The following is a 91,266-nucleotide window of genomic DNA, read 5'->3' as shown; positions in this document are numbered from 1 at the left end:
TCTACAATGCGGGCTCGATGCCCCAGGAGCGGCTCTGCTTCATGGCCTTCCCTCGATGATCAGTCGAGAACTTTGGCCTGCAAGGAGGCAAAAGTCGAGATACAAGGAGCGGCCCCCGTGCCGCGATTGGACCCGCAGGGTCCATAAAACCAGCCCCTCCTCATCTACAGGCAGCCTCCACTCATCCCGCCACACCCTCACTTGCCACTTGCCACTTGCCACTTGCCACTTGCCACTTCCAGCTTGCAGCTTGCAGCTTGCAGCTTGCAGCCTGCGCCCCAACCGTTAGACTTGGCGACCCAGCAGGAGCCGCCATGAATTATCGTCACGCCTTCCACGCCGGCAACCACGCCGACGTCCTGAAACACATCGTCCTGACCCGCCTCATCGCCTTGATGTCGCGCAAGGAGCAGCCGTTCGCCTACCTCGACACCCACGCCGGGCTGGGCCTGTACGACCTGCAGGGCGACCAGGCCAGTCGCACCGGGGAATACCTCGAGGGCATCGCCCGCCTGTGGGGGCGGGACGACCTGCCGGCCTCGACCGACGACTACCTCAAGATGGTTCGCCGGCTGAACCCGGACGGCCAGTTGCGCTACTACCCCGGCTCGCCGGAGCTGGCGCGCCGCACCCTGCGCCAGCAGGACCGTGCGCTGCTCAACGAAAAGCACCCCGAAGACGGCCCGCTGCTGCGCGAAAACATGAAGAAGGACCCGCGCGTGGTGGTCCATCTGGGCGAAGGCTGGCACGTGCCGCGTGCCCTGTTGCCGGTGCAGGAGAAGCGCGCCGTCATGCTGATCGACCCGCCTTTCGAGCAGGCCGACGAGCTCAAGCGCTGCACCCAGGCGGTGAAAGAGGCCATCGGCCGCATGCGCCAGACCGTGGTCGCCCTCTGGTACCCGATCAAGGACCAGCGCCAGTTGACGCGCTTCTACCAGGACCTGACCAGCACCGGCGCGCCGAAGCTGCTGCGGGTCGAGTTGTACGTTCATCCTCAGGACAGCCCACAAGGGCTCAATGGATCAGGCCTGGCGATCGCCAATCCACCGTGGGGCCTGGAAGAGGAACTGCGCGAGCTGCTGCCCTGGCTGGCCACGGAACTGGCGCAGAGCCACGGCAGTTGGCGGATGGACTGGCTCATCGCCGAGTGAGCGGGGGAGCTGCAAGCCTCAAGCTGCAAGCTGCAAGTGGACGGTGGTGCGGTGAGTCAGATGTAGACAGGAAGCTCAAGCAGCGCTGACGCTCAGGCTTGAGGCTTGAGGCTTGAGGCTTGAGGCTTGAGGCTTGAGGCTTGAGGCTTGCAGCCCATGGCTCGAAGCTTGCACGCTATTGGCGACAGCGCCCTGGCCCGTGTCGCCAATGACCACAGCCTCGGCGCATTACCCTATGAGCGCTTTGCGTTATAATCCCGCCCCTTTAGCCGCCATCCGCCCCACGAGGCCGAGGCGCATCTTTACCGAATGAAGAGGCTAGACCCTTGGCATTGACGATTCTTGGCCTGTCCGGCGCCCTCAGCCATGATCCTTCCGCGGCCCTGTACATCGACGGCAAGCTGATTGCCGCTGCCGAAGAAGAACGCTTCGTGCGTGACAAGCATGCGAAGCACCGCATGCCCTACGAGTCGGCGAAGTTCTGTCTGGAGCAGGCCGGCATCAAGCCTTCGGATGTCGACGTGGTCGCCATTCCCTTCGCGCCCATCAGCCTGTTCGGCAAGGCACGCTGGCACTATGCCAAGCGCTACTGGTATGCCCCGGACCGTGCGCTGGACGCCCTGTTGATGGGCAACCGCCGCTACAAGCGCTACCGCAAGAAGATCGTCTGGTGCCTGGAGCAGCTGGGCTTCGACCCGAAGAAGATCAAGATCGAGCCGGTCGAGCACCACCTGGCTCACGCATCCAGCGCCTACCACTGCTCGGGTTTCAAGGAAAAGACCGCGATCCTCGGCATCGACGGCAAGGGCGAATACGCCACCACCTTCTTCGGCTACGGCGAAAACGGCCGCATCCACAAGATCAAGGAATTCTACGATCCCGATTCGCTGGGCGGCCTGTACGGCGCGATCACCGAGTTCCTGGGCTTCGAGATGCTCGATGGCGAGTTCAAGGTCATGGGCATGGCGCCCTACGGCGACGCCAGCAAGTACGACTTCTCGCGCCTGGCCAGCTTCGAGAACGGCGAGCTGGTGATCAACACCGAATACGCCAACGTCATCGGCCTGCGTCGCTACAAGGAGAAGGGCAAGGGCTTCTACTTCACGCCCAAGCTGATCGAATGGCTGGGCCCCAAGCGTGAAGGCGATGTGGCCGACGAGCCGTACATCCACTACGCGGCCAGCATGCAGGCGTTGTTCGAGAAGCTGGCCCTGCAGATGATCGATCACTACCTGAGCGACATCCTCAAGGAAACCGGCAAGCTGGCCTTCGCCGGCGGCTGTGCGCTGAACGTCAAGCTCAACCAGAAGATCATCGACCGCGCCGACGTCAAGGAGCTGTTCGTCCAGCCGGCGTCCGGCGATGCCGGCACCGCCGTGGGCGCTGCGGCCTACGTGTCCCATGCCCGCGGCGTGCCGGTGGAGAAGATGGAGCACGTCTACCTCGGCCCGGCCTACTCCAACGAGGACGTCATCGCCGCCTGTGCCCGTCACCCGAGCCAGCCGGTATGGCGCCGGATCGACGACATGCCCGAGCGGATCGCCCGCATCATGGTCGACGGCAATCCGGTGGCCTGGTTCCAGGGACGCATGGAATTCGGTCCGCGTGCGCTCGGCGGGCGCTCGATCATCGGCTGCCCGAGTGCCACGGGCGTGGCCGACCGGATCAACGAGCAGATCAAGTTCCGCGAGCGCTGGAGACCCTTCTGCCCGTCGATGCTCGACACTGTGGCCCCGCAGATGATCAAGATCGATCACCCGGCCCCGTTCATGACCTTCACCTTCGAAGTCGCTGAAGAATGGAAGACCCGCGTGCCGGAAGTCGTCCACGAGGACGGCACCTCGCGGGCGCAGGTGCTCAAGCGCGAGTACAACCCGCGCTACTACGACATGATGAAGGCCCTGGAAGCGCTGACCGGCAACGGTGTCTCGCTGAACACCTCGCTCAACCGCCGTGGCGAGCCGATGATCTGCTCGCCGACCGATGCCCTGAACATGTTCTTCGGTTCGGACCTGCAATACTTGATCATGGAGGACATCCTGGTGGTCAAAGAAGGCGCGAACGGATATGCAGACGACTGACGTGCTGATCAGCGTCGTTATTCCTGCGTACAACTACGCCCGGGTCTTGCCCAGGGCGGTCAACTCCGTGCTGGCGCAACTGGACGTCGACTGTGACCTGATGGTCATCGACGACGGCTCCACGGACGAGACGCCCGAGGTGCTGCATCAGCTGTCGGTACAGCACCCTGGGCGCTTTCGCGCCGTGCGCAAGGCCAATGGCGGCTTGTCCTCGGTGCGCAACCTGGGCATCGCCGAGACGCGTGGGCAGTACCTGATCTTCCTCGATGCCGATGACGAGATGGCGCCAGGCGCGCTGGACGCGCTGCGCCTGCACATCAGGGCCCACCCCTCCACGCGCATGGTCATCGGCGGGCACTGGTCGGTCTTCGAGAACGGCGCGCGGGCGCTGCACACGGCCCGGCCCTTGCCGGCTTCGCCTTACGCTCGCGTGCGTGGCTACCTGATCGACAAGAGCGTGTCGCTGTCCAATGGGGCCTGCGCCATGCACCGCGACGTGTTCGCGCCGGGCACCTACCCGGAGCACCTGCGCAACGTCGAGGACATCCCGGTCTTCACCCAGGTGCTGGCACGCTTCGAGTGCACGATCATCGATCGTCCCCTGGCCGTGATCTACAAGCACCACGACAGCATGCGACACGACCTCAAGCAGAGCCTGGCGGCCGGCATCGACATGGTCGACGAGGTCTTTTCGCCTGCGCGCCTGCCGGCATCGTTGCATGGCCTGCGCCAGGCTTTCCTGACCCAGCGCTGCCTCTCGCTGTTTCGCGACTGCTATGGCGCCGGCGACTACGCGCGGGCCAAGCGCCTCTACCTGCAGGCCCTGCGTTACGATCCCTGTTCGGTCAGGCGCTGGTCGTACACGCGCAAAGCCTTGCGGTGCCTGTTCAAGTGACGGCCTGCGCTCAAGGAACGAGCGTGCGGGCTTTTTCACCGTCTTCACCGTCGTGCGGCACTTACCGTCGACCGCAGTGCCCAACCCCGCGGCATTCATTTCCCAAGGTCTGATCCATGCGCTCCGAACGCTCCTCCGTCCGTCCGAGTCTTCCCGCGCCACGCCTGCTCGAGCGCTTCGATCCCGTGTGGCTGGCGTTCTTCGGCAGCCTGGTGCTGTCGATCATCGCCATCGTGGGGGTCGTGACGGTCGGGCGCGACGGGGCGTTCTACCTGGACCTGGCGCGGCAGGCCGGCGAACACGACCTGGCCGGGGTCCAGGCGCGCTTCGACTGGCCCTGGTACCCGCTGCTGTTGGCCGGCACCCATGCCGTGCTGCGGCTGCCGCTGGAGTATTGCGCCTATCTGTGGTCGGTGCTGTTCGCGGCCGGTACCTGCGCCTTGATGGTCGACCTCGTCCGGCAGCGTGCGCCCCAGGCCGCCTACTGGGCCTGCTGGATCGTGCTGGCGATGCCGGCGGTGAACCAGTTCCGCGGCGACATCATCCGCGAGTCCGGCTTCTGGTGCTTCTGCACCCTGGCGCTCTGGCTGGCCCTGCGCTGGCAGGCCCGCGGCGGCTGGGGGCTGGCGGCCGCCGTCTGGGTGGCGGTCGGTCTGGGCAGTCTGTTCCGTCTGGAGGCCGTCCTGGTCGGCGGTTGCGTACTGCTCTGGCAGGTGCCTGCGCTGTGGAAGGCCGGGCAGCGCCAGCGGTTCGTGCAGGTCGCCTGGCTGCCGGTCCTGGCGGGTGTGGTGGGGATGCTGGTGCTGACGGGGTGGGGGGCACTGGATGCGCGTCGGCTCGACTACTACCTGGAGCTGATCCGGCCTGCCGGCCTGTTCGGGGCCTTCAACCAGCTGAGCCATCAGTTCGCCGATTCGCTGGTCAACAAGTACTCGGCCAATGAAGCCGGGCGGATCATCTTCATCGGCCTGAGCGGCGCGCTGCTGATCAAGGGCGTCAGCCTCATGGGCCCCGGTGCCCTGGCATTTCTCGACCGGCGCGCCTGGGCGGCCTTCCCGCGTTACTGGCGCGAGTACCGGGTCCTGGCGCTCACGGCGCTGTTGTACCTGGTCGTGCTGATGCTGTTCTTCATTCGCGCGCAGTTCATGAACAGCCGCTACCTGAGCCTGCTGGTCCTGCTGCTGGTGCCGTTGCTGGCGATGGGGCTGCACCTGTTTCACCAGGCGCACCCGCGCCTGGGCAAGGTCCTGGCGTTGATCGGGCTGCTGGTCATGCTGGCGAACGTGATTTCCCTGGGCGCCCGCAAGACGCATTACGTCGAGGCGGGCCACTGGGTCGCGGCCCATACCCCGGCACAGGCCTCGATCTTCTACGAAGACGGACGCATCGGCTATTACGCCGGACGTGGCTACGAACTGAGCGACCTGACCCGCGAGGCCGCCATGGGGCCGGAGCTGGCCGACAACTACCGCTACTTCGTGATCGAGGCCGAGCCAGACGAGCCCTGGCTCCAGGCCTGGCTGAAGGAGCATCCGCTGCGCGTGCTGGCCCGCTTCGCCAACCGCAAGGGTGACACCGTGCTGGTGATCGGTCCTTAGGGGCAGGCCTTTCAACGTCGTTGTCTGACACGATGTGGGCCATATCGCTGTCTAGCAGAACGGTTCACTCGCGCTGTGGGGGATTCTATGGTTTCTGCCAAGTGCGAATGTGGGCCCTGCGGGCCCAATCGCGGCACTGGGGCTGCTCACCCGTAGCCCCACCGCGGGGTTGCAGGCTATCGCGGTCACCTGTGGGAGCGGCCCCTGTGCCGCGATGGGCCGCATAGCGGCCCTAGAATCGATCAGCAATGAAGCCCCGGATCCTGCCGGCCATCGTCATGTTGCCTGCGCGACAGCGCGGCGCCAAGGCGGCGGGCGGACTCCCACAGGAGGGCTGCGCTTGCCTGCATCATGCTGGTGAATCTCTGGATACAAATGGCCCTGTCCTGGGGCTTTTTCCAAAAACGTTGAAAGGCCCAGCCCTTAGAAATTGGACGGAGTGTCGGTGAGCAGCGCCGACACCTGCGCCACCAGGCGCTCGTAGCCAGGCTTGTGCGGCAAGGACGCCGCGTAGCCGCGCAGGAAGGCCTGCCCTGCATCGTTGCCGCGCAGCCAGGCACGGTCCTCGCGGTAGCGCAGCATGTGCTGGAAGTTGCGCAGCCGCTTGTTCGGACCGAGCGCCCGTCCGCGCTGGCTGAGGTCGGCGATGTCGATCAGGCCCAGCACCTGGCTCGGCGTCAGGACCACGTTGCCCAGGTGCAGCGAGCGAAAGTACACGCCCTGGTCATGCAGCCGCGCGACGAACGCGCCATAGCGCTCGCGCAGTGTGTCGGTGGCCGTGCCCTGCTGGATCAGCTGGCGCAGGGTCGCGCCTTCCAGCGGCGCGTAGTAGACGCCATCGCGCTCGACGCTCTTGATCCGGTACACCGCCAGCACCTCGGGGGTTTCGATGCCCAGTGCCCGCAACCGCCGGGCGTTGTCGGCGAAACGCTGGGCGTAGGGGAACAGCGCCGCCGAGGTCAGCCAGCGCTTGCGCCGGAACAGCTTGAGAAAGCGCCCGTCGGGCATCTGCAGCACCTTGTCGCCCGAGCCATCGGCCTCGATCACGCGCGCGCCTTCACGCAGGGTCAGGTAGGCGGTGTGGTCCAGTGGCTGCATGGCGTTTCCTCGGCAAATGAGCCCGCCATGGTACCGCAGTTGCCGGGGCAGGGGAGGCCGATGACCTTCATTCGGGCCCCGTTTTGGCTGTGTTACCATTGCCGTTTCACGCCGTCATGTACTGGAAACCCATGAGTCGACCCGACCCTCACGCGCAATCGACGCTCACGATCTACCTGCGCCTTCTGAGCTATGTCCGGCCCTATATCGGGCTGTTCCTCCTGAGCATCCTCGGCTTCCTGATCTTCGCCTCGACGCAGCCGATGCTGGCCTACATCCTCAAGTACTTCGTCGATGGCCTGGGCAATCCGGATGCCCGGCTGTTCGCCGGCCATGCCTGGCTGCCCGAGTTGCAGCTGCTGCAGGCCGTGCCGCTGATGATCGTGCTGATCGCCCTGCTGCAGGGCATCGGCTCCTACCTGGGCAACTTCTTCCTGGCCCGCGTGTCGCTCGGGCTGATCCACGACCTGCGCGTGCTGCTGTTCAACAAACTGCTGAAGCTGCCCACCTCCTATCTGGACAACCACAACTCGGGTCATCTGATCTCGCGCATCACCTTCAACGTCACCATGGTGACGGGCGCGGCGACCGATGCCATCAAGGTGGTGATCCGCGAGGGCATGACGGTCATCTTCCTGTTCGTCTCCCTGCTGTGGATGAACTGGAAGCTGACCCTGGTGATGCTGGCCATCCTGCCGTTGATCGGCGTGATGGTGAACAGCACCAGCCGCAAGTTCCGCAAGCAGAGCAAGAAGATCCAGGTGGCCATGGGCGACGTGACCCACGTGGCCTCCGAGACCATCCACGGGTTCCGCGTGGTGCGCAGCTTCGGTGGCGAGCAGTACGAGGAGCAGCGCTTCGCCAAGGCCAGCCAGAACAACACCGACAAGCAGCTGAAGATGACCAAGACCGGGGCGGTCTACACGCCGACCCTGCAACTGGTCACCTACTCGGCCATGGCCGTGGTCATGTTCCTGGTGCTGTACCTGCGTGGCGACGCCTCGCCGGGCGATCTGGTCGCCTACATCACCATGGCCGGCCTGCTGCCCAAGCCGATCCGTCAGCTGTCGGAAGTCAGCTCGACCATCCAGAAGGGCGTGGCCGGTGCGGAAAGCATCTTCGAGCAGGTCGACGAACCGGCCGAGCGCGACGAAGGCCAGCTGGCCCCCGAACGCGTGAGCGGTCGCCTGGAAGTGCGCGGTCTGAGCTTCACCTACCCCGGCACCGAAAAGCAGGTGCTCGACGACATCAGTTTCGTCGCCGAGGCCGGGCAGATGGTCGCCCTGGTCGGCCGCTCGGGCAGCGGCAAGTCCACCCTGGCCAACCTGGTGCCGCGCTTCTACCAGCACAGCCAGGGGCAGATCCTGCTCGATGGCGAAGAGATCCAGCACTACCGGCTGCACAACCTGCGGCGACACACGGCCCTGGTGACCCAGGCGGTGACGCTGTTCAACGACACGGTGGCCAACAACATCGCCTACGGCGACCTGGCCGGTGCGCCGCTCGAGCAGGTCAAGCGCGCGGCCGCCGCCGCCTATGCCGACGAGTTCATCGAACGCATGCCCGAGGGCTACCAGACCCTGGTCGGCGAGAACGGCGTGCTGCTCTCCGGGGGCCAGCGCCAACGCCTGGCGATCGCCCGGGCGTTGCTCAAGGATGCGCCGCTGCTGATCCTGGACGAGGCCACCTCGGCCCTGGACACCGAGTCGGAGCGCCATATCCAGAGCGCGTTGGACGAGGTCATGAAGAACCGTACCACTCTGGTGATCGCGCACCGCCTGAGCACCATCGAGAAGGCCGACCTGATCCTGGTCATGGACGAGGGCCGCATCGTCGAGCGTGGCAGCCATGCCGAACTGCTGGCGCGCAACGGTCACTACGCGCGCCTGCACGCCAAGCAGTTCGAGGACGGTCCGGACGCCGCGCCGGCGCCGAGCGTCGAACCGTGCTGAACCGGGTGCGCGCCTGGCGCGAACGCGGCTGGTCGAGCATCGATGCCGACACCTACGCACAGACCTGGTCCCGTTGGGGGGGGAGCGTCGCGACCCATCCCCAGGTGGTAGAGCGTCTGGCCGACCTGGCCGGCATCCCGGTGCGCTACCTGGGGTGGGAGGTCGCCGGCGAGATCGTCGCCGCCGTGCCCTGCTGGGGGCGGCACCTGGCGTTGTCCAAGGACGTGCTCAAGCGCCGTGGCCTGAAAGGGCTGTTCGACCTCGGCAATGCCGAGATCATCCTGCCTGCCAGTCCGGACGTGCAGGTTCCCTTGCGGCAACAGGCACGCTACGTGTCGGCGCTCAACCAGCCGAGCTTTCCGACGCTCACGTTACAGCGCGAAGCGCTGGCACTGGCCCGTGCCCCCGAGGACTACTCCAAGAAGTTTCGCTACAACCAGCGCCGCGAACAGCGCCTGCTGGAGGAAGCGGGCGGCACGCTGAAACCGGTCCAGGCGTTCTCGCCTGCCGAGCTGGCCGGCCACTACGCCGAGCTGTTCCAGCGTCGCTGGAACTTCCCGGCACCGGGCCTGGCGCACCTGGAGGAAGTGTTCACGCGGCTGCGCGCGTTCATGACCGGTTCGGTCGTGGAACTCGAAGGCGCTCCGGTGGCCATCCAGGTGCTCTACAAGGTAGAGGCACCGCAATGGGTCTCGGTGGAGTACGTCAACGGCGGGGTCGATCCGCAGAGCCGGGACTTCAGCCCCGGCAGCGTGCTCAGCTACGTGAACAGCCAGGCCGAGTGGGATGCCGCCCGTGCGCTGGGCAAGTCGTTGCGCTACTCGTTCGGCCGCGCCGATCGTGAATACAAGGAGCGGTGGTGCCATACCGCTCAGGTCTACCAGAGGACGTGACGGGTGAGTAACCGAAAGCAGGCCTTGCTCAAGGCGCACCGACGAGCCAAGCGGCTGACGTTGCTGATCGTCGCCGCGCTGCTCGTCGTGGCCGGCATCGTGCTGGGGCTCTGGGCAGTGCCGGTACTCGCCGTGCTGGTCTGGATCGCCCATGAAGCCTGGTTCGCCGACCACCTGTTCTACCGCCCGAGCGATGACTACCACTATGCCTTCGACGCGCCGGGCAGTGCGCGTCAGCCGGTGCGCACGACGCCTCAGGTGCGGCTCGAACAGCCATTGGCCGAGGGCGAGACGCTGGTGTTGGAGGTTACGCTCAAGGCCCGCTGGCTGGGCCGCCTGGTCGACCCCAGCGTGCTGATCGGCGACGACCGTCAGACCTTCGAGCGGGGCGTGGCGGGCCGGCGCTACCTGAACCTGTCCGGCCAGCGCGCGGCACTCGAAGCCGGCACGCTCGCCGTGCGCACACGGTTCTGCCGAATCTCGCCCGACGGCGTGCTGCACGTGCAGCGCAACCCCGACTACGCGCAACGCCGGGTGATGGTGCTTGCGCCCCATGCCGACGACGCCGAGCTGGCGGCTTTCGGGCTCTACAGCCGCGCGCGCGACGCCTGCATCGTGACCCTCACCCAAGGGGAGATCGAAGCCGAGGCGTACCGGTCGCTGGGCCTGGACGCGGCAGGCGCCGCACGGCTCAAGGGCCGGCTGCGCACCTGGGACAGCCTGGCGGTTCCGCTCTGGGGCGGCGTGCCGGCCGAGCGCTGCGTCCAGCTGGGCTATTACTGCCTGCGCCTGTCGGCGATGGCCGAAGCGCCGAGCAGCCCGTTCGGTTCGCTCGAGTCCGGCGAGTCCGACATTCGCTCGGCCCGTCGGGCCAACCCGCTGGCGTTGCCCGGCGACACCGATGGCCTGCCCACCTGGCACAACCTGGTCGCCGACCTGAAGGCCCTGCTGCAGCATTTCCAGCCCGAAGTCGTGGTGATGCCGCACCCCGAGCTCGACCCGCACGCCGACCACCAGGCCACCACCCGTGCGCTCCAGCAGGCCATCGCCGAAGGCGACTGGGCGCCCGACGTGGCCTTGCTCTATGCCAACCACCTGCACGACAACGACCGCTGGCCCATGGGCGAGGCCGGCACCGGCGTCGCATTGCCTCCGGTCATCGAGACGCCGGTGACCGACGCCCCCTGGAGTCCCGTACTGGACGCCGACACCCAGCTCGACAAGGCCATGGCCCTGGGCATGCAGCACGACCTGCAAGGGCGCCCGCCCCTGAAGAAGCGCCTGCGCCGTGCGATCCAGTGGCTGCTCGCCGGTCGCCGCTGGCCGGTGACCGGCGAGGACGAGTTCTTCCGCAAGGCCGTGCGCCGGCACGAACTGCTCTGGGTGCGACGCCTGGGCAAATGAGCCATCGCCCTGACGGGCGGCCTTCGCGGTCGCCCGTCACCGCCTCCGACGGCCTGGCCTTGAGGCCGTAAAGCCAGCCTGTGCTACTATCGCGGCCCTGTTCCTTTTATGTCTGTGGGTTCTCCATGAAGTTAACCATGCCGCGTTTCGAATCGGCTCCCGTACTCGTGGTCGGCGATGTGATGCTCGACCGTTACTGGCATGGCGGTACTTCGCGTATTTCTCCAGAGGCCCCCGTGCCGGTGGTCAAGGTCGATCAGATCGAGGACCGTCCGGGCGGTGCGGCCAACGTCGCCCTGAATATCGCGGCGCTCGGCGCACCGGCCCTGCTGGTCGGCGTCACCGGCGAAGACGAGGCCGCCGACAGCCTGGCCAACAGCCTGGAGGCTGCGGGCGTCAAGGCCGCGCTGCAGCGCATCGCCCACCAGCCGACCATCGTCAAGCTGCGGGTCATGAGCCGTCACCAGCAACTGCTGCGCATCGACTTCGAAGAAGCCTTCGACACCGACACCCAGGCCCTGCAACAGAGCGTCGAAGCTCTGCTCGACCAGGTCAAGGTGCTGGTGATCTCCGACTACGGCAAAGGCGCCCTGAAGAACCACCAGGCGCTGATCCAGGCCGCCGTGGCGCGCCGCATCCCGGTGCTGGCCGACCCCAAGGGCAAGGACTTCTCGGTCTATCGCGGCGCCAGCCTGATCACCCCCAACCTGGCCGAGTTCGAGGCCATCGTCGGCCATTGCGCGGACGAGGCCGAGCTGGTGGCCAAGGGCGCGGCGCTGATGAGCGACCTTGAGCTGGGTGCGCTGCTGGTCACCCGTGGCGAGCACGGCATGACCCTGCTGCGCCCTGGCCATGCGCCCCTGCACCTGCCGGCGCGCGCGCGTGAGGTCTTCGACGTGACCGGCGCGGGCGACACCGTGATCTCCACCCTGGCCGCCGCCATCGCCGCCGAGGAAGAGCTGCCCTGCGCCGTCGGCCTGGCCAACCTGGCCGCCGGCATCGTGGTCGGCAAGCTCGGCACCGCCGCCATCAGCGCCCCGGAGCTGCGCCGCGCCATCCAGCGCGAAGAAGGTTCGGAGCGTGGCGTGCTGAGCCTGGAGCAGCTGCTGCTGGCCATCGACGACGCGCGCGCGCACGACGAACGCATCGTCTTCACCAACGGCTGCTTCGACATCCTGCACGCCGGGCACGTGACCTACCTCGAACAGGCGCGCGCCCTGGGCGATCGCCTGATCGTGGCGGTCAACGACGATGCCTCGGTCAGCCGTCTCAAGGGCCCTGGCCGGCCGATCAACAGCGTCGACCGACGCATGGCGGTGTTGGCCGGGCTGGGCGCGGTCGACTGGGTGATCAGCTTCTCCGAATCGACCCCTGAAAGCTTGCTGACCGAGGTGCGCCCGGACGTGCTGGTCAAGGGCGGCGACTACGGGGTCGAGCAGGTGGTCGGGGCCGACATCGTGCGCGCCTACGGCGGGACGGTGAAGGTGCTCAGCCTGGTGGAGAACAGCTCGACCACCTCCATCGTGGAAAAGATCCGCAGTCGATGACTGCACGCGCCAGCTGCCCACGGGCGCTTCACGAACAGCGATAGATGAACGTATGAAAGTCATGTTACTGGTCATGGATGAGCAGCGCGTCATCCTCGATCGCCTCTACGAGATCGTCCAGCAGGCCTGCGAAGACTGCGTCATTCATCGGCTGAGCAAGCAGCAGCAGATGAACCTCGGCCCCTTCCTCGCGTCGGTGGATTACCAGCGCTTCGACCGCATCGTGATCTTCTCGCGGGTCAAGCGCCTGGCCCCACAGTGGGCGGTGTTGCGCTGCATTCCGGGGCTGGTGTTCCTGGAGCATGACGCCTACCAGAACTACATGCCCTCCAGCAAGTATCGGCACGTCTACTCGCGGCTGTACCGGCGCCTGCCCTGGTCGCGTGCGCTGGTCTCGGGCGCGGTGGTGGCCCGGCGCATGCAGGCCGAGGGGCTGGACGCGGTGTTCGTCTCCAAGGGCTACGACGACCAGATGCTCGGCAACCTGGGCCTGACGCGCGACATCCCGGCGGGCTTTCTGGGCAGCCTGAAGAGCCGCGAGTACGGCCAGCGCAAGGCCATGCTCGAAACCCTGGCCGAGCGCACCGGCCTGCTGGTGACGCGCACCGGATCGGGCGAGGAGTACCTGCAGATGCTCAACCGCATCCAGGTCTTCGTCAGCGCCGACATCGGCATGGGCGAGTTCATGATCAAGAACTTCGAGGCCATGGCCTGTGGCTGCGTGCTGCTGGCCTGGAGCCAGGGCGAGGAAGACCAGCTGCTGGGCTTCGAGGACGGGCACAACGTGGTGTTCTATCGCTCGCTGGAGGAGGCGATCGAAAAGCTGCAGTGGCTCCAGCAGCACCCGGCGCAAGCGGCCCGCATCGCCGCCAACGGTCAGGGGTTCGTGCGCCAGTACTACGGCTTCAGCCGCGTCGGGCAAGACCTGGCCGAACAGATCGAAAAACCCATGCGCCCCTGGTCGCGGCCTTCGATGCTGATCCGCGCCTGGGTGAAATGGCGCTTCGGCATGGACGTGGCGGAGTGAACCGATGACGCTCGTGCAGACGGACATGCAGCTGGATGCCCGGCCCGGCGGCGATCAGGACGTGTTCGGTTGCCTGTCCGATGAACTCAAGGCATGTCTGCGCCAGGCCGAGCGAGTGCTGCTGCTGGCCAACAATCCCGCCATCACGGCCGTCGATCTGCAGGCGCTGCAGTTGGGCGAGCGCGACGTGGTGGTCAGCTTCAACACCTGCCTGAAAGGCAACCTGCTGGACGCGCGCGCTCACCAGGTGCTGGTGCACGGCTACAACGCGCCGGATCATTACTTCTTTGGCCTGCCGATGCGCGCCGAGCTGCCGAACTGGCTGCGCGACGACCGTGCGCGTCACTTCACCGTACTGGTCGGCTGCACCACGTCGCTGTGCCCCTTGCCCGGCGTCAGCCTGTTCTACGAGCGCATCCCCTTGCCGGCGCTGTGGAACTACCCGACGACGCGACCTGACGGCAAGCGCTTCGTCGGGCCGTCCACCGGCTTCAATGCGCTGGTCGTGCTCGACACGCTGCGCCGTCAGCCAGGGTTCGACTACGCGATGCTCACGCTCGGGTTTTCCAACGAGGCCGGCAAGCTGTGGAGCGGGCACGCCTGGGCCTACGAGCGTGAATGGCTGCTGCAGGCCGACATCACCGTGGTGGAGCTGAAGGCGCGGCGCAAGTGGTGGCAGCTGTGGCGTCGTCGTTGAGCCCTGCCCGCTACCGGCGTCACCTTCCTCCTTCACCCGTCACAGAGGTATCCGCGTGTTGAAAGTCGCCGTCGCCTTCTTTGGCATCCCTCGCAACTCGGCCATCTGCTTTCCGTCCATCGAGCAGAACGTCCTGGCACAGATCCCGACCGGCTGCACGGTCAAGACGTTCTACCACCTGTACCAGCTCGAGGCGGTGCACAACGCCCGCTCTGGCGAAAGCGGTGCGCTGCTGCAGGACAACTATGCCCCCTTCGCGACCATGACCGGTCGCCTGGACTCGACCGAGGGCGTGCTGGAGCAATGGAACTTCGAGCGCATCAAGGCCCAGGGCGACACCTGGGGCGACAACCATGCCTCGCTGCGCAACCTGGTGTTCCAGCTGCATTCGCTGCGCTGCGTGACGCAAATGGTGGCGGCGTTCGCGCCGGACTTCGTGGTGTTCGTACGCCCGGACAACTTCTACCACTCGCCGCTGCCCAGCTACCTCTTCGCCCACCCCGAGGCGAGGCGGTTGAACGCCTACATTCCGGACTGGCAGTGGTGGGGCGGTCTCAACGATCGCTTCGCGGTCTGTGGGCGTGACATCTACACGGCGTATGGCAATCGGGTCGAGGCGATCTTCCGCTTCTGCGAGGCCACGGGGCGCAAGCTGCATTCGGAGCGGCTGCTGAAGTTCGCGCTGCTGGAGGCCGGTGCACGTGTCTGCATGCTGCCGACCACGGCCTCTCGCGTGCGCATCCATGGCGAGTTCGTCGACGAGTCCTTCTCGCCCAAGCGTGGCATGGGCAAGCGCGAGAACCGCTACTTTCACCTGTTCGCGCGCATGCGCACCTGGTGGGACAAGCGCCGGCGCTAGGCCTCCAGAGCCATGCCTTTCAACACCGTTGAGACCGGCTCTCACGTGCCTTGTGGGAGCTGGCTTGCCAGCGATAGGGCCCGATCGGGCGTCGCCTGCATCGCGGGCAAGCCCGCTCCCACAAGCTGCTTGCGCAGCCATGCCTACATTGATGGCTGCAGAGGTCTGGGTGGGAGCTGGCTTGCCAGCGATAGCGTCAGGTCAGGCGCCGCCTGCATCGCAGGTAAGCCCACACATCAGCCCATAGGGTCGGGCATGTACCGAGTAGAAAAAAGACAGTTGCTCCCACAGGTCCGTGATCGCCTGTACCACTGTGGTGTAACCGCGCCTGCCTATGCCTGCCGATGAACCTGTTGAAAGCAGCAACGACCCTTTTTGCAAAGACGTCGACAGTCACTGTCTTCAGGGCCGCAAGGCGTTGCGAACCCGGCTGACCAGCCCGCGCGCCTTGCGCGTGAGCGTGCCCAGGCTGCCCGTGTCGCGGGGCGGCTCCAGGCCTTGCTGGCGCAGCCAGTCCTTCCAGCGAATGCGCTCGTCACGCACCACCCAGCCCTCTTGCGGCGCGAAGCTTTCGGCCAGGTAGACCCGTCGGGTACTGGTACGCACCAGCTGATCCTTGCGCAGGGTGTACAGCTCCGGGCGCGGACGGCCGTCCTCCAGCGGCATGAGGTAGAAGTCCGGGCGCTTGCGGTTGAGCCGGGTGACCAGGTGCCCGTCTTCCAGGCGTTCGTCGACGTGGAACAGGCTCAGCGACTTGGCCTCGCGCGGCACCTGAAGGCGCATGTCGTACACCAGTTGCAGCGAGGCAGTCGGCAGGTGCACGTAGGCCCGTGGCCGCTCCTGAAGGATCTGGCTGGCACAGTGCACGGGACGCGCCGCGCCCGAGGCCGGGGTCAGCAGGAACGTAGGGGTTTCGCGGTAGTGCAGGGCGGCGGCATAGGGCGCGGGCAGCCAGGTGTCGTTGAAGCGACCGCTCAACCAGCCTTCCGGCGTCTCGAACAGGCATTCTTCGGCGACTTCCTGCACGAGGGTATGCAAGGGCAGGCTCAACTCGTGCGCGGGCACGTAGCCGGAGATCAGCTTGAGCACCACGTCGCCCCGGTCCTGGCGACGCTGGCGCACCAGCACCCAATAGTCCTGGTGCTGCCAGTTGAGGGTGAGGCGCACCGACACCCCGAGGTTCGCCAGCTCCACCGCAAAGTTGTCCGGATCGGCCAGTTGGATGGGGCTGCGCCGCTGCAGCATCTGCGCGAAGTTCTGCGGGCGGCCGACGGCCTGGTAGGTCAGCCCCTGCGCGGTCGCCTCGACGTGCACCGGCAGGGTCTTGAAGGTGTGCGGGTTGCTGCGGATCAGCGTGCGTGCCACAGGGCGGCTCCTCGTGTCGGGCGGCCGCGCAGGCGGCTCAGGGCTGGTCCAGCAGACGGGCCACGGTGGCGACGTTATGGGCCAGGTGCACCGGGTTGATGGTGCCGACGATAGCACTGCTCACGCCAGGGTGGGCAAACAACAGCTCGAAACTGGCGCGTACCGGGTCGATGCCAGGCGCCAGGCAGACGTGACCGCTGGCCAAGGCCTTCTTCACCAGGATCGCCTTGCCGTGTTCGGCAGCGTAGTCCAGGACCGGACGCTCCGCCTGCTCGTTCAGGTTGTAGGTGACCATGGCGCAATCGCCCGCTTCGAGCGCCTTGAGCCCGCCTTCGACGGTCTTGCCGGAAAACCCGTAGCCGAGGATCTTGCCCTCGCGCTTGAGCGCGGCCAGGGTGGCGTAGACCTCTTCGTGGGCCAGGATGTCCAGATCGTTGCCATCGGAATGCACCAGCACCAGCTCGAGGCGATCGGTGTGCAGGCGTTGCAGGCTGCGTTCGACCGAGCGGCGGGTGTGCGCGGCGCTGAAGTCGAAGCGCGACTGCCCCTGCTCGAACTCCTCGCCAACCTTGCTGACGATCACCCAGTGGTCGCGCTGGCCGCGCAGCAGCGGGCCCAGGCGCGTCTCGCTGACGCCATAGGCCGGCGCGGTGTCGAGCAGGTTCAGGCCCAGGTCGCGCGCCTGACCGAGCAGCAGGCGTGCGGCGTCATCGTCCGGGATGGTGAAGCCGGCCGGGTATTTGACGCCCTGGTCGCGGCCCAACTTGACCGTGCCCAACCCCAGAGGCGAGACGCTCAGACCAGTGCTGCCCAAAGGCCGGTGGTGGGCATGCAGGCTGGGCAGGCTCATGGCAGCAGGCGCTCCCACACCGGGACGCCCACGCTCGGGCGGGGCAGGTCGTGAAGGTCCGGCGTCGCCTGAGGGCGGATGCCATCGCGGGCGAAGGCGGCCAGGACGCGGTCGGCGAAGTCGGGCGCCAGCGCCAGCTTGGTCGGCCAGCCCACCAGTAGACGCTGCTGCTCGGCAAGAAATGCATTGTCCGGGCGCACCAGGCCGGACTGGGCCGGCTCGGCACGGTCGACCCGCAGGGTGGCCCAGTGCAGTGGCGTCTGGTCGATCCACGGCAGCAACTGGCCAAGTTCCTTCTGCGCGGCGGCGATCTGCGCCGCCGGGTCGCGGGCGACGCCGTCGGCTTCGGCCAGGTCGCCGCCCAGGTACCAGACCCACTGGCCATCGGCCGCCGGGTGGCTGGTCACCGTGACCCGCGGTTTCGGTCCGCCGCCCAGGCAGTGGGCGTACAGCGGCTTCAGCGTTGGCCCCTTGACCAGCACCATGTGCAGCGGGCGCCGCTGCATGGCCGGTTGTTCGATGCCCAGGTCGCGCAGCAGCTGCTCGGTGCCCGCGCCCGCACTCAGGACGATGCGTTGCGCGCGGATCTCGCGGTCGTCGACCTTCAGCCCCGCCAGTTGGCCGTCCGCATGCAGGGGCGCGATCCGCTCGCCGGCCAGCAGGCTGTCACCGGCCAGGCGCATCAGGTTCGCCAGCAGGCTGGGCACATCGACCACCAGTTCGGCGAGTCGATAGACCTTGCCCTTGAACTTGGGGTCCTGCAGCGCCGGTGGCAACTGCTCGCCCTTGACCTGATCGACCCGACCGCGCACGGCCTTGCTGGCGAAGAAGCTGGTCAGGTTGCCGGCCAGGGTGCCCGGCGACCACAGGTAGTGGGCCTCGGACAGCAGGCGGGTGTCGCGCAGGTCCAGCTCGCCTTCGCCGGCCAGGGCCTCGCGCCAGCGGCGCGGCATGTCGGCGATCGCCTCGGACGCCCCGGTCAGCGCGCCATGCAAGGCATACTTGGCTCCGCCGTGAATGATCCCCTGGGACTTGACCGTCTGCTCGCCGCCCAGGCTGGCCCGTTCCACCAGCACCGTCGAGTAGCCCTGCTGGCGCAGGCGCGCAGTGAGCCAGAGCCCGGCGACTCCGGCACCGACGACCAGGACATCGGTGGAAATGGCAGATGGCATGCAGGTACCTCGAAAGCTGGGACAGGGGCGCAGTATACAGGCTGTGTCGCCGTGCAGCCTGCCGGCGTGGCGACCGGTCAGTGGCCGCTGCTGTGCGAGAACAGCTGGATCACCGCCACGCCGCCGACGATCATGGCCATGCCCAGTACCGCCGGCAGGTCCAGCTTCTGTCCGTAGATCAGCCAGGCGGCCACGCTGATCAGCACGATCCCCAGGCCGGACCAGAGCGCGTAGGCGATGCCCACCGGGATGCTGCGTACCACCAGCGTCAGCATCCAGAAGGCGATAGCGTAGCCGCCGATCATCAACAGCAGCGGCAGCGGCGTGCTCAACCCCTTGACGGCCTTCATGGAGGCGGTGGCGACGACTTCGGCGCAGATGGCGATAGCCAGGCACAGGTAGGCATTCATGAGGGTTCTCCTTGGATGACGGCATTCTACGACCTGCCCAGATGGGATAAAGTCATTACCTATCTACCCACGAGATAGGTCGATGACGCCACGTTGGAACCTGGATCACCTGCGCTTGTTCGTGCAGGTGGCCGATGCCCGTTCGTTCTCTGCGGCGGCCCGCGCGCTGCACAAGGCGCAATCGGCGGTCAGCACGACCATCGCCGCCCTCGAGACCGACCTGGGTGTGACCCTGTTCGAGCGCAGCAGCGGCCGTCAGCCACAGTTGACCGCGGCAGGCGCGGCGTTGCTGAACGATGCCCGCGAGCTGCTGCGTCAGAGCGAGCGCCTCGAGGGGCGTGCTCGGGCGTTGATGCGCGGTCAGGAAGCCTTGTTGCGCGTGGCGCACGACGAGGCGATGCCTTACCAGCCGGTCATCGACAGTCTCGACGAGTTGGCCAGCAGCTACCCGTTTCTCGAGGTGCAACTGGCCAGCGGCGCCCATGGTGACGTCGCCGGCAAGCTGCTGGAACGGCGCGCCGACCTGGGGCTGTTCTTCCAGCACGAACGCATCCCGGAGACACTGGAGCGGCGTTCGCTGGGCAGCGTGGACATGGTCACGGTGTGCGCCGTCGGTCACCCCCTGGCCGGCGAGCCGCGCGTCACCCGGCAGTCGCTCGCCCGCCACCGGCAACTGCTGATCACGGCCCAGCAGCGCGATGCACCGGGCGGCGAGGCGATCAGCCCGCACGTCTGGCGCGCCGACAGCTTCTATGCCCTGGCCGAGCTGTTGATGCGTGGTCTGGGCTGGGCCTGGCTGCCACGGCACGTGGTGCAGTACCCGACTTACCAGGCGCACATGGTCGAACTGGCCAGCGACTGGCGCCCGCCGGCCTTGGTGGTCGAACTGGCCTGGCGCCGCGACGAACCCCTGGGGCCGGCGGCGCACTGGCTGGCCGAACGTTTTGCCGTGCACCTGCGTGCCATCGGCTAGGCACGGCCTGCGCGGCGATCAGACGCGGCGTGACCGTGCCTAGCACCCGTCTCGGCCCCTATGGGCGAGGGCAAGAGAGCCTAGTACACTCTCGCGCCATGAACAGAACCCTCTATACCGTGCTTTTCCACCTGGGCTTGCCGCTGATTGCGCTGCGCCTGTTCTTGCGCGGGCGCAAGGCGCCTGCCTACCGCCAGCGTCTGGGCGAGCGCTTCGCCTGTGGCCTGCCGCCGCTGCGCCAGGGTGGCCTGTGGGTGCATGCCGTGTCGGTCGGCGAGAGCATCGCCGCCGCGCCCATGGTCCGTGCCTTGCTCAAGGCCTACCCGGAGTTGCCGGTGACCGTGACCTGCATGACCCCGACCGGCTCGGAACGCATTCGCGCCCTGTTCGCCGACGAACCCCGGGTGCAGCACTGCTACCTGCCCTATGATCTGCCCTGGGCCGTCGGCCGCTTTCTCGATCACCTCAAGCCGCGCCTGGGCATCGTCATGGAGACCGAGCTGTGGCCCAACCTGATCGACCAGTGCCACCGGCGCGGCATCCCCGTGGCCCTGGCCAACGCCCGGCTGTCCGAGCGCTCTGCCCGCGGCTACGGACGCTTCGCCGGCCTGACCCGACCCATGCTCGCGCAGATGAGCCTGATCGCGGTGCAGACCGAGACCGAGGCCGAGCGTTTCCGCCAGTTGGGCGCGCGCCCCGACTGCGTCCAGGTCACCGGCTCGATCAAGTTCGACCTCACTGTCGACCCCGCGCTCGTCCCCCGTGCCCAGGCACTGCGCGCGCAATGGGGCGCCACCGCGCGGCCCGTATGGATCGCCGCCAGCACCCATGACGGCGAAGACGCACTGATCCTCGATGCCCATCGCCAGGTGCTGGCGCTGCACAGCGACGCCTTGCTGATTCTGGTGCCCCGTCACCCCGAACGGTTCGCGGCCGTGCACGCGCTGTGCGCCGAGCGCTTCACCACCGTGCGGCGTTCGTCCGGCGAGGCCGTGCAAGCACAGACCCAGGTGATGCTCGGCGATACCATGGGCGAGTTGCTGTTCCTCTACGCCCTGGCCGACATCGCCTTCGTCGGCGGTAGCCTGGTCGCCACTGGTGGGCACAATCCTTTGGAGCCTGCAGCGCTGTCGCTGCCGGTGATCATGGGGCCACATGTGTTCAACTTCCTCGACATCAGCGCCCTGCTGCGCGACGCCGGGGCCTTGCGGCAGGTGGACGATGCCGAGGGGCTGGGCGAGGCGGTGCGACAACTGATCGAGCTGCCCCAGGAGGCGCGTCGCAGTGGCGAGGCGGGCCGGACGGTGATGCTAGCGAATCAGGGGGCGTTGGGGCGGTTGTTGGAGGGGCTGGGCAAGCTGATCGACTGAGGCGACGAGGCGGGGTGACTGCCTCACATGCCCATTCAACCTTGATGTCACGTGCCCCTTGCCTGCCACCTGCGCCGTGAAGGCGCGTCAAACGGAAAGTGCTTATGCCCATCGTCTACAGACCCGGCCTGACCTGCTCTGAGGTGAATGCGATCGAGTCCACCTGTGAAGTGATGTTGCCTGAGCCGTACAGGCGCCTGTTGATGCGCATGAATGGCTTCTCTATCGCTGCGCCGGATCATGTGCAACTGCGGTTGAGTGCCGTGGAGGCAGGTGAAATAAGCTTCGACCGGCTGTTCGGCGTGCGTGCGGCCGAAAACTGCAACGATCTGATCAGATTCAACAAGGAATTCATCGATGAGTTGGACTTCGTCGAAGGCGCCTTTGCGATCGGCGAGGATGGCGGTGGCAATCCCTTCGTCTGGATCGCCGACCTCCAGGTACGCGGCGTCTATTACTGGGACAGAACGCATTTGCATGCGTTTGATGACCCCAATGATTTCGATATAGCCGAGCAGGAAGAGTCAGGGCCTCTGTACAAGGTCGCTGACGATGTAGACGCGTTTTACAAGCTTGTTCTGAACGCGCTTGGTGCAGACGTCGAATTCATCGAGGACGTGTGAAAGGCGTCGTGCTCACCGCACCTGCCAACGTGGAACAAAGAAGGCAGTTTCACAGGCTGCACTGGCATGACCCCGACATCGACCTATGCTGGATAGGCCTGCACTGAAGCGCCCACTGTTCAAAAGGAATGCCCATGATCGCCTTCGAAGACCTCATCGGCCTGTCGCTCATCGCCCTGGGCATGGTCCTCACCCCCGGTCCGAACATGGCCTACCTTGTCTCACGCACCCTGTCCCAGGGCCGTATCGCCGGGATGATCTCCCTGGCCGGTGTCGCCCTGGGTTTCGTCGTCTACTTGCTGGCCTCGGCCCTGGGCCTGGCTGCCTTGTTCAAGGCCGTGCCGATGGCCTATGACGTGGTCAGGGTCGCGGGTGCGCTCTATCTGGGGTACTTGGCCTGGACCCTGCTCAAGCCCGGTGGCGTGTCGCCTTTCGAGACCCGTGCCCTGCCGCCCCATTCGCCACGCCGGCTGTTTGCCATGGGGCTGCTGACCAACCTGCTCAACCCCAAGATCGCGCTCATGTACTCGGCGCTGATTCCGCAGTTCGTCGACCCTGCGGCGGGCGCTACCTTGCAGCAGTTTCTGCAGTTGGGGCTGGTGCAGATCGCTATCGCGGTGACGGTCAATGGCCTGATCGTGGTGGCGGCGGCGCGTGTCAGCCGGTTCCTGCGCGGTCGTCCTCGCGCCTTGCGGGCGCAGCGTTGGGTCAGTGGTGGGGTGCTGGGTGGGTTTGCCGTGGACATGCTGCGCAGGCCGTGAGGCGGGTGGCGCTGGGGTCGGCCACCTTGGCGCCTGCATCGCCGGCAGACCAGCTTGTCTTGTAGGCATACCATGGTGGAGCAGGCTGTTGCAGCTTCCTGGGAAGTGCTGTGTAGTTCTTTCGAGCCAGAGGTGGGCCTTTCAACGTCTTTGGAAAAGCCCCAAGACAAGGTCATGCATTGCACCCATTCATCGGCAGGATACAGAGACGCGCAGCCCTCCTGTGGGAGCGGGCTTGCCCGCGATAGCGTCAGGTCCATCACCGCCTGCATCGCGGGCAAGCCCGCTCCCACACAGGGGGCGAATCGCTCTGCCAGATCAACAATGTGGTCCACACCGTGTTAGGCAAAGATGTTGAAAGGCATGGCCCGCAGGGCCCACAAAGTCAGCCAGCGCTGTCGCACCCCCTCACGGCTTGCGCTTGAAGTTCTCGGCCGCTGCGGCGGCCAGGTCCGGGGGCAGGAAATCGCGGTCGGGGTTGTAGTCGGGCTTGAGGAAACCGCTCAGCTCTTGCAGGTCCCGTGGGCTCAAGGTGCCTGCCGCCTGCTTCAGGCGCAGGTTGTCGAGGATGTAGTCGTAGCGGCTGTTGTTGTAGTCGCGTACCGAGGCGTAGAGCTGGCGCTGGGCGTCGAGCACGTCGACGATGTTGCGGGTGCCCACCTGATAACCGATTTCGGTCGCTTCCACGGCGCTCTGGTTGGAGATGATCGACTGCTTGCGCGCCTTGACCTGCTCGACGTCGGTATTGACCGCGCGGTGCAGGTTGCGGGTGTTCTCCACCACCTGACGGCGCTGGCCTTCGCGCTGCTGCTCGGCCTGCACCAGACGCTGGTAGGCCTCGCGCACCTGGGAGCTGGTCAGGCCGCCGCTGTAGATCGGGATGTTCACTTGCAGCCCGATGCTGGTCTGTTCGACGTCGCCGCCGTAGGTCACGCCGGGCAGGGGCGAGGGGTTGCTGAAGCCCAGGTTGTCGTTGTCACCCTTCTGGTAGCGCGCCACGGCGTCCACGGTCGGGGCATGCCCGGCCTTGCGCTGGCGTACGGTCTCTTCAGCGGCGTCCACGGCGTGGTTGGTGGCCAGCAGGGTCAGGTTCTGCCGGGCGGCCGTATCGACCCAGACCTGCGCATCGTTGGGGGTCGGCACGCTCACCGGCAGGCTGTGCACTACCCCCTGCAACGCCAGGTAATCGCGGTTGGTCAGGGTCACCAAGGCCTGGAAGGCGTCCTGCACCTGGCGCTCGGCCAGGATCCGGTTGGCCCGCGCCGTGTCGTAGCTGGCCTGGGCCTGCAGCACGTCGGTCTTGTCCGTCAGGCCGACGTCGAAACGGCCGTTGGACTGGTCCAGCTGGCGCTTGAAGGCCGCTTCCTCGGCCTTGGTCGAGGCCAGGTTGTCCTGGGCACGCAGCACGGCGAAGTAGCGTTCGGCGGTTTGCAGGATCAGGTTCTGCTCGGTGGCCGACAGCTCCAGCGCCGCCTGCTCGTTGACCGCTTCGGCGGCCTGCAACTGGAACCAGCGGTCGGCGCGGAAGATCGGCTGCGACAGGGTCGCGCTCCAGGTGTTGCCGCTGCGGTTGGCGATATAGGCCGGCTGGTCCACCTTGGTCCGGGTGCTCAGCACCTCGGCGCCGCCGGAGAGGATGGGCAGCAGTCCGGCACGGGCCTGGGGCACCACCTCGCGCCGCGCGCCATAGTCGGCCCGCGCAGCGGCCAGGTCGGCGTTGTTGAGCACCGCCTCCTGGTACACGCTGACCAGGTCGGTCTTCACCGTCATGGACGCCGGTGCTGCCCAGGCCATTGCAGGGGATGCACAGGACACGGCAATGGCCAGTGAAAGTTTGCGCAGCATAGGGCAGTCCTTGAACGGTGACGGTTTCTGGGCGGGCGGTCCGGCGTGAGCGCCAGTGTAGTGGGGCGCGCCCTGGGCAACAATCGACCATGCGCGCCGTCGATCATTCCCCATGGCGTGCGCCTGGCGTTGTCGGCCCGTGCAGTCTAGACTGCGCGTGTTCTTGTCGGGGTGCCTCGAATCGGAGGCTGAGATCGGAGAGTTCCGGATCCCGTTGAACCTGATCAGGTTAGCGCCTGCGTAGGGAACAAGATTTCTCGCCATCCCGGCGAATCTCTTGTGCCAGGTCCGGGATGTCTCCATGGCTCGTTCGAGCCTCGGCACGTCACGTATCGGCACAGCGCCCACTATGGGTGCGTCCGCGTCCGCTCAGGTTCTTCCCCCGACATCCATCCGCCAGGAACATGTCCGGGAGCCTTTGATGAGCAGACAAGAAAAAACGATCAACCTCAGCGAATCGGCGCGCGTCGACCAGCAGTCCGTGCAGCCCTTCACCCGTTCGCGCAAGGTCTACGTCCAGGGCTCGCGCCCGGACATCCGCGTGCCCATGCGCGAGATCAGCCTGGACGACACGCCGACCGACTTCGGCGGCGAGGCCAATGCACCGGTGCTGGTCTACGACACCTCCGGCCCCTACACCGACCCCGAGGTGACCATCGACGTGCGCCGTGGCCTGGCCGATGTGCGCTCCGGGTGGATCGATGCGCGGGGCGACACCGAGCGCCTGGCGGGGCTGAGTTCCGACTTCGGCCAGCAGCGCCTGGCGGACGAGGACCTGACCCGGCTGCGCTTCGCCCACGTGCGCCATCCACGTCGCGCCAAGGCCGGCGCCAACGTCAGCCAGATGCACTACGCCCGCCAGGGCATCATCACCGCCGAGATGGAATACGTCGCCCTGCGCGAGAACATGAAGCTGCAGGAGGCCCACGCCGCCGGGCTGCTCACGCAGCAGCACGCCGGGCACAGCTTCGGCGCCAGCATTCCCAAGGCCATCACTGCCGAGTTCGTGCGCGAGGAGATCGCCCGTGGGCGGGCGATCATCCCGGCCAACATCAATCACACCGAGCTGGAGCCGATGATCATCGGCCGCAATTTCCTGGTGAAGATCAACGGCAACATCGGCAACAGCGCTCTGGGTTCGTCCATCGAGGAAGAGGTGGCCAAGCTCACCTGGGGCATCCGCTGGGGCTCGGACACGGTGATGGACCTGTCCACCGGCAAGCACATCCACGAGACCCGCGAGTGGATCATCCGCAACTCGCCGGTACCGATCGGCACCGTGCCGATCTATCAGGCCCTGGAAAAGGTCAATGGCGTGGCCGAGGACCTGACCTGGGAGCTGTTCCGCGACACGCTGATCGAGCAGGCCGAGCAGGGCGTGGACTACTTCACCATCCACGCCGGCGTGCTGCTGCGCTACGTGCCACTGACCGCCAAGCGGGTCACTGGCATCGTCAGCCGCGGTGGCTCGATCATGGCCAAGTGGTGCCTGGCCCATCACCAGGAGAACTTCCTCTACACCCACTTCGAGGACATCTGCGAGATCATGAAGGCCTACGACGTCAGCTTCTCGCTGGGCGATGGCCTGCGTCCCGGCTCGATCGCCGACGCCAACGACGAGGCCCAGTTCGGCGAACTGGAAACCCTCGGCGAGCTGACCAAGATCGCCTGGAAGCATGACGTACAGTGCATGATCGAAGGCCCCGGCCACGTGCCGATGCAACTGATCAAGGAGAACATGGACAAGCAGCTCGAATGCTGCGACGAGGCGCCGTTCTATACCCTGGGCCCGCTGACCACCGACATCGCGCCAGGCTACGACCACATCACCTCCGGCATCGGCGCGGCGATGATCGGCTGGTTCGGCTGCGCCATGCTCTGCTACGTCACGCCCAAGGAGCACCTGGGCCTGCCGAACAAGGACGACGTCAAGACCGGCATCATCACCTACAAGATCGCCGCCCATGCCGCCGACCTGGCCAAGGGGCATCCGGGTGCACAGATCCGCGACAACGCCCTGTCCAAGGCGCGTTTCGAGTTCCGCTGGGAAGACCAGTTCAACCTCGGCCTGGACCCGGACACCGCGCGCGCCTTCCACGACGAGACGCTGCCCAAGGAGTCGGCCAAGGTCGCGCACTTCTGCTCGATGTGCGGGCCGAAGTTCTGTTCGATGAAGATCACCCAGGAGGTGCGCGAGTACGCGGCCAACCAGCGGATCGAGACGGTCGACGTGGCGGTCGAGGAAGGCCTGCGCGAGCAGGCCGAGCGCTTCCGCCAGACCGGTAGCCAGCTGTACCAGAAGGTCTGACCGCCGCCGCGCGCGCCCGTCGCTCTTCCAGGGCGGGCGCGCCACGCTCCATCGCGGGTCCTCGACGGGCCCGTGCTCATCCCTCGAAGCGAGCCTGTACCGTGATCACGCCCAGTCCGTTTTCCCCTGATCGTCCCGTTCCCTTGGACCGCCGCCCGTTCGGCGCCCGCGACCTGTTCGCCCTGTGGTTTTCCCTCGGCACCGGCCTGATGGTGCTGCAGGTCGGTGCGCTGCTGGCGCCGGGCCTGGGCCTGGCCGGCGCCTTGCTGGCGATCGTCGTCGGCACCGCCGTCGGGGTGCTGCTGCTGGCGGCCGCCGGTGTGGTCGGCACCGACACCGGCCTGTCGGCGATGGCTTCGCTGCGCCTGAGCCTGGGGCGCCATGGCGTTCGGCTGCCTGCGCTGTTGAACGTGTTGCAGCTGATCGGCTGGGGCGCGTTCGAACTCATCGTCATGCGTGATGCGGCAAGCCTGCTGGGCACGCGCGCCTTTGGCGAGGCCAGCCTCTGGAGCAGCCCCGTGCTCTGGACGCTGTGCTTCGGCGCGCTGGCCACGCTGCTGGCCGTCTGCGGCCCGCTGGCCTTCGTGCGCAAGATCCTGCGTACCTGGGGCATCTGGCTGCTGCTGGGCGCCTGCCTGTGGCTGACCTGGAACCTGTTCGCCCGCGCCGACCTGGCCGCGATCTGGGCACGTGCCGGCGATGGCTCGATGCCCCTGGCCGTAGGCATCGACATCGCCATCGCCATGCCGCTGTCGTGGCTGCCCCTGATCGCCGACTATTCGCGCTTCGGCCAGCAGGCCGGCCGGGTCTTCGCCGGCACGGCGCTGGGCTACCTGCTCGGCAACGGCTGGCTGATGAGCCTGGGCGTGGCCTATACCCTGGCGTTCGCCACGGCGGGCGAGGCCAATGCGCTGCTGCTGGCGCTGGCCGGGGCTGGCCTGGGCATCCCGCTGCTGTTGATCCTGCTCGACGAGTCGGAAAACGCCTTCGCCGACATCCACTCGGCAGCGGTGTCCAGCGGCCTGCTGCTGGGCCTGAAGGTCGAGCACCTGGTGCTGGCCATCGGCGCGCTGTGCATCTTGATCGCCTGCCTGGCACCGCTGGCGCAGTACGAGCACTTCCTGCTGTTGATCGGCTCGGTGTTCGCCCCGTTGTTCGGCGTGGTGCTGACCGATCACTTCCTGGTTCGGCGCCGACGGCTGCCGGCGGTGGTCGGCGACCTGCACGGCACGGCGCTGGTGGCCTGGATCGCCGGGGTGGCGGTCTATCACCTGCTGGCCCAGCTGGCGCCGGACGTGGGCGCGACCCTGCCCGCCGTGGTGGTGGCAGGGGCGCTGCATGGGCTGGCGCGTCTCAGCCGCGGCCGGGGAACAGCTCCGGCTTGAGCACGCCGTTCAGGCGCGGGTAGGGGATCTTCAGTTCGATGTGGCCCATGGCGTAGGGCGCGATGGCATAGACTTCGTACTTGAGGATCACCGCGCCGTAGGTCAGGGCGATGTGCGGGGTCTGGCGGAAGGGCCAGGTCTTGACGAACTCCGGGTCCTTGTCCATGCCGGTGCTGATCAGCCAGGCACGGTGGGACTCCTCGGCGGTCTTCCAGAACGTCGCTTCCTGGCCCGGCACCAGCATGTCCTGCAGGGTCAGGACCTTGTCCAGCTTGCGCGAGTAGTTGATGAAGCCACGTCCCGGCATGCCGTGGGCGCCGCCGCTGTCCAGGTAGCTGGACAGCTCGATGATCACCAGCCCGTCATGCTGCTCGCGTACCTTGGCCTGCAGGTAGCTGCTGTTGCGCTTCTCGGCGCTGGCCAGGTAGGCCGCTTCGTAGGCCTGGAGCGAGGTGGGCGCGGTGCCGTTCTGGTTGTCTTCGGTCAGCGCCAGCAGGCGACGCTCGACGATGGCGTCGAGCGTGGGCAGCGTCGGGAAGTGCACCACATCGATGTTCACCAGCGGGCAATCACGCTCGTTGCACCCCGGCTTGACGTGCTCCCACGCCTCGCGCTTGGTCTCCAGCGGGGCCCGGTAGTTGGGTTCGAACAGGCTCTGGCAAGCGCCCAGCGCCAGGGCCAGCACGGCTACGGAAGTCAGTTTGACCAGCGTCATGTGGATCCTTGCAAGACAAAGGTAGATCGGCCTTCGACCGTCGGCACGGCCTTCGGTTCGGCACTAAGCTAACAGAGCGTCACCTGGCTGTCGTGCGCCGCCGCGATTGGCGGAAAGGGATGAAACCCGTCGAGGCGCAGAGTAGGATGGCGCGATGCGGTAACTGAGGTAAACGAGGTCATACATGTCAGAATCGTTGAATTCGATGCCCCGGACGGTCGAGATCGTCAAGCGGGACACGTGCTACCAGGGTTTCTATCGGCTGGACAAGGTGCACCTGCGCCACGAGCTGTTCGCCGGCGGCCTGGGTCGCGAAATCAGCCGCGAGCTGTTCGTGCGCCATGACGCCGTGTGCGTGCTGCCCTACGATCCGCAGCGCGACGAAGTGGTGCTGATCGAGCAGTTTCGCGTCGGCGCCCTGGACAAGACGCAGAACCCTTGGTTGATCGAGCTGGTCGCCGGTTTGATCGACAAGGACGAGCAGCCCGAGGAAGTCGCCCACCGAGAAGCCGAGGAAGAAGCCGGTCTGACGTTCTCCGCGCTGTGGCCGATGACGCGCTATTTCCCGTCTCCAGGCGGCAGCGACGAGTTCGTGCACCTGTTCCTGGGGCGCTGCGACAGCGAAGGCGCCGGCGGCCTGCATGGGCTGGAAGCAGAGGGCGAGGACATCCGCGTCAAGGTCTGGTCGTTCGAGGACGCCCTGCAGGCCGTGCGTGACGGGCGCATTGCCAACGCTGCCAGCATCATCGCGATCCAGTGGCTGGCGCTCAACCGTGACGAAGTCAGGGGGCTGTGGTCGTGAGCCCGCTGCGCGAACGCTACCGCGTCGATCTGGTCGGCCTGCAGGCCGCCTGCGAGGCCAACTATGCGCGGCTGATGCAGCTGCTGCCGACCATGCGCGAGGGTGTGGGCTCGCGGCGCATCGGCATGACCCAGGGCGACCAGATGCTCGGCGTGCTGGTGCTCGACGTGGTGCTCGCCTGCCCCTACACCACCACGCTGCGGGTGCGCCAGGAGCACAGCCTGCCCTGGCTGCCGGTGCCGCAGCTCGAGGTGCAGGTCTACCACGACGCGCAGATGGCCGAAGTCATCAGTGCCGAACATGCACGACGCCTGCGCAGCATCTACCCTTACCCCAACGATGCCATGCATCAACCCGATGAAAAGGCCCAGCTCAACCTGTTCCTGGGCGAATGGTTGAGCCACTGCCTGGCCTGCGGCCACGAGCTCGAAGCGGTACGCTGAGCCTGCAGGGTGCGCCTCCTGCGCCCGCCACCTGTCATCATTCGTTCGCTGCCCGCCGTGAGGAGACGGTCCCGTGTCGCCATCCGATGCTTCACAACACAGCGCGCCCGTGCGCGTGGTGCAGTTGACCGACCCGCACCTGTTCGCCAGCCCGGACAAGACCTTGCTGGGGGTCAATACCCGGGACAGCTTGCGCCATGTGGCCGAGCAGGTGCGGCGCGAACACCCCGAGCTCGACGTGCTGCTTTGCACCGGCGACCTGTCCCAGGATGGCAGCGCGGCGTCCTACCAGGCGTTCGAGGAGGCCACCGCCACCCTGGCCGCCCGGACACGCTGGCTGCCTGGCAACCACGACCGCCTCGAGACCATGGCGGCCGTGACCGAGGGCAGCGACCGCCTGCAGGCGGTGACCGATGTGGGCGGCTGGCGCATCGTCACCCTGGTGTCCACGGTACCGGGCGCGACCCATGGCTGGCTCGACGACACGCAGCTGGCGGTGCTGGAACAGGCTCTGGAGGACGCAGGGCAGCGGCATTGCCTGGTCTGCCTGCACCATCAGCCGGTGGACATCGGCTGTGCCTGGATGGCCCCCATCGGTCTGCGCAATGCCGAAGCGCTGTTCGCCTGCCTGCAGGGACGGGCCCAGGTGAAGGCGCTGCTCTGGGGGCACGTGCATCAGGCCTGCGACCGGACAGTGAACGGCCTGCGGCTGCTGGCCTCGCCGTCCACCTGCATCCAGTTCGCGCCGGCCAGCGAGGACTTCGTGGTGAACGAGGAACACCCTGGTTACCGCTGGTTGCACTTGTACCCGGATGGGCGGTTGGACACCGGCGTCGAGCGTGCGCGGGACTTCCGGGTGACGCTGGACCTCGACGGCCCCGGCTATTGAGCATGATGTAACACCCTCACGCTACGCCAACCTGGGTGAACAGGCTACACTGCGCGTCCCCGCGCCCGTCTCGACGGGCCTGTCGCCGCAGACCCCAGGAGCAGCATGTCGGCTTCGATCCTCTACATCCATGGTTTCAACAGCTCGCCGCTGTCGCGCAAGGCACGCCAGCTCGAGATGGCGATGGACCCGCTCGGGCTGGCCGAGCGGTTGCGCATCCCGGCCCTGCACCATCATCCGCGCCAGGCCATCGCCCAGCTCGAGGCAGCCATCGTCGCCCTCGGTCAGCCACTGCTGGTGGGCAGTTCGCTGGGCGGCTACTATGCCACCCATCTGGCCGAGCGCCATGGCCTCAAGGCCCTGCTGATCAACCCGGCGGTCGCGCCGCATCGGTTGTTCGACGGCTACCTCGGTACCCAACGCAACCTCTATACCGACGAGACCTGGGAACTGACCCTGGACCATGTGCAGGCCCTGGCCGAGCTGGAAGTGCCTGCGCCGTCTGCCGGCGAGCGCATCCAGGTCTGGCTGCAGACCGGCGACGAAACCCTCGACTACCGCCAGGCGCAACGCTACTACCAGGCCTGCGACCTGCGCATCGAGGTCGGCGGCGACCACGGCTTCCAAGGCTTCGCCCAGCGCCTGGACCAGGTCCTGGCCTTCGCGGGCATTGAACCGGAGCGCGACACGGCGCTCGATGTGTCGAGTTCCTGATTTTTTTGCATTCACCAGACTGACGACGAGAATCCATGGCCAATCCCAGCGCTAGCGCCTACAACGCAGACGCCATCGAGGTCCTCTCCGGCCTCGATCCGGTCCGCAAGCGACCGGGCATGTACACCGATACCAGTCGGCCCAACCACCTGGCCCAGGAAGTCATCGACAACAGCGTCGACGAAGCCCTGGCCGGGCACGCCCGCGCGATCCAGGTGATCCTGCACGCCGACCATTCCCTGGAAGTGTCCGACGACGGCCGCGGCATGCCCGTGGACATCCACCCCGAAGAAGGGGTGTCCGGGGTCGAGCTGATCCTCACCAAGCTGCACGCCGGCGGCAAGTTCTCCAACAAGAACTACCAGTTCTCCGGCGGCCTGCACGGGGTCGGCATCTCGGTGGTCAACGCCTTGTCCAGCCAGGTCCGGGTCCGCGTGAAGCGCGATGGCAACGAATACCAGATGAGCTTCGCCGACGGCTTCAAGGCCAGCGAGCTGCAGGTGGTCGGCACGGTCGGCAAGCGCAACACCGGCACCAGCGTGTATTTCGCGCCGGATCCCAAGTACTTCGACTCGCCCAAGTTCTCGGTGAGCCGCCTCAAGCACGTGCTCAAGGCCAAGGCGGTGCTGTGCCCCGGGCTTTCGATCAGCTTCGAGGACAAGGGCACCGGCGAGAAGGTCGAGTGGCATTACGAGGACGGCCTGCGCTCCTACCTGGTCGATGCGGTCAGCGAGCTCCAGCGCCTGCCCGACGAGCCGTTCTGCGGCAGCCTGGCCGGCAACAAGGAGGCCGTGGACTGGGCCTTGCTGTGGTTGCCCGAGGGCGGCGACAGCCTGCAGGAAAGCTACGTCAACCTGATCCCCACCGCCCAGGGCGGCACCCATGTGAACGGCCTGCGCCAGGGCCTGCTCGATGCCATGCGCGAGTTCTGCGAATTCCGCAACCTGCTGCCACGGGGCGTCAAGCTGGCGCCCGAAGACGTGTGGGAACGCATCGCCTTCGTGCTCTCGATGAAGATGCAGGACGCGCAGTTCTCCGGCCAGACCAAGGAACGCCTGTCGTCGCGCGAAGCGGCCGCGTTCGTCTCCGGCGTGGTCAAGGACGCGTTCAGCCTGTGGCTCAACGCCCACCCCGAACTGGGCCTGCAATTGGCCGAGCTGGCCATCAGCAACGCTGGGCGACGGCTCAAGGCCAGCAAGAAGGTCGAGCGCAAGCGCGTGACCCAGGGCCCGGCACTGCCGGGCAAGCTGGCCGACTGCGCCGGGCAGGACCCGATGCGCGCCGAGCTGTTCCTGGTCGAGGGCGACTCGGCCGGTGGCTCGGCCAAGCAGGCCCGTGACAAGGAGTTCCAGGCCATCCTGCCGTTGCGCGGCAAGATCCTCAACACCTGGGAAGTCGACGGGGGCGAGGTGCTGGCCAGCCAGGAGGTGCACAACATCGCCGTGGCCATCGGGGTCGACCCGGGCGCTACCGACCTGACCCAGCTGCGCTATGGCAAGGTCTGCATCCTCGCCGACGCCGACTCCGACGGCCTGCACATCGCCACGTTGCTGTGCGCGCTGTTCGTTCAGCATTTCCGCCCTCTGGTCGAGGCCGGTCATGTCTACGTGGCCATGCCACCGCTGTACCGCATCGACCTGGGCAAGGAGATCTACTACGCCCTGGACGAGGCCGAGCGCGACGGCCTCCTCGACCGGCTGGTGGCCGAGAAGAAGCGTGGTAAACCTCAGGTGACCCGCTTCAAGGGGTTGGGCGAGATGAACCCGCCGCAGCTGCGCGAGACCACCATGGACCCGAACACCCGGCGCCTCGTGCAACTGACCCTGGACGACCTGCAAGGCACGCGCGAGATCATGGACATGCTGCTGGCCAAGAAGCGTGCGGGCGACCGCAAGAGCTGGCTGGAGACCAAGGGCAACCTGGCCGAGGTCCTGGTGTGACCCGTGGCCTCCTGATCCTGGGCCTGGCCTGCCTGGCGTCGATGGCGATGCCCGTGCAGGCGCAGGTGTGGCCCGAGCTGGACTTCGTCGCCGAGCACCCCGTCGAGGGCATGCGCGGCGGCAACCTGTCAGGCCTGGCGCTGTGCCAGGGTCGGCTGTGGGCCGTGTCGGACCGCGACGACGACCAGATCTACCGGCTCGATACGCAGGTCGACACCTGGCAGGCCGAGGCGCGCACGTTCCAGGCGCCATCGGCGCCGGACAGCGGCTTGCCCTGGGGCTTGCAGTCGAGCACCTGGGCGGCCGCCTACCTGCGCGGGGGTGCCCTGGACTTCGAGGGCATCAGCTGCGACCAGCAGGGCACTGCCTATGTGGTCAGCGAGGCCCAGGCCAGCGTCCTGCGGGTACCGCCGACCGGTGAGGTCGAGTGGCTCAAGATCGATCCGGCCATGGTGCGTCAGGCGCGGGCCAGCGGGATGCTGCTGCACTTCAACGCCTTGTTCGAGGGGCTGGCGGTGAACCCGGCGGGCGACCGTCTGTGGCTGGCGGCCGAGCGTGAGCGGCGCGGGCTGGTGGCGTTGCACCGGCAGCAGGCGGTATGGACCTGCGTGGAGGGCTGCGTGCTGTTCAGCGAAGCGGGCAAGGCGCCTCCGCCGGTCCAGACGGGCCGGACGCGCCCCATCACGCGGGATTTCTCCGACCTGGCCTGGTTCGAGGGCAAGCTGTTCACCCTCGAGCGCAACGCCTACCGTATCTGCCGCCGCACACCTGCAAGCGGCGAGGTGGAACGCTGCTGGTCGTTCGCCGAGGGCGGGCTGGCCGAAGGCCGTCGCTATGACGAGCCCTACGGGCTGGCCGAGGCGCTGGTGATCGACCGTCAAGGGGCCTGGGTCGGCCTGGACAACAACAATGCCCGGCGTGCCGACGGGGAAACCCGGCCCATCGTCTGGCGCTTCGCCGCGCCCAAGGGCGGCTGGAGCGTCGCGCCGTGAGCACCCCACCCGGCAAGCGCGCGGGCAAGGTGCTGATGATCCTGGCCTGGGCGGCGGCGCTGTTCCTGGCCACCCGGTTCTTCGGTGCCTGGGAACAGCGCCAGCACAACCCCAACACCGAGGTGCGGTCGGCCCACGGGCCTGGCTTCGTCGAGGTGCGTCTGGTGGGCAACCATCAGGGCCACTTCGTCGTCGACGGCGCGATCAATGAGCAGCCCGTGCACTTCATGCTCGACACCGGCGCCACCGACGTGGCGATCCCCGAGCGCGTGGCCCGGCAGCTCGACCTCGAGCGCGGCGCGCCAGTGCTGGTCAGCACCGCCAACGGGCGCACCGAAGGCTATCGCACCCGCCTGAACAGCCTGCAGCTGGGCGACATCCGCCTGCAGGACGTGCGTGCGATGGTCGTGCCGGGCCTGGATGGCGATCAGATCCTGCTCGGCATGAGCGCCCTGAAACAACTTGAATTCACCCAGCGCAGCGGCACCTTGCTGCTGCGCCAGAACCTGAAATGACGAGGCCCGCATGAGCGACTCCCTGGAACTCAGTCTCGACGGCGTCGAGCGCCGCTCCCTGGCTGACTTCACTGAACAGGCCTACCTCAACTACTCCATGTACGTGATCATGGACCGCGCCCTGCCGCACATCGGCGATGGCCTGAAGCCTGTGCAACGGCGCATCGTCTACGCCATGAGCGAGCTGGGCCTGGATGCCGACGCCAAGCACAAGAAGTCCGCGCGCACCGTCGGCGACGTGCTCGGCAAGTTCCACCCGCACGGCGACTCGGCCTGCTACGAAGCCATGGTGCTGATGGCGCAGCCTTTCAGCTACCGCTACACGTTGGTCGACGGCCAGGGCAACTGGGGTGCACCGGACGATCCCAAATCGTTCGCCGCCATGCGCTACACGGAGGCGCGTCTGTCGCGCTACTCCGAAGTGCTGCTCGACGAAGTCGGCCAAGGCACCGTGGACTGGGTCCCGAACTTCGATGGCACCCTGCAGGAGCCGTCGGTCCTGCCGGCGCGCCTGCCCAACATCCTGCTCAATGGCACCACCGGCATCGCGGTCGGCATGGCCACCGACGTGCCGCCGCACAACCTGCGCGAAGTGGCCGCCGCCTGCGTACGGCTGCTGGACGAGCCGAAGGCGACGGTCGAGCAGCTGTGCGAGCACATCCAGGGGCCGGACTACCCGACCGAGGCGGAGATCATCACGCCACGGGCCGAGATGCTCAAGCTCTACGAGAGCGGTCGTGGCTCGATCCGCATGCGTGCGGTGTACCGGGTGGAGGAGGGCGACATCGTCGTCACGGCGCTGCCGCACCAGGTGTCCGGCGCCAAGGTGCTCGAGCAGATCGCCGCGCAGATGCAGGCCAAGAAACTGCCGATGGTCGCCGACCTGCGCGACGAATCGGACCACGAGAACCCGTGCCGCATCGTCATCATTCCGCGCTCCAACCGGGTCGATGCCCAGGAGCTGATGCAGCACCTGTTCGCTACCACCGACCTGGAGAGCACTTACCGGGTCAACGTCAACATCATCGGCCTGGACGGTCGCCCGCAGTTGAAGAACCTGCGTGCGCTGCTGCAGGAGTGGTTGCAGTTCCGCGTCAACACCGTGCGCCGGCGCCTGCAGTTCCGCCTGGACAAGGTCGAGCGGCGTCTGCACCTGCTCGAGGGCCTGCTCACCGCCTTCCTCAACCTGGATGAGGTGATCCACATCATCCGCACCGAGGACCACCCCAAGCAGGCGTTGATTGCCCGTTTCGGCCTGAGCGAAACCCAGGCCGACTACATTCTCGAGACGCGCCTGCGCCAGCTGGCACGCCTGGAAGAGATGAAGATCCGTGGTGAACAGGACGAACTGCTCAAGGAGCAGGCCAAGCTCCAGGGGCTGCTGGGCAGCGAAGCCAAGCTCAAGAAGCTGGTACGCAGCGAGCTGATCAAGGATGCCCAGACCTATGGCGACGACCGCCGTTCGCCGATCGTCGAGCGCGCCGAGGCCAAGGCCCTGTCGGAAAACGAGCTGATGCCGACCGAGCCGGTGACCGTGGTGCTTTCGGAGAAGGGCTGGGTGCGTTGCGCCAAGGGCCACGACATCGACGCCACCGGCCTGTCGTACAAGGCCGGGGATGGCTTCAAGGCTGCCGCGCCAGGGCGCTCGAACCAGTCGGCGGTGTTCATCGATTCGACCGGGCGAAGCTACTCGGTGGCGGCACATACGCTGCCCTCGGCCCGTGGTCAGGGTGAGCCGCTGACCGGGCGCCTCACGCCGCCGCCGGGGGCGAGCTTCGAATGCCTGCTGCTGCCGGAGGACGACGCGCTGTACGTGGTGGCTTCGGATGCGGGTTACGGCTTCGTGGTCAAGGGTGAGGATCTGCAGACCAAGAACAAGGCCGGCAAAGGGCTGCTCAGCCTGCCGGCCGGGGCCAAGGTGATCAGTCCACGTCCGGTACCCAACCGCGAGCAGGACTGGCTCGCTGCGGTGACCACCGAAGGGCGTCTGCTGGTGTTCAAGGTGGCCGACCTGCCGCAGCTGGGCAAGGGCAAGGGCAACAAGATCATCGGCATCCCGGGCGAGCGCGTGGCCAACCGCGAGGAGTACGTGACCGACCTGGCGGTGCTCGCCGACGGTGCGACCCTGGTGCTCAGCGCGGGCAAACGCACGCTGTCGCTCAAGGGGGCGGACCTCGATCACTACAAGGGCGAGCGTGGGCGGCGAGGCAACAAACTGCCGCGCGGTTTCCAGCGGGTCGACGCCCTGACGGTGGACTGACGCCACGCCCAACCGGGACAATCGCCGACGCGATGTCCCGGCGGAAAGGCTGGAGTTGCCCGGGCATTTCGCGGATGATAGGCGCCTCTTGGCGCCGGCGTGGCCGTGTGCCCTTACCGAACTTGACACGTATCACTGCGGTTTGCCGCCACGGCGGCCGCCTGGATGGGATGAATGAACGTTCTGCGTCTTCCATTTGTATGGCTGATGGCTGGCGTATTGGGCTTGGCCGGGTGCAGCACCCATCAGCCGACGGCCCTGTATCAGCTCGACAGCGGGGACCCTGGTCAGCCGTCCCAGCGTGCAGGCCTGGCGGTCGTGCTCGGCCCGGTCTCGGTCGCCGACTACCTGCAACGCGAGACCCTGCTGCAGCGCCAGGCCGACGGCAGCCTGACCGGCGCGACCGGTGGACGCTGGGCAGGCAGCTTGTCGTCGGACATCGATCAATTGCTGGTGCGCCAGCTGGCCTGGCGCCTGGACAGCCAGCGCGTGGTGTTGGCGCCGGCCACCGCCGGGTTCAGCCCGGACGTGCAGGTGCTGCTGTCGATCACGCGGCTCGATTCGGGCGTCGGCCAGCCGGCGGTCCTGGACGCACAGTGGCGCCTGCTCGACCGGCGCGGCAAGGTGCGTGACAACCGCATCGTCCACCTCGAACAGCCGCACGAAGGCAGCGAAGCGTCCCAGGTGCAGGCACAGGGGCAACTGTTGCAGAGGCTGGCCGAGCAGTTGAGCACGGCGGTCAAGCCGTTGGCCAATCAGCCGGCGATCGCTGAAGAATCGACGAAGAAACCGGCCGCGCCCACCCAGGTGCGCAAGGATGCCCAGAAGCCGAAGATCCCGATGGCTACACCGATCCGTACCGATCTGGAAGTCTATCGGTTCTGAGAGCGCCAGGTTGCCAGCACAAGGGTGGGAGGCCAGCCGCCTCGCCACCTCTCGCAAGCCTGTCCTGGCCTTTTGTGGGAGCTGGCTTGCCAGCGATGGGGCCAGCCACTTCACCACCCCTCTCAAGCCTGCCCTGGCCCTTTGTGGGAGCTGGCTTGCCAGCGATGGGGCCAGCCACTTCACCACCCCTCTCAAGCCTGCCCTGGCCCTTTGTGGGAGCTGGCTTGCCAGGGATGAGGCCAGTCACTTCACCACCCCTCTCAAGCCTGCCCTGGCCCTTTGTGGGAGCTGGCTTGCCAGGGATGAGGCCAGTCACTTCACCACCTCTCTCAAGCCTGCCCTGGCCCTTTGTGGGAGCTGGCTTGCCAGCGATGGGGCCAGTTCATCCACCTCAAGACTGACAGGCCAGCATTGATCCTGTTGGCCATGTGTCGAATCGACTACCGCTATCGCGGGCAAGCCCGCTCCCACAAGGCTCGGCGCTCAACGAAAAAAGGTGGTCATTCGACCACCTTTGCCTTCACTGCCCGCGTCGTTCATGCATCCGCGCCAACTGGCGCTCGAGCATGGACGGGTAGGGCTCCATCAGCCGCTCGACGCAGCTGGCGCCTTCGGGGCTTGCGATCGGGCGGATACGCGCGCGCTGGCGGACCAGGGCATCCTCACCCACGCTACGCTCGACCAGCAGCAGGTTGCGGCTGTGCTGCGACAGCGCCAGGGCGCCCTGGGCCTTCTCGGTCAGCAGCAGGTCGACCTGGCTCAGGCCGTGCAGGTCCTGGCCCAGCATCAGGCCCAACTGCATCTGTAGGGTAATGCCGCTGTCGGCCACCTCGATCTGCAAGGCATGACCCAAGGCGCGCAACAGCTCGCCGCAGCAGATGGCGTTGGTCAGGTAGTCTTCGCCGCTGTCACCACTGTTGAACAGCAGCAGGGTGCTGCCATCGTTCAAGGTGTACATGGTGCCTTCGTACAGCGAGGCCGCCTGCTCCAGGCAGTCACGGTAGCGCTCCTGAAGCTCGTTCAGGCGGGGGCGTGGCAAGCGTCGCAGCTGATCCTGGGAGCCCAGTTGCACGGCGAGCACGGCGCTGGTCTGCGGTTCGGTCTTGACGGCCGCGGCAGGCTGCGGCGCGCTGGCGGGCGCAGGCTCATCGACCACCAGATCGGCGAAGGCCTCGTCGTCGTGTTCGTCATCGCTGGCAGTCAGCGGGGCGATCGCCGGACGCACAGCTCGTGCCGCCGGGCTGGTCGCCGATGGCGTTTCGACGAATGCCTCATCGTCGTGCGCTTCGTCGTACACCTCGTCGTGCTCGTCGATGTCCGGCTCAGGCGGTGGCGGAGGGGCCAGGCGTGCATGCAGCTGACGCGCAATGTCGCCAATCTCGTCCTGGCGGTCGGTGGCTGGCGTGTAGGGGTGCGGTTCACGCAGCCAGACCCGCAATTGCAGCAACGGCGTGGTGATCGAGCGTCCGGTACGCAGGCTGAGCACCAGACACAACACGGCCAGGATGGCCGCGAGCACACCCATGCTTTGCAGGCTGATCAGCATCGGCTGATGGAATCGCTCCATGTCCAGGCTGATGCGCAGCTGCCCGGCGGTCACGTCCTGGAAGGTGATGCGCGTCTGGTACACACCCTTGGCCTCGCCGAGCAGGCCGTTGCGCGGCCGTTGCCCGGCTTCGGCGAGGATCCGGTTGTCCACGCTGTAGATGGCGGCGTGGGCCACCAGCGGGTTCTTCGCCAGGTTGCCGAGCAGCACGTTGAGGCTGAGGATGTCGTTGGCCACCAACAGTTCGGTGGCCGACGTGGCCGTCTGGGTGATCAGGCTCTGGCCGAGCGCGTCCGCCTGTTCGTGCATGGCCTGCTTGAACTGCAGCCCCATGACGCAGGCGTAGATCACCAGGGCCAAGGCCACCAGGAAAAGGTTGTTGAAGGCTATCCGCAACACCAGCGGGAGACGACGCTGGCGCAGGGCACGGAAGAGCATCACGAAGAAGTTGTCTGGCTTGACGGGCGTGGGCCGGTTCACAGAGCTCGGCTCTTTATGGCGGAAAAGTGGTGCGCAGTATAGCGAGCGGAGTTTTGTCGGCAAAGCGTCCGCCATGCCCGATTGTCACGGAAAATCGGTAGAATGCGCCTTTTTCATCATTTTGGAGCCTGGTCTTGCGCGAAATCGTCCTGATCAACATCACCGGTGAGGACCGTCCCGGTCTTACCGCGGCCATCACCGGCGTCCTGCTCCAGGGCGGCGTGAGCATCCTCGACATCGGCCTGGCGGTGATGCACGGCACTTTGTCGTTCGGCATCCTGGTCGACATTCCCGACAACGAAGCGGCATCGGCATTGTTGCAGGCCGTTCAGTCCAAGACTCACGAGCTGAACCTACAGGCACGCTACACCCCCGTGTCCGAAGCGGACTATCAGCGGTGGGTGCAGGGGCAGCGCGAGGCGCGCCACATCGTGACCCTGCTCAGCCGCAAGATCAGCCCCGAGCAGTTGCAGCAGGTGAGCGCGGCGATCTCCCGACACGACCTGACCATCGAGCGCATCGAGCGGCTGTCGTCGCGCTTGGCACTGGACGCGGCAGTGGACAAGAGCAAGGCCTGCATCGAGATCACCGTGCGCGGTACGCCGGACGATGCACAGGCGCTGCGTGCCGATTTCCTGGGATTATCCGAGGCGCTGGACATCGACCTGGCCTTCCAGAACGATGACCTGTTCCGTCGCCACCGTCGCCTGGCGGTCTTCGACATGGACTCGACGCTGATCGAGGCCGAAGTGATCGACGAACTGGCCAAGGCTGCCGGCGTGGGCGAGCAGGTCGCGGCCATCACCGAGCGCGCCATGCGCGGCGAACTGGATTTTCGCGCCAGCTTCAAGGAGCGCATGGCGCTGCTCAAGGGGCTGGACGTGGGCGTGCTCGACGAGATCGGCGCGTCGCTGCGCCTGACCGAAGGCGCCGAGACCCTGTTCGCCGAGCTCAAGCGCCTGGGCTACAAGACCGCCATCCTGTCGGGCGGGTTCTCGTATTTTGCCAAGCAAGTCCAGGCGCGCCTGGGCATCGACTACGTGTTCGCCAACGAGCTGGAGGTGGTGGACGGCAAAGTGACCGGTGTGGCCGTGGAGCCGATCGTCGATGCGCAGCGCAAGGCCGACTTGCTGACCGAGCTGGCGCACAAGGAAGGGTTCAGCCTGGAACAGACCATTGCGGTCGGCGACGGCGCCAACGACCTGCCGATGCTGGCCCTGGCTGGGCTGGGCGTGGCCTTCCGCGCCAAGCCGTTGGTGCGCCAGTCGGCGCGCCATGCCATCTCGACCCTGGGGCTGGACGGTGTGCTGTACCTGCTGGGCCTGCGTGACCGCGAGGCGGGTGGCAAGGCGCGCTAGGCGCCGGGCGCACTGGCCTTGTCCTGCTGATCTACTTGGGGCCGCTTCGCGGCCCATCGCGGCACTGGGGCCGCTCCCACAGGGAGCGTGACCGCCTGCCCCACCGCGGCGGGTGAGCGGTCCCTGCCGGAGCGCTGGACCGGCCGCGATTGGGCCCGCAGGGCCCACAGACCTGTAAATTATTGCCTTGAGACCAAGACGCTATTTCTTGCCCTGTGGGAGCGGGCTTGCCCGCGATGAGGGCGGTGAAGCTGCCCTCGGAAGGACAGGTGGCTCGAGCGCCTCAGCCACCCGTCGAACGGCCCTCAGGCTTCGGCAGGCACGGCCAGCAACTGGCCCATGTTCACTACCGAGCCTGCGCCCAGCAGGTCCTGCCACTTCACCTGCTGCGGCCCGAACAGCACGATGGCGGTCGAGCCCAGCTTGAAGCGGCCCAGTTCCGCGCCTTTCTCCAGGTGGATCGGCGTACGGCTGGCCTCGTCGTAACGGAAGGTCTTCAGCTCACGTTTGGGTGGCGTCACCAGCCCGGCCCAGACCGTCTCGACCGACGCGACGATCATCGCGCCCACCAGCACCACGGCCATCGGGCCGCGCTCGGTGTCGAACAGGCACACCACCCGCTCGTTGCGGGCGAACAGCTCAGGCACGTTCTCCGCCGTGGTCTGGTTGACCGAGAACAGGCGACCCGGCACGTAGACCATCTCGCGCAGCGTGCCGGCCAGCGGCATGTGCACGCGGTGGTAGTCCTTCGGCGACAGGTAGATGGTGGCGAATTCCCCACCCATGAACGGTGCCGCCATCGCCGGATCGCCCCCCAGCAATTCCTGGGCGCTGTAGCTGTGGCCCTTGGCCTGGAAGATCCGACCATGCTCGATAGGGCCCAGCTGGCTGACCGCGCCATCGGCCGGGCACAGGATGCCGCCAGGCGTCGGGTCGAGCGGACGGGCGTCGGCTTTCAGCGCACGGGTGAAGAAGGCGTTGAAGTGCTCGTAGGCGGTCAGGTCTTCGACCAGCGCCTGGGACATGTCCACCTGGTAGCGCTTGGCGAACCAGGCGGTGAAGGCATTCTTGAACCAGCGCACGCGGCATTCGGCGACGCAGCCGGCCAGGCGCGACAGCAGGTGGTGCGGCAGCAGGTACTGACTGAGGATGAACAATCGGGATTTCATAGGTTTCCTTTTAAACGTCGACAGGCGTGTCCGGGTGGTTGCCCCATTCGCCCCAGGAGCCGGCGTACGCCTTGACCCGTGGGTAACCCAGGTGCTTGGCCACCAGGTAGGTGAAGCCCGAACGATGGTGAGACTGGCAGTGGGTGATGATTTCCTTGTCCGGCGTGATGCCCAGCCCGGCGAGCACCGATGCCAGGTCGGTGCGCAGGCGCAGGTGGTCGTCGTGCTGCATGCCGGCGGTCCATTCGAAGTTGATCGCGCCCGGCACGTGCCCGCCCTTGGCTGCAAGCACCTTTTCGCCGCGGTATTCGGCCGGGGCGCGTGCGTCCCAGACCACCAGGTCCGGCTGGCCCAGGCGGCTTTGCAGGTACTCGCGCGTGGCGGTCGGTGCCGGGTCGAGGTGCAGGTGCACGGGGGCGATCGCCGGCGCCGGGACGTCGGTGGTGAGGCGATCGCTCGGCCAGCCGAGCACGCCGCCGTTGAGGTAGTGGTACTGCGTGTGGCCGATGACGTCCAACAGCCAGATGAACCGCCCGGCCCAGCCGCCGCCTTCATCGTCGTACACCACGTAGACGGCGTCCGCACGGTGACCCAGTTCGGCGAACAACTTCTCCAGGTCGGTCTGGGTGGGCAGCAGACCGGGCGCCGGCAGCTGACCCAACTGCGTGCGCTTGGGGTCGACGAACCGTGCGCCAGGGAGGTGCCCACTGGCGTACCGGGCCGCGCTGGTCAGGTCGACCAGAATCAGCTCGGGGCTGTCGAGCCGAGGCAGCAGATCGGTCGGTTCGATTACCAGGGGCAGGCCGGAAAAGTCAGGCATCCACAGTCTCCACGGGGACGTTGAAGGGGCGATTGTAGCGCAAGGCTCAGGCGTTGCGGCTACCGAAGGTGGCCAGCGCACGCTCGATGCACTGGGCGGTCTTGCCGACGGCCTGCACGCTGACGTCGCTCAATGGGCGGCCATGCTGGTCGACGATCATCAGCATCACCACCTGGCCATTGACGGCCAGCGAGCGCATCAGCAGGTGCTCGCTGCGCCACAGCGCCCATAGAGGCGCAGGCAGCAGGCTCGACAGGCGCGTACGGTTCTCGGGCGTGAGACGCAATTGGCCCGGTTGACCGGTGAGCTTCTGCAGGACGGGGCTCTGGTCGAGGGTCAACGCCAGGCGTGTGGCCTCGGCCGGCAGGCCGACGCTCTGCACCACGCGCAGGCGCTCGTTGACCCGGTCCAGCGCCAGCAGCAGGACCCGCTGCATGCCGCTGAGCAGCAGGGCTTCGCGCGCTTGGGTGGCCAGGTGCACGAGATTGGTGAAGGGGCTGGGCTGGGCCAGCAGTTCGTTGCACAACCGACGCCACTGCTGCATGTCCTGGGCGCTGGGCGGCGCAGGTGTCAGCATGTCCGGATGGGGGCGGCGCTGGTCCCAGGGCCAGATCAGGGCCTCGGCCGGGTGGAACAGGGCCTTGCGCGCATGGCGACGGGCGCTGGCGGCGGCCTGCTGGTGGACCTGCTGTTGCACGTCGTCCAGCGAGGTCTGCAGGTACAGGCTGGTGAGCAACTGCCAGCGCAGCAGGTGCGGGTTGTCCCAGCCGACCTGCGCTGCCAGCGCCAGGCCGTTGGCCAGCAGCACCGTGTTGGCCGGCTGGTTGAACCAGCGACGCAGGCCAGGTTCTTCGTCCAGCCGCTGTTGCTGCACCAGCGGTTCGGGTTCGCGGGCGATGCTCAGCACCTGCACCAGCTGTTCACGCTCCTCGAGCAACAGGCGATAGCCTTGGGTCACCCATTCCGGCAGGCGCCAGTGGGTGGCCACGGCCTGGCACAGCTCCATGATGCGCACGCCGAACAGCTCGTGCTCGACTGCCGTGGCGTCTTCGCCCTTGTGGATCACTCGCAGCTCCCAGGCATCGAGCAGTGCCGGATAGGTCGCCGCCAGCGGCCACAGGGGCGACAGGAACAGCAGGCTGCCCCAATGGATTTCCTGCCACAGCCGGGCCAGACGGCTGGCGAACAGACCGCTGGCCTGCTGACTGGCATGCTGGCTGATCATCTGGAACTGGCGCAGGACTGGAGGGATGGTATCGGCGTCCAGCGCCGGCAGACGTGCCAGCAGGCGCACCGTGCGCTCCAGACCCAGGCGGTTGAGCGCGATCTCCAGGCTTTCCGCAGGCTCGGCCTGGCTGGCGTTGGCCGAGTGGTTGGCCTCGCGCATCACGCTGAGCACCAGCGCCGGGCTACCCTGCATCAGGTCGGCGATGTCGCGTAGCGAGCGCCGGCTGTCGTTGATGGCCGACAGCACCCGGTCATGGCTGGCCTTGGGCACCGGCAGGCGCACGCCGTCCAGCAGCTTGACCCAGGCGTCGAGCGTAACGGGGGACTTGGTGGTCACCTTGGCGTCATCTGGCATTCTGGTATCGGCCTTCAACTGGCTTTTCGATTGGACTGACTATAGTCTGGCGCAGTTCTGCCGATAAGGAGAAGAAGCGTTTTCGAGCGCCCGCCCCACCCCCTGACCACGACAGCAAGTGCTTTGAACCATGGCTAAAATTATCGGCATCATCGTCGTATTCGCGAGTGTGCTCGGCGGATACGTGCTTTCCCACGGCAAGATCGCGGCATTGATCCAGCCTTTCGAGGTCATGATCATCGGCGGGGCCGCCTTCGGTGCGTTTCTCCAGGCCAACCCTGGCTACATGACTCTGCACGTGATCAAGAAGTCGCTGAAGATGTTCGGCTCGCGCTTCACCCACGCGTTCTACCTCGACGTGCTCGGGTTGGTCTACGAGATCCTCAACAAGAGCCGTCGCGAAGGCATGATGGCGGTCGAGGCCGACATCGAAGACCCTGCCGCCAGCCCGATCTTCGCCAAGTACCCTGGGGTGCTGGCCGATGAGCGCATGACGGCCTACATCTGCGACTACCTGCGCATCATGTCGACCGGCAACATGGCCCCCCACGAGCTTGAAGGCCTGTTCGACATGGAGCTGCTGAGCCTCAAGGAAGAGCTCGAACACCCCTCCCATGCGGTGACCGGGGTGGCCGACGGCATGCCCGGTTTCGGTATCGTCGCGGCGGTGCTGGGCATCGTGGTGACCATGGCCTCGCTGGGCGATGGCGACCAGGCGGCGATCGGCATGCACGTGGGCGCGGCCTTGGTCGGTACCTTCTTCGGTATCCTGGCCGCCTACGGGTTCTTCGGCCCGCTGGCCACCTGCCTGGCCCACGATGCCAAGGAAGAAGTGAACCTGTATGAAGCGATCAAGGCGTCCCTGGTGGCGTCCGCTTCCGGCATGCCGCCGTCGCTGGCCGTCGAGTTCGGGCGCAAGGTGCTGTACCCCAAGCACCGCCCGAGCTTCGCCGAGCTGGAACAAGCCGTCCGCGGTCGTTGAGTCATGGAGAACAATCAGCCGATCATCATCAAGCGCGTCAAGCGCTTCGGCGGCGGGCACCATGGCGGCGCTTGGAAGATCGCCTTCGCCGACTTCGCCACGGCGATGATGGCGTTCTTCCTGGTGCTGTGGCTGCTGTCGACCGCCACGCCCGAGCAGAAGCTCTCCATCGCCGGCTATTTCAAGGACCCGATCGGGTTCACGGAAAGCGGCACGCCCTACGTCATCGACCTGGGCGGCTCACCGGAGCTGTCGCCGGACAAGACCATCAACCCTGAGCAGAAGACCGAGCCGCTCAAGCGCGACAACCTGGAGCTGGACCAGGACCAGGTGCAGACCATGGCCGAACAACTGGAGCACGAACGGTTGGAGCTGCTGTTGCAGGAGTTGCAGAACAAGGTCGAGGAGAATCCCGAGCTACAGAAGTTCAAGGACCAGATCCTGTTCGAGATCACCCAGGACGGTCTGCGCATCCAGATCATGGACGCCGAGAACCGGCCGATGTTCGCATTGGGCAGCGCGCGGTTGCAGCCCTACTTCGAGGACATCCTGTTGGCCATGGCCGACACCATCAAGGGCGTGCCGAACAAGATCAGTGTCAGCGGTCATACCGACGCCAAGGCCTATACCGGCAATGGCGAGTTCGGCAACTGGGAACTGTCGGCCAACCGCGCCAACGCGGCGCGGCGGGCGCTGGTGGTGGGTGGTTACCCGGACGAGCAGGTGGCGCGGGTGGTGGGTTATGCGTCGTCGTCGCTGTTCGACCGCAAGGACCCGTACAACCCGGTCAACCGACGCATCGACATCATCGTCCTGACCAAGAAGGCACAGCGCGACATCGAAGGCGAGCAGAGCGCCCCGGCCACGCCAGAGGCTGCACCCAGCGCAGTGCCGACGCCTGCGCCGAATGCGCCTGTACCCTCACCGGCGGCGCCTGGGGCTACCGCACCCGATCAGAGCAGCGCGGCGCCGATGCAGCCGCGCGAGCTACGGCAGAAGCTGAACATCTTCGACAACGGCACGCTGAAGCTGGACGAAGCCAGAGAAGGGTGAACGCCCTGATCGCGGCCAGTGTGCTGGCAGGCGCACACGTTCTGGTGTGGGAGCGGGCAAGCCAGCTCCCACAGGGGGCCGCGATAGCCTGCAATACTGTGGTGCGGCTACGGGTGTAGGAGCAGTCTCTGCCAGGGCGCCGGACCGGCCGCGATTGGGATCACATCAGCACTTGGCAGAAATCGTAGAATCTCCCACACCCGCCTTCTGGCGTTTTCCAAAACATCCTCAGCCTTCAGTATTCATCTTCCGGCAAGCTGGCAATGATCGACCGGTAGCTGTGCATCCGCTGCGGCTGGATCCGCCCCTCTTCCAATGCCCCCAACAACGCGCAGCCCGGCTCACGGTCATGCTTGCAGTCGCGGAAGCGGCACCGCCCCAGCAGATCGCGGAATTCGATGAAGCCAGCTTCGACATCGTCGCGACTCACGTGCATCAGGCCGAATTCACGGATGCCCGGCGAGTCGATCAGGTCGCCGCCGTTGGGGAAGTGATAAAGCCGTGCCGTGGTCGTGGTATGCGTCCCTTGCCCGGACCAGTCGGACAAGTCGCCTACTCGGGTGCGTGCCGCCGGCAGCAGACTGTTGACCAGCGAGGACTTGCCGACGCCGGACTGCCCGACGAACACGCTGGTGAAACCGTCCAGCGCCTCTTGCAGGCGCTGCATGCCGTCGCCACCGTGGGCGGAGACTTCCAGCAGGGGGTAGTCCAGGCTGCGGTACACCGCCAGCAGCGCTTCCAGCGACGCACGGTTATGGTCGTCGATCAGGTCGGCCTTGTTGAGCAACAGCAGCGGTTGGATGCCGGCATGTTCGGCGGCTACCAGGTAGCGATCGATCAGGTTGGCCTGTGGCTCGGGTGCCGGCGCGAAGACGATGACGATCCGGTCGACGTTCGCCGCCACCGGCTTGAGCTGGCCATGGTTGTTCGGGCGGCACAGTTCGGTGCTGCGCGGCATCTGCGCGACGATCACGCCGATGCCCTGGTTGCCGGCGCGCCAGACTACGCGGTCGCCGGTCACCAGGGCGGGCAGGTTGGCGCGCAGGTGGCAGCGGAAAAGCTCGCCGGCCGCGTCGCCATCCTGGGCTTCGACATCGACCTGCACGCCGAAATGCGCGATCACCAGGCCCAACCGCTCCGGACCCAGGTCGCCGCCCTCGAGCTCCTGCAGCACCTGCTGTTCGCGTTTGGCGGCACGTGCGGCGCGCTCGCCCTGGATTTTTTCGATGCGCCAGTTCTGGCGACGGTTGAGCTGGCGTTTGGCCATGAATGTTCCGTGGTGGCGAGCAGAAATAAACGGCTGGCAGTCTAGCATGCCCACCCCCTGCGATCGCGCACGTGTCGACGGCGCATGCGCGACGCAACTGGGCTACCATAATGGCCTAGTCGAGGAGCCTCAAAGCATGCAGAACCCACAGAACCTGATCTGGATCGACCTGGAGATGACCGGGCTGGACCCGGATAGCGACGTCATCATCGAGATGGCCACCATCGTCACCGACAGTGATCTCAATACCCTGGCCGAAGGCCCGGTGATCGCCATCCACCACAGCGATGAGGTGCTGGCGCGGATGGACGAGTGGAACACCCGCACTCACGGTGCCTCGGGCCTGACCCAGCGCGTGCGCGACAGCCGCATCGACATGGCCGAGGCCGAGGCGCAGACCCTGGCGTTCCTGGAACGATGGGTGCCCAAGGGCACGTCGCCGATCTGTGGCAACAGCATCTGTCAGGACCGCCGCTTCCTGTACCGGCACATGCGCGAGCTGGAAACCTACTTCCACTACCGCAACCTGGACGTCTCCACCCTCAAGGAACTGGCCGCACGCTGGGCACCGGCGGTGCGTGATGGGTTCCGCAAGGGCAATACCCACCTGGCCCTGGACGACATTCGCGAGTCGATCGCCGAGTTGCGGCATTACCGTGAGCATTTCATCAAGGTGTGAGGGAGGGCGAGTTGCAAGCGACAAGCGACAAGCGACAAGCTGTAAGCGGACAGCGGTGCGATGCGTCGGGTGTGACAGGACGTTGAGGCGGCGCTCCGGCTTGCAGCTTGCAGCTTGCAGCTAAGGTAGACTGCGCGCCTTTTTGTCGGAGGCCTGCCATGTTGCTGATGCTGTACCTGATCGCGATCACCGCCGAAGCCATGACTGGCGCACTGTCCGCAGGGCGACGGGGCATGGATTGGTTCGGGGTGGTGCTGATCGCCTGCATCACCGCACTGGGCGGCGGCTCGGTGCGTGATGTGTTGCTCGGGCATTACCCGCTGACTTGGGTGAAGCACCCCGAATACCTGGTGCTGACCAGTTTCGCGGCGCTGCTGACCGTCTTCATCGCGCCGCTGATGCGCCACTTGCGCTCGCTGTTCCTGGTGCTCGACGCCCTGGGCCTGGTGGCCTTCACCCTGATCGGCTGCATGACCGCCCTGGAAATGGGGCAGGGCCTGCTGGTCGCCTCGATCAGCGGCGTCATCACCGGGGTCTTCGGCGGCATTCTGCGCGACATCTTCTGCAACGACATTCCCCTGGTGTTTCGCCGTGAGCTGTATGCCAGCGTGTCTTTCGCGGCCGCCTGGTTCTACCTGGGCTGCGTGCACTTCGAGGTGTCGCCGGAGCAATCCATGCTGCTGACGTTGTTCGGCGGGTTCCTGATCCGTCTGCTGGCCATCCGCTTTCACTGGGAAATGCCCAAGTTCCATTACAACGATCAGCCGTAGGGGAGGTGAGTGGCGAGCTACGAGCTGCAAGTTGACCGCGGGCGTCTGACGCAGAGGTAAGGGTGTTGGATGGGTGGAGGTTGAGGGGCGCAGGGCAGCAGTGCGTCATTAGAAGGCAGGCGTCACTGCCGTTTGGAACGCTTCGGAGCCACGACATCCAACGCTTGCCGCTTGCCGCTTGCCGCTTGCCGCTTGCCGCTTGCCGCTTGCCGCTTGCCGCTTGCCGCTTGCCGCTTGCCGCTTGCCGCTTGCCGCTTGCCGCTTGCCGCTTGCCCTACACCCCATGCCGCTCGAGCGCCCATGCCACATGCTCGCGCACCAGCTCCGATGGGTGATCGCGTCGCGCCTGCAGTGCCTCTAGCACCGGGATCGTGGACGGCGCATTGCCCAGGCCCACCGCCAGATTGCGCAGCCAGCGTTCGTATCCTGCACGGCGCAAGGGCGAGCCTTCGGTCCTGCTCAGGAACGTCGCTTCGTCCCACAGGAACAACGCCGCCAGGTCGGCATTCTCCAGGCCATGGCGGGGCATGAAGTCGCTTTCGGCGGTCGGGCGGGCGAAGCGGTTCCACGGGCAGGTGATCTGGCAGTCGTCGCAGCCGAAGACGCGGTTGCCGATGAGCGGGCGCAGCTCGACCGGGATGGCGGTCTTCAATTCGATGGTCAGGTAGGAAATGCAGCGCCGTGCGTCGAGCTGGTAGGGGCCGACGAAGGCCTGGGTCGGACAGATGTCCAGGCAGGCCTGGCAGCGGCCGCAGTGCTCGGTGGCCTGGGCCTCGTCCACCGGCAGGGGCAGGTCGACGAACAGCTCGGCGAGAAAGAAGTAGCTGCCGGCCTTGCGGTTGAGCAGCAGGGTGTTCTTGCCGATCCAGCCCAGGCCGGCCTGCTGGGCCAGGGCCTTTTCCAGCACCGGCGCGCTGTCGACGAAGGCGCGGAAACCGAAGGGACCGATCTCGCCCTGGATGCGCTCGGCCAGGTGCTGCACGCGCTTGCGCACCAGCTTGTGGTAGTCGCGCCCCAGGGCGTAGCGCGAGATGTAGGCTTTCTCGGACTGCGTCAGGCGCTGGGCCATGGCGGTGTCGCCGGGCAGGTAGTCCATGCGCAGGGAAATCACCCGCACCGTGCCGGGCACCAGCTCGGCCGGGTACGATCGCTTGTTGCCATGGGCGCCCATGTATTCCATGTCGCCGTGGTGGCCGGCATCCAGCCAGCGACGCAGGTGATGTTCGTGCTCGCCCAGGTCGATACCGGCGATGCCAACGTGGGAAAAGCCCAGCGCTTGCCCCCAGTCCTTGACGGACAGGGCCAGCGCGGCAAGATCGAGAGAGTGGACAGACATGGATGGGCAAGGCATTACAGGCTCAGGTGCGTATAATTCTGCCAGACATTGGAGCCGTTGACCTTATGCCTCAGACCAAACACAGCCAAAGCAGCCCTCAACCGATCCACGGCGAGGACCTCGTGGGCCTTGCGCCTCGCTCGCCAGGCGCGCACAAGGGCGACTTCGGGCATGTCCTGGTCGTCGGCGGCGACTTCGGTACCGGCGGCTCGGTCCTGCTCAGCAGCGAGGCGGCCTTGCGCTGTGGTGCCGGCCTGGTCAGCGTCGCCACGCGGCCCGAGCACGTCGGTGCCGGTCTGACCCGGCTGCCCGAGACCATGTGCCTGGGCGTCGCTTCGGCCAACCAGCTCATGCCAGTGCTCGAGCGCGCCTCGGTGGTGGTGGTCGGCCCAGGGCTCGGGCAGGCGGCCTGGGGACGCGGTCTGCTGTCTGCGGTGGTCACCGCACGCGTCCCGCAGGTCTGGGACGCCGATGCGCTCAACCTGCTGGCCAGCGCTTCCATGACCTTGCCCGAAGGCAGCCTGATCACGCCCCATCCTGGTGAAGCCGCACGCCTGCTGGGCTTGTCCACCCAGGACGTGCAGGCCGATCGGCTGGGTGCAGCGCGGGCACTGGCACAGCGGTACGGGGTGGTCTGCGTGCTCAAGGGCGCCGGAACACTGGTGGCCGATCCGGCCGGACGGCTGGCGCGCTGCGACCATGGGCATCCGGCCATGGCCGGCGCCGGGCTCGGTGATGTGCTGACCGGCGTGCTCGCGGCCTTGATGGCGCAGGGGCTGGAGGCCTGGGCGGCGGCATGTCTCGGCGTTTGGCTGCATGCCCGCGCCGGCGAACGACTGGGCCAGCAGGGTCGCGGGCTGGCGGCCAGCGACCTGATCCCGGTCATCAGAACTTTGTTGGAGGAGCATTCAGCGTGTCTGGCATAACCGTGTATCTGGCCGATGAAGCGGCAACCGTCGCCTTCGGCGCGCGCCTGGCCGGGCTGACCGCCGGGCATGGCATCCTGTTTCTCGAGGGCGACCTCGGCGCGGGCAAGACCACGCTGTCCCGAGGCCTGATCCGTGGCCTGGGTCACCAAGGTGCGGTCAAGAGCCCGACCTTCACCGTGGTCGAACCTTATGAGATCGGTGAGGTCCGTGCTTATCATTTCGATCTGTATCGGCTGGCCGATCCGGAGGAGCTGGAGTTCATGGGCATTCGCGACTATTTCGAGGGTGACCCGTTGTGCCTGTTCGAGTGGCCGGGAAAGGGTGAGGGCATTTTGCCAAAGCCTGACCTGACCATTACCATACGCCCGCAGGGCAGCGGCCGTTCGCTGCACCTGACGCCGCACAGCGCACGCGCCGAAGCCTGGTGCACGGCGCTGGCGGCCGAATTCACACAGTAAATGGGGAAAGGTATGCGCCTACGCGCACTGGTCACTCTGGTTGGGCTGCTGTTGACGGCAGTGACCATCGATGCGCTGGCCGCTACACAGGTCAAGAGCGTGCGCCTGTGGCGCGCGCCGGACAACACGCGTCTGGTGTTCGACCTGACCGGCCCGGTACAGCACAACGTCTTCACCTTGAGCGCGCCGAACCGCCTGGTCATCGACATCAATGGCGCGACCCTCGGCGGGCCGCTCGACGTCGCCACCTCCAACACCCCGATCACCAGCCTGCGCTCGGCCCAGCGCACCCCGACCGACCTGCGTGTGGTGATCGACCTCAAGCAGGCCGTGACGCCCAAGAGCTTCACCCTGGCGCCGAACGCCCAGTACGGCAACCGCCTGGTGGTCGACCTGTACGACAGCGAAGCCGACGCGATCGCCGCCAGCACGCCTGCGCCTGCCCCCGCCATCGCGCCAGCCACGGTACCGGTACCAACCGTCACCCGCGCGCCGGTGCCCGTGCCGTCCGCGCCGACGCAATCCACGCTCAAGTTGCCACCCGCGCCGAGCGGCAAGCGCGACATCGTGGTCGCCATCGACGCCGGCCATGGCGGTGAAGACCCGGGGGCCTCTGGCTCGCGCGGTCAGCATGAGAAAGACATCGTGCTGCAGATCGCCAAGGAGCTGCAGCGCCAGATCGGTGCCGAAAAAGGCTACCGGGCCGAGCTGACCCGTACCGGCGACTACTTCATCCCGCTGCGCAAGCGCACCGAGATCGCGCGCAAGAAAGGCGCCGACCTGTTCATCTCCATCCACGCCGACGCAGCACCCTCCACGGCGGCCTTCGGCGCCTCGGTGTTCGCCCTGTCCGACCGCGGCGCCACATCCGAGACGGCGCGCTGGCTGGCCGACAGCGAAAACCGCTCCGACCTGATCGGTGGCGCTGGCAACGTTAGCCTCGACGACAAGGACCGCATGCTCGCTGGGGTGCTGCTCGACCTGTCGATGACCGCCACCCTCAGCTCCAGCCTGAACGTGGGGCAGAAGGTGCTCGGCAACATGGGCCGCATTACGTCGCTGCACAAGCGCCGGGTCGAGCAGGCCGGGTTCATGGTGCTCAAGTCGCCGGACATCCCGTCGATTCTGGTCGAAACCGGCTTCATCTCCAACGCCAACGAAGCCGCCAAGCTGGCCACCCGGAGCCATCAGCAGGCCTTGGCGCGCTCGATCACCAGTGGCGTGAAGCAGTTCTTCCAGCAGAACCCGCCGCCGGGCACCTACATCGCCTGGTTGCGTGACAGCGGCAAGATCGCCCAAGGCCCACGCGAGCACACCGTCCGGCCGGGCGAAACGCTGGCGATGCTCGCCGTGCGCTACCAGGTCAGCGAGGCCGGGCTGCGCAGCGCCAACGGCCTGAAGACCGATGCGCTCAAGGTCGGCCAGCAATTGAACATCCCCAACACCACGCTGGCGTCGCAATGATGAAGGGCGACGCACGCATCCAGCTGCTCAGCCCACGGCTGGCGAACCAGATCGCGGCCGGCGAAGTGGTGGAACGTCCCGCTTCGGTGATCAAGGAGCTGCTGGAGAACAGCCTGGACTCCGGTGCCCGGCGTATCGACGTCGAGGTGGAGCAGGGCGGGGTCAAGCTGCTGCGCGTACGCGACGACGGTCAGGGCATTGCTGCCGAAGACTTGCCCATGGCCCTGGCGCGCCATGCCACCAGCAAGATCCGTGAACTGGAAGACCTCGAAGGTGTGTTGAGCCTGGGCTTTCGCGGTGAGGCGCTGGCCTCGATCAGCTCGGTGGCGCGCCTAACCCTCACCTCGCGCACCGCCGATGCCGGCGAAGCCTGGCAGGTGGAGACCGAAGGCCGCGACATGACACCACGCGTCCAACCCGCCGCCCACCCGGTCGGCACCTCGGTCGAAGTGCGCGACCTGTTCTTCAATACACCGGCGCGGCGCAAGTTCCTCAAGAGCGAAAAGACCGAGTTCGACCACCTTCAGGAAGTCATCCGGCGCCTGGCGCTGGCGCGTTTCGACGTAGGCTTCCACCTGCGTCACAACGGCAAGGTGGTGCTCGGCCTGCACGAAGCGCCCGACGAGGTCGCACGCGCCCGGCGGGTCGGGGCCATCTGCGGCCCGGGCTTCCTGGAGCAGGCCCTGCCGATCGAGATCGAGCGCAATGGCTTGCGGCTGTGGGGCTGGGTCGGGCTTCCGACGTTCTCGCGCAGCCAGGCCGACTTGCAGTACTTCTTCGTCAATGGCCGCGCGGTGCGCGACAAGCTGGTCGCCCATGCCGTGCGTCAGGCCTACCGCGACGTGCTGTTCAACGGCCGGCACCCGACCTTCGTGCTGTTCCTCGAGCTGGACCCGACCGGGGTCGACGTCAACGTGCACCCGACCAAGCACGAGGTGCGTTTCCGCGAAGGGCGCACGGTACACGATTTCCTCTACGGCACGCTGCACCGCGCCCTGGCCGATGTGCGTCCGCAGGATCACGCACCCACTGCCGCGCCGGTCGAGCAGGCCGTACAGCCGACCGGGCTGCAGGCTGGGGTGTTCGGCCCGCAGGGCGAGATGCGCCTGGCCGCCTCGACCCTGGAGCCGACGTTCGCCGCGCCGACCACAGCGGTGTCGCCGACCGGCAGCAGCCCTTACAGTGGCGGCAGCGGCGGGGGCCAAGGCTACGCCTACACGCCACGTCCGGCGCCGCCTGTGCCGACGGCCGAGGCCCAGGCCGTCTACCGCGAGTTCTTCTCGCCGCTGCCTGGCACAGCACCGGCCGGCCTGCCTGAGGCGCAGGGCGATATCCCACCCCTGGGCTATGCTCTGGCTCAGCTCAAGGGCATCTACATCCTGGCCGAAAATGCCACCGGCCTGGTGCTGGTCGACATGCACGCCGCCCACGAGCGCATCATGTACGAGCGCCTGAAGGTGGCCATGGCCAGCGAAGGCCTGAGCGGTCAGCCGCTGCTGGTGCCCGAGTCGCTGGCGCTGAGCCAGCGCGAGGCCGACTGTGCCGAGGCGCACGCCGACTGGTTCCGCCGCCTGGGCTTCGAGCTGCAGCGCCTTGGCCCGGAAAGCCTGGCGATCCGGCAGATTCCGGCACTGCTCAAGCAGGCCGAGGCCAATCGCCTGGTGCAGGACGTGCTGGCCGACCTGATGGAGTATGGCACCAGCGACCGGATCCAGGCCCACCTCAACGAACTGCTCGGCACCATGGCCTGCCATGGTGCGGTGCGGGCCAACCGTCGCCTGGCGATCCCGGAGATGAACGCCTTGCTGCGCGACATGGAAACCACCGAACGCAGCGGCCAGTGCAACCATGGCCGCCCGACCTGGACCCAGATGGGCCTGGACGATCTCGACAAACTCTTCCTGCGCGGTCGGTGACATGAGCGGCAAGCCCCCTGCACTTTTTCTCATGGGCCCGACGGCGGCCGGCAAGACCGATCTTGCCATCGCGCTGACCCAGGTCCTGCCTTGCGAGTTGATCAGCGTCGACTCGGCGTTGATCTACCGCGACATGGACATCGGCACGGCCAAGCCGTCCAAGGACGTGCTCGCGGCCCATCCGCATCGCCTGATCGACATCCGCGACCCGGCACAGAGTTACTCGGCCGCCGAGTTTCGCCACGATGCCCTGGCAGCGATGGCCGAGATCACTGCACGCGGACGCATCCCGCTGCTGGTCGGCGGCACCATGCTCTACTACAAGGCCCTGGTCGAGGGCCTGGCGGACATGCCGCCGGCCGACGCCCAGGTGCGCGCCGACCTCGAGGCCGAAATGGCTACGCTCGGTCTGGCCGAACTGCACCGGCAGCTGACCGAGGTCGACCCTGAATCGGCCGCGCGCATCCACCCCAACGACCCCCAGCGCCTGGTGCGGGCGCTGGAGGTCTACCGCGTCAGCGGGCAGAGCATGACCGCCCACCGCGTGCGTCAGCAGCAGGCGGCGCAGGCCGGCGATGACGCGGCATTGCCCTACACCGTCGCCAGTCTGGCGATCGCGCCGGCGAATCGTCACGTCCTGCATGAACGAATTGCGTTACGATTTGCCCAAATGCTGGAGCAAGGGTTCGTCGAGGAAGTGCGTGCACTTCGAGACAGACGTGACTTGCACGCCGGATTGCCGTCTATACGAGCAGTGGGCTATCGGCAGGTCTGGGACCATCTCGATGGCGCGCTGACCGCTGCGCAGATGCAGGAGCGTGGCGTGATCGCGACCCGGCAGCTGGCCAAGCGGCAGTTCACCTGGCTGCGAAGCTGGTCTGGCCTGCATTGGCTGGACAGCCTGGCCGATGACAACCTGTCGCGCACCTTGAAATACCTCAGGACCATCTCCATATTGGGCTGAGTCCTTGTACATACCGGCTATCCTTACGGTGACCGGCATGAATCCACCGTTTTTCACCGTTTTTTACTATCGATCCTTACAGGAGTGCGGCATATGTCAAAAGGGCATTCGCTACAAGACCCTTACTTGAACACCTTGAGAAAAGAAAAAGTCCCGGTCTCGATCTACCTGGTCAACGGCATCAAGCTGCAAGGCTCGATCGAGTCGTTCGACCAGTTCGTCGTTCTGCTGAAGAACACCGTCAGCCAGATGGTCTACAAGCACGCCATCTCCACGGTCGTGCCTGCCCGCCCTGTTCGCCTGCCGAGCCCTACCGATTCCGAAGGCGGCGACGCCGAGCCAGGTAACGTTTGATAGGAGCCTCCCTTGTTCTTTGAGCGCCACGGTGGTGGTGAACGGGCGCTGCTCGTTCACTTGGAAGGACAGAACCCTGAGGCGCGCGAAGACCCGCAGGAGTTCCAGGAGCTGGCGCTGTCGGCAGGCGCCGACATCGTCGCGCTCGCCAACGTGGCGCGTCATCAGCCCACGGCCAAGTACCTGATCGGCAGTGGCAAGGTCGAGGAATTGCGCGACCTGGTCAAGACCCAGGAAGCCGACCTGGTCATCTTCAATCACACCCTCACGCCCAGTCAGGAGCGCAACCTCGAACGCGTGTTCGAGTGCCGTGTGCTCGACCGAACGGGCCTGATCCTCGACATCTTCGCCCAGCGGGCACGTACTCACGAAGGCAAGCTGCAGGTCGAGCTGGCCCAGCTCGAACACATGAGTACGCGCCTGGTGCGCGGTTGGACTCACCTGGAACGGCAGAAGGGCGGTATCGGCCTGCGCGGTCCGGGCGAGACCCAGCTGGAAACCGACCGCCGTCTGCTGCGGGTTCGCCTGAGGCAGATCAAGGCGCGCCTGGAAAAGGTCCGCAGCCAGCGCGAACAGGCCCGCCGTGGGCGGCGCCGTGCCGACATCCCTTCGGTGTCGCTGGTCGGCTACACCAACGCCGGCAAGTCGACCCTGTTCAACGCCCTGACCCAGTCCGAGGTCTACGCCGCCGATCAGTTGTTCGCCACGCTCGACCCGACCCTGCGCCGTCTGCAACTGGACGACCTGGGGCCGATCGTGCTCGCCGATACCGTGGGCTTCATTCGTCACCTGCCGCACAAGCTGGTCGAGGCATTTCGCGCTACGCTCGAAGAGTCGAGCAACTCCGACCTGCTGCTGCACGTGATCGATGCCCATGAGCCCGAGCGCATGGAGCAGATCGAGCAGGTGCTGGCGGTGCTGGGCGAGATCGGCGCCGAAGGCTTGCCGATCCTCGAGGTGTATAACAAACTCGACCTGCTCGAAGACGTCGAGCCGCAGATCCAGCGCGACCCGGATGGCAAGCCGGAGCGGGTGTGGGTCTCGGCGCGGGATGGCCGCGGCCTGGAGCTGGTAGGTCAGGCGATTGCGGAACTGCTGGGGAATGACCTGTTCGTCGGTACCCTGCGTCTGGAGCAGCCATTGTCGCGCCTGCGTGCACAGTTCTTCGAACTGGGCGCGGTGCAGAGCGAAGCGCACGATGAAGAAGGCAATAGCCTGTTGGCGGTGCGTCTGCCACGGGTCGAGCTCAATCGTCTGGTCAGCCGTGCCGGCCTGGAGCCGGAAGCGTTTCTCGAGCAACACACTTTGCAATAAATGCCCGACCACGTCGCCGGGCAGCCGTGACAGGCATTCTGTAGCATTGGACGGCGCGCCGTGGGCGCGTCTTTGCTTTATCAGATGGAGAGCGCTATGGCTTGGAACGAGCCGGGTGGCAACTCGAACAATCAGGATCCCTGGGGCGGTCGCCGTGGCGGCGGCGGTGGCGACAAGAAGGGGCCACCGGATCTCGACGAGGCCTTCCGCAAGCTGCAGGACAGCCTGAACGGCATGTTCGGCGGTAACAAGAAACGCGGTGGTGGAGACCGGCGTGTCGGCAAGGGTGGCGGCTTCGGCCTGCTGGGCATCGGCCTGGCCGTGCTCGCGGCCATCTGGCTGTACAGCGCCGTGTACGTCGTGGACGAACAGGAGCAGGCCGTCGTGCTGCGCCTGGGCAAGTATCACGAAACCGTCGGCCCAGGCCTGAACATCTACTTCCCGCCGATCGATCGCAAGTACATGGAAAACGTGACGCGCGAACGGGCCTACACCAAGCAGGGGCAGATGCTCACCGAAGACGAGAACATCGTCGAAGTGCCACTGACCGTGCAGTACAAGATCAGCAGCCTCAAGGACTTCGTGCTCAACGTCGACCAGCCGGAGATCAGCCTCCAGCATGCGACCGACAGCGCCCTGCGCCATGTGGTGGGCTCCACCTCCATGGACCAGGTGCTGACCGAAGGCCGCGAGCAGATGGCCGTGGACATTCGCGAGCGCCTGCAGCGCTTCCTCGACACCTACCGCACCGGTATCACCGTCACCCAGGTCAACGTACAGAGCGCGGCCGCCCCGCGTGAAGTGCAGGAAGCCTTCGACGACGTGATCCGTGCCCGTGAAGACGAGCAGCGCGCCCGCAACCAGGCCGAGTCCTATGCCAATGGCGTGATCCCCGAGGCGCGCGGTCAGGCGCAGCGGATTCTCGAAGACGCCAATGGTTACCGTGACGAAGTGGTCGCACGCGCCAAGGGTGAGGCCGACCGCTTCACCAAGCTGGTCACCGAGTACCGCAAGGCGCCCGACGTGACCCGTCAGCGCCTGTACCTGGAAACCATGCAAGAGGTGTACAGCAACTCGAGCAAGGTCCTGGTCACCACCAAGGAAGGGCAGAACAACCTGCTCTACCTGCCGCTGGACAAGATGGTCGAAGGGAGCCGCAACGCGCCTGCGCAGAGCGCTTCGACTTCGATGTCGAACAGTGATGCGGCCAATCGGGCGAACACCGACGCCCAACAGCAACAGCAGTCGGTACGTACCAGGGAGAGTCGCTGATGAGCAATAAATCGCTGATCGCCCTGATTGCCGCCGTGGTGCTGGCCATCGTGGCGTGGAACAGTTTCTACATCGTGGCGCAGACCGAACGCGCGGTCCTGTTGCAGTTCGGTCGCGTGGTGCAGCCTGACGTGCAGCCGGGCCTGCACGTGAAGGTGCCGTACGTGAACCAGGTGCGCACGTTCGATGCGCGGCTGATGACCCTCGACGCTCCGACCCAGCGTTTCCTGACGCTGGAGAAGAAGGCCGTGATGGTCGATGCCTATGCCAAGTGGAAGGTCAAGGACGCCGAGCGTTTCTACACCGCCACCTCCGGCCTGAAGCAGATCGCCGATGAACGCCTGTCGCGTCGTCTGGAGAGCGGCCTGCGTGACCAGTTCGGCAAGCGCACCCTGCATGAAGTGGTGTCCGGTGAACGTGATGCACTGATGGCGGACATCACCGCGTCGCTCAACCGCATGGCCAGCAAGGAGCTGGGCATTGAGGTGGTCGACGTGCGGGTCAAGGCCATCGACCTGCCGAAGGAAGTCAATCGCAGCGTGTTCGACCGCATGAGCACCGAGCGTGAGCGCGAGGCGCGCGAACACCGCGCCAAGGGTAACGAGCTGGCAGAAGGCATTCGTGCCGATGCCGACCGTCAACGCCGTGTCCTGCTGGCCGAAGCCTACCGAGAAGCCGAGGAAACCCGCGGTGATGGCGATGCGCAAGCAGCCTCGATCTACGCCGGGGCCTTCACTCAGGACGCCGAGTTCTACGCGTTCTACCGTAGCCTGCAGGCGTATCGCGAAAGCTTCTCCAGCAAGAGCGACGTGCTGGTCCTGGATCCGAAGAACGAGTTCTTCCGCTTCCTGGAAAAAAGCAAACCCTGACACCGGGGTGGTCGGTGTGTCCCGCCTGGCAGCTAAAATGCCAGGCGGGGTGCATACCGACGGAAAACGGGTGTATGATCAGTCAGCCGGGAAATTCCCGGCTTTTTTGCGTCTGCACGGTTCATTGGCCTGATGATCTGGCCGGAGGCGACGTATTCAAGGATGTCCGCACGGCGGTTGCGCTGGGATGGGTGCTGCCCGCCGTTGGGCGCGGACCTTCGTTTCACTCATGGCTCGCCGGCAGGCAGGCCGTCCGAACCAAAGGGGAAATGGCGTAATGGCAACGGTAGACCGCTGGCTGCTGCCAGATGGCATCGAGGAAGTACTGCCGCCTGAAGCTGCGCGTATCGAGATCGCGCGTCGGCAGGTGTTGGACCTGTTCCAGAGTTGGGGTTACGAGCTGGTCGTCACGCCGCACATCGAGTACCTCGAGTCGCTGCTGACCGGCGCGGGCCAGGACCTGGACCTGCGTACCTTCAAGGTCGTCGATCCGCAGTCCGGCCGCCTGATGGGCTTCCGGGCCGACTTCACGCCGCAGGTCGCGCGCATCGATGCCCATACCCTGCGCCGTGAAGGGCCGAGCCGCCTGTGCTACGCCGGCAGTGTCCTGCATGCTCAGCCGCGTGCGCTGTCCAACTCGCGCAGCCCGATCCAGCTGGGTGCCGAACTGTACGGCGACGCCAGTCCGACCAGCGATGTCGAAGTCATCAGCCTGATGCTGGCCATGTTGCAACTGGCCGACGTGCCGGACGTGCACATGGACCTGGGGCATGTCGGGATCTACCGAGGCCTGGCGCGCGCCGCCGGTCTGTCGGGCGCGGCCGAACAGCAGCTGTTCGATGCCTTGCAGCGCAAGGCCAGCGACGAGGTGCACGCCCTGACCGCCGAGCTGCCCCAGGACCTGGCGAACATGCTGCGCGCCCTGACCGAGCTGTGCGGAGGCCGTGAAGTGCTGACCGACGCACGCCGTCGCCTGGGTCGTGCGCCCGCCACCGTACTGGCAGCCCTGGACGACCTGCTGTCGATCGCCGATCGCCTGGCGGCCCGGTTCCCGGACCTGCCGCTGTACTTCGACCTGGGCGAGTTGCGTGGCTACCACTACCACACCGGCGTGGTGTTCGCGGTCTTCGTTCCGGGCGTGGGGCAGTCCATCGCCCAAGGCGGTCGCTACGACGACATCGGCGCCGACTTCGGGCGCGCGCGCCCGGCCACCGGCTTCTCCACCGACCTGAAGACCCTGGTCACCCTGGGCCGTGCCGAGGTCGTGCTGCCGACCGGGGGCATCTGGACGCCCGACCACAGCGATGCCGCGCTATGGCAGACGGTCTGCCAGCTGCGCCAGGACGGCCAGCGCGTGGTCCAGGCCCTGCCGGGGCAGCCGCTGAGCGCGGCGTTCGAGGCGGACTGCGACCGCCAGTTGATCCTGCAAGACGGGCGCTGGCAGGTTCTGCCGCTGACCCGCTGAATTTCTTCGCCGGCCGTCGGCCGGCAACCAAGTTGCGTGAATGAGGACAAGTAATCATGGGTAAGAACGTCGTCGTCCTGGGCACCCAGTGGGGTGATGAGGGCAAAGGCAAGATCGTCGACCTGCTGACCGAGCACGCCGCCGCCGTGGTGCGCTACCAGGGTGGTCACAACGCAGGCCACACGCTGGTGATCAATGGCGAGAAGACCGTCCTGCACCTGATCCCCTCGGGCATCCTGCGCGAAGGCGTGCAGTGCCTGATCGGCAACGGCGTGGTCGTCGCGCCGGACGCCTTGATGCGTGAAATCACCAAGCTCGAGGAGAAGGGCGTGCCAGTTCGCGAGCGCCTGCGCATCAGCCCGGCCGCGCCGCTGATCCTGTCCTACCACGTAGCCCTGGATCAAGCCCGCGAGAAGGCCCGTGGCGAAGCCAAGATCGGCACCACCGGTCGTGGCATTGGCCCGGCCTATGAAGACAAGGTCGCCCGTCGCGGCCTGCGCGTGGGCGACCTGTTCCACCGTGAGCGCTTCGCCGCCAAGCTTGGCGAGCTGCTGGACTACCACAACTTCCAGCTGGTCAATTACTACAAAGAGCCGGCCATCGACTTCCAGCAGACCCTGGACGAGTGCATGGCATACGCCGAGCAGCTCAAGCCGATGATGCTCGACGTCACCGCCGAACTGCACAATTTGCGTCGCGCCGGCAAGGACATCATGTTCGAAGGCGCCCAGGGCTCGCTGCTGGACATCGACCACGGCACCTACCCGTTCGTGACCAGCTCCAACACCACCGCGGGCGGCATTTCCACCGGCTCCGGCGTGGGCCCGATGTACCTGGACTACATCCTCGGCATCACCAAGGCCTACACTACCCGTGTCGGCTCCGGCCCGTTCCCCACCGAGCTGTTCGACGAGACCGGCGCCACCCTGGCCAAGCGGGGCCATGAGTTCGGCTCCACCACCGGTCGTGCGCGTCGTTGCGGCTGGTTCGATGCCGTAATCCTGCGTCGCGCCATCGACGTCAACAGCATCTCGGGCATCTGCCTGACCAAGCTGGACGTGCTGGACGGCCTGGAAACCATCAACATCTGCGTCGGCTACAAGAACGCCGACGGCGATGTGATCGAAGCGCCGACCGATGCCGACAGCTACATCGGCCTGCAGCCGGTGTACGAAACCCTGCCAGGCTGGAGTGAGTCGACCCTGGGTGTGAAGAGCCTCGACGGCCTGCCAGCGGCGGCGCGCGACTACATCAAGCGCATCGAGGAGCTGGTCGGCGCGCCGATCGACATCATCTCGACCGGTCCGGACCGCAACGAAACCATCGTCCTGCGTCATCCGTTCGCCTGATCCGCTTCGGCTGATCGATCCAGCGCCGCGCTCCCGAAAGGGGCGCGGCGTTTTCGTATCCGCAAGCCGTCGTCTGGTGGTGAAGGCCCAGCGATCCGTGGAGGACCGAGGGCTTTTCAGACAAGCTCAAGACCGTCGTGTCACGCAGCTGTTATCGGCATAACCCTTGCTGCAAGGCGTTTCTGTCAGTGCCATCAAAATAGTGGCTCCAGAAACACGAGGGTTACGCCGTGTCCGCCATCCTTTCACTGTTACGAAGCCGGCTCCTGCGGCCGGTGTTCGTGGCCTTGGGTATCGCTTTGCTGATCCAGGTGCTGGTCGCGGTCATGCTGACCCGTGGCACCGTTACCCAATTGCAATCTGATCTGGAGCAGCGTTTCGGTGACGACAGCCGCGAGCTGGCCAGCGAACTGCAACAGGCGGGTCAGGAGGTGCGTTCGGGCCTGGACAGCCTGTCCGACAGCACTCGGCAGCGCTTGAGCACAGGCCTGTCTGCCCGTTTGCAGGGCGAGCAGCAGCAGCTGCGCACCACCTTGGAGAACAACCTCAAGGAGTCGGCCAACGACATGGCGCAGTTGCTGGCTTCAGTGGCACCGCGCGCCATCTGGGACAACGACGTGCCCGTGCTGTCGGACTTCGCCCGGCGTGCCCAGCGCAACCCCAACGTGCTGTTCGTGATCTACGACGACGCCCAGGGCCAGCACCTGACCCGTTACCTCAACCGCCAGAACCCGATTAACCAGGCCTTGCTGGCCAAGGGTCAGGGTGAGCGGGCGCTGGACAAGGTGATCGAGGCCGCCCGTCGCGATCCGGCCGTGTACGTCGTTGAGGCCTCGATCAGCCCGAACGGTGCCGAGATCGGCAAGGTGCTGATGGGGGTGTCCACCGCTGACATCGACCAGCAGCTCAAAGCCCTCGATCAGCGTTTCACCGCGCTGATCGGCAGTGCCGGGCAGTTGGTCCAGGACAGCCTGGTGGGGGCGGCCGCCGACAGCGGCAACGTGCTGCGCCAGCGTCTGGAGAAAGCCCAGGGCAGCGCTGCGGCCATGCAGGCCAACACCACACAAGCCGTGCGCGAGGCGGCCAGCGAACTGCGCTGGCGCATCGGCCTGATGCTGGCGGTGGTCGGCCTGGCCGTATTGCTGCTGGTGGCCGTGGTGCTGGGCCGTCGGGTGCTGAGCAAGGTGCGGCTGCTGATCCGGGCACTCGATGATCTGGCTGCCGGCGAAGGCGACCTGACCCGACGGGTGCCGCTCGACAGCCGCGACGAACTCGGCGACATGGCCTCGGCGGTCAACCGCTTCATCGACAAGCTGCAACCGATCGTGCGTGAAGCCGGCGCCGTGGCGCAGCGCACCGGGGTCGAGATCGACGCCATGGCCCAGCGCAATGCCGGTGCCGACACCGCCGCTGCCCTGCAACGTGACGAGGTGGCCGCCAGCCTGCGTGACCTGTCGAACATGGCCGACGAAGCCCAGACCGAAAGCCATGCCATGCAGGCGGCCTTGCAGCAGGTGGTGGACATCCGTCAGGCCACCGACGAGAACAGCCGCAGCTCCACGCAACTGGCCGGGCTGATCGAGAACCTGGCCGGCCAGGTGGACACCGGCGCCCAGGTGATCGAGCGGCTGGCCCGGCAGAGCCAGCAGATCGAGGTGGTGCTGACGGTGATCCACGGCATCGCCGAGCAGACCAATCTGTTGGCCCTGAACGCCGCCATCGAGGCGGCCCGCGCGGGTGAAACCGGACGCGGCTTCGCCGTGGTGGCCGACGAGGTGCGTGCATTGGCCAGCAAGACGCAACGTTCCACGGGCGATATCCAGGCGCACATCGCTGCGTTGCAGAAAGGCGCGAAGGAAGCGGTGGCCAGCATCGGCCAGGCCGGTCTCAAGGCCAAAGAAGGCCTGTTGGTGCTGCGCGACAACGAACGGCGCCAGCAGTCGGTGCAAGCGGCGGTGGAGCAGGTGCATGCCGCCATCGGCCTGGCTACCCGCGCTGCCGAGCAACAGGCCAGCGGTGCTCAGGCCGTGCGCGGTCGGGTGGAAACCATCCATGCCCAGGCCGAGCGCTCCGCTGCGGTGGTGATGCAGACCACGGCCAGCAGCAAGGTGCTGGACGACCTGGCAGGGCAGCTGCGGGCGAGCCTGGGGCAGTTCAAGGCTTGAGCAGGGGAGGACGTTGGCTGTGCGGGTTTACAGGGTGTATGGACGCTGGCAGGAAGTGTGGGAACCTGAAGTTGCCCCCAGGCTTTTGTGGCTCATGTCACCAGCTCCACGCCAGCGGCACGCACGCAGCGAGCCATCTTGTGCGTGAACAGCCCAGGCCAACCCGCGCCTGGACCCTTCTTCACGCCTTGTTCAGGTACATCCGCGTCGTCAGCAGGTACACCGGCAATCCCGACACCACGATCAACAGCGCCGCATACGGCGCCGCCGCCGCGAACTCCACGTTGGCGGTGTGGGCCCACACTTCGGTCGCCAGGGTGGTCATGCCGGTCGGGCTGAGCAGCAGGGTCGCCGTCAGCTCTTTCATCGCGTCCAGGAACACCAGCGCGAACGCCGCCGCCAGGGCCGGGAAGATGATCGGCAGGGTGACCCGGTAGAACGCCGCGAAGCTGCTGGCGCCCAAGGTGCGGGCAGCCTCTTCGAGGGTGGGCGAGGCCTTGTTCAGGGCGGTGCGCACCGGCGCCTGCGCCAGGGGCAGGAAGAGCATGGCGTAGGCCAGAATCAGCAAGGCCGTGGTCTGGTAGAGCGCCGGCACATGGTGCAGCGCGAAGAATACCAGGGTCAGGGCGATGACCAGGCCGGGCAGGGCATGCAGCAGATAAGGCAGCCGCTCGGCCCAGATCGCCAGGCGCCCCTTGTAGCGCACCACCAGGAAGCTGATCGGCAGTGCCAGCAGCACGCAGAAGCCCGCGCCGCCCAGGGAGACCGACAGCGACGTCAGCAGGGCCTTGCCGATGGCAGCGACCGGGAAGGCCGCCGACGAACCGACGCTGAGCCAGTAGCCGAGCATCGCCAGCGGGATGCCGCTCCCCAGGATGGCCAGCCCCAGGCAGAACAACTGCCCGAGCACGGCCCAGCCGCGCAGCCTGACCGGCGCGGCGCGGCGTGCGACGCCCTGGCCGATGCGCACGTGGCGGGCCTTGCCGCGCACCCGCAGTTCGAGCCAGAGCATGACCAGGCACAACGCCAGCAGCACCGCCGAGAGCATGGCCGCGTTGGCATTGCTGAACTCCAGTTCGAACTGCTGGTAGATCGCCGTGGTGAAGGTCTGCAGGCCGAGGATCGACAGCGCGCCGAACTCCACCAGCATGTGCAGGGCGATCAAGAGGGCGCCGCCGATCATGGCCGGCCACAGCAGCGGCAGGGTGACCTTGAAGAATACGCCCCAGCGGCTGCATCCCAAGGTGCGCGCCGACTCCTCCAGGGAGGTGTCGACGTTGCGCAGGGTGGCGGCCACCGGCAGGAAGATCAGCGGGTACTTGGACAGCGCCATGATCAGGATCGCCCCGCCCAGCCCTTCGAAGCTCGAACTCAGCGACACCCAGGTGAAGCTGGAGACGAACGACGGCACCGCGAACGGCAGGCACAGTACCACGCCCCACAGGCGCCGACCGCGCAAGTCGCTGCGCTCCAGCAGCCAGGCCAGCGCCAGGCCGACCACCAGGCAGGTGGCGGTGACGCCGACCATGAGCAGCAGCGTATTGCGCAGCAGGCCCCAGACGAAGGGCCGCCAGAGCAGGTGCAGCGCTTCCTGCCAGCCGGCCTCCCAGGCCTTGATGGCGACGTACAAAAGGGGCAGCAGGCTCATCGCTACCAGGAACAGCACCGGCAGCACCACCCAGATCGAGGGGCGCTTGCGGCGGGGTACGTAACGAACCAGGGCCGGCTCGGGCAGGGCAGCAGTCATCAGAGCAGACCGACCTCACGCTCGAGTTCCAAGGCTTCTTCGGCATTGCCGAGGTCGGCCGGGGTGATCTTCGGCGGACGCAGCTCGTCGAACGGCTTCAGGCCACGGTCGGACACCATGCCTTTGTGCAGGGGGTATTCGGCCGTGGTCTGAGTGATCACGCGCTGGCCTTCTTCGCTGGCCATCCAATTCAGCAGCGCCTGAGCTTCCTTGGGGTGCTTGCTGGCCTTGACGGCTGCGGCGCCCGAGATGGTCACCAGGCCACCGGCGTCGCCATCGGCCAGGTAGTAGAGTTTGGAGTCCAGCTTGCCGCGCTCGCGCTCCAGGGCGTACCAGTAGTAGTTGTTGACCAGCACGGCAGCGACTTCGCCTTTCTCGACCGCCTTGAGCGCCACCATGTTGTTGGTGTAGGTCTTGCCGAAGGCCTTGAGCCCAGTCAGCCATTCCTCGGCCGCTTCACGCCCGTGCATCTTCAGGATGGCCACGGCTTGTTCCTGGAAGGCACCGCTGGTCGGCACGAAGCCGACACGACCGTCCCATTCCGGGTTGGCGAAGTCCATGACCGATTTAGGCAGTTCGCTTTCGTCGATCTTCTTCGGGTTGAACACCACGACCCGCGTACGCGCCGTCACACCCATCCAGGTGCCGTTGGCGGCGACGTATTCCTTGGGCAGCATGTTCAGCGTGGCGTCGTCGATCTTCGCCAGCAGCCCCAGCTCGCCCAGGTTGTTCAGCGGCGGCGACTCCTCGGTGTAGAGGATGTCGGCCGGCGAGCGGTCGCCTTCCTCGATGATCTGGCTGGCCAGCTGATTACTGCTACCCTTGCGGATATCGATATGGATGCCGGTCTTGGCCTCATAGGCCTTGGCGATGGCCTCGCCGATCTCCTTGTGCTGACCGTTGTACATCGTCAGCGTGACGGGCGCATCGGCCAGGGCGGCGGGCGTGCCGATGACCAGGCTCAGCGCGGCGGCGGCCAAGGTGCGCATCAGCGTGTGCGGACGGATCGTCATGCGGGTGGTTCCTCGCTTACGGCTACATATTTGGAAACAATGGTAAACGAAATCGTTTCTCATGTGGCCGGATGGAGGAAAATTCATCGAGCGCGGCGGGGGAGACGAGGCGTTGCGGGCAACATGACGGGATCGCCAAACGACAGGCAAGAAAAAACCCACTAGCAAGCTAGTGGGTTTTTAGATGGTGCCCAGGAGAAGACTCGAACTTCCACGACCGTTAAGTCACTGATACCTGAAACCAGCGCGTCTACCAATTCCGCCACCTGGGCAAAGCTTTACTTCTTCAGACTGCAACGTTCGAGCGTTACGTCTGATGCTGCGGTGACAGACCCGAAGCGTCTATCACTTGAAAATCTTGGTGCCCAGGAGAAGACTCGAACTTCCACGACCGTTAAGTCACTGATACCTGAAACCAGCGCGTCTACCAATTCCGCCACCTGGGCACATCATCGAAATCACAGGATGCTTTACTGCTTTACATCGTTGCCATTCTCGACTACAACGTCGGGTGTCCGTCGTTGTGGTGCGCACTATACGGGCGGGTCCTGAGGCTGTAAAGCCCCCGATCGAAAAAAATAGCGAAATTTTTCAACGTCTTGATTTCATTCGCCGGTATCAGCGCTCGATGCCCGCCGACGGGGCTGTCCAACGCCGACATTTCCGGTTTCAATACGTCTATGCCAAACTCTCTCCCTATATACACCAAGGTGAACCCCTCCTGATGGCCGATTGGCAATCCCTCGATCCCGAGGCCGCCCGAGAAGCGGAAAAATACGAGAATCCCATTCCCAGCCGTGAGCTGATCCTGCAGCACCTCGACGATCGTGGCGAGCCGGCTGCGCGCGAACAACTGGCCGCCGAGTTCGGCCTGCACGAAGAAGACGACATCGAGGCCCTGCGTCGCCGCTTGCGCGCCATGGAGCGTGACGGTCAGCTAATCTATACCCGGCGTGGCACCTATGCCCCGGTAGACAAGCTCGACCTGATCTGCGGCCGTGTGTCGGGCCACCGCGATGGCTTCGGCTTCCTCATTCCCGACGACGGCAGCGAAGACCTGTTCCTCAGCCCGACGCAGATGCGCCTGGTGTTCGACGGCGATCGCGCGCTGGCGCGCGTCTCGGGTGTCGACCGCCGCGGCCGCCGCGAAGGCACGCTGGTGGAAGTCGTCTCCCGCGCCCACGAAAGCGTGGTGGGCCGCTACTTCGAAGAGGGCGGTATCGGCTACGTCACGCCGGACAACCCCAAGATCCAGCAGGAGGTGCTGGTCACCGCCGGTCGCAACGGCGGTGCGCGTATCGGCCAGTTCGTCGAGATCAAGATCACCCACTGGCCAACCCCACGCTTCCAGCCCCAGGGCGACGTGGTCGAAGTGATCGGCAACTACATGGCGCCGGGCATGGAGATCGACATCGCGCTGCGCAGCTACGACATTCCGCATGTCTGGCCCGAGGCCGTGGTCAAGGAAGCGCGCAAGTTCCGCTCCGAAGTCGAGGAGAAGGACAAGGAGCGGCGCATCGACCTGCGTCACCTGCCGTTCGTCACCATCGACGGCGAAGACGCCCGCGATTTCGACGATGCCGTCTACTGCGAACCCCTGGGCAAGCTGCGACTGTTCTCCGGTGGCTGGCGCCTGTACGTCGCCATCGCCGACGTGTCCAGCTACGTTCGCCTAGGCTCGGCCCTGGACGACGAAGCGCAGCAGCGCGGCAACTCGGTGTACTTCCCCGAGCGCGTGGTGCCGATGCTGCCCGAAGAGCTCTCCAACGGCCTGTGCTCGCTGAACCCGCACGTCGACCGGTTGGCGATGGTTTGCGAGATGACCATGAACAAGTCGGGCCAGATGGTCGACTACCAGTTCTACGAAGCCGTCATCCACTCCCATGCCCGCCTGACCTACAACAAGGTCAGCAGCATGCTCGAGCACGCCCGTACCCGCGAGGGCAAGGCCCTGCGCGAGGAGTACAGCGACGTGTTGCCGGACCTCAAGCAGCTCTATGCGCTGTACAAGGTCCTGCTGGCCGCGCGTCAGACCCGTGGTGCGATCGACTTCGAGACCCAGGAAACCCGCATCATCTTCGGGTCCGAGCGCAAGATCGCGGAAATCCGCCCGACCGTGCGCAACGATGCCCACAAGCTGATCGAGGAATGCATGCTGGCGGCCAACGTGGCCACGGCCGAATTCCTGCAGAAGCATGCGGTGCCGGCCCTGTACCGGGTGCACGACGGCCCGCCGCCGGAGCGCCTCGAGAAGCTGCGTGCCTTCCTGGGCGAGCTGGGCCTGTCCCTGCACAAGGGCAAGGAACCGTCGCCGAAGGACTACAAGGCCCTGCTGGCGAGCATCGCCGGGCGCCCGGACTTCCACCTGATCCAGACCGTGATGCTGCGCTCGCTGAGCCAGGCGGTGTACAGCGTCGAGAACAATGGCCACTTCGGCCTGAACTACGAGGCCTACACCCACTTCACCTCGCCGATCCGGCGTTACCCAGATTTGCTGGTACACCGCGCCATCCGTAGCGTGATCCGCTCCAAGGTCGACACGCCGCACGTCAAGCGTGCGGGCGCGGCGAGCATCCCCAAGGCGCGCATCTACCCGTACGACGAAGCGGCGCTGGAGCAGCTGGGCGAGCAGTGCTCGCTGACCGAGCGCCGTGCCGACGAGGCCACGCGCGACGTGGTCAACTGGCTCAAGTGCGAGTACATGAAGGACCGCGTCGGCGAGATCTTCCCTGGCGTGATCACGGCGGTGACCGGTTTCGGCATCTTCGTCGAGCTGACCGACATCTACGTCGAAGGCCTGGTCCACGTCAGCGCGCTGCCGGGCGACTACTACCACTTCGATGCCGTGCACCATCGCCTGTCCGGCGAGCGCACGGGCCGTCACTTCCGCCTGGGCGACACCGTCGAGGTCAAGGTCATGCGCGTCGATCTCGACGAGCGCAAGATCGACTTCGAGGTGGCCCAGTCGACGCTCGATGCGCCGATCGGCCGCAAGTCACGTGGCGCCACCACGGCCAGCGATGACAAGGGCAAGGGCAGGAACGGCGGCCGAGAAGACAAGGCCGCGACCGGCAAGTCTGCGGGTCGTGCGCGTAGCGAGGCCGAGGCGCCGGCCAAGGCCGAAAAGGCCACCGAAGCCAAACCCAAGGCCTCGCGTGCCCGCAAGGGCGAGGCCGCCGAGGCGTACTTCCCGGCGCAGGCCGTGCAGCGCAACGCCGAAGTGCGCAAGAGCCGCGAAATGAAGCAGGCGCTGATGAGCGAGGCGCGCAGTGGCAGTGCCAGCGGCAAGTCCGGTAAATCGGACAGGTCGGACACGTCGAGCGGCAAGCCGACCAAGCACCGCAAAGGGCCGTCGAAGTCGAGTTCGTCACGCAAGGGCAAGAGCACCTCATGAGTCAGTTGGAAAAAATCTACGGGGTGCATGCCGTCCAGGCGCTGCTCGACCACCACCCCAAGCGGGTCAAGCAGATCTGGCTCTCCGATGGGCGCAGCGAGCCACGCGTGCAGCGCCTGCTGGAGCTGGCCGCGCAGAACCGTGTGCCGGTCGGCCAGGCCGAGCGCCGTGAGCTCGATGCCTGGGTCGAAGGCGTGCACCAGGGCGTGGTCGCCGACGTGAGCCCCAGTCAGGTCTGGGGCGAGGCCATGCTCGAGGAGCTGCTCGAGCGCAGTGAGCGGCCACCGCTGATCCTGGTGCTCGATGGCGTCACCGACCCGCACAACCTCGGCGCCTGCCTGCGCACCGCCGACGCCGCCGGGACCACGGCCGTGGTGATTCCCAAGGACAAGTCCGCGACCCTGACCGCCGTGGTGCGCAAGGTCGCCTGTGGCGCGGCCGAAGTCATCCCGCTGGTGGCGGTCACCAACCTGGCGCGTACCCTGGAGAAGCTCCAGCAGCGCGGCCTGTGGGTGGTCGGCACGGCCGGCGAGGCCGAACAGGAGATCTACCAGCAGGACCTCACCGGCCCGCTGGTGATGATCATGGGCGCCGAAGGCAAGGGCATGCGTCGGTTGACCCGCGAGCATTGCGACTTTCTGGTCAAGCTGCCGATGGCCGGCAGCGTCAGCAGCCTCAACGTCTCGGTGGCCACCGGCGTCTGCCTGTTCGAAGCCGTGCGTCAGCGCCAGGCCAAGCGCTGATACTCCCGGTGTGAGCAGCCGCCGGGCGGCTGTTCAAATAATCACCACTGCGCTTGCGTGCCCGTTCGCCCTTCTCTACAATTGCGCCCCTTGCCCGCAGGCAGGTGCGCATGCGCCTTTCTCTTGGCGAGACACACAGTGTCATTCACTCCTTGTCTGACCAGTTCGCTGGCAGACTACAACCCGTAAGGAGCATTCATGCGTCATTACGAAATCATCTTCCTGGTCCACCCGGACCAGAGCGAGCAAGTCGGCGGCATGGTTGAGCGCTACACCAAGCTGATCGAAGAAGACGGCGGCAAGATCCACCGTCTGGAAGATTGGGGCCGTCGTCAACTGGCCTACGCGATCAACAACGTTCACAAGGCTCACTACGTGATGCTGAACGTCGAGTGCACCGGCAAGGCCCTGGCCGAGCTGGAAGACAACTTCCGCTACAACGATGCCGTGATCCGTAACCTGATCATCCGTCGCGACGAAGCCGTTACCGGTCAGTCCGAGATGCTGAAGGCCGAAGAGAACCGCAGCGAGCGCCGTGAGCGTCGTGAACGTCCTGAGCATTCTGAGTCCGCCGATGGCGACGACAGCAATGACAGCGACAACAGCGACAACGCTGACGAGTAATCCACGGACCTTCTTGAGGAGCCCATTACATGGCACGTTTCTTCCGTCGTCGTAAATTCTGCCGCTTCACTGCTGAAGACGTGAAAGAGATCGACTACAAAGATCTCAACACCCTGAAAGCTTACGTATCCGAAACCGGCAAGATCGTTCCAAGCCGTATCACCGGTACCAAGGCTCGTTATCAGCGTCAGCTGGCTACCGCTATCAAGCGCGCCCGCTTCCTGGCCCTGCTGGCCTACACCGACAGCCACGGCCGCTGAGACCGGGTAGTCGACAGGTAGCAAGGATAGAGCATGCGAGCGTTAGCTGATTTCATCATGCGCGGTCGTGTGCAGGCCACCCTGGTGGTGGTCGGTTGTGCGGCGTTGCCGCTGTTGTTCTGGTTGAGTGCCGCCGCGGCGAGCCTGGTGCTGTTGCGGCGCGGTTTCAAGGATGCCACCTCGGTCATCGCCTGGGCAGTCTTGCCAGGCCTTGCATGGTGGTTCTTCGGCGAACCCCGCACCTTGATGGTGCTGCTGGGGACGTTGGGGCTGGCGGCGTGCGTGCGCGCCGGCCATTCCTGGAACCGGGTGCTGTTGTACAGCGTCGGGCTGGGCCTGTTGTACGGGGTCATCCTGGGTTCGGTGTTCCGCGAACCGATCGAAGCGTTGGCGCAGGCCCTGGCGAAGGGCTTGCCGCAGATGCTCGGCGGTTTCTACCAGACGCTGTCGGTAGAAGAGCAGGGACGCCTCGGGACGATACTCGTGCCGGTGCTCGTCGGCCTGGTGGCCGCCGCCTTGCAGCTGGTGACCGTGCTGTCCCTGATGTTGGGCCGGTACTGGCAGGCGGCACTGTACAACCCGGGTGGTTTCGGCCGCGAGTTCCATGCGGTGCGATTCACCGTGGCGCCGGCGTCGCTGCTGGTGGTCGGCATGCTGTTCGGTCCCAATCTGGGGCTGGCGATGCTGACCCCGCTGTGCAGCGTGCCGCTCATGCTGGCAGGGGCAGCCCTGTTGCACGGGCTGGTGGCGCAGAAGCGGCTGGCCAGGTTCTGGCTGACCGGGATGTACGTAACGCTCGTGCTGTTCATGCAACTGACCTATCCGTTGCTCGTGGTTCTGGCCATTGTCGATAGCCTGATTGATTTTCGCGGTCGCCTGTCACCCAAGGGTGACGATTCCGCGAACGGTGAAGGTTAAAAGTTAAGAGGTTTTACCAAATGGAACTGATCCTGCTGGAAAAAGTCGCCAACCTGGGCAACCTGGGCGACAAAGTGAAAGTAAAGGCTGGCTACGGCCGTAACTTCCTGCTGCCGTTCGGCAAAGCCGTCGCTGCCAACGCTGCCAACCTGGCTGCGTTCGAAGAGCGTCGCGCCGAGCTGGAAAAAGCCGCTGCCGACCGTAAGACGTCCGCTGAAACGCGCGCTGCCCAACTGGCCGAGCTGGAAGTCACCATCACCGCTACCGCGGGCGATGAAGGCAAGCTGTTCGGTTCGATCGGCACCCACGACATCGCTGATGCCCTGACCGCCTCCGGCGTCGAAGTGGCCAAGGCTGAAGTGCGTCTGCCGAATGGCACCATCCGTAACGTCGGCGAATACGACGTTGCCGTGCACCTGCACAGCGACGTTGAAGCCACCGTTCGCGTGGTCGTCGTCGCAGCCTAAGCGGTACCGATCGGCTGGCCCCTCGTGGTCCGGCCGGTTAACATCGGGCACGGTCCTGCACAGCAGGTCGTGCCCTTTGTGTTTTTCATCACCCAGATTTCCCGGTGGACATGAACGAGATCGCAAACGCCGAACAACTGGACCTGCAGACTGCAGCGCTCAAGGTACCTCCGCATTCCGTCGAGGCCGAACAGGCCGTGCTCGGCGGCCTGATGCTGGACAACAATGCCTGGGAGCGGGTACTGGACCAGGTCTCGGACGGCGACTTCTATCGGCATGACCATCGCCTGATCTTCCGCGCGATCCACAAGCTGGTCGACCTCAACCAGCCGTTCGACGTGGTCACGCTGCACGAGCAGCTCGAGAAGGAAGGGATGTCGTCGCAGATCGGTGGTCTGGGCTACCTGGGCGAACTGGCCAAGAACACCCCGTCGGTGGCCAACATCAAGGCCTATGCGCAGATCATCCGCGAGCGCGCCACGCTGCGGCAACTGATCAGCATCAGCACCGACATCGCCGACAACGCCTTCAACCCCCAGGGACGCAACGCCGAGGAAATCCTCGATGACGCCGAGCGACAGATCTTCCAGATCGCCGAGGCGCGCCCCAAGACCGGTGGTCCGGTCGGCGTCAACGAGCTGCTGACCAAGGCCATCGACCGGATCGACACGCTGTTCAACTCCGACAGTGACATCACCGGTATCTCCACCGGCTACACCGACCTGGACGAAAAGACCAGCGGCCTGCAGCCGGCCGACCTGATCATCGTCGCCGGCCGCCCCTCGATGGGCAAGACCACCTTCGCCATGAACCTGGTGGAAAACGCCGTGCTGCGCAGCGATAAGGCCGTGCTGGTGTTCTCGCTGGAGATGCCCGGCGAATCGCTGATCATGCGTATGCTTTCGTCCCTGGGCCGCATCGACCAGACCAAGGTGCGTTCCGGTCAGCTGGACGATGACGACTGGCCCCGGCTGACCTCGGCGGTGAATCTGCTCAATGACCGCAAGCTGTTCATCGACGACACCGCCGGCATCAGCCCCTCGGAAATGCGTGCCCGCACCCGGCGTCTGGCCCGCGAACACGGCGAGATCGGCCTGATCATGGTCGACTACCTGCAGCTGATGCAGATCCCCGGCTCGGCCGGCGACAACCGGACCAACGAGATCTCCGAGATCTCCCGCTCCCTCAAGGCCCTGGCCAAGGAGTTCAACTGCCCGGTCGTCGCTCTGTCACAGCTCAACCGCTCCCTCGAACAGCGGCCCAACAAGCGCCCGGTCAACTCCGACCTGCGTGAATCGGGCGCCATCGAGCAGGACGCCGACGTGATCATGTTCGTCTACCGTGACGAGGTGTATCACCCGGAGACCGAGCACAAGGGCATCGCCGAGATCATCATCGGCAAGCAGCGTAACGGCCCGATCGGCTTCGTGCGGCTGGCGTTCATCGGCAAGTACACCCGGTTCGAGAACCTGGCGCCGGGCAGTTACAATTTCGACGATGACGAGTAAGCCGCTGCTGAGTTGTTCGTCAGTCCGGCGCTCCTGGCGGGATCGTATTACGTTCTGCGGGTGTGGAAAAAATGGAGCAGCGATCATACATTCAAGTCTGGCCGTATACCGAGCTTTTCAGGGTTGCGGATCGTGCCAGCCCTTGTTTTAGTCGAAACAGTGCCATGGTGAGGAAGTGTAAGCATCTTTCGCACGACATAGGTGTTTCCTTTTTCATAGCCATGGATAGGAACCGTACCCATGTAGCCGGAAGACTGCGCGCCGGTCATGCTGCTCAGATTGTCAATGAACGACCTGCCTGTGATGGAGTTCGGCTGGGCTGTTTCACACGCAAATACATGGGTCTGGCGACCCTCTATTGGTATGTTCATGCTCTTGAGCATGCGATACAGGCTGCCAGCGTCGTGAAGCGCTGCTCCTCGAGGTCCTCCACTGATGTAGCCCGCTGATGAACCATGAGCGTTGATATACAGCGTTGGCAAGCGATCATCCGTTCGCTCCGGTCCAGAAAAGACAACAATGTCGCCAAATTTTGCTTCGATACGTCCTTGATAGGTTTTTTTTGTGAACAGCCTGTAGAACGCCGATTTGATCAGTTCGAAAAAACGTCCGGTCGGGTCAATCCGGTTGATTGGGTCACCTGAAACGTACGCATAGCTGTTGACGCCACCTTTTCCGAATGGGCTTTCATGATCGGGTCGTACGAAGCGCATCAAGGTCGGACTGTAGGTGCGATACCCATTCCCTAGCATATAGCCCTGATTGTGCGGATCCTGATGCTCACCTTTAAAGCCTGGCAGGCCCGTGTGTCCGTTTCGTGTACCGTAAGGCGCGAAGCGTTCGTGGGTATGATCGGCTGCATGCAAGAAGTGGCAGGGTGACCGAATGCTGTCACTGGCTATGAGGACGTTGAAGCTGCCACACCGCAGCGCAAGCAAATGACCGTCGAAATCAAAGTGCCCTTCATGGTGTGTACGCGTCGACAGGGTGCAAAGTCGCTGCCCTTTGTAAAAAAATTTCATGATTGCATTCCTGTGACGAAGCCCTAGCCAGTGTCTCTCCTGCACCCTAAGGTCAGTGGCAAAGGCCAGACAACTGGCAGAATCGATAGGTCGACCCGCGTAAGTTGACGCGGTCTTTCGACAAGGCGGTGTGGGCATCCTATGGCATGCTTTTCGACGTCTTTGCTGAAATCGCGTCTTACGTCGATTTCGAGTCGAAATTGAGAAAAATTCAGCCGGATTTGGTTCAGGCATCACCTGATATGATCAAAAATAATCATGTTTTGGGGCTTTTCTCAAAGACGTTGAAAGGCATGGCCTCCTGTGGTCCTCGTGAAGTGACCCCCAGCTTCCTTCTGCGAACAGCAGATGGCTGGATCACAGGGATGAATCCGACCACCACCGTCGGATGTGATCATTTTTTGTGCTATATTCCGCGCCCGCGATTTCCCTGCACACCAAGACTGGTCATTGACATGCACGCAGCCAAGCCTCTCTACGACTATCCCAAATACTGGGCCGAATGCTTCGGACCGGCGCCGTTCCTGCCCATGAGCAGGGAGGAGATGGATCAGCTCGGCTGGGATTCGTGCGACATCATCATCGTGACCGGCGATGCCTATGTCGACCATCCGTCGTTCGGCATGGCGATCATCGGCCGGCTGCTGGAAGCCCAGGGCTTCCGCGTGGGCATCATCGCCCAGCCGAACTGGCAGTCGAAGGACGACTTCATGAAGCTCGGCGAGCCGAACCTGTTCTTCGGCGTCGCGGCCGGCAACATGGACTCGATGATCAACCGCTACACCGCCGACAAGAAGATTCGCTCCGACGACGCCTACACCCCCGGTGGTCTGGCCGGCAGCCGGCCTGATCGGGCCAGCCTGGTGTACAGCCAGCGCTGCAAGGAAGCGTACAAGCACGTGCCGATCGTGCTCGGCGGCATCGAGGCGTCGCTGCGCCGCATCGCGCACTACGACTACTGGCAGGACAAGGTCCGCCATTCGATCCTGATCGACGCCTGCGCCGACATCCTGCTGTTCGGCAACGCCGAGCGTGCAGTGGTCGAGGTGGCCCAGCGCCTGGCGTTCGGCGAAAGCATCGAAAGCATCACCGACGTGCGCGGCACCGCCTTCGTGCGCCGTGACACGCCGCAGGGCTGGTTCGAGATCGACTCGACCCGCATCGACCGGCCTGGCCGGGTCGACAAGATCATCAACCCCTACGTCAACACGCAGGACACCCAAGCGTGCGCCATCGAGCAGGCCAAGGGCGAGGTCGAGGACCCGAACGAAGCCAAGGTGGTGCAGATCCTCGACAGCCCGGGCATGACCCGCGACAAGTCGGTGATTCGCCTGCCCTCGTTCGAGAAGGTGCGCAACGACCCGGTGCTGTACGCCCATGCCAACCGCGTGCTGCACCTGGAAACCAACCCCGGTAACGCACGGGCCTTGGTGCAGAAGCATGGCGAGGCGGACGTGTGGTTCAACCCGCCGCCCATTCCGATGACCACCGAGGAAATGGACTACGTGTTCGGCATGCCCTACGCGCGCGTGCCGCACCCGGCTTACGGCAAGGAGCGCATCCCGGCCTACGAGATGATCCGCTTCTCGGTGAACATCATGCGTGGCTGCTTCGGCGGCTGCACGTTCTGCTCGATCACCGAACACGAAGGGCGAATCATCCAGAACCGCTCGCACGAGTCGATCCTGCACGAAATCGAAGAGATGCGCGACAAGGTGCCAGGCTTCACCGGCGTGGTCTCCGACCTCGGCGGGCCGACCGCCAACATGTACCGCATCGCCTGCAAGAGCCCGGACATCGAGAAGCACTGCCGCAAGCCGTCGTGCGTCTTCCCTGGCATCTGCGAGAACCTCAACACCGACCACAGCTCGCTGATCTCGCTGTACCGCAAGGCACGCGCGCTGCCGGGGGTGAAGAAGATCCTGATTGCTTCGGGCCTGCGCTACGACCTGGCGGTCGAGTCGCCGGAGTACGTCAAGGAACTGGTCACTCACCACGTCGGCGGCTACCTGAAGATCGCGCCAGAACACACCGAGCGTGGTCCGCTGGACAAGATGATGAAGCCGGGCATGGGCACCTATGACCGCTTCAAGCGCATGTTCGAGAAGTTCTCGAAGGAAGCGGGCAAGGAGCAGTACCTGATCCCGTACTTCATCGCCGCCCACCCCGGCACCACCGACGAAGACATGATGAACCTGGCGCTGTGGCTCAAGGGCAATGGCTTCCGGGCCGACCAGGTACAGGCGTTCTATCCGTCGCCCATGGCGTCGGCCACGGCCATGTACCATTCGGGCAAGAACCCGCTGCGCAAGGTCACCTACAAGAGCGAAGGCGTGGAGATCGTCAAGAGCGAGGAGCAGCGTCGCCTGCACAAGGCTTTCTTGCGCTACCACGATCCGAAGGGCTGGCCGATGCTGCGTGAAGCCCTCGAGCGCATGGGCCGTGCCGACCTGATCGGTCCTGGCAAGCACCAGTTGATCCCGCTGCATCAGCCGCAGTCCGACAGCTACCAGAGTGCACGCCGCAAGAACTCCACGCCGGCCGGCAGCCACAAGGTCGCCAAGGACCAGAAGATCCTCAGCCAGCACACCGGCCTGCCGCCGCGCGCCAGCGATGGCAGCAAGCCCTGGGACAAGCGTGAGCAGGCCAAGGCCGAGGCTTTCGCACGCAACCAGCAGGCGGCGAAGGAGCGCAAGGAGGCTGCCAAGGGCGGCAAGGGTGGACGCAAGCCGCGTCAGCCGGCCTTGCCGCGCTGAGGGTAGGAGGCATGACGCGTGCGGCCCTTCCAGGGCCGATCGCGGGCAAGCTCCCCACAGGGTGCTCTAGTGAAATCTTGCTCACCCTGCTGCAGGAGCTGGCAAAATCCTGCGCAGACTGTGGGAGCTGGCTTGCCAGCGATGAGGCCTGTCGAAAGCGTCATGCCAGTGGCGCTACACCCTGAGCGCCCCTGTCCCCCAGGTTCATCCTGGGTTGCTTTCGACCCACTTCGGCACCACCGGCGTCTCCATCCGCGCCATGCCTTCCAGCAATTCTCCCGCCTCACGGCCCAGCCGCAACATCGCACGATGCTGGGGCCGTACGAACCCCTCGTCGACGATGTGATCGAGAAAGCTGCCCAGCTTCTCGTAGAAACCATTCACGTCCAGCAGCCCCAGCGGCTTGGCGTGATAGCCCAGCTGGCCCCAGGTCCAGACTTCGAACAGTTCTTCCAGCGTCCCCAGCCCACCCGGCAAGGCGATGAAGGCGTCGCTCAGCTCGGCCATGCGGGCCTTGCGCGCGTGCATGCCGTCGACCACTTCCAGGCGGGTCAGGCCAGTGTGACCGATCTCGGCATCCTTGAGGCTTTGCGGGATGATGCCGATCACCTCGCCGCCGGCCGCCAGCGCCGCATCGGCGACGATACCCATCAGGCCCACGGCGCCGCCGCCATAGACCAGCGTCGTTCCACGCTCGGCCAGGGTGCGGCCCAGGGCGACCGCCGCTTCACGGTAGAGAGGGTTGGCGCCAGTGCTGGCACCGCAGAAGACACACACGGAACGTAGGGACATCGATCATCTCCAGTGAAAGACTGGGCCTAGGGTAAGACGCTCAGCCGTTCACGGCCAGCCCGGTCATTCGGGGCGAGCGAATTCGCAGACGGGCGCACCGGTGGCGCCGCAGGCGTAGGCGGCCAGGAAGCCTTTCATGAAATGAGTGAACGACATGGTGACGACTCCTAAATGAACGATTGTTCAATCGTCTATCAAAGGGGCAAGATGCGCCTCAAGATTTTTTGCATGCCGTCCATACAAGGTTTCAACCGATCGATCTTCGTGCTCTCTTCTCGCTCGAGACGGATCGGTGAGCCACAGACGGCCATCCCTGCCAAGGAGATTCACGATGTTCCTCAAAGCGGTCGCGGTATCCCTGTTCACGCTCGCCAGCACCAGCGCCTTCGCCGCGGAGTGCGCAGTCACGGTCGAGTCGACCGACCAGATGTCCTACACCACCCAGGCCTTCACCGTCGACAAGAGCTGCAAGGCGTTCACGGTTACGCTCATCCACTCGGGCAACCTGCCGAAGAACGTGATGGGCCACAACCTGGTGATCAGCAAGACGGAAGACGCCCAGTCCATCGCCAACGAAGGCATGAGCCAGGGGCTGGACAAGGAATACCTCAAGACGGACGACCCCCGCATCATCGCCTACACCAAGATGATCGGCGCGCCTGAAAAGCAAGACACCATCACCCTCGACCTGTCCAAGCTGGAGGCCGGCGGCGATTACATGTTCTTCTGCACCTTCCCCGGGCACATGGCGCTGATGAAGGGCAAGGTCGTCGTCAAGTGACGCACGCCTGATGCGGCCAGGGAGCGGGCGACGATCGTCCCGCTCCCCGAGGCGCCGTCACGGCGCGAACGGCAGTTCGCGCTTGTGCTGGGTCTTGCGGTAGGCCGACAGGATGACCTCGGCGACGTGATCGCTCACCGGCTGGCCGTGCAGGAACGCGTCGATCTCGGCATAGGTGATCCCATGGGCCGCCTCGTCCGGTTTGCCGGGCTCCAGGTCCTCGAGATCCGCGGTCGGCACCTTCTCCACCAGGTTCGCCGGTGCGCCCATGAGGCGGGCCATGGCGCGTACCTGATGCTTCACCAGGCCACTGAGCGGCGCCAGGTCGCACGCGCCGTCGCCGAACTTAGTGAAGAAACCCATCACCGCTTCGGCCGCATGGTCGGTGCCGATCACCAGCCCCTGGCAGGCGCCTGCGATGGTGTACTGGGCCACCATGCGCATGCGTGCCTTGACGTTGCCGACCACGAAGTCCTTGGTGCTTGCCGAGCTGTCGTCCAGCGCCTTCACATTGGCCACCAGCGCACGCACGGCCGGTGCGATGTCCACCGTCTGTATCTCGTCGGGCTTGATCACGTCCAGGCAGGCCTGGGCGTCGTGTTCGTCCTTTTGCACGTGGTAGGGCAGGCGCACGGCGACGAACCGGTACGCCACGTCGCCGGTCTCCTCGCGCAGCTCACGCACCGCACGCTGCGCCAGCAGCGCACCGGTCAGCGAGTCGACGCCGCCACTGATCCCGAGTACCAGTGACTTCAGCCCGGCATTGCCCAGGCACTGCTTGATGAACGCCACACGCCGGGCGATCTCGGTCTCCAGGGCCGCATCATCGGCGATCGGCGGCTGGACCTTGAGCTGCTGGATGATCTCCTGCTGGCTGGCTTGCATGGGTTACTCCTTGTTGGGGACTTTGAACACATGGCGCAGGTAGGTGACGAAGTTCTCGTCGCGGCACTGCGTCTTGGCAGACTCGTCGGAAATCTTGGCCACCGGCGAGCCGTTGCAATCGGTCATCTTGACCACGATGCTCATCGGCGTCACGCCCGGGATGTCACAGGTCAGGTTGGTGCCGATGCCGAAGCTCACGTTGATCCGACCGCGCAGGGCCCGGAAGATTGCCAACGAGCGTGGCAAGTCGAGCCCGTCGGAGAACACCAGGGTCTTGGTCATCGGGTCGATGCCCAACTGGCGATAGTGTGCGATGGCTTTCTCCGCCCAGGCGATCGGATCACCCGAATCATGACGCAGGCCGTCGAAGAGCTTGGCGAAGTACAGGTCGAAGTCGCGCAGAAAGGCGTCCATGGTGACGCAGTCGGTCAGGGCGATGCCCAGCAGGCCACGGTACTCGCGTACCCAACAGTCCAGCGCGGCGATCTGGCTGTCGATCAGGCGCGGACCGAGCTGCTGGTGGGCCATGATCCATTCGTGGGCCATGGTGCCGAGCGGCTTGATCCCGAGCTTCCAGGCCAGGTCGACGTTGCTGGTGCCGACGAAGCGCGCCGGGAAATCATCGCGCAGCACTCGCACCACTTCGGCCTGGACCTGGCTGGAAAAGCGCCGCCGCGTGCCGAAGTCGGCCACCTGCAGGGCGTCGAGTTCGTCGGCGCTGGCGTGCGCCTGCAACCAGTCGAACTTGCGGTACAGCTGATCGCGGGCCTCGCTCAGGCGCATGTGCGGGTGCAGGTGACGGTTGCGCACCTCGCTGATGATCGCCAGCAGCGGCACTTCGAACAGGATCACGTGCAGCCAGGGGCCGCGCAGGCGCAGGAACAGCTGATCGTGCTCGATGCCGATGCGCACGTAGCGCAGGTTGAAACGGAACAGGCCCAGAAAGCGCAGGAAGTCCGGCTTGAGGAAGCTGATGCGCTCCAGAAAGGTCAGCTGACCCTCGTCGAGGGTCAGGTCGGCCAGTTGCTCGAGCTGCTGGCGGATGTCGTCCAGGTAAGGGCGCAGGTCCTCGCCATTGCGGCAGCGAAACTCCCACTCGACGTCGGCATCCGGGTAGTTGTGCAGGACGCCCTGCATCATGGTGAGCTTGTAGAAATCAGTGTCGAGCAGGTTGTGCACGATGCGCTCGGCGAATGCGCTCTCGCTCATGTAGGGACTCCAAGTCGGCGGCGCCTGCCGAAACCACCAGGCGCGCGGGATAGCGGCCATTGTGCCCAATGCCGTCGGCTTTAGCGATGCATGACGCGTCGGGCCTGCGCGCGCACTGACGCCCCGCAGGCCCCTCAAGCCTCGCAACAGTGCCCGCAGTAGCAGTCACGCACCGGCGTTGTGCACTTCGGTGACGCTGGCTGTTACACGCCCGCGCAGGTACTGGCGCGTTCCGGGTTGCAATGATGGCGCGCCGTGGTTGCGCCGTCCGCGCACGGAAGGTGGCGACAGGCACGTGCTTGACGGTTGCACGTGCCGTGACGCCACCTCGCGCGGCGCTCTGTCTGGCGTCTTCGTCATCCAGGGCCCGGCGAAAGCCGGTGCATGGCACGCCGCTTGCTCAGGGCTAGAGGCTGAAGTTGCAGTGCCTAGACCATAACAATTCCAGGAGCACTACCTCATGTCGCAATCGTTCTACAGAAAAGGCGTATTGGCCATTGCCGTGGCGTCGGTGCTGGGCCTTTCATCCTATGCACAGGCCGACCTCAAGATCGGTGTCGCCGGGCCCATGACCGGTGCGAACGCGGCGTTCGGCGAGCAGTACATGAAGGGCGCGCAGGCCGCGGCCGACCAGATCAACGCCGCCGGTGGGGTCAACGGCGAGAAGATCGTGCTGGTCAGGGGGGACGATGCCTGCGAGCCCAAGCAGGCCGTGTCGGTCGCCAACCGCCTGGTCGATCAGGACAAGGTCGCTGGCGTGGTCGGTCACTTCTGCTCGTCCTCGACCATTCCGGCCTCGGAGGTGTACGACGAAGCCGGCGTGATCGCCATCACCCCAGGCTCCACCAACCCACAGGTCACCGAGCGCGGCATGATGGGCATGTTCCGCATGTGCGGTCGTGACGATCAGCAGGGGGTGGTCGCCGGCGACTACATCGTCGACGTGCTCAAGGGCAAGAAGGTCGTGGTGTTGCACGACAAGGACACCTACGGCCAGGGCCTGGCCGACGCGACCAAGGCCCAGCTGGAGAAGCGGGGCGTCAAGCCGGTGCTCTACGAGGGCCTGACCCGTGGCGAGAAGGACTTCAGCGCCGTGGTGACCAAGATCCGTGCCGCCGGTGCCGACGTGGTCTACTTCGGCGGCCTGCACCCGGAGGCCGGCCCGCTGGTGCGCCAGCTGCGTGAGCAAGGGCTCAAGGACGTGGCATTCATGTCCGACGACGGCATCGTCACCGACGAACTGGTTGCCACCGCAGGCGGTGCGCAGTACACCAATGGCGTCTACATGACCTTCGGCGCCGACCCGCGCCTGCTGCCCGACAGCAAGGCCGTGGTCGAGCAGTTCCGCAAGGGCGGCACCGAGCCTGAGGGCTACACCCTGTACGCCTACGCCTCGATCCAGGCCTTGGCGGCGGCCTTCAACGGCGCCGGTTCGAACAAGGGCGAGGACGCCGCCGAATGGCTCAAGGCCAACCCGGTCAAGACCGTGATGGGCGAGAAGCGCTGGGACAAGAAGGGCGACCTGACCGTCTCCGACTACGTGGTCTACCAGTGGGACGCCAACGGCAAGTACCACCAGCTCGAACAACAACAATAAGAACGATGAGCCGTCCGAGCGGGTGCCCGGACGGTTTCGCGGTACCCCTCCACATTCGTGAACCCATCCGGTCGTGCAGCGCAAGGTCGTGTTTCATGCAGCCGTGCGCGCCTCAGGGTGCGGTCTCGATCAGGTGAGATTGCGTTATGGATGGTATTTTCCTGCAGCAACTGGTCAACGGCCTGACCCTCGGGTCGGTCTATGGCCTGATCGCCATCGGCTACACAATGGTCTATGGCATCATCGGCATGATCAACTTCGCGCACGGCGAGGTGTACATGATCTCCGCGTACCTCGCGGCGATCAGCCTGGCATTGCTGGCCTGGTTCGGCATCGAATCCTTCCCGTTGCTGATGCTCGGCACGTTGCTGTTCACCGTCGTGGTGACCGGCGTCTACGGTTTCACCATCGAGCGCATCGCCTACAAACCCCTGCGCAACTCCACGCGCCTGGCGCCGCTGATCAGCGCCATCGGCATTTCCCTGATCCTGCAGAACTACGCCCAGATCAGCCAGGGTGCCCGCCAGCAGGGTGTCCCCACGCTCCTCGAAGGGGCCTTGCGCATCGACGTGGGCAGCGGGTTCGTGCAGCTGACCTACACCAAGATCTTCATCCTGATCGCCGCCTTCGTCGGCATGGGTGTGCTCACCTACGTGATCAAGTACACCAAGCTCGGGCGCATGTGCCGCGCCACCCAGCAAGACCGCAAGATGGCTTCCATCCTGGGGATCAACACCGACCGGGTGATCTCCTACGTGTTCGTCATCGGCGCGGTGATGGCTGCGCTCGCCGGCGTGTTGATCACCCTCAACTACGGCACCTTCGACTTCTACGCCGGCTTCATCATCGGCATCAAGGCGTTCACCGCCGCTGTGCTCGGCGGCATCGGCTCGCTGCCCGGCGCCATGCTCGGCGGGATCATCCTGGGGATCTCCGAATCGCTGTTCTCGGGACTCATCAACTCCGACTACAAGGACGTGTTCAGCTTCTCGTTGCTGGTGCTGATCCTCATCTTCCGGCCGCAGGGCCTGTTGGGTCGTCCCCTGGTGGCCAAGGTATGAACATGACGCCTTCAACTTCTTCTGTCGCGTCCGCCCCTGCCGCCCCGGCCTTCAGCCTCAAGCGCAGCCTGCTGGAAACCGTGGTGGCGGGCCTGCTGGCGCTGATCGTGTTCGGTCCGGTGGTCGGCGTGGTGCTCGATGGCTACAGCTTCAATGCCCACCCTGCACGGGTCGCCTGGCTGGTGGGCGTGGTGATGATCGGGCGCTTCGTGCTCAGCCTGTACTTCCAGACCGCCGCCGGGCAGCGCGTGCTGCACGGGTTCGAGCGCGGTGGCTCGGGCGTGCACGTGCTGGCGCCGGACTACAAGTCGCGGCTGCGCTGGATCATCCCGGCGCTGATCGTGATCGCCATCGTCTTCCCGGTCTTCGCCAACAAGTACCTGCTGACTGTGGTCATCCTCGGGCTGATCTACGTGTTGCTGGGCCTGGGCCTGAACATCGTGGTGGGCCTGGCCGGTCTGCTCGACCTGGGCTACGTCGCCTTCTACGCGATCGGGGCCTATGGCCTGGCGCTGGGCTACCAGTACCTGGGGCTGGGCTTCTGGAGCGTGCTGCCGCTGGCGGCCATCGCGGCGGCCCTGGCCGGTTGCGTGCTGGGCTTCCCGGTGTTGCGCATGCACGGCGACTACCTGGCCATCGTCACGCTCGGGTTCGGCGAGATCATCCGCCTGGTGCTGAACAACTGGCTGTCGTTCACCGGCGGGCCGAACGGCATGCCGGCGCCGTCGCCGACCTTCTTCGGCCTGGAATTCGGGCGGCGGGCCAAGGACGGGGGCGTGCCGTTCCACGAGTTCTTCGGCATCGACTACAACCCCAACCTGAAATTCCTGTTCATCTATGCCGTGCTGTTCATCGTCGTGCTGGCGGTGCTCTACATCAAGCACCGGCTGACGCGCATGCCCATCGGCCGGGCCTGGGAGGCGCTGCGCGAGGACGAGATCGCCTGTCGCTCGATGGGGCTCAACCATGTGCTGGTGAAGCTCTCGGCGTTCACCCTGGGCGCTTCCACGGCCGGCCTGGCCGGGGTGTTCTTCGCCACCTACCAGGGCTTCGTCAACCCGTCGTCCTTCACCTTCTTCGAGTCGGCGCTGATCCTGGCCATCGTGGTACTGGGCGGCATGGGTTCGACGGTCGGCGTGGTGATCGCCGCCTTCGTGCTGACCGTGGCCCCCGAGCTGCTGCGCAGCTTCTCCGAGTACCGGGTGCTGCTGTTCGGCGTGCTGATGGTGTTGATGATGATCTGGCGTCCGCGCGGGTTGATCCGTATCAGCCGTGCCGGCGTAGTCCCGCGTAAAGGAGTGGCGCCATGAGCGATGAGGTCGTGTTGTCGGTCGACAACCTGATGATGCAGTTCGGCGGGATCAAGGCGCTCAGCGACGTCAGCCTGAAGGTCAAGCGCAACCAGATCTTCGCCCTGATCGGCCCCAACGGGGCGGGCAAGACCACCGTGTTCAACTGCCTGACGGGCTTCTACAAGGCCAGTGGCGGTCGGATCGAGCTGAACCTGCGCGGCGCGCGCACCGACATCATTCAGCTGCTGGGCGAGCGTTTCGAGGCAACGGACTTCTTCTCGCCGTCGCGTTTCGCCAACCGGGTGTACTACAAGATGTTCGGCGGCACCCACCTGGTCAACCGCGCCGGCCTGGCGCGCACCTTCCAGAACATCCGCCTGTTCCGGGAAATGTCGGTGGTGGAGAACCTGCTGGTGGCCCAGCACATGTGGGTCAACCGCAACCTGCTGGCCGGCGTGCTCAATACGCCGGGCTACCGGCAGTCCGAGAGCGAGGCGCTCGACCATGCCTTCTACTGGCTGGAGGTGGTCGACCTGGTCGACTGCGCCAACCGCCTGGCCGGAGAACTGTCCTACGGCCAGCAACGCCGGCTGGAGATCGCTCGGGCCATGTGCACGCGGCCCGGCATCATCTGCCTGGACGAGCCTGCTGCCGGTCTCAACCCCCAGGAAACCGAAGCCCTGAGCCGGATGATCCGGGTGCTGCGCGACGAACACGACATCACCGTGGTGCTGATCGAGCATGACATGGGCATGGTCATGAGCATTTCCGACCACATCGTCGTGCTCGACCACGGCAACGTCATCGCCGAGGGTGCGCCCCAGGACATTCGCAACAACCCCACGGTGATTGCCGCCTACCTGGGCGCCGACGAAGAGGAACTGGCATGAGCGGAGCGATTCTCGAACTGCGCGACCTGGACGTGTTCTACGGGCCGATCCAGGCCCTGCGCAAGGTGTCGATGCACATCGACAAAGGCGAGACCGTCAGCCTGATCGGCGCCAACGGCGCGGGCAAGTCGACGCTCCTGATGTCGATCTTCGGCCAGCCACGCGCCGCCTCGGGGCAGATTCTCTACGAAGGCACCGACATCACGCGCAAGACGCCGCACTACATCGCCTCCAACGGCATCGCCCAATCCCCGGAAGGGCGGCGGGTATTTCCGGACATGACGGTCGAAGAGAACCTGATGATGGGCACCATCCCCATCGGCGACACGCATGCCGACGCGGACATGCAGCGCATGTACGCGTTGTTTCCACGGCTCAAGGAGCGGCGCACGCAACGGGCGATGACCATGTCCGGTGGCGAACAGCAGATGCTCGCCATCGCCCGTGCGCTGATGAGCCGGCCGCGCCTGCTGCTGCTCGACGAGCCCTCGCTGGGGTTGGCGCCGATCGTGGTCAAGCAGATCTTCGCGACCCTGCGTGAGCTGGCCCAGGAAGGCATGACCATCTTCCTGGTGGAGCAGAACGCCAACCATGCGCTCAAGCTCTCGGACCGTGCCTATGTGATGGTCAACGGGCAGATCCGCATGACCGGCACGGGGCGGGAGCTGCTGGCCAACGATGAAGTGCGCAATGCCTACCTGGGAGGGCACTGATCAGGGTGGGTGAACGGCACCTCTTCGGGCTCGTCGCACGTGGTCACCATGGTGTGGACAACGTGTCGCACCTGCATGGCGTTGACAGGCGTCCTCGAGCCTTCTGCAGGCGAGACCTGCTGGCACATGTTGTGCACGGTTCGTGTGGAACCGGCTGTGGATAAGATGGGTGCAACCCTCTGTAGGCCTTGCCTGGCGTGGGCTGCAGAGTGTTGATCGTTTTTTGAACAAAACGAGGGCATCGGTCGTACATGCGCGCAACGCGTACCGCTGTCAGCGCTGCCGCACTGTGGAAAGTCTGTGAACAAGTCTGTGGAAAAGGCGGGGATAGTACTGTCGTTGTCCCTCTGAAGCCGCTAAGCCTTCACCGTTTTCGAGTTTTCCACCGCTCTGCAGACACCTCACGACAGAAAACCTGGTTTTGCCCCCAGCCTATGGGGAAAGGCTTGTGGATAAGGTGCGCATACTCGGCTGTCGGCCTTGCATCCCGTGGGCTGCAGAGGTTTGTTCGTTTTTTGATCAACTGCGTGCGACTTGCCGAGACCCGCCCGTCGGGGCATGCTTCGCCCCTGTCACACGTCCTATCGATCAAGGAGAGCAGCATGACGTCCACCGTATTCATCACCGGTGCCACCTCCGGCTTCGGCGAAGCCACTGCCCGGCGATTCGCCGAGGCCGGCTGGTCGCTGGTCCTGACGGGACGCCGCAAGGAGCGACTGGACGCGCTGTGCGCCGAACTGTCGGCCAAGACCCAGGTGCACGGGCTGGTCGTCGATGTCCGGGATCGCCAGGCCATGGAGCAGGCGATCGCCGACCTGCCGCCGGCGTTCGCGACCTTGCGCGCCCTGGTCAACAACGCCGGTCTGGCCTTGGGCGTCGAGCCTGCCCAGGCCTGCAGCCTGGACGATTGGGAGACCATGGTCGATACCAACATCAAGGGCCTGATCTACACCACCCGCCTGCTGCTGCCACGCCTGATCGCCCATGGGCGCGGCGCCAGCATCCTCAACGTCGGCTCGGTGGCCGGCAACTACCCTTACCCAGGCAGCAACGTGTACGGTGGCACCAAGGCCTTCGTCGGCCAGTTCTCCCTGAGTCTGCGCTGCGATTTGCGGGGCACGGGTGTGCGCGTCACCAACCTCGAGCCGGGCTTGTGCGAAAGCGAGTTCTCGCTGGTGCGCTTCGGCGGCGACCAGGCACGCTACGACGCCACCTACGCTGGCGCCGAGCCGATCCAGCCCCAGGACATCGCCGAGACCATCTTCTGGGTGCTCAACCAGCCTGCCCACGTCAACATCAACAGCCTGGAACTGATGCCGGTGAGCCAGGATTGGGCCGGGTTCGCGATCGACCGGTCGCGCGGGGAGAAGTGAGGATGGGATGAGGGCGTCTGCGGGGGGTTAGCGATCGCTGCCATCTCCGTCGTCCTGTCGCGTAGAGAACCTAGGGCCGCTTTGCGGCCCATCGCGGCCGGTCCGGCGCCCCGGCAGGGGCCGCTCCTATGTATGGACTCGCCTACATTGTCTACCCGCTTTTCCTGCTGTTTTGAACAAAGGGACCCGGTTGCATCTATGTATTAGGCCTATTCGAGGAGGCGGTGTTGCCTCTGGCCAG

Annotated in this window: 77 protein-coding genes, 2 tRNA genes, 1 pseudogene and 1 riboswitch; of the genes and pseudogenes, 59 read left to right on the top strand and 21 right to left on the bottom strand. The window is 65.6% G+C overall.

Annotated features, from left to right (window positions below):
* The first annotated feature begins 314 nt into the window (after positions 1 to 314).
* The 4 genes from G7007_RS11720 (at position 315) to G7007_RS11705 (ending at position 5,725) form a co-directional block, all read left to right on the top strand.
* On the top strand, positions 315 to 1,151 hold the full coding sequence (locus G7007_RS11720; RefSeq protein ID WP_181101928.1) for a 23S rRNA (adenine(2030)-N(6))-methyltransferase RlmJ: 837 nt from the start codon (positions 315 to 317) through the stop codon (positions 1,149 to 1,151).
* 326 nt (positions 1,152 to 1,477) lie between these two features.
* On the top strand, positions 1,478 to 3,232 hold the full coding sequence (locus G7007_RS11715; protein WP_181101927.1) for a carbamoyltransferase family protein: 1,755 nt from the start codon (positions 1,478 to 1,480) through the stop codon (positions 3,230 to 3,232).
* Entirely contained in the window at positions 3,219 to 4,127 is a 909-nt protein-coding gene (locus tag G7007_RS11710) for a glycosyltransferase family 2 protein (RefSeq protein ID WP_181101925.1), read from the top strand. The genes G7007_RS11715 and G7007_RS11710 overlap by 14 nt, the downstream gene beginning before the upstream one ends.
* A 116-nt stretch (positions 4,128 to 4,243) precedes the next feature.
* Complete coding sequence (locus G7007_RS11705) at positions 4,244 to 5,725, top strand: ArnT family glycosyltransferase (RefSeq protein ID WP_181101923.1); 1,482 nt, start codon at positions 4,244 to 4,246, stop codon at positions 5,723 to 5,725.
* 423 nt (positions 5,726 to 6,148) lie between these two features.
* Here the strand turns inward: G7007_RS11705 and G7007_RS11700 are convergent, their stop codons facing one another.
* Positions 6,149 to 6,823 (bottom strand): toluene tolerance protein, encoded by a 675-nt coding sequence (locus G7007_RS11700; protein WP_181101921.1) that lies wholly within the window; start codon positions 6,821 to 6,823, stop codon positions 6,149 to 6,151.
* A 131-nt stretch (positions 6,824 to 6,954) separates the two neighbouring features.
* Between G7007_RS11700 and msbA the strand changes: the two genes are divergently transcribed.
* The 7 genes from msbA (at position 6,955) to G7007_RS11665 (ending at position 15,202) form a co-directional block, all read left to right on the top strand.
* Positions 6,955 to 8,775 (top strand): lipid A export permease/ATP-binding protein MsbA, encoded by a 1,821-nt coding sequence (gene msbA, locus G7007_RS11695; protein WP_181101919.1) that lies wholly within the window; start codon positions 6,955 to 6,957, stop codon positions 8,773 to 8,775.
* The gene (locus G7007_RS11690; RefSeq protein ID WP_181101917.1) at positions 8,769 to 9,668 is read left to right on the top strand and encodes a GNAT family N-acetyltransferase; all 900 of its coding nucleotides are present in this window, start codon (positions 8,769 to 8,771) and stop codon (positions 9,666 to 9,668) included. The genes msbA and G7007_RS11690 overlap by 7 nt, the downstream gene beginning before the upstream one ends.
* 3 nt (positions 9,669 to 9,671) lie before the next feature.
* Positions 9,672 to 11,072 carry a PIG-L deacetylase family protein gene (locus G7007_RS11685; protein WP_181101915.1) on the top strand — a complete coding sequence of 467 codons (1,401 nt, stop codon included), beginning with the start codon at positions 9,672 to 9,674 and terminating at the stop codon, positions 11,070 to 11,072.
* 125 nt (positions 11,073 to 11,197) lie between these two features.
* Positions 11,198 to 12,619, top strand: coding sequence for a bifunctional D-glycero-beta-D-manno-heptose-7-phosphate kinase/D-glycero-beta-D-manno-heptose 1-phosphate adenylyltransferase HldE (gene hldE, locus G7007_RS11680; RefSeq protein WP_181101913.1), 1,422 nt, complete (start codon positions 11,198 to 11,200; stop codon positions 12,617 to 12,619).
* Positions 12,620 to 12,671: 52 nt separating this feature from the next.
* Complete coding sequence (locus G7007_RS11675) at positions 12,672 to 13,646, top strand: glycosyltransferase (RefSeq protein WP_181101912.1); 975 nt, start codon at positions 12,672 to 12,674, stop codon at positions 13,644 to 13,646.
* Between the two features lie 4 nt (positions 13,647 to 13,650).
* Positions 13,651 to 14,343: a hypothetical protein gene (locus G7007_RS11670; RefSeq protein WP_258198555.1), complete on the top strand. Its 693-nt coding sequence runs from the start codon at positions 13,651 to 13,653 to the stop codon at positions 14,341 to 14,343.
* A 55-nt stretch (positions 14,344 to 14,398) separates the two neighbouring features.
* Entirely contained in the window at positions 14,399 to 15,202 is an 804-nt protein-coding gene (locus tag G7007_RS11665) for a hypothetical protein (RefSeq protein ID WP_181101910.1), read from the top strand.
* A 402-nt stretch (positions 15,203 to 15,604) separates the two neighbouring features.
* Here the strand turns inward: G7007_RS11665 and G7007_RS11660 are convergent, their stop codons facing one another.
* The 4 genes from G7007_RS11660 to G7007_RS11645 form a co-directional block, all read right to left on the bottom strand.
* A complete protein-coding gene (locus tag G7007_RS11660) occupies positions 15,605 to 16,567 on the bottom strand; it encodes a metal ABC transporter ATPase (RefSeq protein WP_181101908.1) in 963 nt (320 codons plus the stop codon).
* 37 nt (positions 16,568 to 16,604) lie between these two features.
* Positions 16,605 to 17,417: an aldo/keto reductase gene (locus G7007_RS11655; protein ID WP_181101906.1), complete on the bottom strand. Its 813-nt coding sequence runs from the start codon at positions 17,415 to 17,417 to the stop codon at positions 16,605 to 16,607.
* Positions 17,414 to 18,589 carry an NAD(P)/FAD-dependent oxidoreductase gene (locus tag G7007_RS11650; protein WP_181101904.1) on the bottom strand — a complete coding sequence of 392 codons (1,176 nt, stop codon included), beginning with the start codon at positions 18,587 to 18,589 and terminating at the stop codon, positions 17,414 to 17,416. Before G7007_RS11650 ends, G7007_RS11655 begins: the two co-directional genes overlap by 4 nt.
* A gap of 77 nt (positions 18,590 to 18,666) precedes the next feature.
* Positions 18,667 to 18,999, bottom strand: a complete 333-nt coding sequence (locus G7007_RS11645) for a DMT family transporter (RefSeq protein ID WP_181101902.1) — start codon at positions 18,997 to 18,999, stop codon at positions 18,667 to 18,669.
* Positions 19,000 to 19,081: 82 nt separating this feature from the next.
* Here G7007_RS11645 and G7007_RS11640 point away from each other — a divergent pair, with 82 nt between their 5' ends.
* The 4 genes from G7007_RS11640 (at position 19,082) to G7007_RS11625 (ending at position 22,726) form a co-directional block, all read left to right on the top strand.
* A complete protein-coding gene (locus G7007_RS11640; RefSeq protein WP_181101900.1) occupies positions 19,082 to 19,972 on the top strand; it encodes a LysR family transcriptional regulator in 891 nt (296 codons plus the stop codon).
* 98 nt (positions 19,973 to 20,070) lie between these two features.
* Positions 20,071 to 21,342 (top strand): lipid IV(A) 3-deoxy-D-manno-octulosonic acid transferase, encoded by a 1,272-nt coding sequence (gene waaA, locus G7007_RS11635; protein ID WP_181101898.1) that lies wholly within the window; start codon positions 20,071 to 20,073, stop codon positions 21,340 to 21,342.
* Between the two features lie 104 nt (positions 21,343 to 21,446).
* Entirely contained in the window at positions 21,447 to 21,965 is a 519-nt protein-coding gene (locus tag G7007_RS11630) for an SMI1/KNR4 family protein (RefSeq protein ID WP_181101895.1), read from the top strand.
* 134 nt (positions 21,966 to 22,099) lie between these two features.
* Positions 22,100 to 22,726, top strand: a complete 627-nt coding sequence (locus G7007_RS11625) for a LysE family translocator (RefSeq protein WP_181101893.1) — start codon at positions 22,100 to 22,102, stop codon at positions 22,724 to 22,726.
* 408 nt (positions 22,727 to 23,134) lie between these two features.
* Here G7007_RS11625 and G7007_RS11620 read toward each other — a convergent pair whose 3' ends face one another.
* The gene (locus G7007_RS11620; protein ID WP_181101891.1) at positions 23,135 to 24,571 is read right to left on the bottom strand and encodes a TolC family outer membrane protein; all 1,437 of its coding nucleotides are present in this window, start codon (positions 24,569 to 24,571) and stop codon (positions 23,135 to 23,137) included.
* 157 nt (positions 24,572 to 24,728) lie between these two features.
* Positions 24,729 to 24,835, top strand: a riboswitch (TPP riboswitch).
* A gap of 157 nt (positions 24,836 to 24,992) precedes the next feature.
* Here G7007_RS11620 and thiC point away from each other — a divergent pair.
* The gene (gene thiC, locus G7007_RS11615) at positions 24,993 to 26,879 is read left to right on the top strand and encodes a phosphomethylpyrimidine synthase ThiC (RefSeq protein WP_181101889.1); all 1,887 of its coding nucleotides are present in this window, start codon (positions 24,993 to 24,995) and stop codon (positions 26,877 to 26,879) included.
* Positions 26,880 to 26,980: 101 nt separating this feature from the next.
* On the top strand, positions 26,981 to 28,264 hold the full coding sequence (cytX, locus tag G7007_RS11610; protein ID WP_181101887.1) for a putative hydroxymethylpyrimidine transporter CytX: 1,284 nt from the start codon (positions 26,981 to 26,983) through the stop codon (positions 28,262 to 28,264).
* Here cytX and G7007_RS11605 read toward each other — a convergent pair.
* Entirely contained in the window at positions 28,233 to 28,979 is a 747-nt protein-coding gene (locus G7007_RS11605) for an RsiV family protein (RefSeq protein ID WP_181101885.1), read from the bottom strand. The genes cytX and G7007_RS11605 overlap by 32 nt on opposite strands.
* 184 nt (positions 28,980 to 29,163) lie before the next feature.
* Between G7007_RS11605 and G7007_RS11600 the strand changes: the two genes are divergently transcribed.
* The 9 genes from G7007_RS11600 to G7007_RS11560 all read left to right on the top strand — a co-directional run bounded on the left by G7007_RS11600 (position 29,164) and on the right by G7007_RS11560 (position 38,419).
* Complete coding sequence (locus tag G7007_RS11600; RefSeq protein WP_181101884.1) at positions 29,164 to 29,781, top strand: NUDIX domain-containing protein; 618 nt, start codon at positions 29,164 to 29,166, stop codon at positions 29,779 to 29,781.
* A complete protein-coding gene (locus G7007_RS11595) occupies positions 29,772 to 30,224 on the top strand; it encodes a DUF1249 domain-containing protein (protein WP_181101882.1) in 453 nt (150 codons plus the stop codon). The genes G7007_RS11600 and G7007_RS11595 overlap by 10 nt, the downstream gene beginning before the upstream one ends.
* Positions 30,225 to 30,297: 73 nt before the next feature.
* A complete protein-coding gene (cpdA, locus tag G7007_RS11590) occupies positions 30,298 to 31,113 on the top strand; it encodes a 3',5'-cyclic-AMP phosphodiesterase (RefSeq protein ID WP_181101880.1) in 816 nt (271 codons plus the stop codon).
* Between the two features lie 105 nt (positions 31,114 to 31,218).
* The gene (locus tag G7007_RS11585) at positions 31,219 to 31,827 is read left to right on the top strand and encodes a YqiA/YcfP family alpha/beta fold hydrolase (RefSeq protein WP_181101878.1); all 609 of its coding nucleotides are present in this window, start codon (positions 31,219 to 31,221) and stop codon (positions 31,825 to 31,827) included.
* Between the two features lie 35 nt (positions 31,828 to 31,862).
* On the top strand, positions 31,863 to 33,767 hold the full coding sequence (gene parE / locus G7007_RS11580) for a DNA topoisomerase IV subunit B (protein WP_181101876.1): 1,905 nt from the start codon (positions 31,863 to 31,865) through the stop codon (positions 33,765 to 33,767).
* 47 nt (positions 33,768 to 33,814) lie between these two features.
* Positions 33,815 to 34,759 carry an esterase-like activity of phytase family protein gene (locus G7007_RS11575; protein WP_181101932.1) on the top strand — a complete coding sequence of 315 codons (945 nt, stop codon included), beginning with the start codon at positions 33,815 to 33,817 and terminating at the stop codon, positions 34,757 to 34,759.
* Positions 34,756 to 35,274 carry a retropepsin-like aspartic protease family protein gene (locus tag G7007_RS11570; protein ID WP_181101874.1) on the top strand — a complete coding sequence of 173 codons (519 nt, stop codon included), beginning with the start codon at positions 34,756 to 34,758 and terminating at the stop codon, positions 35,272 to 35,274. The genes G7007_RS11575 and G7007_RS11570 overlap by 4 nt, the downstream gene beginning before the upstream one ends.
* A gap of 10 nt (positions 35,275 to 35,284) precedes the next feature.
* Positions 35,285 to 37,534 carry a DNA topoisomerase IV subunit A gene (parC, locus tag G7007_RS11565; RefSeq protein WP_181101872.1) on the top strand — a complete coding sequence of 750 codons (2,250 nt, stop codon included), beginning with the start codon at positions 35,285 to 35,287 and terminating at the stop codon, positions 37,532 to 37,534.
* A 174-nt stretch (positions 37,535 to 37,708) separates the two neighbouring features.
* A complete protein-coding gene (locus tag G7007_RS11560) occupies positions 37,709 to 38,419 on the top strand; it encodes a PqiC family protein (protein ID WP_181101870.1) in 711 nt (236 codons plus the stop codon).
* Positions 38,420 to 38,939: 520 nt separating this feature from the next.
* Here G7007_RS11560 and G7007_RS11555 read toward each other — a convergent pair.
* The gene (locus G7007_RS11555) at positions 38,940 to 40,445 is read right to left on the bottom strand and encodes an AhpA/YtjB family protein (protein WP_181101868.1); all 1,506 of its coding nucleotides are present in this window, start codon (positions 40,443 to 40,445) and stop codon (positions 38,940 to 38,942) included.
* Positions 40,446 to 40,579: 134 nt separating this feature from the next.
* Between G7007_RS11555 and serB the strand changes: the two genes are divergently transcribed.
* Positions 40,580 to 41,803, top strand: coding sequence for a phosphoserine phosphatase SerB (gene serB, locus G7007_RS11550; protein WP_181101866.1), 1,224 nt, complete (start codon positions 40,580 to 40,582; stop codon positions 41,801 to 41,803).
* Between the two features lie 305 nt (positions 41,804 to 42,108).
* Here serB and asd read toward each other — a convergent pair whose 3' ends face one another.
* Genes asd through G7007_RS11535 form a run of 3 tightly spaced genes read right to left on the bottom strand, consistent with a single transcriptional unit; the run spans position 42,109 to position 45,374 of the window.
* Positions 42,109 to 42,972 (bottom strand): archaetidylserine decarboxylase, encoded by an 864-nt coding sequence (asd, locus tag G7007_RS11545; RefSeq protein ID WP_181101864.1) that lies wholly within the window; start codon positions 42,970 to 42,972, stop codon positions 42,109 to 42,111.
* Between the two features lie 10 nt (positions 42,973 to 42,982).
* Entirely contained in the window at positions 42,983 to 43,792 is an 810-nt protein-coding gene (locus tag G7007_RS11540; RefSeq protein ID WP_181101862.1) for a rhodanese-like domain-containing protein, read from the bottom strand.
* A 46-nt stretch (positions 43,793 to 43,838) separates the two neighbouring features.
* Positions 43,839 to 45,374 carry an HDOD domain-containing protein gene (locus G7007_RS11535; protein ID WP_181101860.1) on the bottom strand — a complete coding sequence of 512 codons (1,536 nt, stop codon included), beginning with the start codon at positions 45,372 to 45,374 and terminating at the stop codon, positions 43,839 to 43,841.
* A gap of 130 nt (positions 45,375 to 45,504) precedes the next feature.
* Between G7007_RS11535 and motA the strand changes: the two genes are divergently transcribed.
* Together motA and motB are read left to right on the top strand one after the other, a co-directional pair.
* Complete coding sequence (motA, locus tag G7007_RS11530; protein WP_181101858.1) at positions 45,505 to 46,356, top strand: flagellar motor stator protein MotA; 852 nt, start codon at positions 45,505 to 45,507, stop codon at positions 46,354 to 46,356.
* Positions 46,357 to 46,359: 3 nt separating this feature from the next.
* Positions 46,360 to 47,409, top strand: coding sequence for a flagellar motor protein MotB (gene motB, locus G7007_RS11525; protein ID WP_181101856.1), 1,050 nt, complete (start codon positions 46,360 to 46,362; stop codon positions 47,407 to 47,409).
* 235 nt (positions 47,410 to 47,644) lie between these two features.
* Here motB and rsgA read toward each other — a convergent pair whose 3' ends face one another.
* The gene (gene rsgA, locus G7007_RS11520; protein WP_181101854.1) at positions 47,645 to 48,676 is read right to left on the bottom strand and encodes a small ribosomal subunit biogenesis GTPase RsgA; all 1,032 of its coding nucleotides are present in this window, start codon (positions 48,674 to 48,676) and stop codon (positions 47,645 to 47,647) included.
* A 136-nt stretch (positions 48,677 to 48,812) separates the two neighbouring features.
* On the opposite strand from rsgA, the gene orn reads away from it, so the two are divergent.
* Both orn and G7007_RS11510 read left to right on the top strand, forming a co-directional pair.
* Positions 48,813 to 49,355 (top strand): oligoribonuclease, encoded by a 543-nt coding sequence (orn, locus tag G7007_RS11515; RefSeq protein ID WP_181101852.1) that lies wholly within the window; start codon positions 48,813 to 48,815, stop codon positions 49,353 to 49,355.
* A 158-nt stretch (positions 49,356 to 49,513) separates the two neighbouring features.
* The gene (locus tag G7007_RS11510; RefSeq protein WP_181101850.1) at positions 49,514 to 50,125 is read left to right on the top strand and encodes a trimeric intracellular cation channel family protein; all 612 of its coding nucleotides are present in this window, start codon (positions 49,514 to 49,516) and stop codon (positions 50,123 to 50,125) included.
* Between the two features lie 274 nt (positions 50,126 to 50,399).
* On the opposite strand, the gene queG is transcribed toward G7007_RS11510, so the two are convergent.
* Positions 50,400 to 51,461, bottom strand: coding sequence for a tRNA epoxyqueuosine(34) reductase QueG (gene queG, locus G7007_RS11505; RefSeq protein ID WP_375139491.1), 1,062 nt, complete (start codon positions 51,459 to 51,461; stop codon positions 50,400 to 50,402).
* A gap of 65 nt (positions 51,462 to 51,526) precedes the next feature.
* Between queG and G7007_RS11500 the strand changes: the two genes are divergently transcribed.
* The 13 genes and pseudogenes from G7007_RS11500 (at position 51,527) to G7007_RS22520 (ending at position 65,980) form a co-directional block, all read left to right on the top strand.
* The gene (locus tag G7007_RS11500) at positions 51,527 to 52,387 is read left to right on the top strand and encodes an NAD(P)H-hydrate dehydratase (RefSeq protein WP_258198552.1); all 861 of its coding nucleotides are present in this window, start codon (positions 51,527 to 51,529) and stop codon (positions 52,385 to 52,387) included.
* Positions 52,375 to 52,848 (top strand): tRNA (adenosine(37)-N6)-threonylcarbamoyltransferase complex ATPase subunit type 1 TsaE, encoded by a 474-nt coding sequence (gene tsaE / locus G7007_RS11495; protein ID WP_181101844.1) that lies wholly within the window; start codon positions 52,375 to 52,377, stop codon positions 52,846 to 52,848. Before G7007_RS11500 ends, tsaE begins: the two co-directional genes overlap by 13 nt.
* Entirely contained in the window at positions 52,849 to 54,312 is a 1,464-nt protein-coding gene (locus G7007_RS11490; RefSeq protein ID WP_219859041.1) for an N-acetylmuramoyl-L-alanine amidase, read from the top strand.
* Positions 54,312 to 56,228: a DNA mismatch repair endonuclease MutL gene (mutL, locus tag G7007_RS11485; RefSeq protein WP_181101930.1), complete on the top strand. Its 1,917-nt coding sequence runs from the start codon at positions 54,312 to 54,314 to the stop codon at positions 56,226 to 56,228. The genes G7007_RS11490 and mutL overlap by 1 nt, the downstream gene beginning before the upstream one ends.
* Position 56,229: 1 nt before the next feature.
* On the top strand, positions 56,230 to 57,192 hold the full coding sequence (gene miaA / locus G7007_RS11480; RefSeq protein ID WP_181101840.1) for a tRNA (adenosine(37)-N6)-dimethylallyltransferase MiaA: 963 nt from the start codon (positions 56,230 to 56,232) through the stop codon (positions 57,190 to 57,192).
* 93 nt (positions 57,193 to 57,285) lie between these two features.
* A complete protein-coding gene (gene hfq / locus G7007_RS11475) occupies positions 57,286 to 57,546 on the top strand; it encodes an RNA chaperone Hfq (protein WP_060395122.1) in 261 nt (86 codons plus the stop codon).
* A 12-nt stretch (positions 57,547 to 57,558) separates the two neighbouring features.
* Positions 57,559 to 58,860 carry a ribosome rescue GTPase HflX gene (gene hflX / locus G7007_RS11470; protein ID WP_181101838.1) on the top strand — a complete coding sequence of 434 codons (1,302 nt, stop codon included), beginning with the start codon at positions 57,559 to 57,561 and terminating at the stop codon, positions 58,858 to 58,860.
* Positions 58,861 to 58,956: 96 nt separating this feature from the next.
* Entirely contained in the window at positions 58,957 to 60,132 is a 1,176-nt protein-coding gene (gene hflK / locus G7007_RS11465; RefSeq protein ID WP_181101836.1) for an FtsH protease activity modulator HflK, read from the top strand.
* Positions 60,132 to 61,001: a protease modulator HflC gene (hflC, locus tag G7007_RS11460; protein ID WP_181101834.1), complete on the top strand. Its 870-nt coding sequence runs from the start codon at positions 60,132 to 60,134 to the stop codon at positions 60,999 to 61,001. Before hflK ends, hflC begins: the two co-directional genes overlap by 1 nt.
* 277 nt (positions 61,002 to 61,278) lie before the next feature.
* Positions 61,279 to 62,466: an ATP phosphoribosyltransferase regulatory subunit gene (locus G7007_RS11455; protein WP_181101832.1), complete on the top strand. Its 1,188-nt coding sequence runs from the start codon at positions 61,279 to 61,281 to the stop codon at positions 62,464 to 62,466.
* A 56-nt stretch (positions 62,467 to 62,522) separates the two neighbouring features.
* Positions 62,523 to 63,815 (top strand): adenylosuccinate synthase, encoded by a 1,293-nt coding sequence (locus G7007_RS11450; RefSeq protein WP_181094585.1) that lies wholly within the window; start codon positions 62,523 to 62,525, stop codon positions 63,813 to 63,815.
* A gap of 326 nt (positions 63,816 to 64,141) precedes the next feature.
* Positions 64,142 to 65,074 (top strand): annotated as a pseudogene (locus tag G7007_RS22525) (methyl-accepting chemotaxis protein); the annotation flags it as partial.
* A gap of 21 nt (positions 65,075 to 65,095) precedes the next feature.
* Positions 65,096 to 65,980 carry a methyl-accepting chemotaxis protein gene (locus G7007_RS22520; RefSeq protein WP_375139492.1) on the top strand — a complete coding sequence of 295 codons (885 nt, stop codon included), beginning with the start codon at positions 65,096 to 65,098 and terminating at the stop codon, positions 65,978 to 65,980.
* Positions 65,981 to 66,161: 181 nt separating this feature from the next.
* Here G7007_RS22520 and G7007_RS11440 read toward each other — a convergent pair whose 3' ends face one another.
* The 4 genes from G7007_RS11440 to G7007_RS11425 all read right to left on the bottom strand — a co-directional run bounded on the left by G7007_RS11440 (position 66,162) and on the right by G7007_RS11425 (position 69,186).
* Positions 66,162 to 67,727, bottom strand: a complete 1,566-nt coding sequence (locus tag G7007_RS11440; protein WP_181101828.1) for an ABC transporter permease — start codon at positions 67,725 to 67,727, stop codon at positions 66,162 to 66,164.
* Complete coding sequence (locus G7007_RS11435) at positions 67,727 to 68,740, bottom strand: extracellular solute-binding protein (RefSeq protein ID WP_181101827.1); 1,014 nt, start codon at positions 68,738 to 68,740, stop codon at positions 67,727 to 67,729. The genes G7007_RS11440 and G7007_RS11435 overlap by 1 nt, the downstream gene beginning before the upstream one ends.
* Positions 68,741 to 68,925: 185 nt before the next feature.
* Positions 68,926 to 69,012: transfer RNA gene (locus G7007_RS11430), tRNA-Leu, on the bottom strand.
* Positions 69,013 to 69,099: 87 nt separating this feature from the next.
* Positions 69,100 to 69,186, bottom strand: a tRNA-Leu gene (locus G7007_RS11425).
* A gap of 278 nt (positions 69,187 to 69,464) precedes the next feature.
* Between G7007_RS11425 and rnr the strand changes: the two genes are divergently transcribed.
* From rnr to dnaB, 7 genes are all read left to right on the top strand, one after another.
* Complete coding sequence (rnr, locus tag G7007_RS11420; protein ID WP_181101824.1) at positions 69,465 to 72,134, top strand: ribonuclease R; 2,670 nt, start codon at positions 69,465 to 69,467, stop codon at positions 72,132 to 72,134.
* Entirely contained in the window at positions 72,131 to 72,877 is a 747-nt protein-coding gene (gene rlmB / locus G7007_RS11415) for a 23S rRNA (guanosine(2251)-2'-O)-methyltransferase RlmB (RefSeq protein ID WP_181101822.1), read from the top strand. The genes rnr and rlmB overlap by 4 nt, the downstream gene beginning before the upstream one ends.
* Before the next feature lie 198 nt (positions 72,878 to 73,075).
* Entirely contained in the window at positions 73,076 to 73,501 is a 426-nt protein-coding gene (rpsF, locus tag G7007_RS11410; RefSeq protein WP_060395110.1) for a 30S ribosomal protein S6, read from the top strand.
* Between the two features lie 29 nt (positions 73,502 to 73,530).
* Positions 73,531 to 73,761, top strand: a complete 231-nt coding sequence (gene rpsR / locus G7007_RS11405) for a 30S ribosomal protein S18 (protein ID WP_002551829.1) — start codon at positions 73,531 to 73,533, stop codon at positions 73,759 to 73,761.
* A 33-nt stretch (positions 73,762 to 73,794) separates the two neighbouring features.
* Positions 73,795 to 74,679, top strand: coding sequence for a hypothetical protein (locus tag G7007_RS11400; protein WP_181101820.1), 885 nt, complete (start codon positions 73,795 to 73,797; stop codon positions 74,677 to 74,679).
* 20 nt (positions 74,680 to 74,699) lie between these two features.
* Positions 74,700 to 75,146, top strand: coding sequence for a 50S ribosomal protein L9 (gene rplI / locus G7007_RS11395; protein ID WP_060395108.1), 447 nt, complete (start codon positions 74,700 to 74,702; stop codon positions 75,144 to 75,146).
* A gap of 110 nt (positions 75,147 to 75,256) precedes the next feature.
* A complete protein-coding gene (dnaB, locus tag G7007_RS11390; RefSeq protein WP_181101818.1) occupies positions 75,257 to 76,654 on the top strand; it encodes a replicative DNA helicase in 1,398 nt (465 codons plus the stop codon).
* An 83-nt stretch (positions 76,655 to 76,737) separates the two neighbouring features.
* Here the strand turns inward: dnaB and G7007_RS11385 are convergent, their stop codons facing one another.
* Positions 76,738 to 77,676, bottom strand: coding sequence for an RHS repeat-associated core domain-containing protein (locus tag G7007_RS11385; protein ID WP_181101816.1), 939 nt, complete (start codon positions 77,674 to 77,676; stop codon positions 76,738 to 76,740).
* Positions 77,677 to 78,131: 455 nt separating this feature from the next.
* Between G7007_RS11385 and G7007_RS11380 the strand changes: the two genes are divergently transcribed.
* On the top strand, positions 78,132 to 80,432 hold the full coding sequence (locus G7007_RS11380) for a YgiQ family radical SAM protein (protein WP_181101814.1): 2,301 nt from the start codon (positions 78,132 to 78,134) through the stop codon (positions 80,430 to 80,432).
* 204 nt (positions 80,433 to 80,636) lie between these two features.
* Here the strand turns inward: G7007_RS11380 and G7007_RS11375 are convergent, their stop codons facing one another.
* Entirely contained in the window at positions 80,637 to 81,224 is a 588-nt protein-coding gene (locus G7007_RS11375; RefSeq protein WP_181101812.1) for an LOG family protein, read from the bottom strand.
* 331 nt (positions 81,225 to 81,555) lie between these two features.
* On the opposite strand from G7007_RS11375, the gene azu reads away from it, so the two are divergent.
* Complete coding sequence (gene azu / locus G7007_RS11370) at positions 81,556 to 82,005, top strand: azurin (RefSeq protein ID WP_181101810.1); 450 nt, start codon at positions 81,556 to 81,558, stop codon at positions 82,003 to 82,005.
* Between the two features lie 57 nt (positions 82,006 to 82,062).
* On the opposite strand, the gene nadE is transcribed toward azu, so the two are convergent.
* Together nadE and pncB are read right to left on the bottom strand one after the other, a co-directional pair.
* Positions 82,063 to 82,890, bottom strand: a complete 828-nt coding sequence (gene nadE / locus G7007_RS11365; protein WP_181101808.1) for an ammonia-dependent NAD(+) synthetase — start codon at positions 82,888 to 82,890, stop codon at positions 82,063 to 82,065.
* 3 nt (positions 82,891 to 82,893) lie between these two features.
* A complete protein-coding gene (pncB, locus tag G7007_RS11360) occupies positions 82,894 to 84,099 on the bottom strand; it encodes a nicotinate phosphoribosyltransferase (protein ID WP_181101806.1) in 1,206 nt (401 codons plus the stop codon).
* Between the two features lie 460 nt (positions 84,100 to 84,559).
* Here pncB and G7007_RS11355 point away from each other — a divergent pair, with 460 nt between their 5' ends.
* From G7007_RS11355 to G7007_RS11330, 6 genes are all read left to right on the top strand, one after another.
* Positions 84,560 to 85,696 carry a branched-chain amino acid ABC transporter substrate-binding protein gene (locus G7007_RS11355; RefSeq protein ID WP_181101805.1) on the top strand — a complete coding sequence of 379 codons (1,137 nt, stop codon included), beginning with the start codon at positions 84,560 to 84,562 and terminating at the stop codon, positions 85,694 to 85,696.
* Between the two features lie 146 nt (positions 85,697 to 85,842).
* Entirely contained in the window at positions 85,843 to 86,757 is a 915-nt protein-coding gene (locus G7007_RS11350; protein ID WP_060395100.1) for an ABC transporter permease subunit, read from the top strand.
* A 2-nt stretch (positions 86,758 to 86,759) separates the two neighbouring features.
* On the top strand, positions 86,760 to 88,067 hold the full coding sequence (gene livM, locus G7007_RS11345; protein ID WP_181101803.1) for a high-affinity branched-chain amino acid ABC transporter permease LivM: 1,308 nt from the start codon (positions 86,760 to 86,762) through the stop codon (positions 88,065 to 88,067).
* The gene (locus G7007_RS11340; protein WP_060395098.1) at positions 88,064 to 88,939 is read left to right on the top strand and encodes an ATP-binding cassette domain-containing protein; all 876 of its coding nucleotides are present in this window, start codon (positions 88,064 to 88,066) and stop codon (positions 88,937 to 88,939) included. Before livM ends, G7007_RS11340 begins: the two co-directional genes overlap by 4 nt.
* A complete protein-coding gene (locus G7007_RS11335; protein ID WP_181101801.1) occupies positions 88,936 to 89,652 on the top strand; it encodes an ABC transporter ATP-binding protein in 717 nt (238 codons plus the stop codon). Before G7007_RS11340 ends, G7007_RS11335 begins: the two co-directional genes overlap by 4 nt.
* Positions 89,653 to 90,254: 602 nt before the next feature.
* On the top strand, positions 90,255 to 91,025 hold the full coding sequence (locus tag G7007_RS11330) for an SDR family oxidoreductase (protein WP_181101799.1): 771 nt from the start codon (positions 90,255 to 90,257) through the stop codon (positions 91,023 to 91,025).
* Positions 91,026 to 91,266 lie beyond the last annotated feature (241 nt).

The sequence above is a fragment of the Pseudomonas entomophila genome, from assembly GCF_013523125.1.
In the GTDB taxonomy this organism is placed as follows: domain Bacteria; phylum Pseudomonadota; class Gammaproteobacteria; order Pseudomonadales; family Pseudomonadaceae; genus Aquipseudomonas; species Aquipseudomonas entomophila_B.
Note: the sequence above shows the minus strand (reverse complement) of the source record. Positions and strands in the feature narration are given on the sequence as shown.

Excerpts from the sequence above, each read along its gene's own strand:
- miaA (WP_181101840.1), top strand. The coding sequence starts at position 56,230 with ATGAGCGGCAAGCCCCCTGCACTTTTTCTCATGGGCCCGACGGCGGCC.
- hfq (WP_060395122.1), top strand. The coding sequence starts at position 57,286 with ATGTCAAAAGGGCATTCGCTACAAGACCCTTACTTGAACACCTTGAGA.
- G7007_RS11700 (WP_181101921.1), bottom strand. The coding sequence starts at position 6,823 with ATGCAGCCACTGGACCACACCGCCTACCTGACCCTGCGTGAAGGCGCG.
- G7007_RS11350 (WP_060395100.1), top strand. The coding sequence starts at position 85,843 with ATGGATGGTATTTTCCTGCAGCAACTGGTCAACGGCCTGACCCTCGGG.
- nadE (WP_181101808.1), bottom strand. The coding sequence starts at position 82,890 with ATGCAAGCCAGCCAGCAGGAGATCATCCAGCAGCTCAAGGTCCAGCCG.
- G7007_RS11450 (WP_181094585.1), top strand. The coding sequence starts at position 62,523 with ATGGGTAAGAACGTCGTCGTCCTGGGCACCCAGTGGGGTGATGAGGGC.
- asd (WP_181101864.1), bottom strand. The coding sequence starts at position 42,972 with ATGAAATCCCGATTGTTCATCCTCAGTCAGTACCTGCTGCCGCACCAC.
- G7007_RS11355 (WP_181101805.1), top strand. The coding sequence starts at position 84,560 with ATGTCGCAATCGTTCTACAGAAAAGGCGTATTGGCCATTGCCGTGGCG.
- G7007_RS11575 (WP_181101932.1), top strand. The coding sequence starts at position 33,815 with ATGCCCGTGCAGGCGCAGGTGTGGCCCGAGCTGGACTTCGTCGCCGAG.
- G7007_RS11710 (WP_181101925.1), top strand. The coding sequence starts at position 3,219 with ATGCAGACGACTGACGTGCTGATCAGCGTCGTTATTCCTGCGTACAAC.
- G7007_RS11605 (WP_181101885.1), bottom strand. The coding sequence starts at position 28,979 with ATGACGCTGGTCAAACTGACTTCCGTAGCCGTGCTGGCCCTGGCGCTG.
- rlmB (WP_181101822.1), top strand. The coding sequence starts at position 72,131 with ATGAGTCAGTTGGAAAAAATCTACGGGGTGCATGCCGTCCAGGCGCTG.
- G7007_RS11375 (WP_181101812.1), bottom strand. The coding sequence starts at position 81,224 with ATGTCCCTACGTTCCGTGTGTGTCTTCTGCGGTGCCAGCACTGGCGCC.
- G7007_RS11625 (WP_181101893.1), top strand. The coding sequence starts at position 22,100 with ATGATCGCCTTCGAAGACCTCATCGGCCTGTCGCTCATCGCCCTGGGC.
- G7007_RS11340 (WP_060395098.1), top strand. The coding sequence starts at position 88,064 with ATGAGCGATGAGGTCGTGTTGTCGGTCGACAACCTGATGATGCAGTTC.
- G7007_RS11655 (WP_181101906.1), bottom strand. The coding sequence starts at position 17,417 with ATGAGCCTGCCCAGCCTGCATGCCCACCACCGGCCTTTGGGCAGCACT.
- hldE (WP_181101913.1), top strand. The coding sequence starts at position 11,198 with ATGAAGTTAACCATGCCGCGTTTCGAATCGGCTCCCGTACTCGTGGTC.
- G7007_RS11650 (WP_181101904.1), bottom strand. The coding sequence starts at position 18,589 with ATGCCATCTGCCATTTCCACCGATGTCCTGGTCGTCGGTGCCGGAGTC.
- motA (WP_181101858.1), top strand. The coding sequence starts at position 45,505 with ATGGCTAAAATTATCGGCATCATCGTCGTATTCGCGAGTGTGCTCGGC.
- G7007_RS11540 (WP_181101862.1), bottom strand. The coding sequence starts at position 43,792 with ATGCCTGACTTTTCCGGCCTGCCCCTGGTAATCGAACCGACCGATCTG.
- rpsF (WP_060395110.1), top strand. The coding sequence starts at position 73,076 with ATGCGTCATTACGAAATCATCTTCCTGGTCCACCCGGACCAGAGCGAG.
- rnr (WP_181101824.1), top strand. The coding sequence starts at position 69,465 with ATGGCCGATTGGCAATCCCTCGATCCCGAGGCCGCCCGAGAAGCGGAA.
- G7007_RS11585 (WP_181101878.1), top strand. The coding sequence starts at position 31,219 with ATGTCGGCTTCGATCCTCTACATCCATGGTTTCAACAGCTCGCCGCTG.
- G7007_RS11640 (WP_181101900.1), top strand. The coding sequence starts at position 19,082 with ATGACGCCACGTTGGAACCTGGATCACCTGCGCTTGTTCGTGCAGGTG.
- G7007_RS11455 (WP_181101832.1), top strand. The coding sequence starts at position 61,279 with ATGGCAACGGTAGACCGCTGGCTGCTGCCAGATGGCATCGAGGAAGTA.
- G7007_RS11435 (WP_181101827.1), bottom strand. The coding sequence starts at position 68,740 with ATGACGATCCGTCCGCACACGCTGATGCGCACCTTGGCCGCCGCCGCG.
- G7007_RS11705 (WP_181101923.1), top strand. The coding sequence starts at position 4,244 with ATGCGCTCCGAACGCTCCTCCGTCCGTCCGAGTCTTCCCGCGCCACGC.
- G7007_RS11630 (WP_181101895.1), top strand. The coding sequence starts at position 21,447 with ATGCCCATCGTCTACAGACCCGGCCTGACCTGCTCTGAGGTGAATGCG.
- G7007_RS11490 (WP_219859041.1), top strand. The coding sequence starts at position 52,849 with ATGGGGAAAGGTATGCGCCTACGCGCACTGGTCACTCTGGTTGGGCTG.
- G7007_RS11335 (WP_181101801.1), top strand. The coding sequence starts at position 88,936 with ATGAGCGGAGCGATTCTCGAACTGCGCGACCTGGACGTGTTCTACGGG.
- parE (WP_181101876.1), top strand. The coding sequence starts at position 31,863 with ATGGCCAATCCCAGCGCTAGCGCCTACAACGCAGACGCCATCGAGGTC.
- G7007_RS11500 (WP_258198552.1), top strand. The coding sequence starts at position 51,527 with ATGCCTCAGACCAAACACAGCCAAAGCAGCCCTCAACCGATCCACGGC.
- G7007_RS11670 (WP_258198555.1), top strand. The coding sequence starts at position 13,651 with ATGACGCTCGTGCAGACGGACATGCAGCTGGATGCCCGGCCCGGCGGC.
- dnaB (WP_181101818.1), top strand. The coding sequence starts at position 75,257 with ATGAACGAGATCGCAAACGCCGAACAACTGGACCTGCAGACTGCAGCG.
- motB (WP_181101856.1), top strand. The coding sequence starts at position 46,360 with ATGGAGAACAATCAGCCGATCATCATCAAGCGCGTCAAGCGCTTCGGC.
- G7007_RS22520 (WP_375139492.1), top strand. The coding sequence starts at position 65,096 with ATGGCCTCGGCGGTCAACCGCTTCATCGACAAGCTGCAACCGATCGTG.
- G7007_RS11510 (WP_181101850.1), top strand. The coding sequence starts at position 49,514 with ATGTTGCTGATGCTGTACCTGATCGCGATCACCGCCGAAGCCATGACT.
- G7007_RS11560 (WP_181101870.1), top strand. The coding sequence starts at position 37,709 with ATGAACGTTCTGCGTCTTCCATTTGTATGGCTGATGGCTGGCGTATTG.
- G7007_RS11330 (WP_181101799.1), top strand. The coding sequence starts at position 90,255 with ATGACGTCCACCGTATTCATCACCGGTGCCACCTCCGGCTTCGGCGAA.
- msbA (WP_181101919.1), top strand. The coding sequence starts at position 6,955 with ATGAGTCGACCCGACCCTCACGCGCAATCGACGCTCACGATCTACCTG.
- G7007_RS11600 (WP_181101884.1), top strand. The coding sequence starts at position 29,164 with ATGTCAGAATCGTTGAATTCGATGCCCCGGACGGTCGAGATCGTCAAG.
- queG (WP_375139491.1), bottom strand. The coding sequence starts at position 51,461 with ATGTCTGTCCACTCTCTCGATCTTGCCGCGCTGGCCCTGTCCGTCAAG.
- hflK (WP_181101836.1), top strand. The coding sequence starts at position 58,957 with ATGGCTTGGAACGAGCCGGGTGGCAACTCGAACAATCAGGATCCCTGG.
- parC (WP_181101872.1), top strand. The coding sequence starts at position 35,285 with ATGAGCGACTCCCTGGAACTCAGTCTCGACGGCGTCGAGCGCCGCTCC.
- thiC (WP_181101889.1), top strand. The coding sequence starts at position 24,993 with ATGAGCAGACAAGAAAAAACGATCAACCTCAGCGAATCGGCGCGCGTC.
- G7007_RS11645 (WP_181101902.1), bottom strand. The coding sequence starts at position 18,999 with ATGAATGCCTACCTGTGCCTGGCTATCGCCATCTGCGCCGAAGTCGTC.
- azu (WP_181101810.1), top strand. The coding sequence starts at position 81,556 with ATGTTCCTCAAAGCGGTCGCGGTATCCCTGTTCACGCTCGCCAGCACC.
- G7007_RS11385 (WP_181101816.1), bottom strand. The coding sequence starts at position 77,676 with ATGAAATTTTTTTACAAAGGGCAGCGACTTTGCACCCTGTCGACGCGT.
- waaA (WP_181101898.1), top strand. The coding sequence starts at position 20,071 with ATGAACAGAACCCTCTATACCGTGCTTTTCCACCTGGGCTTGCCGCTG.
- G7007_RS11380 (WP_181101814.1), top strand. The coding sequence starts at position 78,132 with ATGCACGCAGCCAAGCCTCTCTACGACTATCCCAAATACTGGGCCGAA.
- G7007_RS11440 (WP_181101828.1), bottom strand. The coding sequence starts at position 67,727 with ATGACTGCTGCCCTGCCCGAGCCGGCCCTGGTTCGTTACGTACCCCGC.
- G7007_RS11535 (WP_181101860.1), bottom strand. The coding sequence starts at position 45,374 with ATGCCAGATGACGCCAAGGTGACCACCAAGTCCCCCGTTACGCTCGAC.
- livM (WP_181101803.1), top strand. The coding sequence starts at position 86,760 with ATGACGCCTTCAACTTCTTCTGTCGCGTCCGCCCCTGCCGCCCCGGCC.
- mutL (WP_181101930.1), top strand. The coding sequence starts at position 54,312 with ATGAAGGGCGACGCACGCATCCAGCTGCTCAGCCCACGGCTGGCGAAC.
- G7007_RS11620 (WP_181101891.1), bottom strand. The coding sequence starts at position 24,571 with ATGCTGCGCAAACTTTCACTGGCCATTGCCGTGTCCTGTGCATCCCCT.
- rsgA (WP_181101854.1), bottom strand. The coding sequence starts at position 48,676 with ATGGCCAAACGCCAGCTCAACCGTCGCCAGAACTGGCGCATCGAAAAA.
- hflC (WP_181101834.1), top strand. The coding sequence starts at position 60,132 with ATGAGCAATAAATCGCTGATCGCCCTGATTGCCGCCGTGGTGCTGGCC.
- orn (WP_181101852.1), top strand. The coding sequence starts at position 48,813 with ATGCAGAACCCACAGAACCTGATCTGGATCGACCTGGAGATGACCGGG.
- G7007_RS11675 (WP_181101912.1), top strand. The coding sequence starts at position 12,672 with ATGAAAGTCATGTTACTGGTCATGGATGAGCAGCGCGTCATCCTCGAT.
- rpsR (WP_002551829.1), top strand. The coding sequence starts at position 73,531 with ATGGCACGTTTCTTCCGTCGTCGTAAATTCTGCCGCTTCACTGCTGAA.
- pncB (WP_181101806.1), bottom strand. The coding sequence starts at position 84,099 with ATGAGCGAGAGCGCATTCGCCGAGCGCATCGTGCACAACCTGCTCGAC.
- rplI (WP_060395108.1), top strand. The coding sequence starts at position 74,700 with ATGGAACTGATCCTGCTGGAAAAAGTCGCCAACCTGGGCAACCTGGGC.
- G7007_RS11400 (WP_181101820.1), top strand. The coding sequence starts at position 73,795 with ATGCGAGCGTTAGCTGATTTCATCATGCGCGGTCGTGTGCAGGCCACC.
- G7007_RS11720 (WP_181101928.1), top strand. The coding sequence starts at position 315 with ATGAATTATCGTCACGCCTTCCACGCCGGCAACCACGCCGACGTCCTG.